This window comes from Rhodopseudomonas palustris (genome assembly GCF_013415845.1).
In the GTDB taxonomy this organism is placed as follows: Bacteria; Pseudomonadota; Alphaproteobacteria; order Rhizobiales; family Xanthobacteraceae; genus Rhodopseudomonas; species Rhodopseudomonas palustris_F.
On record NZ_CP058907.1, the window covers coordinates 57,672 to 172,441 of the forward strand.

Here is a 114,770-nt window from a genome sequence, read left to right on the forward strand (position 1 = left end):
TCGAAGACGATCCGCAAGGACGGCGACAAGTCGTACTTCTCCGACTGCCTGCAGAACGCCACCTGGCTGGTGCGCGCGCTCGATCAGCGCGCCCGCACCATTCTCAAGGTGGCGACCGAGATCGTGCGTCAGCAGGACGGATTCTTCACCCACGGCGTCAAGCATCTGCGGCCGCTGAATCTGAAGGCCGTGGCCGACGCGATTCAGATGCACGAATCGACGGTGTCGCGCGTCACCGCCAACAAATACATGGCGACCAATCGCGGCACCTTCGAACTTAAGTATTTCTTCACCGCGTCGATCGCGTCCGCCGACGGCGGCGAGGCGCACTCGGCCGAAGCAGTGCGGCACCAGATCCGCCAACTGATCGACAGCGAAGATCCGTCAGCGATCCTGTCGGATGATACGATCGTCGAACGGCTGCGCGAGGCCGGCATCGACATCGCGCGCCGCACCGTCGCGAAATATCGCGAAGCGATGCGCATTCCCTCTTCAGTGCAGCGCCGTCGCGACAAGCAGAACATGCTGGGCACACAGGCCGGGGCCGCAAGCCGCTCCCGCGACACAGCCCCAGCTTGATTGCGTCGCCCTGCTCTGACTAGAGTCTCTTCCCCAAACGTGAATCGAGGCACTGCCATGACCATCCGGATATCCGGCAAAAGCATCAGCATCGGCGAAGCGCTGCGCAGCCGCGTGAGCGAACGCACCGAGGAGGTGCTGCGCAAGTATTTCGATGGGAATTACTCGGGGCACTTCACGCTCAGCAAAGATGGCTTCGGCTTCCGCACCGATTGTGCGCTGCACCTCGATTCCGGCATCACCCTTGAAGCCGAGTCCAATGCGGCCGACGCCTATGTCAGCGCCGATCAGGCTCTGGTGCAGATCGAGAAGCGCCTGCGCCGCTACAAGAGCCGGCTGAAGGATCGCTCGTCCCGCAAGGCTCATGCGGAAGCCAACGTGCTCGCCGAGCTCAGCACGCCGGTCGATGCGGCCAGCTACGTCATCGAAGCGCCCGGCGACGAAGAGCATCACGAGGACGCCTACAACCCGGTGATCATCGCCGAAGCCACCACCGCGATGAAGCGGCTGTCGGTGAGCGAGGCGGTGGTCGAGCTCGATCTTACGGGTGCACCGGTGGTGGTGTTCCTGCACGGCAGCTCGGGCCGCGTGAACATCATTTATCGCCGCGCCGACGGCAATATCGGCTGGATCGACCCGCCGGTGCTGAACGGCGCAAACTGACGCGCTCACTGTCTCGCGGAAACCACCGCTTGTGGAACTTCCGCGAGGCATTGACGCCCGAGCAACGCTCTGCCTATGGTCCGCCGCTTTTCGGCGGACTGCCGACGCCATTTTACGGCCGCCGGCAAGAATGCTAGACTTAAGTTAGGATCATGATTTCAGAAGCGTTTCAGCCGCGATCAGGAAATCGCGCGGCGCTTCTCGGATCGAACGCTTGACGCAACCCACCGCCGTCCTATTTCACCCGGACCGCACCAACACCCCCGGAACGCCTGATGACGATTACGGATCTTGTCGCGCCCGAGGCCGTCATCCCGGCGCTGAAGGTGATCAGCAAGAAGCAGGCGCTGCAGGAACTCGCGGCGCGTGCCGCGGAGCTGACCGGCCAGAACGAGCGCACGATCTTCGAAGTGCTGCTGCAGCGCGAGAAGCTGGGCACCACCGCGGTCGGCTATGGGGTGGCGATTCCGCACGGCAAGCTGCCGAAGCTGGAGAAGCTGTTTGGGCTGTTCGCGCGGCTGGAACGGCCGATCGATTTCGAAGCGATGGATGGGCAGCCGGTCGACCTGATCTTCCTGCTGCTGGCGCCCGAAGGTGCCGGGGCCGACCACCTCAAGGCGCTGGCGCGCATCGCCCGCCTGCTGCGCGACCAGGACGTCGCCAAGAAGCTGCGCGCTTCCCGCGACGCGCACGCGATATACTCGGTGTTGGCGCTGCCTCCCGCGACTGCGGCGTAACACCGCTCACGCAACCTCCGGCTGGGCATCAGCGCCCCTCGCGCATCGGCCCGCGCACGCCGAACCATCCGAGATCTCCAGCTCTCGCTGCCAGATCACACGTCGGGACGCGTGCTCATTAAAACCGCGCATCGCGCAGGTTGATGAGTTCGCCACAGTCGTGATGAGTTGCGTCCACGCGGCTGAACGGGTCGTGCCGGAGCAGTTTTGTTCTGATGGAGTCCGAAGGGCACCGACGAATTCACCACCTACAACACTTCATGTTGAGGAGACGCGAAGCGCCGTCTCGAACCATGCGCCGCGGGGGGCGTCATTCCTTCGATGATGCCCGGCTTAGCCAGGCTCCTCAGGATGAAGGCTCAGTGCATTCGGAAGGCCATCCCCTCATCAGTTATCGATGAAGCCCTAGGTATTTCCCACAGCCTCAAGCCAAGGCGTCGTCGTTGGTCAGCGCAGGATCGCGTCGTTATCGATACGGGATAGTACGCAATGCGACGGCGCTAACGTTGCCTGCTGGCGGGCGCCTCGGTGCCGCTGATTAGGATCCAGCAGCGCGGGGTCCGTCACCGGACACCCCGCGTCGCGTAACCGTCTTTTGGGTCAGCGCTCAGTGAACGCTGACGGCCTGCAGTTCCTGGCTCCAGGCATTCGCGATCGCTGCTTCGCGGCTGTCGGTCAGCATGATCGGCGTGCCATCGGCCGAATGCAGCGCGAACAGCTTGAGGCCCGGCGCGATTTCGGGAGCCTGCGGAAACAGGCCGGGGACGTCTTCGGAGCGGATCTGCTTCACATAGGCGATGTGGCCTTCGCCCAGATGCGCCAACGCCTCCGGCGTGACGCCCACATTTCCATGCGTAGTACCAGCTTCAGTCATGGTCTCGACTCCTCTAGGAGACTAAGCGGTCGAGTCCGCTACTCGTTCCATTATTCGTGTTCGGTGATGGCGATTGTCTTAATGACCCTTTCAGGCTCCGGCCGAATCAGGTCGATCGACAACAACCCGTTCTTCAGGTCCGCACCCAACACCTGCATCCCATCGGCCAGCACGAAAGTCCGCTGGAAGTGACGTGCGGCAATGCCGCGGTGGATGTATTGCCGAGTTTTGTCATCCTGCTGCCGGCCCCGGATCACCAGTTGATTTTCCTCAACTGTGACATCGAGTTGATCGCGGGTGAATCCAGCCACCGCCAGTGTGATGCGCAGCTTTTCGGGATCGCCGTTGCTGCGTTCGCACCGTTCGATGTTGTACGGGGGGTACCCGTCGGCGCCCTTGACGACGCGGTCGAGCGCACGCTCGATCTCGTCGAATCCCAGCAGGAAGGGACTAGATAACGAAGGAACACGAGACATCACAAAGTCCTCTCGAAGCGACTTTGAGGGGGTCCTTGCGGCACCCCGTCGACCGTCCGGCACCTTGCCGTCCAGTCCAGACCAATATGGGCAGTGCAAAAGAACTGTTCAAGAAGGCCAGAACAGCGAATTCCACCAGTAGCTTACGGTCGGCTAGCCGGCAATGCGGCGGCGCCCGTCGGCGGAAAACAGATGCAGGCTGTGCGGAGCGGCCGCGACCGTAATGCGCTCGCCGATCGCCGGCGCGACTTGGCCGGGAATCCGGACGATGACATCCCCCCCGGCCCCTTCGCCGGGTTTCCCAGCGACCACCGGCCGCGCCTCATGCCCGGCCCGGACCCCATAGACGAACGTCTCCGGCCCGACCCGCTCGATCGCCTCGACGGTGATATCGAGTGCCAATCCGCCTTGAGCTGCCGTCCCTGGGCCGATGACGAGGTCCTCCGGGCGAACGCCCAGAATGCCCGCCTCGGGCGGCGCGCCACTGAGCTGGCTCCGCAGATCGTGTGCCAGGGTCAGCAGGTTCATCGGCGGTGCGCCGATGAACGAAGCCACGAAGGTCGTCGCCGGCTTGGCGTAGACGTCCAGCGGCGAACCGATCTGTTCGACCTGCCCGCCATTCATCACCACAAGCACATCGGCCAGCGTCATCGCCTCGAGCTGGTCATGGGTGACGTAAATCGCCGTGGTGGCGAGCCGGCGCTGTAGCTTGCGGATTTCGACCCGCATCGCGACCCGCAGCTTGGCGTCAAGATTGGACAACGGCTCGTCGAACAGAAACACCTTGGGGTGCCGCACGATGGCGCGGCCCATCGCGACCCGTTGGCGCTGGCCGCCGGACAATTGCCGCGGCTTGCGGGTGAGCATCGGACCGAGTTCAAGGATGCGCGCCGCTTCCTGCACCCGCGCGTCGATCTCCGCCTTGGCCATACCGCGATTGCGGAGCCCGTAAGCCATGTTGTTGTACACGGTCATATGGGGGTAGAGCGCGTAGTTCTGAAACACCATCGCGATATCGCGATCGGCCGGCTCGACGTCGTTGACGACACGGCCGCCGATCTCGATTTCGCCTACTGTTATCGTTTCCAGCCCGGCGACCATCCTTAGCAGCGTGGATTTGCCGCAGCCGGAGGGGCCGACCAGCACGCAGAACTGGCCATCGCCGACCGCGAAGTCGACACCCTTGATGGCCTCGAAGCCACCCGGATAGGTCTTGCGGACATTGCGGAGAACGACATCGGCCACGATTACTTCTCCGTCTCGACCAGTCCGCGCACGAACAGCTTCTGCATCAGCACCACCACGGCGACCGGCGGCAGCATCGCCAGCACCGCGGTCGCCATCACGATCGGCCATTCGGTCAGCGCATCCGAGGTGACAATCATTTTGCGGATGCCGATCTGGATGGTCTGCATGTCGTCACGCGTGGTGATCAGCAGCGGCCAGAGATATTGATTCCAGCCGAGGATGAAGAGGATCACGAACAGCGCCGCCATATTGGTGCGCGACAGCGGCAGCAGCGTATCCCAGAAGAACCGCAGCGGCCCGGCGCCGTCGATCCGCGACGCTTCCAACAGCTCGTCCGGCACCGTCATGAAGAACTGCCGGAACAGCAGCGTTGCGGTTGCCGACGCGATCAGCGGCAGCGCCAGCCCGGCGTAGCTATCCAGCAGATTAAGGTCGGCGGCGATCTTGTAGGTCGGATAGATCCGGACCTCGACCGGCAGCATCAGCGTGATGAAGATGATCCAGAAGATCGTCATCCGGAACGGAAACCGGAAGTACACGATCGCGTAGGCGGAGATGATCGAGATCGCGATCTTGCCAAGCGCGATCGACATCGCCATCACGAACGAGTTGAACAGCATGCTGGCGACCGGCTCCCGCGTGGTGCCGGAGGAACCGACGAAGATGGTCTTGTAGTAGGTTTCCAGGAAATGGCCGCCGGGCAGCAGCGACATCTGGCCATTGGCGATGGTGGCGTTGTCCTGGGTCGAGGCGACGAACGCCAGATAGACCGGGAAGGCAACGATCGCGACGCCGATCCACAGGATCAGGTGCGGCACCAGGTTTCCGAACTTCCGGCGCTCGACCATCAGTAATTCACCTTGCGCTCGACGAAGCGGAACTGGATCGCGGTGAGTGCAATCACGATCGCCATCAGGATCACCGACTGAGCCGCCGAACTGCCAAGGTTGGAGCCGAGCAGGCCGTCCTGATAAACTTTGTACACCAGCGTCTCGGTCGCTTTGGCTGGACCGCCGCGCGTCATGGTGTCGATGATGCCGAAAGTATCGAAGAAGGCGTACACGACATTGACGATCATCAGGAAGAAAATCGTCGGCGACAGCAGCGGGAAGATGATGGTCCAGAACCGGCGCATCGGCCGGGCACCGTCGATCGCGGCCGCCTCGATCACGCTGGACGGAATCGCCTGCAGTCCGGCCAGGAAGAACAGGAAGTTATAGGAGATCTGCTTCCAGGCCGCCGCGAGCACGATCAGCAGCGCCGCCTGATCACCATCGAGCAGCGGATTCCAATCGACGCCGAGCGCGCGAAGCCCATGGGCAATCACGCCGAGCGAAGGATTGAGCATGAACACCCACAGCACACCGACCACCGGCGGCGCCACCGCGTAGGGCCAGATCAGCATGGTGCGGTAGAACGTCGAGCCGCGCAGCGGCCGGTCCGCCATCACTGCCAGCAGCAGTGCCAGCGACAGCGACGACAGCGCAATCGCGAAGGAGAATACGAAAGTGCGGATGATCGCGTCGAAGTAGTCAGGCTGCTCGAGCAGCTCGCGATAATTGTCGAACCAGACGAAGACGGTCGATAGACCGAACGCGTCCTGCAGCAGGAACGATTGGATCACGGCCTGCACGGCCGGCCAATAGAAGAACACCAGCACCACCACGAGCTGCGGCAGCACCAGCAGATAGGGCAGGAACTTCGACTGGAAGACGGCGTGCTTGAGCATCGTGCGGTTTGCTTACCTGTGGCCGGCGGCCTCAACAAGCACTCCGCCGTCATCGCCCGGCTTGGCCGGGCGACCCAGTACTCCGAAAGCCCGCGATCTTGCCGCGACGCTCTGGAATACTGGGTGCCCCGCCTTCGCGGGGCATGACGGCCTGGAGCGTCGGCTCACTTCACCGCCGTCTTCTCGAACTGCCGCAGCATCGTGTTGCCGCGCGTCACAGCGGCGTCGAGGGCTTCCTGGGCGGTCTTCTTGCCGGCCAGCGCTTGCTCGATTTCTTCCGCCCAGACGTCGCGGAGCTGCACCATATTGCCGAGCCGCAGACCGCGCGAATTCTCGGTCGGCGGCTTGTTGGTCAGCTCCTTGATCGGCGTCTCCAGGTACGGCTGCTCCTTGTAGAAGCCGTCGGCCTTGGCCTTCTCATAGGCTGCCTTGGTGATCGGCAGATAGCCCGAGGCCTTGTGGATCGCGACCTGACGATCGGTGTCGGACAGGAACGCCAGGAACTTGGCGACGCCCTTGTACTCGGCGGCATTCTTGCCGCCCATCACCCACAGCGAAGCGCCGCCGATGATCGAATTCTGCGGCGCACCCTTGACGTCCGGATAGTAGGGCATAGGCGCGTTGGTCCAGTTGAACTTGGCTTGCGACTTGACGTTGCCGAAGAAGCCCGACGAGGTCAGGAACAGCGGGCATTCACCCGAGGTGAAGCGGCCTTCGCCGGTGTTGGTGCGGCCGGAATAGTCGTAGGTCTTGTCCTTCTGCAGCTCGATCAGCTTCTGCAGGTGCTTGACCTGAACCGGACCGTTGAATTCGAGCTTGGTGTCGAAGCCGTCGAGACCATTGGCTTTGCTGGCCAGCGGCACGTTGTGCCAGGCCGAGAGCTGCTCGAGATTGGCCCAGGTGACCCAGGCGGTGGAGAAACCGCAGGTGGCGTAGCCGGCCGCCTTCAGCTTCTTGGCGTCTTCGAACACCTCGGGCCAGGTCTTCGGGATCTCGGCGATGTCGGCCTTCTTCAGCGCGTCGAGATTGACCCACATCACCATCGACGACGAGTTGAACGGGAACGACAGCATCTCGCCCTTGGAGGTCGAGTAATAGCCGGTGATCGCCGGCAGATAGGCCTTGGGGTCGAACGGCTCGCCGGTCTCCTGCATCAATTTGTAGACCGGCTTTACCGCGCCAGTCGCCGCCATCATGGTGGCGGTGCCGACTTCGAACACCTGGAGGATGTGCGGCGCGTTGCCGGCGCGGAACGCCGCGATGCCGGCGTTCATGGTATCGGCGTAGCCACCCTTGTAGGTCGGCACCACCTTGTAGTCGCCCTGCGCGGCATTGAACTCGTTGGCCAACTTGACGATGACGTCGTTGTTGCCACCGGTCATCGCGTGCCACCACTGAATTTCGGTGACCGCATACGCCGGCGCAGCCATCGCCAGCGTTGCGGCGATCGCCGTCGCGGCGGCCGCAGTCAGGCCAAAGGATCGAAATGCCATGAAAACCTCCCGGTTGGGCACGTCCTGTCGTGGTGGGCGCGCGTAGCAGCGTGCGATGACAGACACATGACCGTATAAGCGAGGCCCTGCCGGGTAGGGAAGCGGCGGCATCGCGGCCGCCGGAAAAGCTTGTGACGCAACGCAGCACGCCGCTGCGCTGCGGTAATTACTGCTGGTTAGCGGCGACGACCACGACGAGCGACGCCGGCATAGCTGCCGGCGCCGCTGTGATCAGCGCTTGCGCTCTGGGCCGCTGACGATGCCCTCGGCGACCAGCTTGGAGATATCGTCCGCCGAATAGCCGAACTCGCCCAACACTTCGCTGGCGTGTTGGCTGAATTTCGGCGGCAGGCCGCGCAGGCTCGCCTTGGTGCGCTCGAACCTGATCGGTGAGGCTACGCCCTTGTACCAGTCCTTCTCGATCACATCGCCGCGGTAGGCGGTGTGGGGGCTGGTCAGCGCCTTGTCGATCGTCTGCACCGGGCCGGCCGGGAGGCCCGCATTGAGCAGCCGGTCGCACAGCGGCACCGCGTCGTGCTGGCTGAACACCGCTTCGAGTTCGGCGCGGAGAGCGGCGCGGTTGGCGATGCGGTCCTTGTTGCGCGCGAAGCGCGGATCGGTGCCGAGTTCCGGCTTGCCGATCTCCTTGCACAGCTTACGGAAGGTGCCGTCATTGCCGACGCCGGTGAAGATCTGGCCGTCGCGGGCGTTGAAGGTGGAATACGGCACCAGATTTGGGTGCTCGTTACCGGTCAGCGCCGGCGGCTTGCCATGCAGGAAGTAGTTCGCGGTATGCGGATGCATGATCGCGAGACCGGTTTCGTACAGCGTGGTCTCCACGAACTGGCCCTTGCCGGAGCGTTCGCGCTCCGCCAGCGCCATCAGGATACCGATGGTCGCATACAGGCCGGTGGTGATGTCGACCAGCGGCACACCGATTCGCACCGGGCCGGTCTCCGGCGAGCCGGTCGCAGCGATCATGCCGGTCATCGCCTGGATGATGGCGTCATAACCGGGATTGCCGCCGCGCGGGCCGTCGGCGCCGAAGCCCGAAATCCGGCAATGCACCAGCCGCGGAAACTTCTCGCGAATCACCTCGTTGGAGAGGCCCCATTTGTCGAGCGTGCCGGGTTTGAAGTTCTCGATCAGCACGTCGGCGTCTTCGAGCATCTTCAACAGCACCTCGCGCCCGCCGGGTGAGGCGAGATCGAGACCGATGGAACGCTTGTTGCGATTCACGCCGAGAAAATACGCCGCGTCCTCGTCATGGAAGGGAGGGCCCCAGTCGCGCACTTCGTCGCCGGCCGGAGGTTCGACCTTGATGACGTTGGCGCCGTGGTCGGCGAGGATTTGGGTGCAATAGGGGCCGCCGAGCACGCGAGTGAGATCGATCACGCGCAATCCGGCGATTGCGCCGGGCATCGATGCAGAGGTCATAAGGGCTTTCTTACCGAAGCTTTGCAGGAGCGGAGAACTTATCGTCCTCGACACCGTCTTGGCAAATGCCCGGCGGGCTTCGGCTTCGTTTGCAGCGCGTAGGACGCTTCAGCGCTGCGGGCCTGAGCGGCGGCGCTGGATATGCGCCTGAGCGAAACAAAAGCCTGAGGGGAAGGATGGTGGAGCCAGGCGGGATCGAACCGCCGACCTCTTGCATGCCATGCAAGCGCTCTCCCAGCTGAGCTATGGCCCCTTACCCTGGGTGCGCGGCGCAAATCAAAATCGGCCGCGCGGCAATCGTTGATCACATATCGGCGACGATCTCAAGTCTCCTCATCGCCAGAAACGTCACCAATGATGTCCGTGACGTCTTCATCCTCTTCTTCTTCGTCGGCGATGAAGGTCGAATCGTCGTCATCGTCGTCGATCGCCTCGTCGATTTCGATGTCGTCCTCGGATTCCGGCACCACGGCCTTGACCTTGCCGGTGTTCTCCTCGGCATCGGCCTCTTCCAGCGACACCAGCTCTTCGGCCTCCATCGCCTCGGGCGCCTCGGTGTCCACGACAGGGGAGCGCTGATCCGCACGGGTGCGCGGCGCCGTGACCGGTGCAATCGGCACCACCTCGCCAGTGTAGGGCGAGATCACAGGATTCTTGTTCAGATCGTAGAACTTTTTGCCCGTCGTCGGGCAAATGCGTTTGGTTCCGAGATCGGATTTCGCCACTTGTGCAACCTTGGGATTTCTTGAAAAACGGTGCTTCACTTGGCTAGTTGGCACGCCGCTGTCAATAGCGGTTTATGCCGAAGGCCGCGAGGCGCCGCGACGCCAGGCCGAATCACCCGCAGCCCCGAGGGACCACCATCTTGACTGATTCGAACCAGCCGACGCCGCTGCAGGCGCGCAAGAGCGGCGCATTGCATGGCACCGCGCGCGTCCCAGGCGACAAGTCGATTTCGCACCGGGCGCTGATTCTCGGCGCGCTGGCGGTCGGCGAGACCCGAATCTCCGGCTTGCTCGAGGGCGAAGACGTCATCAACACCGCCAAAGCGATGCGCGCGCTCGGTGCCAAGGTCGAGCGCACCGGCGACTGCGAATGGCGCGTGCATGGCGTCGGCGTTGCAGGCTTTGCGACGCCGGAGGCCCCGCTGGATTTCGGCAATTCGGGCACCGGCTGCCGTTTGGCGATGGGCGCGGTGGCCGGATCGCCTATTGTGGCGACTTTCGACGGCGATGCATCGCTGCGCAGCCGGCCGATGCGGCGAATCGTCGATCCCTTGGAGCTGATGGGTGCCAAGGTGGTGTCGTGCAGCGAGGGCGGCCGATTGCCGCTGGCCCTGCAGGGCGCCCGCGATCCGCTGCCGATTCTGTACCGTACCCCGGTGCCGTCGGCGCAGATCAAATCCGCCGTGCTGCTTGCCGGCCTGTCGGCGCCCGGCGTCACTACCGTGATCGAGGCCGAGGCCAGCCGCGACCATACCGAGCTGATGCTGCAGCATTTCGGCGCCACGATCGTCACCGAAGCCGAAGGTGCCCATGGCCGTAAGATTTCATTAACCGGCCAGCCCGAATTGCGCGGCGCTCCGGTGGTGGTGCCGGCCGATCCGTCGTCCGCGGCCTTTCCGATCGTCGCGGCGCTAGTGGTGCCCGGCTCCGATATCGAATTGACCGACGTGATGACCAACCCGCTGCGCACCGGGTTGATCACGACGCTGCGCGAAATGGGCGCCTCGATCGAGGACAGCGACGTCCGGGGCGATGCCGGCGAGCCGATGGCCCGGTTCCGGGTGCGCGGCTCGAAGCTGAAGGGCGTCGAGGTGCCGCCGGAACGCGCGCCGTCGATGATCGACGAATATCTGGTGCTGGCGGTCGCCGCTGCGTTCGCCGAAGGCACCACCGTGATGCGCGGCCTCCACGAGCTGCGGGTCAAGGAAAGCGACCGGCTGGAAGCGACGGCGGCGATGCTGCGGGTCAATGGCGTCGCGGTCGAGATCGCAGGCGACGATCTGATCGTCGAGGGTAAGGGCCATGTGCCGGGCGGCGGTGTGGTCGCCACCCACATGGATCATCGCATCGCGATGTCGGCTCTCGCCATGGGCCTCGCCTCGAACAAGCCGGTGACGGTCGACGACACCGCCTTCATCGCCACCAGCTTCCCGGACTTCGTTCCGATGATGCAGCGGCTCGGCGCGGAATTCGGCTGAGCCTCAGACCGCTTCGACCGGCTGAAGGCCGACGATCCGGTCGGTTTCGTTCTGCGCGGCGGTCAGAGCCGCCTGCAGCCGCTCCGCGATCTCTGCGGTCGGCGAGCCTGCCTCGACGGTGATCGGCTCGCCGAACCGGATCGCGACCTTCGCGAACAATCCCGGCAGCATCAGCCGATCCCAGCTCCGGAGCAGCTTGTGACGCGACAGGCTGACCGAAACCGGCAGGATCGGCAGCCCGGTCAGCCGCGCCATGTCGAGAACGCCCTCGCTGTTGATGCGCATCCGCGGACCGCGCGGGCCGTCGGGTGTGACGAACAGGCTGTGGCCGGACTTGCCCAGCCGCATCATTTCGCGCGCCGCCCGCATCCCGCCCTTGGAGCTTGAGCCGACCGCGGTCTGAATCCCGAACGCGGCCCCGACCCTGGAAATGATCTTGCCGTCGCGATGTCCGCTGATCAGCGCGACCAGCGGCTTGCTCTTGGTCTGCAGCATCGGCGCCATGATCAGCCGCCCGTGCCACATCGCCAGGATGTAAGGCTCGGGGATCGGAACGGCCTGCCGATCGTATCGGCCGGTCCACATCACGAACTTAAAATAGATCTTGGAAAAGTTGACGCCGAGCGACAGGACCGCATCTGATCGCGTAATCCGTTTGACGAAAGCGGGCGTGGCCATCCAGGCAGGGTCCGGGCAGAGATTGATAGGAAATCGCCAACGAGGCTGGCTTCGGCGGATCGCGGATTTATACCCAGTCGTTCACGGCTGCAAACCACCGCGGTACGTCGTCGGGACGCCCCGCCGCCGTAAAGGCACACCACGCCAATTGGAATGCACAAGAGAATGATCATCGCAATCGACGGACCGGCTGCATCGGGCAAAGGCACGCTCGCCAAGCGGCTGGCCGCACATTACGGCTTCAGGCACCTTGATACCGGCGTGATCTACCGCGCGGTTGCCAAGGCGATGTTGGACGCCGGCGCCGACCTCACCGACGAGGCGCGCGCCGCCGAGGTCGCGCGCACGCTCGACCCGTCGCGGTTCGACGACCCGGCGCTGAAGGGTCACGCGGTCGGCGAGGCCGCCTCGGTGGTGTCGGCCCATCCGCAAGTTCGCGCCGCGCTGGTCGAGTTCCAGCAGGCTTTCGCGGCCGCGCCTCCCGGCGCCGTGCTGGATGGTCGCGACATCGGCACGGTGATCTGTCCCGACGCCGAGGTGAAGATCTTCGTGGTCGCCTCGCCCGAGGTCCGTGCCCACCGCCGCTTCCTGGAAGCCCAGTCCCGCGGCGAACCCGCCGACGAGGCGGTGATCCTGGCCGATATCGTCAAGCGCGACGAACGCGACAAGAACCGCTCGGCGGCGCCGCTCAAGCAAGCACCGGATGCAGTCTTGCTCGATAATTCCTATTTGGATATAGAAGGCGGCGTCCGGGCCGCCATCGACATTGTCGAGGCCGTTCGAGCGGGCCGGCGTCGGGTCTAATCGACCAAACCGACGCCGTCATTGGAGGTTCGCCCGCTCCGCCGCCACCGCCGCGATGGCCGGATGAAGACCGCGAGATCCATCTCGGATTCGTCGCTTCTTTTGCCGCCGGACGTTCTGCTGGAATGCCCCAATCTGCGATCCGCTTCACCGCGGATCAACGTCTCGACCGTGCAGGCATGCTGCCGGCCCGCTCCGCACTGATGTGCTGGGCGGTCGTCAGGTTCGCGGACCCCTGACACTGTGCGCGCGAGACGGCCCTCAACCGAACTGCCGGCGACATCCGCATCTGGAGAACAAATGGCTTCGACTGACACTTACAACCCGACCCGCGACGATTTCGCCGCGATGCTCGACGAGTCCTTCGCCGGCGGCAACCTGCAGGAAAGCTCTGTTATCAAGGGCAAGGTCGTCGCGATCGAGAAGGACATGGCCGTCATTGACGTCGGCCTGAAGACCGAAGGCCGCGTGCCGCTGCGCGAATTCGCAGGTCCGGGCCGCGACAACGAGATCAAGGTCGGCGATACCGTCGAGGTGTTCCTCGATCGGATCGAGAATGCGCTCGGCGAAGCCGTGCTGTCGCGCGACAAGGCGCGCCGCGAAGAGAGCTGGGGCAAGCTCGAGAAGGCCTTCCAGAACAACGAGAAGGTGTTCGGCGTCATCTTCAATCAGGTCAAGGGCGGCTTCACGGTCGACCTCGACGGCGCCGTGGCGTTCCTGCCGCGCTCGCAGGTCGACATTCGTCCGATCCGCGACGTTGCGCCGCTGATGAACAACTCGCAGCCGTTCCAGATCCTCAAGATGGATCGCCGCCGTGGCAACATCGTCGTGTCGCGCCGGACCGTGCTGGAAGAGACCCGCGCCGAGCAGCGCCAGGAGCTGGTGCAGAACCTCGAAGAGGGTCAGGTGATCGACGGCGTCGTCAAGAACATCACCGATTACGGTGCGTTCGTCGACCTCGGCGGCATCGACGGCCTGCTGCACGTGACCGATATCGCCTGGCGCCGGGTCAATCACCCGACCGAGGTGCTGACCATCGGCCAGACCGTCAAGGTCAAGATCATCAAGATCAACCACGAGACCCACCGCATCTCGCTCGGCATGAAGCAGCTGCTGGACGATCCGTGGCAGGGCATCGAGGCCAAGTACCCGCTGAACGCGCGCTTCACCGGCCGCGTGACCAACATCACCGACTACGGTGCGTTCGTCGAGCTCGAGCCGGGCATCGAAGGCCTGATCCACGTCTCCGAGATGTCGTGGACCAAGAAGAACATGCACCCCGGCAAGATCGTTTCGACCTCTCAGGAAGTCGAAGTGCAGGTGCTCGAGGTGGATTCGGTCAAGCGCCGTATCTCGCTCGGTCTCAAGCAGACCATGCGCAATCCGTGGGAAGTGTTCGTCGAGAAGCATCCGGTCGGTTCGACCGTCGAAGGCGAGGTCAAGAACAAGACCGAGTTCGGTCTGTTCCTGGGTCTCGACGGCGACGTCGACGGCATGGTCCACCTGTCGGACCTCGACTGGAAGCTGCCGGGCGAGCAGGTGATCGACAACTTCAAGAAGGGCGACATGGTCAAGGCCGTGGTGCTCGACGTGGACGTCGAAAAGGAGCGCATCTCGCTCGGCGTCAAGCAGCTCGAAGGCGACCCCTTCGCCGAGCCGGGCGACGTCAAGAAGGGTGCTGTCGTGACCTGCGAAGTGCTCGACGTGAAGGAAAGCGGCATCGACGTGCAGATCGTCGGCACCGACTTCAACACCTTCATCAAGCGCTCGGAGCTGGCGCGCGACCGCAACGACCAGCGCAGCGACCGCTTCGCGGTTGGTGAGAAGGTCGACGCCCGCGTCATCCAGTTCGACAAGAAGGCCCGCAAGGTCCAGGTGTCGATCAAGGCGCTGGAAGTGGCCGAGGAGAAGGAAGCCATCGCGCAGTACGGCTCTTCCGATTCGGGCGCGACGCTGGGCGACATTCTCGGCACCGCGCTCAAGCAGCGCGACAAGTAAGCCTCAGGCTTACCTCACGACATCAAGGGCTCCGGCATGGCCGGGGCCCTTTTTCGTTGCGCGCCCCGCGATGCGACGGCCGACGCCAAGTGGTCGCAGGCGTGCGGGCAGGCAGCGGAACGAACCATGTTTTCTTCATATTGGATTGTAATTGATGTATTTCGCTCATGGGACGGCAACGATCCCATCCGACAACCGAAACGATAGCCGCCGACCGGAGAACCGCTGATGTCGCTTGATTCCGATGTGATCGTCGATCGCCGACGGATGCGAAGGAAGCTGACGTTCTGGCGCGTGGCGGCTGTACTGGTCGCGATCGTCGCTGTGGTGGCGATCGGTGCGATGGTGTCGCCGGCGGGACGCGGTGCGCTCACGTCGACCGGCTCGATCGCCCGCATCAAGATCGAGGGCCTGATCCGCAGCAATGACGAGCGTGTCCAAGCGCTCGACCGGCTCGGCAAGTCGTCCTACTCGGCCGTGATCGTCCACATCAATTCGCCCGGCGGCACCACTGCGGGCTCCGAGGAATTGCACGACGCGCTGGCGAGGCTGAAGGCGAAGAAGCCGATGGTCGTGGTGGTCGAAGGGCTCGCCGCCTCCGGCGGCTACATCGCCGCACTTGCCTCCGAACACATCGTCGCGCAGCAGACCTCACTGGTCGGCTCGATCGGCGTGCTGTTCCAGTATCCGAACGTGTCCGAGCTGCTGAAGACCGTCGGCGTCAAGGTCGAGGAAGTGAAATCGTCGCCGCTGAAGGCTGCGCCGAACGGTTTCGAGCCGACGAGTCCCGAGGCGCGCGCCGCCATCGAGGCGCTGGTGAAGGATTCCTACGCTTGGTTCCGCGGCATGGTTCAGCAGAGCCGCAAGATGACCGACGATCAGCTCAACGTCGTCGCCGACGGCCGGGTGTTCACCGGGCGCCAGGCCGTGGGCCTGAAACTGATCGACGAACTCGGCGACGAGAGGACCGCGATCGCGTGGCTGGAGAAGGCCAAGAACGTCAAAGCCGGCCTGCCGGTGCGCGACTACAAGCTGGCACCGCAATTTGGGGATCTCACCTTCCTGCGTGCTGCGGCTTCCGTCGCGTTCGACGCAGCGGGGCTTGGCGTGATCGCGCGCCGCGTCGAGCAGACCGGCGCGATGCAGTCGGTCGAGCGGCTCGGCCTCGACGGCATGCTGGCGCTGTGGGCGCCGTCCGCGGGTCAGTGATCTCTGCCCGCGGGGCGTGCAGCCCGTGCGGTATTTTGACCCTGAAAGCGGGTTCAGTGACGCCTATCGGACGCCTTTCGCCGGGGCGTCTGTCCGATTTAGCGTCTTGACAGTTCACGGCATTTTCACGGAAATGGCGGTCCGCACGCACGGACCACATCCTCGATGATCAAATCCGAACTCGTTCAGCGTATCGCCGAGCACAACCCGCACCTGTATCAGCGGGACGTCGAGAACATCGTCAACGCGATCCTCGATGAGATCGTCGACGCATTGGCGCGTGGGGATCGGGTTGAGCTTCGCGGCTTTGGCGCATTCTCGGTGAAGCATCGTCCGGCACGCGCCGGACGCAATCCGCGCACCGGGGCTCATGTGCCTGTCGATCAGAAGACCGTGCCGTTTTTCAAGACCGGCAAGGAAATGCGTGAGCGCCTGAACCGCGACAGCGGCGACGACGCCCCAACCAGCGATACAGCGTAACGCGACGCCCCATTGCCGAGCCAGGCGAGCGAATGACATGCAGAAATTCCTGACGGCCCTGGTGCTGATCCCGCTCGGTTTGATCCTCGTGGTGTTCGCGGTCGCCAACCGCCACATGGTCGACGTCTCGTTCGACCCGCTCGACCCCACAAACCCGCTCGGCCACATCCGGCTGCCGCTGTTCGTGGTGATCATCGTCACCGCGATCATCGGCGTGATCCTCGGCGGTATCGCCACCTGGTTCGGACAGCGGCGCTGGCGACGCGCCGCCCGTCGGCATCAGGCCGAAGCGATCGAAGCCCAGAACCAGCTCGCCAGCCTGCGCGCCAGCATCGCGACGCCGGCGCAGAGCGAGCCACGCCGCCTGCTGCTCGAGAGCGGTTCCAGCGGCGCCGGGCGCGACAAGTCCCGCGCGACGTTGTAAGACTGCGCATTCTCTGCGGCGCCCTGGCGCGCCGGCAACCCAGATTCAGCGCACAGCCATGTCCACCATTGTGAAAATCTGCGGTCTGACGACCGCCGACACGCTGGAAGCAGCGGTCGAAGCCGGCGCCGATATGGTCGGCTTCGTGTTCTTTCCCGCTTCGCCGCGTCACCTCGACATCGACTTCGCCGATGCGCTCGGCCGTCAAGTCCGCAGCCGCGCCGCCAAGGTCGCGCTCACCGTCGATGCCGACGACGACCTGCTCGACGCCATCGTCGAGCAGCTTCGGCCGAACTGGCTGCAATTCCACGGCAGCGAGAGCCCGGAGCGGGTGCGTTCGATCAAGCGCATCTACGGCCTGCCGGTGATGAAGGCGATCGCGGTGGCGGGCCCGGAAGATCTTTCGGTGCTGCCGGACTACGCCGCGGTGGCCGACCGCATCCTGTTCGACGCACGGCCGCCGAAGGACGCCACCCGCCCCGGCGGGCTCGGCGCAGCGTTCGACTGGAAGCTGCTCGACGGCGTCAATCTCAAACTGCCGTTCCTGGTCTCCGGTGGGATCAACGCCGGCAACGTCGCCGAAGCGCTGCGGGTGACGCGCGCGCAGGGCGTCGACGTGTCGTCGGGGGTTGAAACCTCGCCCGGCGAAAAGGACCCGGACCTGATCCGCGACTTCATCCGCGCCGCCCGCGCGGCCTAACCGAAGAGCTGACATGAACCAAGCTTTGCCGAATTCCTTCCGGTCCGGCCCCGACGAGCGCGGGCATTTCGGTATCTATGGCGGCCGCTTCGTCGCCGAGACGCTGATGCCGCTGATCCTCGATCTGGAAAAGGCCTATGCGGAAGCCAAGGCCGACCCGGCGTTCCGCGCCGAGATGGACAACCATCTCAAGCACTATGTCGGACGTCCCTCGGCGCTGTACTTCGCCGAGCGGCTGACCGAGCATTTCGGCGGCGCCAAGATCTACTTCAAGCGCGAAGACCTCAACCACACCGGCGCCCACAAGGTGAACAACGTGCTCGGCCAGATCATGCTGGCCAAGCGCATGGGCAAGCCGCGGGTGATCGCCGAGACCGGCGCCGGCATGCACGGCGTCGCCACCGCGACGATGTGCGCCAAGTTCGGTCTCGAATGCGTGGTGTTCATGGGCGCGGTCGACGTCGAACGCCAGCAGCCCAACGTGCTGCGGATGAAGGCGCTCGGCGCCGAAGTCCGCCCCGTCACCTCCGGCGCCAACACGCTGAAGGACGCGATGAACGAGGCGCTGCGTGACTGGGTCACAAACGTCCACGACACCTTTTACTGCATCGGCACGGTCGCCGGCCCGCATCCCTATCCGATGATGGTGCGCGACTTCCAGGCGGTGATCGGTCAGGAAGTCCGCGAGCAGATCATGCAGGCCGAAGGTCGCCTGCCCGACTCGCTGGTGGCCTGCATCGGCGGCGGCTCCAACGCGATGGGGCTGTTCCATCCGTTCCTCGACGATCCGGGCGTCGCGATCTACGGCGTCGAAGCCGCGGGCCATGGGCTCGACAAGCTGCACGCGGCATCGATTGCCGGCGGCAAGCCGGGCGTGCTGCACGGCAACCGCACCTATCTGCTGATGGATGCGGACGGCCAGATCGAAGAAGCGCATTCGATCTCCGCCGGCCTCGATTATCCGGGCGTCGGCCCCGAGCACTCCTGGCTGCACGACGTCGGCCGCGTCAACTTCCTGTCCGCCACCGACACCGAAGCGCTCGACGCGTTCAAGCTGTGCTGCCGGCTCGAAGGCATCATCCCGGCGCTGGAGCCGAGCCACGCGCTCGCCAAGGTCGCCGACCTCGCGCCCAAGCTGCCGAAGGATCACCTGATGGTCGTGAACATGTCCGGCCGCGGCGACAAGGACCTCGCGTCGGTCGCAGAACATCTCGGGGGCAAGTTCTGATGACCACCCGCATCGACACCCGCTTCGCCGATCTGAAGCAGCAGGGCCGGCCGGCACTCGTCACCTTCGTGATGGCGGGCGATCCTGATCTCGACACTTCGTTGCAGATCCTCAAAGCCTTGCCGGCCGCAGGCGCCGACGTAATCGAGATCGGCATGCCGTTCACCGACCCGATGGCGGACGGTCCGGCGATCCAGGCCGCCGGCCTGCGCGCGTTGAAAGCCGGCACCACGCTGAAGAAGACGCTGAGGCTGGTCCGCGACTTCCGCGCTACCGACAATGCCACCCCGCTGGTGCTGATGGGGTACTACAACCCGATCTATATCTACGGCGTCGATGCCTTCCTGGCGGATGCCAAGGCGGCCGGCGTCGACGGCCTGATCATCGTCGATCTACCGCCCGAAGAGGACGAGGAGCTGTGCTTGCCGGCCATGAAGGCCGGGCTCAACTTCATCCGCCTCGCCACCCCGACCACCGACGAAAAGCGGTTGCCGGCGGTGCTCGCCAACACTTCGGGCTTCGTCTATTACGTCTCGATCACCGGCATCACCGGATCGGCCTCGGCGGATGCGTCGGCGGTCGGCGCCGCGGTGCAGCGGATCAAGCGTCACACCAACCTTCCGGTCTGCGTCGGCTTCGGCATCCGTACGCCGGATGCGGCGCAAGCGATCGCCGCGCAGGCGAACGGCGCGGTGGTGGGCTCGGCGCTGATCGATGCGCTCAAGGCCAGCCTCGACGCCGAGGGCCGCGCCACCAAGGCCACGGTCGGTGCTGTGGCGGATCTGGTCGCCTCGCTCGCGGCCGGCGTTCGCGGTGCGAAACAGGCTGCGGAATAGCAGCAATCGAAGCAGGACGATGGTCTGGACGGGGCCCTGCCCCGCCGCCATATCCTGACAACGCCATGAACCCAGGCGGCGCCTTGTCGGGCGACGCGCGGAGCACGTCATGAACTGGTTGACCAACGTCGTCCGTCCGAAGATCCGCAACATTCTGCGGCGCGAGACTCCGGAGAACCTCTGGATCAAATGTCCGGATACCGGGCAGCTCGTGTTCTACAAGGACGTCGAGCAGAACCAGTTCGTCATTCCCGGCTCCAACTATCACATGCGGATGGGCGCGGTGGCGCGCCTGCGGGCGATCTTCGACAACGAGACCTGGTACGACGTTGCGCTGCCCGAAGTCGTAGCAGACCCGCTGAAATTCCGCGACGAGCGCAAATACGCCGACCGCATCAAGGACGCCCGCACCAAGACCGGCGCCCATGACGCGGTGCGCGTCGGCTTCGGCAAGCTCGAGACCTCGCCTGTCGTGGTCGCTGTCCAGGACTTCGACTTCATGGGCGGCTCGCTCGGCATGGCGGCCGGCGAGGCGATCATCCGTGGCATGGAGCTTGCGGTCGAGAAGCACGCGCCCTTCATCATGTTCGCGGCCTCCGGCGGCGCGCGGATGCAGGAAGGCATTCTGTCGCTGATGCAGATGCCGCGCACCACCGTCGCGGTGCAGATGCTGCGCGAAGCCAAGCTGCCCTACATCGTGGTGCTGACCAATCCGACCACCGGCGGCGTCACCGCGTCCTACGCGATGCTCGGTGACATCCACATCGCCGAACCGGGCGCGCTGATCGGCTTCGCCGGCGCCCGCGTGATCGAACAGACCATCCGCGAGAAGCTGCCCGACGGCTTCCAGCGCGCCGAGTATCTCAAGGAACACGGCATGGTCGACATGGTGGTGCATCGCCACGACCTGCGCCCGACCCTGGCGCGGCTGTGCCGGCTGCTGACCAAGTCGCCGGCGCTGACTGTCACCACCGCGGTCGAGGCCCCGGCCGAAGCCGCCGCGAAAGCCGAGCCGGAGGCCACTACCACGGAGCAGCCCGTCGCTCCGGCGCCGACCGAGCCGCCGGCCCAGCCGGCCGCGCCGCAGGCGTGAGCGAAGGCTCCGCGCCCCCGGCCCCGCTCGGCGAGTTACGCGCGCGCCTGATGCGGCTGCATCCGGTCGCGATCGACCTTACGCTCGGTCGGATCGAGCGGCTGCTCGCGGCGCTCGGCCATCCTGAACGCAAGCTCCCGCCGGTGATCCATGTCGCCGGCACCAACGGCAAGGGTTCGACCGTCGCATTCCTGCGCGCGATCCTGGAAGCCACCGGACTCAAGGTCCACGCCTACACCTCGCCGCATCTGGTCCGCGTCAACGAGACGATCCGGATCGCCGGCCGGCTGGTCGGCGACGACGAGCTGCTGGCGGCACTGGCGCATTGCGAACGCGTCAATGCCGGCGCGCCGATCACGCTGTTCGAGATCGAGACCGCCGCGGCATTGTGGCTGTTCGCGCAGCATCCCGCCGACGTCACGCTGCTGGAGGTCGGGCTCGGCGGCCGGCTCGACGCCACCAATGTGATCGAGCATCCGCTCGTTTGCGTGCTGACGCCGATCAGCATCGACCACACCGAGTTTCTGGGCCCGACCATCGCCGACATCGCCGCCGAGAAGGCCGGTATCCTGCGCCGCGGCGCGCCGGTGATCGTCGCCGAGCAACGCGACGAGGCGATGGAGGTGATCGAACGCGACGCCAAGCGGCTGCGCGCACCGCTGTTCGCCTGCGGCCAGCAATGGCACGTTCAGCTCGAACACGGCCGGCTCGCCTATCAGGACGAACGCGGCCTGCTCGATCTCACCGCACCGAAGCTGTTCGGCCGGCATCAGATCGACAATGCCGGCCTCGCGATCGCGACGCTGCGCGCGCAGTCGCGATTTACGATCCCGCAGGACGCCTACCAGGCCGGGCTGCTGGCGGCCGAGTGGCCGGCGCGGATGCAGAGGATCACGTCGGGCAAATTGCTCGACGACGCACCGGCCGGCTGCGAACTTTGGCTCGACGGCGGCCATAATGCCGACGGCGGACGCGTTGCGGCGGCGGCGCTCGGCGACCTCGAAGAGCGGGTGTCGCGGCCACTGGTGCTGATCGCCGGCATGATGGCCAACAAGGATGCAGCCGCGTTTCTCGCCAACTTCACCGGGCTGACGCGGCACCTGATCGCGGTGCCGATCCCGAACCGCGACGGCGCGATGCCGCCGGAGAGCCTCGCCGACGCAGGCCGCGCGCTCGGCCTGCGAGTCGAACTGGCCGACGACGTCCCGGCGGCGCTGCGGCGCATCGCGTCGCTGGCCTACGAACTTCCGCCGCGGATCCTGATCACCGGATCACTGTATCTCGCAGGCCACGTGCTGAGCCTCAACGGCACACCGCCGAATTAGTCCCATTGCTCATCGCCCTATCCCCGTCAGTGCGAGCGTAGCGAAGCAATCCAGTGCGCCGAGCAAGGGGCTGGCAATGACGAGAGGCCGGAAAAGCAAAACGGCCGGCGGAATGCCGGCCGTTTTAGAACGTTCGTGCGCGTCGGAGTTCAGACAGCTGCGCTGATCCACTGCTGCAGCTTGGCCTTCGGCGCGGCGCCGACCTGGCGCGAAGCCATCTCGCCGCCCTTGAAGATCATCAGGGTCGGAATCGACATCACGCCATACTTCGAGGCGGTGACCGGGCTCTCGTCGACGTTGAGCTTCACGATCTTGACCTTGTCGCCCATCGCTCCGGCGATTTCATCGAGCGCCGGCGCGATCATGCGGCACGGGCCGCACCACTCGGCCCAGAAGTCCACCACCACAGGCCCCTGGGCGTTGAGAACCTCGTTTTCGAAATCGGCGTCTGACACCTTACCAACGGCCATGGGATACCTCGTGAAACCGGATGAAGAGCGGCGGCGGGAATCGCGCCGTGATGACGGGTGAACGTAGGAACGCACCGCGGTGCGGTCAAGCACGGCTCACGGCACCGTCAGATCGGCCTGCTCCGCGTCCAGCGCAGAGGCCGAAAGTTCCATGATTTCAGCCGCTTCGGTCCAGAGCAGGGCGGCCCGGACAGTGCGCTGTGGATAGATCGCGCCGAGCACCGCCCGGTAGCGGGCGAGCTGACGGACGTAACTGCGCGGCGCCTCGGCCTCAACCCGCGGCGGGGCGTGGTTGGTCTTGTAGTCGACGATCAGAACCTCGGTCTCGGTCACTACCAGGCGGTCGATCTGGCCGGACACCAGCACCGGTCCGCCGCGCCACTGCAGCCGGCCGACGATCGGCACCTCGGCTCGGCTGCCTGAGCCGAACACCGTCGCAAACCTCGCATCGGCAATCAGCCCGAGCACCTGAGCGGCGAGCGCCGCCCGATCCTCCTCACTCCAATCCGACGCATTGCGAGCGAGGAACCGTCCAGCGGCGGCGGGACGACCGGCAACGGCGATCTCCGGCAGCGATTGCAGCAGCCGATGCACCAGCGTGCCACGCTGCAGCGCGCGGCTGCGGCTGGCGTCGGATTCCCCTGGCCGCAACCGGCGCCGATCATCGTCGTCGGCATCCGACGGCCGCAGCACCTGTTCGGCGGATGGTAAGCCGGGCGCCGGGCGGCGCAACCAGTTCGGCAGATGCGTCACCGCCAGCTCTTGCCCCTGCGAGACCGTCCCGATCTCCTCGATCACATCCTCCGGGCGGCAGTAGCGCTTGATCACGCCCTCCGGCGGGACCGGCTGCATCACCAGCCCGGATGATTCCAGCCCCCTGCTGATCAGGTCGTACCAGGAGTGCGGCCGCACCTCGTTGCGGTTGCCCGGCATGCAGCCGCCGACGATCAGCCGGTCGGCGGCGCGGGTCATCGCGACATAGAGCAGCCGGCGATACTCGTCCTCGGTCTCCTCGATCATCGCGCTGCGGGCCTGCTCGACGATGTGCGGATCATCAGCCTTGCGGCCCGCCCACACCATCGCAGCGACCGAGCCCGGCGCAGCGTTGCCACCCGCCAGCCGGATCAGGTTGAGCCGCTGGGTGTCGGCCGGCGACGAGGTGGTGTCGATCAGGAACACCACCGGCGCTTCCAGCCCCTTGGCGCCGTGCACCGTCATCACCCGGACTTCGTCGCGGGAGATCTCCATGTCGCGCTTGATCTCGGTGTCGGCTTCACGCAGCCACGCCATAAAGCCTTGCAGCGACGGCGCGCGCTTCTGCTCGAAGCTCAGCGCCAGTTCGAGAAACTCGTCGAGCGCATCGTTGGCCTCCGGCCCGAGCCGGCGCAGGATCCGGGCGCGGCCGCTGTCGCTGCCATCGCCGCCGAGCAGCCAGGCGTAGAACCCGAACGGCGTTTCGGCCTGCGCCCGTACCGCGTAGCTCTCCAGCCGGCGCTGCACAGCTGCGAACTTCGGATCGCCCGTGGCATGATCGGCCAGCGCGGCGCGTAGCGAGCCCTTGCGCTGCCAGGCCAATTTGAACAGGTCGTCGTCGTCGAGCCCGAACAGCGGGCTCTTCAGCGCCACTGCGAGTGCCAGATCGTCCTGCGGCAGCAGCAGCGCGTCGGCGAGCTTCATCAGGTCGATGATCGCGATGTGCTCGGTCAGCTTCAGCCGGTCGGCGCCTGCGACCGGGATGCCGCCGCGCTTCAGCGCCTGGATCACCGCGTCGAACGCCGACCCGCGCCGCCGCACCAGGATCAGCACGTCGCCATAGCTCAGCGGCCGGCGACGCCCCATCGGACCGGTCTGGGTGCCGCGCGCGATCAGTGCGCCGATCTCGGCCCTCACCTTGTCGGCAAGGCGGACCTCGGGACTGGTTTCGGACACCGCGTCGAACGGCGCCTGCCAGCCTTCGATCTGCTGGCGATCATCCGGCACTTCCAGCGGCCACAGGTCGATCAAGCTCGGCCCGGCATCGGCGAGCGACTGATGCAACGGATAGGTCGAATCCGCATGGATGCTGCGATAAATCGCCGGATCGCGGAACACGTGATCGACCGACTGCAGGATCGCGGCACCTGAGCGGAACGAGTAGTTGAACGAAACTTTTTCGAAGGTCAGGCCGGCGCCGGTGAATCGCCGCTGCAGCAGGTCGCGCCACTCGGCGAATTCCTTCGGCACCGCGCCCTGAAACGAGAAGATTGACTGCTTCTCGTCGCCGACCGCAAAGATGGTGCGCCGGACACCATCGCGGGCGCCCTCGCCGGCGGTGAATTCGTCGATCAGCCGGGCGACGATCTTCCACTGCTTCGGCGACGTGTCCTGCGCCTCGTCGATCAGCACGTGATCGACGCCGCGGTCGAGCTTGAAATGCACCCACCCGGCCGCGCCGCTGTCGAGCATTGCCAGCGTCTTGTCGATCAGGTCGTCGTAGTCGAGCAGACCGCGTTCGCGCTTCTCACGCGCGATGTTGCCCGCAACCTGCGCGGCAATCACCAGCAGCGCCCGGGTGCGCTCGCGCAACGCCAGCGCGCGGCGGCGTTCGAGCAGACCGGCGAGCCGCGCACCTTCGCGCTGCAGCCTCTCGGCGAGGCCGGGCGCGCCGTCGCCGAGCTTTTTGGTGATCAGGCTTTTGCGCAGGCCGCTATCCTTAGTGAAGAACACCTGGAGATAGGCATCGATCTGCGCCGCGTCAGTGAGCGCCAGCGCGGCGCGCAAGCGCCGAGCCTGCGCCTGGTCGTTGGCGCTGCCGCCTTCGAAGGTCGCCGCAACCGCAGCCCATTCCGATCGCGGCAGGTTCGGACCATCGACGATGTCGCGATCGGCCGCGTCGCAGCTATCGTCCGGCGCAACACCGAGGGTCGCGGACAACTGCGCCATCGCACGCTCGACGCTGCCGGCCTGCGCCACCCACGCCATGAAGCGGTCGCGGCTCATGCAGGCTTCCTGCACCACGTCGCGGAAGGTGACGTCGGCGGCGCTGGTCATCGCAAACGCCAGTGCACGCCCGGCATCGCTGTCCGGCGCCGCGGCGGCGCGCAGCAGCACGTCGAGGCTGGCGCGCTGCATCAGCTCGGCCTGGTCGCGATCGTCGAGCACGCTGAACCGCGCCGGCACGTTGGCTTCGAATGGAAACTGCTGCAGCAGCCGCGTGCACAGCGCGTGGATGGTCTGCACCTTCAGCCCGCCCGGCGTCTCAAGCGCACAGGCGAACAGTTTTCGCGCCTGGGCCAGCAGTGAGGGCCCGACCGTCTTCACGCCGGTGGCGTGGATCGCCGCTGACAGTTCCTCGTCGTCGAGTTTGACCCAGTGACCGAGCGTGGTGAACACCCGCTCCGCCATGTTGGCGGCCGCCGCCTTGGTGAAGGTGATACAAAGGATGCGCTCCGGCGATACGCCATCGAGCAGCAGCCGGATCACGCGCTGAACCAGCACATGGGTCTTACCCGAGCCGGCATTGGCGGAGACAAACACCGACGCTGACGGATCGGAGGCGATCTCCTGCCGGGCGCGGGCTTCGTTGGGAATGAGGCGGCTCATGACGACGCGTCTCCGCGACCGCCGGCCGCCGACCATTCCTTGATCCGAGCCAGATCATCATAGGTGCCGTAGCGCTGCGACCACATCGACAGCACCAGCGAGCGATAGGACTGCTTCTCGTCTTCGAAGCGGCGGACTAATCCTTCCAGCTTGGCGCGCGCTTCATCGGCGGCATCGTCGGGGTGCTGCGGCTCATCCTTGCGCTCGATCTTGAGTTCGAGCACGCGCTCATCGCCCGGCGGCGTGTTGCCGCTGAGCTTGACGTAAGTGAGCTCGCTCACTGAGGCGGCCGCCGGAATATCCTCAAAGCCTCCATCGCGCAGGATCGCCGCTTCCAATGTGAGCTGCGGCGATAGCCCCATCCGCACCTGCTTGCCGGTCGGCGGATGACCGGTCTTGTAGTCGAGGATCGCGTAGCTACCGTCGTCGCGCCGTTCGATGCGGTCGGCGCGCGCCGACAGTTCGAAATTGCGCTCTCCACCAAGCGGGATCATCAGCGTGCCGCGACGCTCCGCCTGTACCTGCACGACGCCGGTGCGGCGCTGCTGCTCCCACGCGGCGAACCAGGTGGCAATCCGCAAGAAGCGCGGCCACCACAGCGCGCGCGCCTCGGCATGATCCATCAGCGGCGCAAAATGTTTCTGGCCGATTTGGCGCAGCGCCGTCACCGGATCGTCCGGCAGAGCGTCCTGGTAGCGCTCGGTGAATTCGCCCAGCGCCGCATGGATCGCCGAGCCGCGATCGGCGCCCGACAGCGGCATGTCGACCGGATCGAGCGGCGACAGGCGCAGGATGTACTTGGCATAGATCGTATAGGGATCGCGTAGCCAATCCTCGATCGCGGTCACCGGCAGTTTCAGCGGCCGCGCGATCCGCGGCGGCCTCGGTGCAGGCTGCGCGATCGGCGTGACGCTCTCGGGCCGATCCAGTTCGTGGGTGTAGTCCAGATACGTCTGCCCGCGCGCTTTCATCGCCTTCCAACGATCCTCGCCGGCGACCGCTTCGAGACGGTGCAGGAAGCGCGACGCCACTGCGGGCGCACCGCCGACCTTGGCGGCGTGGGTGATGAACACCTCGTCGGCGCCGAGCGCCTGCGCGAAGTCATGTGCCGACAGGCCGATGCGGCGCTCCGGCAGATCGAGCCCAAGTTCGTGCCGCATCGGCCGGCTCAGCCACGGATCGATCCGCGGCGCCGGCGGCCACACGCCTTCGACCAATCCGCCGAGCACGACCCGGTCTTGCTGTGTCAGTCGCGCTTCGAGCGGGCCGTAGATCCGGATCGGCGCCTCGGCAAGTTCGGGACGGCGGACGACGCGATCGCCGAACGCGGTCTCGAACACTTCGCCATAGTCGCGCGCCGCGACCAATACGCCGCTCGCCGGTCCGACCGCGGCGAGATCGTCGAACGCCCGGAGCAGTGCCGAGCCTTGCGGACCTTCGAACGCTTCGACGATGCCGTCGTCATCCGTCGTCAGCGCCTTCAGCGCCGCGCAATGCCGTGCGCCGATCTCGCACAGATCGAGCGGGTTCGGCCCGACGGTTTCCAATGGTGCGAGCGCGGCCTTGAGCTGGGCGATGAGTTGCTGCGCTTCATCGAGGCTCGGTTCGGACAATCGCGTGCGCGGCTCCGACGGATGCAGCGCGCTGGCCTCGCCGCACTTCAGCTTCGCAAGCTCGCCCCGGAAGATCGCAAATTCCTTGGCGAGCCCATCGCAGCCGGCGGGTGGCCGGGGGCCGCGCAGCAGCGCCAGCTCCAAGGTCTCGATCGCGCCGCGCCAGCCATAGCCCGCGCGTCCGAGCCGAAGCAGCGGATGCTTGAGCAGCGCCAGCAGCGTCGCCGGTTCGCAGCCTTCGAGCGCAGTCTCGGCCGCGAGCCGTGCGAAGATGCCGGGCTGCGTCTCCATCAGCGTGTCGCCACCGGAATCGTCGACCGGCAGATGCCAGCGGCCGAGCGCGGCGACGACGCGGCGCGCCAGCGCGCGATCCGGCGTGACCAGCGCCGCGGTCTTGCCCTGCTCACGCGCCTCGCGCAGCACCACCGCGATCGCCAGCGCCTCGGCTTCCGAATTCGGCGCTTCGATCAGCGTCAGTCCATCAGTGCCTTCGCCGATCAGGCGATCGACGGCGGTGTCCTTCAGCCGGTCGTGCCACACCGCCGTCGCCGATGACGGCCGCAGCGCCTCGGAGGCGAGAAGTTCGCGGCCGTGCCGGGTCGGTGTGCCGAGCTGCTGCACGTCGCGGCGTGTCACGCCCATCCGGTCGAGCAGGCCATGCATGGCGTATTGCGGATGGTTCGGCGATGGGGGCGTGACGAGCTTACCCTGCCGGTCGCGGCTGCCACCGATCAGATCCCACGCCGCATTGTCGAGATCGACATCGAGGCCGGGGAGCACCACCGCGCCGTGAGGCAATCGCGCGATCGCGTTGAGCAGCTTCGCGGTCGCTGGCATCGAGCCGGTCGAGCCGGCGGCAATCACCGGCCCGCTGCGCTGGGTCGCGAGCCGCTGCGCCTCGGCGTCGATCAGCCGGTCGCGCCGCGCGGCCGGTTCGATCCGGTCGGTCTCTTTCAGGTATTGCGGCCAGGCGTGGCCGGCGATCTTGAGGAAATCGAGCGTCAGGCTCCAGTACCGATCGAACGCATCGGGCACCAGTGTCTCTAGCGCCGACCAATCGACGCCGCGGGTCGACATGTCGTCGATCAGCCGCGCCAGATCGTCGGCGAGCGCCAGCGCCGAGGCCGGCCCGCCGACCACCAGCGGCGCCTGCGCTGGATCGTCCGGCTTCAGCCGCGCCGCCCAGCTCGCGATCAACTGCGCCAACAACAGCCTGCGCGGCAGCCCGTCGAGCGCTGGGGGAATTTCCAGATCGGCGAGTCCCGACGCAGCCTGCGCGAATGCCAGCTCATCTTCGTCGATATCGCCGAGCGCGACGATCCGCGGCAGCAGAACGGCGTCGGCGCCGAGCACGTCCAAGAAGATCTCGCGCGCCATCCGACCGGCGCGCCGGGTCGGCAGATACAGCGTGGCGTCGGCGAGCCGCTCCGGCGCGGCGCGCGCCTCGAAGCCCTCGACCAGCCGGCCGTCGACCAGGGCCGCGATGGTCGTGCGCAAGAAAGGCGCCGAAGATGGAACGCTGAAAAGGTGCATCGATGTCCTGATTCGCCTCCGCCATCATGGCACGGCAAATCCGGCGAAAGGAGGTGGCCGGCGCGGGCCGCCCTCTCAGGCGACGCTGGCGAGATAGGCCCGTTCGGCTGCAGGCACCGCGTCTGGCGTGCCGACATGCATCCACAAGCCGTCGAGCCGCAGCCCGTGCAGGCGATGCTGCTGGCCGGCGCGATCGAACATCTTGGTCAGCGAGAACTCGCCCTGCGGCGCGTCCTTGAAAATCGCCGGCGACATGATGGCGGCGCCCGCATAGACGAACGGCACCACCTCGGTCTCCTTGCGCTTGTGCAGGCTGCCGTCGGGGCTCATCGCAAAGTCGCCCTTGCCCGCATAGCCGATGCTGTTCGCGGTCGGCGCCATCAGCAGCAGGATGTCCATCCGGTCCGGATCGAACGCTTCGGCGAGGCGCGCCAGATTCGGCCGCACGCCGTCGATCCACATCGTGTCGGCGTTGAGATGATAGAACGGCGCATCGCCGAGCAGCGGCAGCGCCTTCACCACCGCACCGCCGGTGCCGAGCACCTGATCGCGCTCGTCCGAAATGATCACCCGCGGGCTGGTCCGCCCGGCGACGTGATCGATGATCTGGTCCGGCAGATAGTGGACGTTGACGACGGCTTCGGTGACGTCGACTTCGGCCAACCTGTCGAGCACGTGGTCGAGCAACGGACGGCCGGCGACGCGCACCAGTGGCTTCGGCATATGATCGGTGAGCGGGCGCATCCGCAGGCCGAGGCCGGCGGCCAGCACCATGGCTTTGTGGGGACGAACGGTCATGTTCTCCGACTCGGAACGCGCCGGGCGGCGCGAATCGATTGTATCATGCGGCTCCGAACGGTCTATCGGAGGCGGTCACTGGGTAGTCGGCGATCATGACGACGATACGACGGTGGGTGGTTCAGCGCCGGAGCATTGAGGGCCGCGCAGGCGCGGCTCAGGCGTTCTCGACTTGCGCCGCGCGCTTCTTCTTCCGGTCGAGACGCAGGAAGGTGACACCGATCTGGTCGCCGTTGATCCAGCTCAGCTCGCAGCGCCGATAGGCCAAACCAGTCGACGACAGCAGCAGGAAGAATTCCTTGAGGTTGAGCCCTTCGACCGTCCCCTCGACCGTCAGCTTGGCGCCGAGTTCGGAGACGTCCTCGATCAGGCAGGGACGGCGCCAGGTCCCGTCGATCGCCATCATCTGCGCGCGCAACCCACGATCGAAAACGACGCGGCCGTCCTTATTGCGTTCGGCAACCATCCCGTAGTCCTGCAGTTCGGTCTTGGCGCCGCCGGGCCATGCCGCGGCGACCCCGCAACACTACGAGGCCGACTCTAAAGATGCGTAAAGGAAATCCGCCGAATCAGAGCGGTGGAGGCACGTGGTCCCGATACCAGGCGCGGACCTCGGCGAGCGCCGGATGCGCCAGCGAGCGGGCCAGATAAGCCCACACCCGCGGCTGATGTTTCAAATATTGCGGCTTGCCGTCGCGCCGGTTGAGCCGAGCAAAAGTTCCCAATAGCCGCGTGTTCCGCTGCGCCGACATCACGGCGTAGAGCCGCGCGAACCCGGGGGCGTCGAACTCGGGATCGGCAGCGAGCCGGGCTTTGACGTAGCGGCCGAGCAGCGACAATTCTGTCGCTTCCGGCACGTCGATGCGAGCGTCCTGCAGCAGCGACACCACATCATAGGCGGCCGGGCCCAGCACAGTGTCCTGGAAGTCGATGACCCCGACGCGCTCGATGCCGGGACGGTCCTCCAACCAGATCAAATTCGGCGAGTGATAGTCGCGCAGCACCCAGGTCCGCGGCGCAGTCGCGATACCGGCGAGCAGCTTGCGCCACAGCGTGACGAATTCGGCCCGCAATGCTTCCGACGGCGGCGCGCCGCGATCTGGCAGATACCACTCGGGCATCAGGCCGACCTCGATCATCATCGCGGCTTCGTCGAACGTCGGCACCGCGTAGCTCTCGCGCGTCGACAGCGGCAGATGATCCGGCAGCGGCTTAGCGTGCAGCGCCGCCAGCATGTCGGTGGCGGCCTGATAGCGGGCCACCACCGGCGCCGGCGGATCGCCCTCGACAAAGCCGACGCGGCCGAGATCTTCGGTGATCAGGAAGCCGGCGTCCAGATCAGCGTGATGGATCGCGGGCGCCGAGAAGCCGCGTTCGCGCAGGCCCTGCCCGATCGCGACGAATGGCCGAACGTCTTCGGCCAGATGCACCGCGGCGCTGTAGCTCTTGCCGGCATAGAGCGCCGGACCGTCCGGGCGGCGCGGCGCGTTCATCAGGATTACGCTTTCGGCGCCGCGCTGCAGCCGCGCGTAGGAGCGCGTCGAGGCGTCGCCCGGCATGTGCCGGCGCTCGGCATCGGCGTAGCCGGCGGTCTCGATGAAGCTGCGCAGCGCAGCGAGCCGTTCGACCTGCTTCACGGCTTTGCCGTGGCCGGTGATTTCCGCCGCGCGCGCCGACGGGCCGAGCGCCGGACGATGACTGAGCGCGATGTCGATGCGATCTTCCGGCAGCGCCGCCCCAGCGCGCTCGGGCCATTCGATCAGCGCCACGGTTCCGTCCGGCAGCGGCGACAGCCCGATCTCTTCCAGCTCGGACGGATCCTCGACCCGATACAGATCCGCATGCAGCAGCGGATAAGGCGGCAGATCGTAGGTCTGCACCAGCGTGAAGGTCGGGCTCGGCACTTCGAGCGCGTCATCGTCCGCAAGATAACGGATCATCGCCCGCGCCGCGGCTGTCTTGCCGGCGCCGAGATCGCCCGACAAGGTCACGACGTCACCTGGACCGATCAGCAGCGCGACCTCGGCCATCAGCCGCACGGTAGCCACCTCGTTGGCAAGCGCCACCGAGAATGTCGCGACCGCACTCATTCGGCCGCGTGGCGTTGGGCGGCCGGCTCGATCGGAAACTCGCAGGTCACCGATGTGCCGCGACCGACCGCCGACTCGACCAGGACTTTACCGCCGTGCAGCTCGACGAACGAACGCACCAGTGACAGGCCAAGGCCGGCGCCACGATGGCGCGAGCCCTGCGGATCGCTCTCGAACAGATCGAACATTTTCTCTTTGAACGCCGGCGCGATGCCGGGACCAGAATCGGTGACAGTGAACGCCACCCGGGTTTCGCCCCGGCGCACCGTCAGCCGCACCGTCCCCTGCGAAGGCGAGAAATCGATCGCATTGGCGAGCAGATTGTACAGCACCTGCACGACGCGCCGCTCGTCGCCGACAAAGCTCTCGATCGCCGGATCGACGTCGATCTGCAGCGCGATTTGATCGCGCGCCAGCCGGTCCTGAATGCCCTCGGCCGCCGCATCGATCGCCTTGCGGATGTCGATCGGGCCGAGATTGAGCGTCATCGCCCCGGCGTCGATGCTGGCCAGATCGAGGATGTTGTTGATGATCGCCATCAGCGCGTTGGTCGAGGTCGTGATGTAGTTCACGTACTCGGCCTGCTTCTCGGTGAGCGGCCCGGTCGAAGAATCGCTGAGGAAGTGCGCGAAGCCGATGATCGTGGTCAGCGGCGAGCGCAGCTCGTACGAGACATGGTGGACGAAATCGATCTTGATCCGATCGGCGGTCTCGAGCGCCTCATTGCGCTCGCGCAGCGCCCGCTCGACGTTCTCGGTGTCGGTGATGTCCTGGAACGTCAGCATCGTGGCGCCGTCGGGCAGCGGCATGGTCTTGCAGGCCAGCACGCTGCCGTCCTTGCGCTCGATCTTGAGCAGGACGTGGCGGCGATCGTCGATGCCGGTGATGGCGCCGCGTAGCGCCTGCCAGAACACGTCGTCGTCGAACAACGGCCGGCACCACTCCTCGATCGCCTCGATGTGCGGCTGACTCTGCAGCGCCTCGGCCGACAGGTTCCACATCCGCGCGAACGGCGGGTTGAACAATTGCGCGCAGCCGTTGGAGCCGAACACCGCGACCGCTTCCGACAGATTGTCGAGCGTCTCGCGCTGGACATCGATCAGGCCGCCATAGCGGCGCTTGAGGTCGAGACTCTCGGTGACGTCGTCAAACAGATAGGTGACGCCGCCTTCAGGATTGGGCGTGGTGACGATGCTGACGGCGCGGCCGTCCGGCAGATACCAGACGTCCTTCTCGGCCTCGACCGCCCGATAGGCTTCGTGCAGCTTGTTCTTCCACGCCTTGAAGTCGCGCTCCTCCGGCAGCTTGCGCTCGGCGCGCAGCCGGTCGAGCACGGTGGAATCGTCGGGATGGCTGTCGAGGAAGATGCGGTCGAGGTCCCACAGCTTGCGATAGGAGTCGTTGTAGAACGACAGCCGGCGCTGAGCGTCGAACACCGCAACGCCGGAAGAAAGCTGATCGAGCGTACGCCGATGCGCATCGGCCATCCGCTCCAGCGCGGCGCCGAGCGCGGCCGTTTCCGTGGCGTCGACCGCGATGCCGGCGCTGCCGCCGCTCACCTTCAGGGCGCGGACGTCGTAGTAGCGACGCTCGCCGCCGACCACGATCGGCAGCCGGCCGGAATATTCGTAGCCGTCGCCGAGCGCGCGTGCCAACGCGGCGCGATCGCCGGAATCGAGCAGTTCGAGATTGCGGCCGATCGCGTCCGCGGCGTCGCTGGCATCGGTCGCCCGCGCATAGGCGGCGTTGGCAAAGCTGAGCGTACCGTCGGAGCGGCGGGTCCAGATCGGCCATGGCGCGGCGGTGGCGAAGCCGCGCAGCATCTCGGTTTCTTCCTGCAGCGCCTTGAAGCGCCGGGTCATGTCGGCGAGCTCGCGGCGCACGCCGCTCAGTTCTCGGATGCGGACGACAGCCTGCCCGCCGACGGCGCGCCCCATCGCCTCGATCGACCGGCCGTTCGAGGTGACGAGCTGCAGCAGGAAGCCTTCGCCTTTGTCGAGCAGCGCATCGACCGCGTGATCCATTTGCAGCGCCGGCTCGGGCGGCAACCAGGTTCCGAACGCCAGCACGCGTTGCGGCTGGCGGCTCTGCGTCTCCAGCGGCAGGAACAGCGCGGTGTCGCCGCTGACCTGCGGCCGGCTGTCACCAGCGGCCCAGGAGATCAGCACTTGCGGCTCGGCGAACAGCAGCGCCTGGAAACGATCGGACTCCGCCTGCAGCCCCTGCAAGTCGGCGCGCAGCCCCGCTTCGCGCGCAACCGCGCGCTGCCGCGTCCGCACCAGCATGATCGCAGACATCACCGAAAAGCCCAACGCCGCGAGCGCGATGATCAATGTCATCATCTCGTGGCGGTTGAGATCCAGCAGCAGCGACGACGTGATGGCGGCCAGGTGATCGTCTGCGGCTCGCGCCGGCGACGACGCGACCATCACGGCCGTCCCAGCCAAACCATGCACCAGGGAGGTGCACGACAGACTGGTCCGACGTATGGACCCCAATACGCCTGACATCGATTGCCCCAAACCGCACGGCGCAACTGACAAGCCGCGCCATAGCCGAATCGGAGGACATTATCGCCATCGCGACTCGGGGGGTAAGAGTCCAGACCGTGAACGGACTCGTGACCGTCCGCAAACGGACGATTTATATTTCTCCGAGCCGATTCCCGCCGTGCTTGACACTAAATCTAGTTGAGTCGCGGAAGTAACACCTCAACGCAACGCCGCTACTCAGCGGCCGGTCGAGCCGAAACCGCCGGCGCCACGGCCGCTTTCCGGCAGCGCCTCGACCGCCACGAACTGAGCGCGGCTGACCGGGGCGATCACCATTTGAGCGATGCGTTCGCCGCGGCGGATCGCGAACGGTTCGGTACCGTGGTTGATCAGCAGCACGCCGATCTCGCCGCGATAATCTGCATCGATCGTGCCCGGCGCGTTCAGCACGGTGACACCGTGCTTGGCGGCGAGGCCCGATCGCGGCCGCACCTGCGCCTCGTAGTTCTCCGGAAGCGCGATCGTGAGCCCGGTCGGCACCAGCACGTAGCGGCCGGGCTGAAGCGTCAGCGGCGCATCCTGCGGGACGGCGGCGATCAGGTCGAGCCCGGCGGCGTGCGCGGTCTGATACTCCGGCAGCGGCAAGCCTTCGCCGTGCGGCAGGTGGCGAATCGAAACGGTGATCTTTTGGGTCATGCGTGAACTGCCATTGCTTGAGCGATCCGCGCCACCAGCGCGGTCGCGACTTCATCCTTGGTCATCAGCGGCCACGATTCGAGATCGGTGGCGGCATCGCGGCGCATCAGCAGATGCACGGTGTTGCGGTCGCCCCCCATCACGCCAGTGGCCGGCGAGACGTCATTGGCGACGATCCAGTCGCAGCCCTTGCGGGCGAGCTTGGCGGTCGCGTTGTCGATCAGATTCTCGGTCTCGGCCGCAAAGCCGATCACCAGCGGCGGCCGGCCTTCGGTCAGCTTCGAGATCGTCGCGAGGATGTCGGGGTTTTCGGTGAGCTGCAGCGGTGGCGGTCCGGCGGCGCCCTTCTTCAGCTTCTGCATCCCTTCGGCAGCAACCCGCCAGTCCGCCACCGCGGCGGCGAAGATCGCCACATCCGCCGGCAGCGCGGATTGCACGGCGGCGAGCATCTCGCGGGCCGACTCCACGCGGATGCAATCGACCCCCGCCGGCGCGCGCAGCTCGACCGGACCGGAAATCAGCGCCACCTCGGCGCCGGCGGCGGCTGCGGCCGCCGCGATTGCGTAGCCTTGTTTGCCGGACGAGCGGTTGGCAATGTAACGCACCGGATCGATCGGCTCATGGGTGGGGCCTGCAGTGATCAGCACGCGCTTGCCGAGCAGCGACTTCGGCGGCTGCGGCCGCCACAGCGCTTCGGCCGCGACCGCAATCTCGGTCGGCTCCGCCATCCGGCCGATGCCGGCCTCACCACGCTCGGCCATCTCGCCGGCATTGGGGCCGACCATTGCGACGCCGTCCTGCTTGAGCTGGGCGACGTTGCGCCGGGTCGCGGCGTTGTTCCACATCAGCGGGTTCATCGCCGGCGCCAACAGGATCTGGCGATTGGTGGCGAGTAGGATCGCGGTCGCCAGATCGTCGGCATGGCCGCCGGCGATCTTGGCCATCAGGTCGGCGGTCGCGGGCGCGACGACGATCAGGTCACAGTCGCGCGCGAGGCGGATGTGGCCTGCATCGAACTCGCTCGAGGGATCGAACAGGTCGGTGTAGCAGCGCTGATGCGACAGCGCGCTCGCGGTCAGCGGCGTGACGAATTGCTGGGCCGCCTTGGTCAGCACCACACGGACGTCGGCGCCGCGCTCCTTGAGCCGGCGGATCAGGTCCATCGCCTTGTAGGCCGCAATGCCTCCGCCGACGATCAGCGTCACCCGCGCGCCGCCGGCCTGTGGCTGGGCACGCGGCCCGTCCGCTGGCTGATCGGCCGCGGGAGGTGCTGGCACGGACAAGTCAGCCGAGGCGGGCTCCGCGAAGCCGAGCCGCTTGTGGCAGGCGTCGCGTAGGATCACCCGGACCTCATCCTCCATCGAGCGGCCGTTGGCGGCCGCGCGCTGGCGCAGTTCGGATTTGAGGACGTCGTCGAGCTTGCGGATCGTCAGATTGGCCATAACGAAAAGCTAGCGGACGCAGGCATTGCGTTCAAGTCATGAACGCAATGCAATCAAATCATCCGTGATAGTGCGATCAGGACGCCAATGAAGGTGGCGGCGATCACCCACAGCGCCACGGTCCGACCACGGGTCCGGCCGCGCTCGGTCCGGCCGATCGCGGCGATGGTCTCCGGCGCCAGCACCAGACCGTCCTTGGTCATCACCTCAAGCTGATTAAGCACGGTGACGGCCCGCGACACGATGGTCGGCAGGCTGCTCAGGGTGTGACCAAGCTCGCCGGCGCCGGCCAGCGCGCCCTCGACCTTGCCGATCGGACCCAGATTGCGCTGGATCCACTCGCGCACCACCGGGTCGGCCACCTTCCAGATGTCGAGCTTGGGATCGAACGACCGCGCCACGCCCTCGACCACCACCATGGTCTTCTGCAGCAGGATCAGCTCCGGCCGGGTCCGCATGTCGAACAGGCCGGTGACCTCGAGCAGCAGCGTCAGCAGCTTGGCCATCGAGATTTCTTCGGCGAGGCGATTGTGGATCGGCTCGCCGATGGCACGGATCGCCTGGGCGAAGTTCTCGACCGAATGATGCGGCGGCACGTAGCCGGCCTCGAAATGCACCTCGGCGACGCGGCGATAGTTGCGGGTGATGAAGCCGAGCAAAATCTCGGCGAGGAAGCGCCGCTCCTTCGGCAGCAGCCGGCCCATGATGCCGAAATCGACCGCGACCAGCTTGCCGTCGCGATCCAGGAACAGATTGCCCGGATGCATGTCGGCGTGGAAGAAACCGTCGCGCAGCGCGTGGCGCAGGAAGCTCTGGATCACCTTGCGGCCGAGCTCGACGGTGTCGACGTTGGCTTCTTTGAGACGGGCGTGATCGTTCAGCGGGATGCCGTCGATCCACTCCATCGTCAGTACGTTGTGACTGGTGCGGTCCCAATCGACGGTGGGGACACGGAAGTCCGGATCGTCCTTGGTGTTCTCGGCCATCTCGGACGCCGCGGCCGCTTCCAGCCGCAGGTCCATCTCCATCGCGACCGAGCGCGACATCGTGTTGATGACCTCGACCAGCCGCAGCCGCCGCGCTTCGGCGGAGTACAGCTCGGCCTTCTCGGCCACGTAGAAGAAGTCGGACAGGTCGCGCCTGAACCGCGACGACACGTTCGGCCGCAGCACCTTGACGGCGACCTGCTTGCGGACGCCGTCGAGTTCGACCTCGCCGCGATGCACCTGAGCAATCGACGCGGCCGCGACCGGCGGGCTGAGGCTGACGAACAGATCGCGGACCGGCCGCTCCAGCGAAATGGCGATCACCTGCTCGGCTTCGTCCTGCGAGAACGGCGGCAACCGGTCCTGCAGACTTTCGAGATCGCGTGCCATCGCGACGCCGACGACGTCGGGACGGGTGGCAAGGAATTGGCCGAGCTTGAGATAGGCCGGGCCGAGCCGGGTCAGCGCCCGCGACAGCCGCGCCCCCGACTTGGCGCCGCGGCGCTCGATCAACCGCGCCAGCCGCACCGGCACCTGACCGGCGGGCGGAATCAACGCCGGATCGACCACGCCGAACACACCCTCGCGCGCGAACACGAAGGCGGCGCGGCCGAGCCGCGCCACATGAGTGAGTGCTGCGATCACAAACGCCAGCCCGAATGCAGCGCGACGATGCCGCCGCTCATCACCTGCCAGTTGGCGCGCGCAAAACCGGCGTCGCGCATCATCTCGGCGAAATCATACGGCTTGGGGAATTTGCGGATCGATTCGACCAGATACTGATAGCTGTCGGCATCGCCGGTGACGACGCGGCCGATCTCCGGGATCACCTTGAACGAGAACAGATCGTACAGCTTGGACAGGCCGGGCACATCGACCGACGAGAACTCCAGGCACAGGAAACGGCTGCCCGGTTTCAAAACGCGATAGGCTTCCTTCAGCGCCAGATCGATCCGCGGCACGTTCCGAATGCCGAACGCGATAGTGTAGGCGTCGAAGCTGCGATCGTCGAACTGCAGGCTCTCGGCATTGCCCTCGACGAAATCGACCTTGTCGTCGAGATTCCGCTCGACCGCACGCTGGCGGCCGACTTCGAGCATATCGGTGTTGATGTCGCAGACGGTGGAGTGAAAGCCGGCGCCCGAGGCTTTGGCGGCACGGAACGAGATGTCGCCGGTGCCGCCGGCAACGTCGAGCAGCCGGAACGGCGTGTCGTCGCGCGGCGGGTTGAGGGTCGTGATCATCACGTCCTTCCACAACCGGTGCATGCCGCCCGACATCAGATCGTTCATCAGGTCGTAGCGGCCGGCGACGCTGTGAAACACGTCGTTGACCAGCGTCTGCTTCTCGTCCAGCGGAACGTCGCGATAGCCGAAATGCGTGGTCTCGCCCGGCTCAGTCATGCCTTCAACTCCTGCGCGCGGACGGTTTTTCGGGCCGATTGCCGCCCGAAACACGAAAACGGCGGTCCGCGGCGGACCATATAGCGCGCTTGATGCGGAGGCGCTATCACCTGAATGCCTTAACTGGCTGACGCAAAATGTAGAATGCAACGACGGACGGCTCGCGGCCGCAATCGCCGGGTTGTCGCCGCCATGCCTGAAATTCAAGCCAATCGAGTGGCTTAAAGCCCTTCCGAGCAAACCCGATGCCTGAACTCCCCGAAGTCGAGACCGTCCGCCGCGGGCTGCAGCCGGCGATGGAGGGCTTTCGGATCGACCGCGCGGTGGCGCACCGGGAAAATCTGCGGTTTCCGCTGCAGAAGGACTTCGTCGCCCGCCTCACCGGCCAGACCGTCACCGGCCTCGGCCGGCGTGCCAAATATCTGCTGGCGGATCTGTCGAGCGGCGACGTGCTGCTGATGCATCTCGGGATGTCCGGTTCATTCCGGGTGGTCGAGGCCGACGGCGAGACCACGCCGGGCGAGTTTCATTATCCGCGCAGCGAGGACCGCACCCACGACCACGTGGTGTTCGAAATGGCGTCTGGTGCCCGCGTCGTGTTCAACGATCCGCGCCGGTTCGGCTTCATGAAGGTGTTTCCGCGCAGCGAGATCGAAACCGAGCCCCATCTGAAGGGCCTCGGCCCCGAGCCGCTTGGCAACGCGTTCGACGCCAGCCTGCTGGCGAAGGCCTGCGCCGGAAAGCAGACCAGCCTCAAGGCGGCGCTGCTCGATCAGCGCGTGGTTGCCGGGCTCGGCAACATCTATGTCTGCGAAGCGCTGTTCCGCGCGCATCTGTCGCCGAAACGCAAAGCCTCGACCCTGGCCAATCGCAAGGACGAGCCGACCGACCACGCGGTGCGGCTGACCGAGGCGATCCGCGATGTGCTCGGCGAAGCGATCAAGGCCGGTGGCTCATCACTGCGCGACCACCGCCAGACCAGTGGCGAGCTCGGTTACTTTCAGCACTCGTTCAAGGTTTACGACCGCGAAGGCGAACCCTGCCCGACCTGCGGCGGCACGGTGCAGCGCTTCGTGCAGAACGGCCGGTCGACGTTCTGGTGCCCGAAGTGCCAAAAGTAACTTAGCGCAGCATCGCAGCCAGACTGCTTACTTCCGCACGCAGATCACACGGACGACGCTCGCTTTGGCATCCTTGGTGCTGCCCTCGGCCGGCTTCACACCGATGCCAGCAAGATAGCCACGCACGGTGTCGGCTGAAATCAGTGCCGGCTGCGGCGCCGCGGCACTTTCAGCCGCGCCTGCGACCAGTGGCAGACGCAGCGTGGTCACCCCAGCGAAGCGCCCCTCCGCATCTCGTGCGGGCGCACCGGAAAAGCCGAGACTTGGCGGCGGCGTCACCACCAGACCGCCTGTGGTGCCGGCAGCCGTGAGCTGCGCCTTGACGGTGGTGATGGCAGCGCCGCCGCCCTGGCTCTGCGGATCGGCGACGCCGGTGATCTCGACCGCTCCGGACTTGGCTGCGCCGCCGCCGAACGGCAGCGGCTTCAGCTCGGACGCGCCGTAGATCCGCAGCAGCGCCAACTCGTGCTCCTTGCCGCGATCGGCCAGATCGGCAGGACCGTAACCCGCCACAACGATCGACAGACAGCCCTCGACCGCCTCGCGATCGGCCAGGATCGCACCGTCGGCACCGACGATCGTGCCGGTCGAGTATTCGACCTTCTTGCGCGGCGGCGGCCCGGCCTGGACGCCGGCAGGGAACGGATTATAGGCGCTCGACATCGCGACCACGACCGGCTGCATCGTGCCTTCGGTGGCCTGGTCGTACAGCACGGTGAGGATGCGGACCTCGGCATCCTTGAAGCTGCCGCGGATGTAGAACTTCTTCTGGTTCTGGCTGCCGGACAGCACGAAGAAGTCCGGCTTGATCGCGCTGTATTCGATCTTGCGGCCCGGCTCCTTCTTCTCCTGATCGGCGAGCTTGGCGATCGAGACGTCCGCTTCCCTCCGCCGCGACAGCGCGACCTGGATCGTCCCGGTGGAGGAATTCCAGCGCGTGCCATTGGCGTCGGAGGCCTGTTGCGGCACCAGCCGGGTCGGTACGCCGACGCGCGCGCCGGTGACCGGATCAGAAACCAGCTTCCAGCCGACGCTGGCCTGCAGCTTGCGCGCGGCCTCGGCGAGTTGCCCGCGCTCCTGCGGATTGAGCACGCCGGTCGGCTTGTGCCCCTGATTGGTCTGGAATTGCTTGATGGCAGCGATCATCCGGTCGGACACCTCGCCGTTGATCAGGCCGTTGTAATCGCCGGTCCAGGCGAGATCGGACTGGATCGCCTGGCGATCGCCCTGCGCGAGCGTTTTGGCCGTCTCCGCAGGTGTCTGCGCTGCCGGCGGCGCGGCTGCCGTCTGCTTCGGCGCAGCGTGTGCGCCATGCGCCGCCAGAGTGGCGGCACCGGCGACGATCAGGGTTGCAGCCAGCATCGATCTCATGACAATTCCCGAGCAACGTTGCGCCATGCGCAAATAACCACAACCGCTTGGTCGGCGCCAACGCTGTGCCGGTTCGATGCGCGGCACCGCGCACAATGTTTCGCTCGCCCGAAATCGCGCCTTCGACCGCAGGAAAGGATCAGCCGGATGCGCGTCTTCAAGATGACGGTGCCGGTCTGGCCGTGGAAGTGAAGGATACCATCCGTCATGCTGAGTGCCGAGGAACTGGAACGCTACGCCCGCCACATCGTGCTGCGCGATGTCGGCGGCCCCGGGCAGGCGGCGCTGAAGAGCGCGCGGGTACTGGTGGTCGGCGCCGGCGGCCTCGGCGCGCCGGTGCTGATGTATCTGGCCGCGGCCGGCGTCGGCACGCTCGACATCGTCGACGACGACATCGTCACGCTGTCGAATCTGCAGCGCCAAGTGATTCACGCTACGCCCGACATCGGCGCCCGCAAGGCCGACAGTGCGGCCAGCCGGATCCTCGCACTCAATCCCAACGTACGCGTGGTGCAGCACCGGGTGCGGCTCGACGGCTCCAATGCGCTGGCCCTGATCGGCGGCTGCGACCTAGTGCTCGACGGTTCGGATAATTTCGCCACGCGCTATTTGGTGTCCGACGCCTGCTATCTGGCGAAGAAGCCGCTGATCACTGCGGCGCTCGGCCAGTTCGACGGATCGCTGACCACGATCCGCGCCCACGAGCGCAACGCCGCGGGCGAACCCAACCCGACCTATCGTTGCCTGTTTCCAGAACCGCCGCCGGCCGGCACCGTGCCGAGCTGCGAGGAAGCCGGGGTGATGGGAGCGCTCGCCGGCGTGCTCGGCTCGATGATGGCGCTGGAGGCGATCCGTGAAATCGTCAGCTTCGGCGAAGGCCTGGTCGGACGGCTGGTGATGATCGACGCCCGCGCCATGCGGTTCGAGACGCTGCGCTACAGCCGCGATCCGCAAAACCCGCTGAATGGCGATGCGCCGACCATCACCGATCTGAGCCGGCACCTCTGAGGCGCAGCCTGGCCTGAGGGCTGCGCCACGTTGGCTCTGGACAGTGCGAGCGCTTCGCAGGCATCACTGTTTCCAGCGCCGTTGAATCGGCGAGGCGGTGAGGACGGCGGAGGGTCAGACCCAGATGGCGGGCACGGCGAAGCGCGGGCTGTTTTCCGGCGACGGGATCGCGGCACCGCTGCGGCACGCACTGTTCCGGCGGATCTGGCTGGCGAGCCTGTTGTCCAATCTCGGCCTGATGATCAACGGCGTCGGCGCCGCCTGGGCGATGACGCAGATGACCTCGTCCGCCGACAAGGTGGCGCTGGTGCAGACCGCCCTGATGCTGCCGATCATGCTGGTGGCGATGCCGGCCGGCGCGATCGCCGACATGTACGACCGCCGCCTGGTCGCGCTGGCGGCGCTCGGCATCGGCCTCGCCGGAGCCACCACGCTGGCTGCGCTGGCGCATTTCGGCTTGGTGACGCCGAACACGCTGCTGCTTTTCTGTTTCGTGATCGGCACCGGCATGGCGCTGTTCGGGCCGTCCTGGCAGGCCTCGGTGTCCGAGCAGGTGCCGGCCGAAACGCTGCCGGCCGCGGTGGCGCTGAACGGCATCAGCTACAATATCGCACGCAGCTTCGGCCCGGCGGTGGGCGGCATCGTGGTGGCGGCCGCGGGCGCGGTGGCCGCATTCGCCGCCAATGCGGTGCTGTATCTACCGCTGCTGATCGTGCTGCTGCTATGGCGGCGGGAGAGCGAGCCGCCGCGGCTGCCGCCGGAGCGGCTGAACCGCGCGATCGTCTCTGGCGTGCGCTACATCACCAACTCGCCGGCAATCCGCATCGTGCTGACCCGCACGCTGGTGACCGGCATCGCCGGCAGCTCGGTGCTGGCCCTGATGCCGCTGGTGGCGCGCGACCTGCTGCACAGCGGCGCCGAGACCTACGGGCTGCTGCTCGGCGCGTTCGGCATCGGCGCGGTGATCGGCGCACTCAATGTCGGGATTGCGCGGCAGCGCCTGAGCAGTGAAGCCGCGGTTCGGCTGTGCGCGATGATCATGGGCGTGGCGATGGCGGTGATCGCGATCAGCCGCTCGCCGCTGCTCACCGCCGCAGCGCTGGTGATCGCGGGCGCGGTGTGGATGCTGGCGATCGCGCTGTTCAACATCGGCGTTCAGCTCTCGGCCCCACGCTGGGTGGCGGGCCGTTCGCTCGCCGCATTCCAGGCCTCGATCTCCGGCGGCATCGCGATCGGCAGCTGGGGCTGGGGCCACGTCGCCGACCTGGCCGGCGTCGCGCCGTCGATGCTGCTGTCGGGGCTGGCGATGCTGGCTTCTCCAGTGCTCGCCTTCCTGCTGCCGATGCCACCAGTCGGCACCCGCACCGAGGATGCCGAGCTGCTCGCCGACCCGGAAGTGAAACTGGCGCTGACGTCGCGCAGCGGTCCGGTGGTGATCGAAATCGAGTACCGGATCGATGCCGACGAAGCGCGCGCGTTTCACAACGTGATGCAGGAGGTGCAGCTCAGCCGTCAGCGCAACGGCGCCTATGGCTGGTCGATCGCGCGGGACATCGCCGATCCGGAATTGTGGACCGAACGCTATCACTGCCCGACCTGGCTCGATTACTTGCGCCAGCGCAGCCGATCGACCCAGGACGATCGCGCGCTGCACCGCCGCGCGATCGCATTTCATCGCGGCGTGGATCCGATCCGGGTCCGCCGGATGCTGGAGCGGCCGTTCGGCTCGGTGCGCTGGAAAGAAGAGTCGCCAGACCGTACTACCGCCACCGAAGTGCTACCTGTCGCCGGCGTCAGCGGCGGGTCAACATAGAGGGTCGATGTCGTCCCGCGTCATGGTCGGGCTTGTCTTGACCACTCCCAACTTCGCTCCTGACGAAACCTTAAAAACGCGGGTGCCCGCGACAACCGCGCATGGACGGATGACGTATTGAACCGATCTGTTACTGACCGTTGTCAGTCAGCACCTTGGCGCATTTGGCGCTGAGCTTGGCGCGGTTCTGCTGCAGGCAGTTCAGGATCGCCCCGTCGGACTCGTTCATCACCGCCCGGCACAGCCGCGACACATCTCGGCCGCAGCCAGGGTCAGGGCGGCGCTCCTGCGCCTGCGCGGCGCCGGCGATCAGGGTGAGGCAAATGAGCGGACCGACGATCTTCAACATGCTTGGTATCCAAATCAGAGCTGAGACTGTTCAGCTGGACCAATGCGATCCATGCACAACCGTTCCCGTCGCACGCGACGACCGCTGCGCTGCTGACAGGCTGGTTGTTGCGACAACGTCTCCTAACCGTCGTTCGGAACGATAACGGTCGGCTTGGTCATCTCGACGACGTCCTTGGCCTGGTCGGTGAGAACGCGGAATTGCGTCTGCAGGAATTCGGTCTGGATCCGAACCACGTCCTGAAAGTCCTTGGCGTGCAAGAGCTGCTGCGAGAAATCGAACGTCGCCTGAACGTTGCGGTCGACATAGCCCTTCAGCGTCGTGGCCTGGCTGCTCTGCCCCATCGGCACCACCGACATGCTCTTGCTGATAAACTCGAGGTAGTTGGTCATCGCGCCGCGCGCCTGCTCGAGGTTCTTGGTCATCACGTTCAGGATGACGTCGGACGAGTTCTTGTCTGCCATCGCGATCTCCTCGAGGCTCTCCGGTTACCCAAGCACCAGATGGCCGCACGGCCGGAGCCCTGTGCATGCCATTCACGCGCGACAATGATCGCAAAATCTGCAGCGCCGTCCAGTACTAACTGCGGAGCCTTTAAAGATGCCTAACCGCCGACACGCGAACGGCGGGCGTGGAGCTGGCCACACCCGCCGTTGCCGATGTCGGTTCGAAGCGCGCCGCCAAAGCGGCGCGGCGTCGAATTAGTTGAAGCGCGCGCGGTCGAGCTGATCCATGCCCTTCTGCGACCGGTAGATCTCCAGGCAGTACCAGGCCAGCACCAGCAGCGTGCCGATCCGCACCACCGAGGTCGGCAGCATCAGGCTGAGCGCGATGATCAGCAGCGGCACCGCGGCAGCCTTCACCACCTTGGCGCGATCATCGAAGATCGGGAAGAACCAGACCTTGTTCTCCGCCGCCCAGAACGGCGGCTTCACGCGCTGCAGGCCGTAGCGCGACCAGGTATCCTTGAAACCGAGGTCGCGCGCCCACACCAGATACAGCGTGACCCAGAACGCCAGGAAGGCCACGACGACGGACATCGGTCCGGCGGCGAAGCCGATGAGCAGAAGCACTGCGACCGCGAGTGCGATGAACCAGTTTTGCATCGGAGAGAACCTTTGAGACTGACAGGAGCCCGCGGGTGCTTGGATCAGCCGCCGGCTCCCAGACGCGAACTGCCTGCGTTACTTGCGGGCGCAGGACACCACGATCGAGGAGGAGCTCGGGCCGCAGCTCGCGGTCATCTGCCCGTTCTCCAGAGTGAGGTTGTCGCTGAACTTGGCGCTGCTTGGCCCAATGCAGATCGCGGAGATCAGCGCTTCATCCGTCTCGCACGAGGTCGGGCAGCCGTTCGACGAGCAGGTCGACGACGACACGGTGCGGAAGGCACTGACCGGCGGCGCGACCGGCGTGGCGGCGACGGCGGGTTCGATCAGGGCCGGATGAGGCACACCGACCTGGTTCACCACCGACAGCGCGGCAACGAACGCGATGGCACCGAGGAAGATCATCGATGAGGAGCGCATACTACCTCCATACCTGTTGGAATTGTCACCAGACGGTTTGCAACTGCAGCATGTTATCAACGCCTCGGAATTTCAACAGGCGCAAGTTTCAGCACGCTTAAGGACAGAGCAACCGCTACTAAGGATGACGTCGGCGCAGTGCGATCGTCGCCACAACGCGCGCCGATGACGCGCGGATCACGGCGGCTCAAGATTCCGCGCAGCCCTTCACGACCGACCGCTTGTTGCGATGTTACCGTCGCTCATCGGTCTGCGCGAGTTGGTGATTTGCCGGACACACCGGCCGTTCGGGAGGACATTCGAATCCGCCATCAGGGACTCGCCGGAGGGGCAGCAACGCGACGCTCGCCAGCTCGCGCGCATTCGGACAAGACGGTTCTGACGACGAAGGCAGAGCATCGCTGGCCACCGGCCCAGTCCGCAATGTGCCGGTGATTCGGCATTTCCCGGACAAGGACACCACGAGGGCCGCGTGCCCCGAATCACTTCGCTAGATCGGACCACCGCTGCCGGCATCATTCGGCTCAAGAAGCGACCATGCGGCCTAGGCACGAGAATTCGAGCAGCCCCAACGGCTTGATGCTCTGCAGAATCTGTCAGCGAATCGATAGGTTCAGGGGCCTACAACACCCTGCGCTCCATCCGCCTCATGAGGAGGTGGGAGCACTCGCCGTGACATCGAGGCTCTCTGCCGGTCCTGAATGAGACGGACGAAGGCAGTAGAGCCGACGCCAGACGCCGCCGGCGACGTTTAAGCCTAATCATCGACGGCATCCGCATGCTTCTCGCCGCTGATCGCAACCACGAAGTTCCATCATGAATAATGCATTTCTGCTCAAACTGCATCGCTGGACCAGTCTGGTGTTCGCGCTGCCGCTGCTCGCCATCATCGTCACCGGACTGATCCTGTCAGTCGAGCCGATGCTGCAAGGCCGCGGCCTGCCGGCCGGGACGCTCGATGCCGCCCGCCTCACGGGGCTGATCGAACGCTACGATCCGCAGGGACAGGCCCGCGGGGTCGCGATCAACGCCTCCGGCCAACAGATGCGGCTGCTCGGGGTCAATGCGCCACCGATCGATCTTGCGACCGGCGAAGCGGCTGCCGCCAGCGATCCGACCGGCGACCTGCTGCTATGGGCGCGGCGCACTCATGAGCGCCTGCTCGGCTACGAATGGCTGGTGATCGCCTCGACCATCGCCATGACGGTGCTGATGACGATCGGCGTGCTGATGGGGCTGCCGCGGCTGCGCAACAGCCTCGCCGGCTGGCACAAGGGCGCAGCGTGGTTCACGCTGCCGCTGTTGCTGCTCAGCCCCCTCACTGCGCTGTGCATGGCGTTCGGCCTGACGTTCTCCAGCGGCCCGCCGCCGGCCCGCATGACCATCAAGCTGACCGACGCGGTGCAGCAGATCGCGCAATCGCACGACGTGTCACACTTGGCGATGATCGCCAATCGCGGCGGGCGGATGATGGCGCGGATCTACGAAGACGGCGAGCTGCGCGCCTACACCTTCACGCCGGACGGCATCACGCCGCTGCCGCGCAACTGGCCACGGTTGCTGCACGAAGGCAATTGGTCGACTTGGCTGTCCGGCACGCTCAACGTCATCACCTCGGTGGTGCTGCTCGGGCTGCTGATCACCGGCGTCTGGCTGTGGACCCGGCGCAAGCTGCGGCGCCGCCCACAGCGGCCGGCGACGCAACCGTCCTGACGCAACCCGCGTGACGCCTCGGCAGGATTGAGAAAGGCTTAGCCGGATCGCTCGAATTGCACCCAAGCGGTGCACGGATCGTTGGGAGGTGCGGGCGTCTTCTGCCCGCACCTGTCCGCCGCAACGAGCGCGTCCATGTCCAGCATTTCGTCGATTGCCGTCTCCGGCCTGAAAGCAGCGACCCGCCGGCTTGAGGTGTCGGCCAGCAACATCGCCAATCAGCAATCGACCGGCGCGCTTCCCGGCGCCAACGGCACGGTGCCGGCCGGTGCGCCGCGGGCTTACAAGCCGCTGCAGGTCAATCAGACCGATACATCGACCGGCGGCACGCAGACCAGCCTGAGCACGACCTCGCCCGCCACCGTCCCGGTGTCCGACCCGCAAGCGCCGTTCGCCAGTGCGGACGGCATGGTGGCGGCGCCGAACGTCGACCTGGCGCAGGAATTCATCGGCCAGATGGTCGCCAAATACAGCTACACCGCCAACCTCGCCTCGCTGAAGGCAGACCGCGAGATGAGCAAGGCGCTGCTCGACGCGAAGGTGTAGCTCCTTTCGTCATTGCGAGGCGGCGCAGCCGCCGAAGCAATCCAGCTCAGTGCACCGAAGGCTGGCTCGCTTCGCGGAGCCTGTCATCGGGCGGCGCTTCGCGCCGACCCGTTGGCTCGCAATGACGATGCCAGAGGCCGCAACTAACCGATCGGCCCACTCGCCACGCGCGGCGCGAAATCGGGGACACCGATCTCGTCCTTGCGATGGCAGGCGACGTAGTGTTCGTGGCCGGCGGCGTCGAGAAAGGGCAACTCTGCCCGGCAGCGCGCCTCGGCAAACGGGCAGCGTTGCGCGAAGCGGCAGCCGGGCGGCGGATCGACCGGCGACGGCGGTTCGCCCTTGACCAGATACTTCGCCTTCAGCTCGTCGCGGAGCGGACCGGGCGGCACGGCGGCCGACACCAGCGACCACGTGTAAGGATGACGCGGCGCGGTGAACAGGGCCGAGGCCGGCGCCTGCTCGGCGATCTTGCCGAGATACATCACGGCGATCTCATCGCAGAACTGCTGGATGACGCCGAGATCGTGCGAGATGAAGATGTAGGTGAGGCCGCGCTCGCGCTGCAGCTTCTTGAGCAGGTTCAGGATCTGGGCCTGGATCGCGACGTCGAGCGCGGAGACCGCCTCGTCGCAGACGATCAGCTCGGGCTCCGGCGCCAGTGCGCGCGCGATGCACAGCCGCTGCCGCTGACCGCCCGAAAACTGATGCGGAAACAGATCGGCCGCCTCCGGCGGCAGGCCGACCTCGGCGAGCAGCTTGCGGACCCTGGCGTCGCGTTCGCTGCGGCTGCCGATCTCGAGCAGATCGAGCGGCTCGCGGATCTGGTCGCCGGCGCGGCGGCGCGGGTCGAGCGCCGAGAACGGGTCCTGAAACACGATCTGCAGGTGCTTGCGCGCCTTGCGCAGCGGCTCGCCGGTGAGCGGCATGATGTCTTCGCCGCGAAACACCACCTGCCCTGAGGTCGCCTGCACCAGCCGCATGATCGCCTGCGCGGTGGTCGATTTGCCCGAGCCGCTTTCGCCGACGATGCCGAAGGTGGTGCCCCGCTTGACGCGGAAGCTGACGCCGTCGACCGCATGAACGAAAGACGGTTTACCCCACGGCCGCTTACGGCCGGTGCGGAAGTGCACCACGAGGTCGTTGACGTCGAGCAGATAGGGATCGCCGTCGGCCGGGCGCAGATCTTCATGGATCATCATGCGGCGATCTCCTCGGCACGCCAGCACGACACCGCATGACCCGCGGCGATCGTCCCAAGCGGCGGCTGCGGTAGCGACCGACATGCCTCCGAGGCATTGGCGCAACGCGCCAGGAATGCGCAATCCGGCCCGCGATTGCCGAGCGCCGGCACCATGCCGGGAATCTCGCCGAGATCGACCCACTCCTCCGGCTTGGCGACACCGACGGTCAGATGCGGCACGCAGCCGAGCAGGCCGCGCGTATAGGGATGGCGCGGCCGCGCCGCGATCTCATGCGCCGGCCCGGTCTCGATGCAGCGACCGGCATAGAGCACGGCGATATCGTCGGCGAGTTCAGCGACCGCGCCGAGATCGTGGGTGATCAGCACGATCGCGGCCTCTGTCTCGTCCTGGAGCTGGGCGAGCAGGTCGAAGATCTGCGCCTGCACGGTGACGTCGAGCGCAGTTGTCGGCTCGTCGGCGATCAAGAGCTTCGGCCGGCAGGCGAGCGCCATCGCAATCATCACCCGCTGCCGCATGCCGCCGGACATCTGATGCGGATAGGCCTTGGCGCGCTGTTCGGCCGCCGGGATCTGCACCGCCTTGAGAAACTGCACCGCCTGCTCGGCGGCGTCCTTGCGGCTGAGCCGCCGGTGATAATACAGCACCTCGGCGATCTGATCGCCGACGGTGTAGAGCGGGTTCAGCGCCGTCATCGGCTCCTGGAACACCATCGACATCGCATCGCCCCGCAACGCCCGCATCCGCTTCGGCCGCGCGGTGAGCAGATCCTCGCCGTCGAGCACGATGCGTCCGCCGGTGACCACGAAGCCTTCCGGCAGCAGCCGCATGATCGCCAGCGCCGTCATGCTCTTGCCGCAGCCGGATTCGCCGACCAGCGCGATGGTGCGGCCCTTTTGAACCGTGAAAGACAGATTCTCCAGCACCGGCACGAGATCGCCGTCGCGATTGGTCATGCTGACGCTGAGATTCTCGACTGATAGGACCGGCGCCATTATCACCTCCGCCGCAGCCGCGGATTGACCGCATCGTTGACGCCGTCGCCGACCAGGCTGACCGCGAGCACGGCAAGGAAGATCGCGGCGCCCGGGAACGTCACCGCCCACCAGGCGTCGAGCACGTAGTTGCGGTTCTGGCCGATCATCAGGCCCCAGCTCATGGTGTTGGGATCGCCGAGGCCGAGGAAGCTGAGGCCGCCCTCGAACAGGATCGCGGTGCCGATCGCCAGCGTCGCCGAGACGATGATCGGCGGCAACGCGTTCGGCAGCACCACGCGCAAGATCAGATGCAGACTGCCGGCACCGGCGGCGCGCGAGGCCTTGATGAAATCGAGATCCCGCAACCGCATGAATTCGGCGCGCGTCAAGCGCGCCGCCGAAGTCCAGCTCACCGCGCCGATCGCCAGCGTGATGGTCGACAGCTTGGGACCGAACAGCGTCACCAGCACCATTGCAAACAGCAGCGGCGGCAGCACCTGAAAGAACTCGGCGATCTTGACCAGGAGCGCATCGACCCAGCCGCCGAAGAAGCCGGCGAGCGCTCCGACGGTGACGCCGATCACGATCGTGATCAGCGCCGCCACGGCGCCCACCGTCAGCGTGGCACGGCCGCCATAGATCAGCCCGGCCAGCACGTCGCGGCCAAGATAGTCGGTGCCGAGCGGAGCGTCGGCCGCCGGCGCGGCAAACGGCAGGCCGACGATGTCGAGCGGATCGACCGGATACAGCCACGGGCCGAGCGCGGTGCCGGCGAGCAGCAGCAGGAGCAGGATTGCGCCGGCGACGCCGGACGGACTTTTCATGAACTGGCGCAGCGCAGCCCGGGCCGGCGAAACCGCCTTCGGCACTTTGCTGACGCTGGGAAGGGGCTTCTGTGCCATCGCGAGCGAAGACTCCATCGTGCTCATCGGGCACCTGCGCGGATACGGGGATCGATCAGGCGGTACACCAGGTCGGTGAGGATATTGGCCGCGATCACCATCACGGCGGAGAAGAACAGCACGCCCATCAGCGTCGGGTAGTCACGGCGCAGGATCGAGTCGAACACCAGCCGCCCCATGCCCGGCCAGGAGTACACCGTCTCCACCAGCACGGCGCCGGCGAACAGATTGCCGAACTGCAGGCCGACCACGGTGACGATCGGAATTAGCGTGTTGCGCAGCGCGTGCTTGACAAGCACCACCCGCTCCGGCAGCCCCTTGGCGCGCGCGGTGCGGATGTAGTCCGCCGACAGCACGTCGATCATGTTGACGCGGGCGAGCCGGGAATATTGCGCGACGAATACCAGCCCCAGCGTGATCGACGGCAGCACCAGATGCTTGGCGACGTCGGCCGCGTAGGCGAAGCCGGTTTTCGGATTGACCACGTCGGTCATGCCGTTGACCGGCAGTATCGGCCACACCGATCCGAACAGCAGCAGAAGCAGCAGGCCAGTCCAGAAGATCGGCGCTGCGTGGCCGGCGAGCGCCAGCACGGTGACGCCGTGGCTGAGCAGGCCGTTCGGGCGCCGGGCGCTGATCACGCCGAGCACCGTGCCGATCAGCACCGCCACCACAAGCGAGGCCGCCGCCAGATACAGCGTCGCGGGCAGCCGCTGCAGGATCAGGCCGAGCACCGGCTGGTTGAAGTAGTAGGAGTAGCCGAAGTCGCCATGCGCCACCTTGCCGAGATAGGTGAACATCTGTTCGAGCAGGCTGTGGTCGAGACCGTATTTTGCCCGCAGCGCCGCGATCACCTCGGGCGACGCCCCACCCATCTCGCCGGCGATCACCTGCACCGGGTCGCCCGGCGCAAGATGGATCAGGCAGAAATTCATCACCAGCACCGCCAGCAGCAGCGCGACGGCGTTGGCGAGTTTTCCGAACAGATGGGTGAGGAGAGCCATTGATGCTTCGTCGATCGAGATTGGCGGATCAGTTCTTCGGCGGAGTCACCCAGTACAGCTCGTCGAGCGGCGAGGCGACGCCCCACACCGTGGTCGGCAGGTTGCCGAGCCCCTTGGCGAACGAGGTGTGGTACGGAGTGGCGTTGATGTAGAAGATCGGCGCATCTTCGACGACGATCTTCTGGAACTCCGAATACAGCGCCTTGCGCTTATCCGGCGAGCTCTCCTGGGCGGCCTGGCCGAGGATCTCGTCGACCTTCGGATTGGCGTACTGCTGGGTGTTCGACCAGATGATGCCCTTGCGGATGTTCGAGCTCAGATAAGTCCGGTCGACGCCGATCACCGGGTCGCCCCAGTTGAACACCGTGTCCATGGTCATGTCGAAGTCGAAATTAGCGACGCGCTGGGCCCAGGTCGGGAAGTCGGGGGCGGCGCGGACTTCGAGATTGATCCCGACCCGCTTCAGCGCCGAACGCAGATATTCAGCGACGTTGCGCTGCTGCTCGTCGTTGCCGGGGATGTAGTCGATCGTCAGCGTGGTGCGCACGCCGGCCCCGTCCGGCTTGAGCCCGGCCTCGTCGAGCAGCTTGTTGGCCTTGGCGATGTCGAATTTGTATTGGTCGACGTTCTTCTCTTCCAGCGGCGAGCCCGGCGCGATCGGTCCGGTCGAAGGCAAGGCTTTGCCGCCCATCAGCTTCTTGACGATGAACTCGCGGTTCGCCGCATAGCCGATCGCCTGACGGACGCGAACGTCGTCGAGCGGCTTCTTCTTGGTGTTGAAGGCAAGCCAGTTCAGGGCACCGATGCCGGCAAAGCCCTTGTCGGTGACGACGACGTTCGGCGCCTTTTCCAGCCGCTCAATGTCGCGCACGCCGGTGAAGTAGGGCACCATATGAACATCGCCGCGCTCGGCCGACACCATCAGGGCGTTGGGATCCGAAATCAGCCGCACCACGATCTTGTCGAGCTTCGGCCGCCCCGGGATGAAGAATTTGTCGAACTTCTCCAGCGTGTAGTAGTCGCCCTGCTTGTACTCGGTGAGCTTGTAGGGACCGGAGCCGATCGGCTTCAGGTTGGCCGGATGCGATTTGACGTCCTGGCCGTCGCCATAGACGTGTTTCGGCAGGATCGGCATCAATGCAGGCGACATCGCCAGCAGCAGCGCCGGGTGCGGATGCGCCAGCTCGATCACCGCCGTATGCGGATCCGGCGTATCGACGCTCTCGACCGCGGCCAGCATCGTCTTGAACGGATGATTGGCCTTGATGGTCATGATCGAGAACGCGACGTCCTCGGAAGTCACCGGCTTGCCGTCGTGGAAGGTGGCGTTCTTGACCAGCTTCAGCGTCACCGTCAGCCCGTCCTTCGAGACGTCCCAGGACTCGGCGAGATAGGGCTGCGGGTTCCAGTTGTCGTCGTAGCGCAGCGGACTGGCGAAGATCTGCGTGCTCGGGAGCGCGGTGGCGATACCGGACTGGACGGCGCCGTTGAAATGCCGCGGCACCTGCGTCGAACCGATCACCAGCGTTCCGCCGCTCCCCGCACCTTCCGCTTTGGTTTCGAGCGGCAGACCCATCAGCGCAATGCCGCCGAGGGCTCCGACTACAAAGGATCGCTTCGTCAACATCATCGGTCAGAACTCCGCTGCAAGAAAGGATGGGCGAGGCAGGACGTGGAAAGCCGCATGGCTTTCGCGGCGAGAAACTGGCAGGGCGGGCCTCACGACAGCGCTCCGGCCGGCGCCAAAGCGCGGTCGAGGATCGCGTCGAGTTCGGCCGGCGGCGGCAGATCGGCGGTGCCGACGCCGACCAGCACGATGCCGGGCTCGACCGGCCCGGCATCGGCCGGCGACAGGCTCCAGACGCTCTCGACCATCTGAAACACTTTGACGTCGTCTTCGCCGGCGAGGCGACAGGACCCCTTCAGCCGCAATAGCTGCGGCGGCAGCTTATCGACCGCACAGGCGAGCCGGACGCGATCGAACCGGCCGGCGCGGCGATACGCCCAGCTCTTGAAGGTCGCGCCGTGATCGATCGCCGCGGCATCAACTGCGTCGGCTCGGAAACCGCTCGACGACGCAGCCGTCTTTAGCTCTGCCAGCGTCGGCATCGCGCCTTGCGCGGTTGCGACGATACCCACGTCCAGGCGCAGACTTCGTACCGCGGTGCGCGCAGCAGTCAGAGCCTCGGCATTCACCAGATCGGTCTTGTTCAGCAGGACAATGTCACAGCGCTCAAACTGGCCGCGCACGGTGTCGCCGACCTTGGAATCCTCGATCAGTTGCGCGATCCGGCTGGCATCGGCCAACACGATCACCCGGTCGAGCCGCAGCGACGGTTCGATCAGCGCAATTTCCGCGATCTTCCACGGATCGCCGACCCCGGAGGCTTCGATCACGATCCGCTCAAACGGCACCGCAGCGTCGAGCACCTGGCACATCGTGTCGATGAAGCTGGTGCCGATGCTGCAGCAGATGCAGCCATTGGTCAGCGTCATCGTGGTGCCGTCGTGACTCTGGATCAGTGTCGCGTCGACATTGACCTCGCCGAAATCGTTGACCAGCACCGCCGTCCGAGGGCCGCCGCTGCGCAGCAGGTGATTGACGAAGGTGGTTTTGCCCGCGCCGAGAAAGCCGCCGATTACCGTGACTGAAATGGTCGCGGATGCTGCCGTCATGCGCGGGGCGCCTCCTTGATCATGCCGCCGACCACGGTGCCCCAGACCGCGATCTCCTTGAGCCGCTCCGGCGGAACGGCCAGCGGATCCTCATCGAGCACGACGAAGTCGGCGTACTTGCCGGTTTCGATGCTGCCGACCAGATGATCCATCTTCAAAGTATAGGCTGCGCCGATGGTGATTGCAGCAAGCGCCTGCTCGGTCGTGAGCGCTTCGGTATCCCGGCCCAGTACACGCCCGCTCGACGACACGCGATTGACCGCACACCATGCGGTGAACAGCGGCGCCAGCGGTGTCACCGGCGCGTCGGAGTGGATCGCGAACGGCACCCCGATCCGCTGTGCGGTCCCGGTCGCGTCGAGCCGTGCCGCCCGCTCCGGCCCCATCGTCAGCTCGTAGTGCGCGTCGCCCCAGTAGTACAGGTGGTTGGCGAAAAGATTGGCGCAGACACCGAGATTCTTCATCCGCCGGAACTGGGCGGCGCTGGCCATCTGGCAATGCTGCAAGGTGTGGCGATGATCCGGACGAGGCGCGACGGTCTGCGCCGCCTCGATCGCATCGAGCGCCACTTCGGTGGCCTCGTCGCCGTTGGTGTGGATGTGAAGCTGCACGCCAGCACGGTGATAAGCCTCCACCAGCCGCGGCAGTTCTTCGGGCGCGATGTACCACAGGCCGTTGGCGGCACCATTGTGATAGCCAGGCCAGCGCAGCCGCGCGGTGAAGCCCTGGATCGACCCATCGACCACTAGCTTGACGATGCCGTAATGCAGCTTGTCGCTGGCGTGGCCGCGCAGCGTCTCCAGCTTAGCGATCGCCTGTTCGGGCGTATGCGATACCGCGGCCAGCGCCGGCACCAAGCGAACGCCGAAATCAGCTTGGCTGGTCGCGCTGCGATAAACCTCGATGGTCGGGTCGGCGAGGTCGTTGTGCAGGTCGGTAATCGTGGTGACGCCCTGTACGCAGCACGACGCCGCATAGCGCCGTACGTCCGCCTCGGTGATGGTACCAGCGAGCGGATTGTGGCCGAGCGCACGGAACAGCCGCATCCGTGCCGGAATGCCCTGCAGCTCGCCGCTCGCCAGTCCGTCGGCTCCCGCGACGACGCCGGAGATGTTGGTGGCGTGTAGCAGCTCGGCGCGTTCGAGCGTCAGCGTGTTGACGTTGTTGATGTGGAACGAGGCGTGGACCACCAGCACCGGACGCTTGGTCGACACTTTGTCGAGATCCTGCCGGGTCAGCATCGTGCCGCCGATATGCAGCGGATCGAAGCCCCAAGCGTAAAGCGGGGAACCGTCGTCCGGCATCGCGGCCTCGGCCTGCTGCAGCCGCGCCACGATCGCCTCGATGTCCGGCACACCGGCGACTACTTTGCCTTCCGGCGAACGGCGGTCGAACGCGCCCACATAGGGCTGCTTCCACATCAGGCCTTCCATGATGTGGCTGTGGCCTTCGACGAAACCGGGCATCAGCACCTTGTCGGCGAAGCGAGTATCGAGCCGCGCGCCGGTTACCATCAGTTCGTCGGCGCTGCCGGTCGCAACGATCCGCTCGTCCCGCACCGCAACATGCGTCGCACTCGGCCGCGACGGATTCATGGTGATAATTCTACGGGCGGAATAAACGACGGTTTCGGACGTCACGCTTAGTCTCCAGGCTTGCGATTGCGAGCGTGAAGCGATCGTCCCGGCGGCACTAGCGCCAGATGCCGAGCACGAATGGAGCCAGGGCCATGCGTCAGCCGCCGCCTCCCATGGCTCGCTTCTTGCAGACGGTTTGTAAAAGCTTCATTCTCGCAATGACAGCCGTTTCGCGTCGTTGTGTCAGTCAGGGTATCGCGTCTTGGGAAAGCTAGCACAGCTCAGATTCCAGGAGTCCACTGTGGCACGCACGCCTAATGGCGGTGCAATTGCCTCTTCAGATGCCGCCGCATTAGGCAAAGACGAGTTATTCTGGGGCGCGTTGTTTCGCGGCCTCAACCGCGGCGGCTCTTTCCTGCAATTGCAGATTCGCCAGATCATCGTGACGGCGATCGAGGATGGCCGCCTACCGCTCGGCATGAAGATGCCGTCCAGCCGCGATCTCGCCACCGTGCTGAAGGTGTCACGTAACACCGTGGTGATCGCTTACGAGCAGCTCGTCGATCAGAACTTTCTGGTTTCGCGGCAGCGCAGCGGTTACTTCGTCGCCGGCCTGCCGAAGAAATTCGCCACCGAAGCGCCCGGCCTCGCCGAGGTCACCAGCCGCGGCGACGAACACTGGGTCGATCGCTTCGCGGTGAGGCCGTCGGCGCATCGCAACATTGTCAAGCCGCTCGACTGGCAGACGCATCCCTACCCGTTCATCTTCGGCCAGTTCGATCCGAGTCTGTTTCCGACCAACGACTGGCGCGAAAGCGCCCGCGCCGCACTCAGCGTTCCGGAAATCAACAACTGGGCCCGCGACCTGATCGACGGCGACGATCCGGCGCTGATCGAGCAGTTGCAGCTCCAGGTGCTGCCACGCCGCGGCATCCATGCCCGCGCCGACGAGATCATGATGACAATCGGCGCTCAGCACGCGCTGTATCTGATCGCGACGCTGTTCATTAACGGCCAGACCAAGGTCGGCATCGAAGAGCCGGGCTATCCGGACGCCCGCAACATTTTCCGGATGCTGACGCCCAACGTGGTGCCGCTTTCCGTCGACAGCGAAGGGCTGGTGCCGGACGCGATGTTCCAGAGCTGCGCGCTGGCTTATGTCACCGCCAGCCATCAGTGCCCTACCGCCGTGACAATGCCGCTGCCTCGCCGCATCGAGCTGTTGAAAGCCGCCGCGGCCGGCGACGTGGTCGTGGTGGAGGACGATTACGAAGGCGAATTGATGCCGGAGTCGGCAACGCTGCCGCCGCTGAAGAGTATCGATCGCGCCAGCAACGTCCTCTATGTCGGCAGCCTGTCGAAGGCGCTGGCACCAGGCCTGCGGCTCGGTTACGTCGTCGCTCCCGCCCCGGTGATCCGCGAATTGCGCGCCCTGCGTCGGCTGATGCTCCGGCATCCGCCGCTCAACAATCAGCGCGTCGCCGCGCTGTTCATCGGCCTCGGCCACTATCGGGCGCATCTCGCCCAAGTCGGTCGCGTGCTGCTTGAACGCGCCAAGCTGCTCGACCAGTTGCTGCCGAAGCATCTGCCGAGTTGCAGTTTTTCGCGCGGTCCGGGCTCGACCAATTTCTGGGTGACCTGCCCGACTTCGATCGACGCGACCGCTCTGGCCCAGGCTGCGCTCGAACAGGGCGTCGTGATCGAACCAGGCGCCGTGTTCTCGATGGACGAAACCGCGAGCCGGCAGTGTTTCCGACTCGGCTTCTCGTCGATCCGCACGGACCGGATCGAAGTCGGCATCCAGCGCCTCGGCGAAGTCATCGCCCAGCATCTGAAGGCCTAGCGGTCCGCGCCGCCGCTACGCGCCCAGCACGTCGCCGAACCGCACCCAGGCCTTACCGTCCCATTTCTGCAGCTGCACTTGTGTCAGCGGCCGATAGTCGGTCGGGCTGGTGTTGACGCGGATGCCGGGCAGCAGCGTCGGCAGCTCGACGTCCTTCAAATTAGTCGCCTGTGCCATGATGTTTTCGCGCGTCCAGCCGTCGCCGCACTGCGTCAGCACCTTCACGAGCGCGGACGCCACCGTATAGGCGTAGAGATTGTAGAAATCATCCTTGTTGCCTTCCGGGAAGTAGCTCTGCATGAAGGCGAGGAAATCCTTGATGCCCTGATCGTCCTTCCAGGCCGGATCGGCGACATCCTTGAGATAGGCCGACGAGATCACGCCGACCGCGTTCTCGGGACCGGCCGGGCCGATCGTGCCCGCATAGGACGACGAGCCGCCGGTGATGTAGTGGCGGACCTGCCAGCGCGTCTCCGCCACCTTACGGATCGCCTGTGCGGTGAACTTCGCGGTGGTGCCCGAGATCAGGGCATCCGGCGCGGCGGCACGCAGCTGCAGGATCTGGGAATCGATCGTCGGATCGGAGGTCTCGTGCGAGATGGTCACGAGCTGGCGCGACTCGCGCTCGCCCAGCACATCCTTGGCACCGAGCACGAAGTCCTTGCCGAAATCGTCGTTCTGATACAGAACCGCGAACTTCGCGTCCGGCTTCTCCGCCAGCATATGCTTGACGAAGATCGCCGCCTCGGTGCGCGCGCTCGGCGCGAAGCCGATGCTCCACGGATGCGCCTTGTAGTCGCTCCATTTGTCGCCGTTCACCGACAGAAACAGATGCGGGATCTTCTTGGCGTTGGCGTATTTGACGATCGCCGAATTGGTCGCGGTGCCGAGATTGCTGAACAGCAGCGCGACCTCGTCGCTCTCGACGAGCTTGCGGGTCTGCTCCACGGTCTTGGCCGGATTGAAGGCGTCGTCGTAATAGATGAAGTCGATCTTGCGCCCGGCGATGCCGCCGCGATCGTTGATCATCTTGAAATATGCGGCCTGGCAACGCGCCTGCACCCCATAGGCCGACACTGGACCGCTCTGCGGCGAGGTGCTGCCGATGCGGATGCTGGTCGGCGTGATGCCGGTGGTGTCGGCGGCCTGCGCTTTCATCGATGTCGCCACCAGCATGGTGGTAGCGGTGCCGAGCAGAAAGCAGCGGCGGTCCATGGCGGTCATTAGGCTTTCCCCCTTGTTGTTATGTGCCAGATCCCTGGTCCGGCCGCACCAGCACCTTGATTAGTGACTTCTCAGCGCGCAGCCGGTCGAAGATCTCGGGAAGCTCACTCAGCGACACAACGCGCGAGATCATCGCGGCGGCGGTCGCAGCATGCTCCTCGAGATAACGATTGACGTGATGGAAGTCGGCCATCGTGTAGCCGAGCACGAATTTGAGCGTCGCTTCCTTGCGGATCGCGGCGCGCGGCAGAACCCGGTCCTCCGTCATGCAGACGCCGACGATCACGGCCCGGCCGCGCAGCGCCATGACGTCGATGGTCTGCTGCAAAAAGCCGGGCGCGCCGACGCATTCGAACACGATGCTCGGCGCACCGAGGCCGAGCCGACCGAGCGCGGTCGGCAGATCTTCGGCGATCGGATCGATCGCCGCGACGGCACCGACCTCCAGCGCGCAGGCACGGCGGTTCGGATCCGGCTCGCTGACCACCACCCGAGCGGCGCCGGCATCGCGCGCCATCAGCACGACGCCGAGCCCGATTGGCCCGCCACCGATCACCAGCACGTCGGCGCCCTGCATCGGGCCGCAGACATCGACCGCATGGCGCGCAACGGCCAGCGGCTCCATCAGCGCGCCGTCGCGCAGGCTGACTTTATCGGGCAGGCGGATCGCCTGCCCGGCGCGAATCCGCACGTAGTCCGCATAGGCCCCCGGCAGGTCGGGACGGAAGCCCATGAAGCTGCCGTTGGCACAGGCCGCATCGCCGCCGCCGCTACAAGAGCCGCCGGCCGCGCAGGCGTCGCATAGCCAATACGGGTTCGCCGCGACGCGGGCGCCGACCGGCCAGTCGGGCGCGGTCGACTGCACGATTTCGCCGGTGAATTCGTGCCCCATTACAGTGCCGGACTGCAGCATGCCCGGCGTCTCGGCGGCGTGCAGATCAGAGCCGCAGATGCCGGTGAACGCCACCTTGAGAAGCAGTTCGTTTTCGCCCAGCGCCGGCGCGGCGACGTCGCGGACGACGAGCCGCTCGCCGGTTTTCTCGAACACTGCAGCCTTCATTTGATCGCCTCCGCGCTGATGTGAGCCGTTCACGCCTGCGGACGGATCGGGATGTTCTCGTAGTAGGGGATCATGATCTCGCGCTTCTCGTCACTGATCGTGCCGAGCGCCGCGACGGTGACCGGATGCACGACGTCCGGATCGATCATGATCTCGACGCAGGATGGCTGGCCCGACGCATAGGCACGAGCGATCGCGGGCTCGATCTCGTCGAACGCGGTGACGCGCTCGGCGTGGCACCCGAACGCCGCCGCGACGCTGGCGTAGTTGGTGCCGCGTAGCTCGCTGATCGCGCTATAATTGGCGCCGTACATGATCTGCTGGCCGTGGATCGACATGCCCCAGATCTCGTTGTTGAGCACGATGGTACAGATCGGCAGACGATGCCGGCTCATCGTATCGAACTCCTGGATGTGGAAACCCATCGCGCCGTCGCCGGTGATCTGCATTACCCGTTTGTCCGGATCGACCAACTGCGCTCCGATCGACTGGCCCGGCCCGGTGCCGAGGCAGCCGAGATAGCCGACGCCCTGGACGTGGCCCGGCTGATTGGTGCGGAGATGGAACGCGGCCCAGCTCGCCGCCTCGCCGCCGTCGAGCACGATCGCGGCGTCCGGCCCCGCCGCCCGAACCGCGGCTTCCGCGGCCCAGAACGGATGGATGCCTTTTGGTCCTTGCTTGTTCGGAAACATGTCGAGCATCTTGGCGGGTGCCTTGGTCACCGCCTCGATCCAGGCCGGACGCTGCGGCCATGTTTCGGCCGCGGCGGCGGCGCGCAGTGTGGTCAGCGCGGCGCCGACATCGGCGACGATCGGCAGTTCGACATGGCGCAGCCGGCCGAGCTCAGCGGCGTCGCTGTGCACCTGAATCAACTTGGCATCGTCGGGAAAGAATGCGGTGCTGCGGCCGGCGAGGCGGAAGCCGAACCGGGTGCCGAGTAGCAGCGCGGCGTCCGGCCGCCGCGCCGACAGCAGTGCCAGATTGCCGACCACCTGACCGTTCAGCGGATGGCTGCTCGGAAACACGCCCATGCCCCGGGTGTTCGACACCACCGGAATCTGCGTGGCCTCCGCTAGCGCGACGAGGTCGTCGCGGCAATTCGAATAGCGCGCCTCACCGCCAACCACGATCACTGGCCGCTCGCTCGCCCTCAGGATCGCGATGGCAGCCTTGATCTCCTCCGGATGCGGCGCCGGGCGGGGATTGATAGTGAGGCCGTGCGCCGGACGGACGTCGTCCTTGTGGGCGCGCATGTGCAGCACGTCGATCGGCACATCGAGCAGCACCGCGCCGCGGCGACCCGTCGTGGCCTTGCGGATCGCCAACGCGGTAAGGTCCGGAATGCGTTCGGTGTTGGTGATGCGATGCGCATACTTCACCATCGGCAGCGTGACGGCGATCTGATCGACGCCGCCCTGCAGCGCATTGGTCTCGGCCTCGCGCAGCGGCGGCGAGCCGACGATGAACAACGTCGGGATGCTGTCGAGCTGCGCGTTGAGAATCGCCGTGACGCCGTTGGTGAAGCCGGGGCCGGCGGTAATCACGCAGACGCCGAGCTTGCCGGTGGCGCGGGCATAGCCGTCGGCGGCGTGGCCGGCCGAGGATTCGTGGCGGAAATCGACCAACCGGATGTCGTTGGCGATGCAGCCACGATAGAAGGATTCGAGGTGGCCGCCGTGCAGGGCGAACACGGTGTCGACGCCGGCGTCACGAAGTGTGCGGGCGAGCAGTTCGCCGCCCTCGAGCCAGTCGCCGGCCGACGAAGTCGCTGCGGACATGGGTGTTTCCTTTTCTCGTTGGTCTGCGCGGAGGGGCGGTTCAGGGCTTGGGCGCCAGGTGCCCGAGGAAGTTCGGCTGCCCGGTTCGGGCAGTCAGCCCGCCATCGACCGCGAAGGCGACGCCGGTGATGTAGGACGCATCGTCGGACGCGAGGAAAGCGATCGCGCCAGCGATTTCTTCGGGCGAACCGGCGCGGCCGAGCGGGATCAGCCGGTCGTACTCGGCCATCACCGCTGCGTTGTCGCGCAGCTTCAGCGACAGCGGCGTCGCGATGAGGCCGGGGCAGACCGCGTTCACGCGAAGGCCGTCGCGGCTATAGTCGAGCGCCATGTTGCGGGTGAGATTGATCACCGCGCCCTTCGCTGCGTTGTAGGCAGCGAAGCCGTAGTCGCCGAACAGACCGGAGATGGAAGCGGTGTTGACGATCGTGCCGCGGGCCTTGATTAGATGCGGGATCGCGGCGCGACTTGCGTGAAAGATCGAATCTACGCAGATCCCGAACACGCGGTGCCAGGCTTCCGGCGTCACCTCGGTGATGCGGCCGAACGCGCCCATGCCGGCATTGTTGATCAGGATATCGAGCCGACCCCGCTCGCGCGCGGCTCCGTCAATTAGCGCCGAGACCTGCTCGGGTACGGTGACATCAGCCACCACCGTCGAAATCCGCTCAGCGACGTCGACCAAAGATTCGGCCTGTCGGCCCAGACCGTCCTGATCAATATCCGAAAGATAGACATACGCGCCTTCCCGCGCGAGACGGGCGGCCGTGGCGGCGCCAATGCCCGATGCTGCTGCCGTGACGACAGCGACCTTGCCGTTGAAACGCATGGTAATGCGTCCTCCCGAAATCCGCGCCGCTTGGCGGCTGCGGTGTGACGTTGACCGCCACTTTTTATATAACGCGTTATACAGATCGCGAACGTGCACCGTCAAGCCTCTATCCGGGCCGGATCGCCGCAGGCAATTTCGCGAAGGCCAAGCGAGCGATTACAACAGTCAGCTCAGGTAACTGGCACAGGACTGACCCATTGCCCCCACGCGAGCAGACACGTGAAGAGCTCCGTCAGAAGATCATCGCCGGCGCGCGCGCGTTGCTGTCCGAAACCGAATCGGCGGAATTTTCGATGCGGGCGCTGGCCGCCCGGGCCGACGTCGCACATATGACGCCCTACAACGTGTTCGGCTCGAAGCAGGCCGTGCTGCTCGCGGTGCTGGATGCCGACATGGCCGACTTCACCCGCGCGGTGCAGGAGCGCGACGTCGCCGATCCGCTGTCCGAACTCTATGAAGTGGTCGGCCTGTGCGCCGAGTTCTGGTTTTCCGAGCCGGTGTTCTACAAGACGCTATATCGCGAACTGCTCGACTTGAAGGGCGCGCCGCATCAGGCGATGGTTACGCCGCTTCGCGACGGATTCTGGCGTCGTCTGACGCATGCGTTGGCGGAGCAGGGCTATCTGCAGTCTTTCGTCGCCGAGGAGCCGCTGGCGATGAACCTGCGCCGCATCGCCCTGCAGGCGATCAGCGTCTGGATCGCCCGCGATCTGTCGAAACGGGAAGTCGAGGCCGAGCTGGGTTATAGCATTTCATTGGCTCTGCTCGGCGTCACCGCGCCCGCCTCGTCCTCCCTCGTACTAACGCGACTGCTAAACTACCAAGCCATAATTGAGGAGGCGGGTGCTCGAGACGGATAGATGCCCGTCAATGCGCGGAAAAGTTTGGTAGATCGCTGACAGACGTGCCACCTCACATCAGCTCGGAGAGCCCCTTCGCGGCACTCAGCAGCGCGACGCCGCCGAGGCTGGCGATGGAGACGCGGCGATGCAGCCGCTCGGTGCCGCGGCGGAACCCCTGTTCGCCGATCCAGGTCCCGAGCATCATCACGGGCAACGCCATCGCGGCCAGCCACAACACATTCACGGTCGCAAGGCCGACCAGTGCGATGCTGGTGAAGCCGGCGATCGACGTGGCGAGGAAGAACACCAGCAGCGACGCCCGCACCGCGACCGCGTGAAATGGCCCCGACATGTAATACACGATCGCCGGCGGGCTCGGCATCGCCGCGAGGCCGTTGAACAGACCGCACAGCATGCCGACCGCCGTCGTGACCGACCGCGATGGAATCTTCTCGATCGCAAAGCCGCGGCCGAGCACGACCACCGCCGCGGCCGTGATGGTCGCGATCACGATCCGCGCCACTGGCGCCGGCGCAACGCTGAGTGCCAGCGCTCCGATCGGCGACCCGATCACCGCGCCGACGATCAGCCAGCGCAGCGACGCCCAGTGACAGTCGCGATGATTACGGCGAAGATCATTGAGGCCGCCGAGCAGTTGCAGCAGCACGGCCACAGGCACGGCTTTGGCCGGTGGCATGAACATGCCCATCAGTGGCACGGCAGCGAGCGCGAAGCCGAACCCGGTGAAGCCGCGCAGCAGCGCGGCCGCCAGGACCGCGCTCAGCACGCCGGCGATCGCCATCGGCGACGGCAGCGTCGACCAGAAGCTCGCAGACGCCTCGGCGATCAGCTCGTGCATCGCCGTCGTCACCGCATATCGATGACGACGGTCTTCTTCTTGGTGAAGTGCTCGAGCATCGCCTCCAGCGACGCTTCCTTGCCGAGGCCCGACTTGCGGAAGCCGCCGTAGCTCAGATTCGGCTGGATGGTGAGATTCTGATTGACCTGGACGTAGCCGGCGTCGAGCCGCTGCACGGTGCGCAGCGCGCTGCGCAGATCGTTGGTCCACACCGTCGCGGCCAGGCCGAAGTCGCTGTCGTTAGCGCGCGCGATGACGTCGTCCTCGTCGTCCCATGGCTGCACGCAGACCACCGGTCCGAAGATCTCCTCGCGCATCAGCGGCGAATCCTCCGGCACGCCGGTGATGATGGTGGGCTGCAGGAACAGACCGTCCTTCAGATGCGCCGCACCGGGCAGCTCGCCGCAGCGATCCACTTTGGCGCCCGCGGTGCGCGCGCCGAGATCGATGTAGGATTCGACTTTGGCCTTCTGCCGCTGCGAGATCACCGTGCCGATATCGGTCGCCTCGTCCAGCGGATCGCCAATCTTCAGCTTGCTCACCGCCTCGCGCAGCGCCGCCACGAAAGCATCGATCAGCGAGGCGTGGACGTAGATCCGGCTGGCGGCGGTGCAGCTCTGGCCCTGACGGGTGAACCGCATGCCGGCGATCGCACCGGCGACGACCCGCGCCATGTCGGCGTCGGGGTAGACGATCATCGGGCTCTTGCCGCCGAGTTCAAGGCTGACCGGAACGATCTTCTTCGCCGCCATCTGATAGATCAACTCGCCGACCGCCTGGGAGCCGGTGAACGTCACCTTGGCGACCGCCGGATGCTCGACCAGCGCCGCGCCGCAGTCACGGCCGGTACCGCAAATCACGTTGAGCACGCCGTCCGGCAACAGCTTCGCCATCAGCCGCGCCATTTCGATGGTCGCGTATGGCGCCTCTTCGGAGGCTTTCACCACCACGGTGTTGCCCGCCACCAGCGCCGGGGCGATCTTCAGCATCATCAGCACCAGCGGCACGTTCCACGGCAGGATCGCGGCGACGACGCCGAGCGGCTCGCGGCTTGTGTAGGTGAGGATCTGCGGATCGAACGGCAGCGTCTCGCCCTTCAGCTCCGACGCGAGACCGGCATACATCGTGGTGATGTCGATCGCGGTCGCGACCTCGCCGCGGCATTCGGTACGGATCGCCTTGCCGGTTTCGAGCGCGAGCACGGTGGCGATCACCTCACTCCGTTCAGCGATTGCGCTCGCCGCAGCCGCAATCAGCTTGCCGCGCTGCCGCGCCGGCGTCGCAGCCCATCCTGGAAATGCTGCCGACGCCGCCTCCACCGCGCGAGCGACATCGTCACCGCTTGCGGCCGGCACCTTGCCGATCACTTGCCCGGTTGCAGGATCGATGACGTCGAGCGTGGCACCGCCGACGGACGGCACCAGCGCGTTGCCGATCAGGTGACGGGCCTGAAGTTGCGAGATCACCTCCGACACGGTGGGGGCGATGGCGGGATTGATGCGGGTGGCGATGTTGATCATCGCATCACCTTGGCGATCCGGCGCGCGCCGCGAAGGTCCAGCGCGCTCCAAGCCATTGGGCCAGACGCCAGCGCTTCGCGTCTGGTCCGCCGAGACCGCGCCATCTGGTTCTAAGGCGTGAGCTGCAGCTCGTGACACGCTTTGCACGAAGCTGCCGGCGGGTCCGCATCAATCACGGAAACGCTCGCGCGCCCACCACGATGGAATCGACATGTCCGATCTCGATACTCAGCGATTGCAGACGCTGGATCAGCTCTTCGACGCGTTCAACCGGCACGACGGCGCCGCGGTGATGGCCGCGATGACCGACGACATCGTGTTCGATGCCGCGGCCGGACCCGAGGCTTGCGGTCGCCGCATCGTCGGCACCGCCGATGTCCGCGCTGCATTCGAGATGACCTTCGCGACGTTTCCGGATGTGAGCTGGGAATGCACCCGCCACGCCGTGTTCGGTGATCGCGGCATCTCCGAGTGGATCTTCCGCGCCACCACCAAGGACGGCGGCAAGATCGAGGCCGAGGGCGTCGATCTGTTCGGCTTCCGCGGCGACAAGATCTTTAGCAAGAGCGCCTTCCGCAAGGATCGCCCGGTGCTGCCGGCAGCGGGGGCATCGGCATGAACAAGCCCGTGAAGACCCCACCGCTCGCCGCCTACGATCCGCATTACGACCCGCTGGTGAGCGAGGGCCCCGGTCGCAACCGCGACTACGCGCCGACATACTGGACCGCAACCTGCGGTCCGCTGCCGGAAGACGACGGCCCGATCAGCCGTGACACAGATGTCGATGTGGCGATCGTCGGCTCCGGCTTCACCGGCCTCGCATCCGCGGTGTTTTTGGCACGCGAACATGGCATCAAGGCCGCGGTACTCGAAGCTAATCGCGTCGCCTGGGGTTGCAGCACGCGCAACGGCGGCCAGGGCCAGAACGCCGCCGGCCGGCTGACGCGCTCGCAATGGATCGCGCGCTGGGGCCGCGATGTCGCGCTGAAGCTACACGCTGAAATCAGCGACGGCTTCGAGACGTTCGAAGAGCTGATCCGGCAGAGCCCGATCGATAGCGAGCCGCAGCGCGGCGGTCACCTCTACATTGCGCATCGCCCGCGCAACTTCGAGAAGATCGCCGCCGAGGCCAAAGTGCTGAGCGAGGTTTTCGGCGAGCCCACCAAGGTGATCTCCGCCGACGAGCTGCGCCGCGACTACGTCAACGAGGCCGAGGCGGTCGGCGCAACGCTGGAGCCGCGCGGCACCGGTGTGCACCCGGCCAAGCTCGCCTTCGGCTATCAGCAGATGGCCCGCGACCTCGGCGCCACCGTGCATCCAGGCAGTCCGGTGATCGAGATCGAGCACCGCGGCGGCGCGTTCTATCTGCGCACCCCGGGCGGCACCGTGAAGGCGCGTGCCGTCGGCATCGCCACCGGAGCCTACACGGCATCCGGCCTGACGCCGCTGCTGCGCGGCCGCTGCATGCCGATCCTGTCGAACTCGATCGTCACCCGGCCGCTGACTCCGGCGGAGCTCGAAGCCACCGGCTTCAAGACCAAGCTGGTGCTGACCGACACCCGCACGCTGCGTTATTACTACCGGCTGCTGCCGGACAACCGCATCCAGATCGGCAGCCGCTCTTCGATCACCGGGGCCGACGCCGATGCGCCGAAGCATCTGCAGCTCCTGATCGACGGGCTGCATCGCAAATTCCCGGCGCTGCAAGGCATCGAGATCGATTATTCGTGGTGGGGCTGGGTCGACGTCAGCCACGACATGATGCCGCGAATCTTTCAGCCCGATCCGGCGCAGAAGCTGGTCTACGCGCTCGGCTATGGCGGCAACGGCGTGTCATATTCGGCCCAGGCCGGGCGCCGCATGGCGCAGATGATCGCCGGACAGCGCTTCAAGGGCCAGGATCTGCCGATCTTCACCTCGCCGCTGCCGACCCACAGCTTCTCGCCGTTCCGCCGGATCGGCCAGCGCATGCTGTATCGCTGGTATCACTTCCGCGACGAAGCGGCGTAAGTCCCGCAAGGACAGTCTGAACCGAGACATGCGACCATGAAAAATCCCGGCAGGTCAAACCTGCCGGGATTTTTGAATTTCGGAAGCTGCACCGATGAGGCCAGACGCCGATCAGGCAGCCTTCTTGAGCGGCCGAACCGTCGCCGTCTTGGCGCGGCGGACGTCAGTCGCGGGCTGCTTGGCGCGCTTGTCGAACGCATCGCCCGCGGTCAGCACCACAAGCCCAGCAATCCCAGCGAACGCACCGGCCACCGCGACGGTGATCACCAGCGGATAGCCGAAGGTGTAGATCAGCGCGGCGCCGACCACGACGGCATTGAACAGGAAGAAGTACGGCGCCTCCGGGCTGCCATGCGCGGCATCCTTCACCAGCCAGCCGATGACGGGGATTTGGTAGAAGGCTTTCTTCAGGAAACTCAAGGCGCTGCTCCTCTGCCTGGACCGCTGCCATCGAAACGAGAGCTTTCCGGCTCTCGCGGCGGCCCCGCAGCGAGGGGCGTGGCACTGCAAACTTTAGTCTATCGCAACGCAGAAATTGTCAATCACGAATGCGACGGATTTGCATCAGTTCCCCGGCCGGAACCATGAAATCGGCAACTTTTCCGTGAACATACCGTGCCGCAACAGACGGAAGTTCCGCGGTAGGGAACGGGCGTCGGTGACCAGCTCGCGGTGAAGGTGCGAACAGAGCCCGGGGGCGGTAGGCATCCGAAGCCGGCCAGACTGGATCTGCTGCCCAACTGGCCAATGACAAGGTTCTGGTCCAAGGCTAGATTGCGCCCGCAACGACGCGCCAGGATATTGATGACAAAGCGCTTTCTCGTCACCGGCGGAGCCGGCTTCATCGGTTCTGCGGTGGTCCGGCGGCTGGTCGGGACCACCCCGTACGAGGTGCTGGTGGTCGACAAGCTGACCTATGCGGGCAATCTCGACTCGCTGGCGCCGGTGTCCGACGATCCGCGCTTCCGGTTCGTCCGAGCCGACATCGTCGAACAGAGCACAATGCGCCTGCTGTTCGAGGAGTTTTCGCCCGACGTGGTGATGCATCTTGCCGCGGAGAGCCATGTCGACCGCTCAATCGACGGCCCCGGCGACTTCATCCAGACCAACATCGTCGGCACCTATTCGCTGCTGCAGGCGGCGCTGGCGCATTGGCGCTCCCTGCCAGCGGCCCGCAAGTCCGGCTTCCGCCTTCACCACATCTCTACCGACGAGGTGTTCGGTTCGCTTGGTGCCGAAGGGCTGTTCCGGGAAGACACGCCGTACCAGCCGAAATCGCCCTACTCCGCCTCGAAGGCGGGGTCGGACCATCTGGTGCGGGCCTGGCACCACACCTACGGCCTGCCGGTGGTCATCACCAACTGCTCCAACAATTACGGCCCCTATCACTTCCCCGAAAAGCTGATCCCACTGACGATCATCAAGGCGCTGCACGGCGAAGCGATCCCGGTGTACGGCACGGGCGCCAACGTTCGCGACTGGCTGCACGTCGAGGATCACGCCGATGCGCTGCTGCTAGCCGCCGAGCGCGGCGAGATCGGCGAAAGCTATAATATTGGCGGTCGCAACGAGCGCACCAACCTCGAAGTCGTGCAGGCGATCTGCCGACTGCTCGACGAGCTTGCACCCGATGCGGCGATCGGATCACGGGCAAAGCTGATCAGCTTCGTCGCCGACCGACCCGGTCACGACGCCCGCTACGCGATCGATGCCAGCAAGGTCGAGCGCGAGCTCGGATGGCGTGCGCGCTACACTTTCGACGACGGCCTGCGCCAGACCGTGCAGTGGTATCTCGACAATCGGACGTGGTGGGAACGGGTCCGTTCAGGCGTGTACCGCGGCGAGCGTCTCGGCGTGGCCGTCTAACGACGAACGGAGCAACAAGAAGGCCATGCTGACAGTGACGTCCACCGCAATCGAAGCGGTGAAGATTATCACGCCCAGAGCGTTCGCGGATTCCCGCGGCTCGTTCGTAGAAACCTACAACAGGCAGCGCTTCGTCGATCACGGTGTTGCGCTCGAATTCGTCCAGGACAACCAATCGATTTCGGCGGCAGTCGGCACCGTTCGCGGGCTGCACTTCCAGAGCGCGCCGTTTGCGCAGGACAAGCTGGTGCGAGTGGCGAAGGGCCGTATCCTCGACGTTGCAGTCGATTTGCGCCGTTCATCGCCGACCTACGGCCAATGGGTCGCCGAGGAATTGTCCGCCGAGGACGGCAAGCAGTTGCTGATTCCGATCGGTTTCGCCCACGGCTTCTGCACCCTCGAACCCGACACGGTGGTGGCCTACAAGGTGACCAACTACTATTCGCCGCCGCATGATCTCGGCATCGCCTGGAACGATCCCGATCTTGCGGTACGCTGGCCTGTCACTGCCGATCAGGCGGTGCTGTCGGACAAGGATCTGAAGCTGCCGCCGTTCGCGTCACTGCCGAATTACTTCGAGTAGCACGGTGCGGATCGTCGTCACCGGTCGTCACGGTCAGGTCGCGCAGGCGCTCCACGAGCGCGCCGCGGGAGCAAATGCCGAGATCATCCTGCTGGCCCGGCCGGAGATTGACCTGACGCGCTCGAGCGAGATCGAAACAGCATTGAGCGCAGTCAAGCCGGACGCGGTCGTCAATGCTGCGGCCTACACGGCCGTTGATCAGGCCGAGAGTGAGCCCGACCTCGCTTATGCGATCAACGCCGAGGGTGCGGGCGCCGTGGCTCGCGCGGCCGCGAAACTCAGTGCCCCAATTGTGCAGCTGTCGACCGACTACGTGTTCGACGGCACCGGCGAGCGACCGTATCGCGAAACCGATCTGACCAACCCGCTCAGCGTCTATGGCGCCAGCAAACTGGCCGGCGAGCGCGCGGTGGCGGAAGCCGCACCCGATCATGCGGTGTTGCGGACCTCCTGGGTGTATAGCCCGTTCGGCAAGAATTTCGTCCGCACCATGCTGGCCCTGGCCCGGCAGCGCGATGAGGTGCGGGTGGTCTGCGATCAGGTCGGCTCCCCGACCAGCGCGCTCGATATCGCCGATGGTGTGCTGGGCGTCGTCCGGAATCTGCTGGCGGAGCCAACACGTTCCGATCTGCGCGGCATCTTCCACATGACTGCGGACGGGACCGCCACATGGGCCGCGTTCGCCGAAGCGATTTTCGCCGCATCACGAGCAGCCGGCGGACCATCCGCGAAAGTGATCCCGATTCCGACCACGGAGTATCCGACCCCCGCCAAGCGGCCGACGAATTCCAGGCTCGACAGCTCGGCGCTCGCCACCGCTCACGGCATTCGCCTGCCGCACTGGCGGCAATCGCTGCAGCCGTGTATCGAGCGGCTGCTAGCGCAGGACGCGAACTGACATGATCACCAAAGGTATCATTTTGGCCGGTGGCAGCGGCACGAGACTGCATCCGATGACGGCCGCGGTGTCGAAGCAGTTGATGCCGATCTACGATAAGCCGCTGATCTATTATCCGCTGGCCACGCTAATGATGGCCGGCATCCGCGATATCCTGGTGATCTCGACGCCCGCCGATCTGCCTCGATTCCAGCAACTGCTCGGCGACGGCGCCTCGTGGGGCATGTCGTTCAGCTATGCCGAACAGCCGAAGCCCGAAGGGCTGGCGCAGGCCTTCGTCATCGGCGCCGATTTCGTGGCCGGCCAGCCGTCCGCCTTAGTGCTCGGCGACAATTTGTTCTACGGCCACGACCTGATCCCTCTGCTGCAGAATGCCGCGCAGCATCCGGAGGGCGCCACGGTGTTCGCCTATCAGGTCAGCGATCCGGAGCGTTATGGCGTCGTCGAATTCGATTCCGATCAGGTCGCGTGCTCGATCGAGGAGAAGCCGGCACGGCCGCGCTCGAATTGGGCGGTCACGGGGCTTTATTTCTACGACCAGGACGTCGTCGAGATCGCGGCGAACCTGAAGCCCTCCGCACGCGGCGAGCTCGAGATCACCGACGTCAATCGTACCTACTTGGAACGCGGCAAGCTGCGGGTCGAAAAGATGGGCCGGGGGTTCGCCTGGCTGGACACCGGAACGCCCGATAGCCTTATAGAAGCCGGCGAGTTCGTACGCGTGCTCGAGAAGCGCCAGGGCTTCAAGATCTGCTGCCCCGAGGAGATCGCCTTCCGGTTCGGTTGGATCGATGCGCGACAGCTCGAACGTCTGGCGCAGCCGCTCGCCAAGAGCAATTACGGCGGCTACCTGCTCAAGCTGGCGGCGAACCCGTGAGCGGCGCAAGCCGCGTATCCGGACTTGCCCCGGCGAGCGAAGCTGCTGAGGACAGCGGGCGCGCCGCCCCCGACAAAACAGAGACTTAGCCGTGCCGAAGAAGCTCTCCGACTACACCCTCGCCGACTGGAAGCGGCTGCGCCCGCTGTCGCAGGGCCTGAAGACCGCGCGGTATAATCGGATTGACCGGCGCTATCGCCGGCAACCCGCCAAGGTGGGAGATCCCGCCGCGGTAGCCAAAATGATCACCGGCCGGCGCGCGCTGTTCACGGTGGCGTATCAGGACCCGCAGGCGATCGACCTGCAGATACCGCTGATCCGGCTGTTCGTGCCGGGTGCGCTGTACATCGTGGTCGACAATTCGCCCGATGACGACCGCGCCGCCGAGATCGAACGGATCTCTGCAGCGCACGGCGTGCCGTATCTGCGCGCCCCCGAAAATCCATGGCAGAAGAGCAGCCGCTCGCACGGCATCGTGCTGAACTGGATCTGGCACAACATCATCCGGCCGGGCGCGCCGGAGATGTTCGGCCTGCTCGACCACGACCTGTTTCCGACCGCCCCGGACGATCCGTTCGCGCCGCTCGCCACCCAGGACGTCTATGGTTACGTGCGCACTACCGAGCCACCGAGCGAGCGATGGTTTCTGTGGGCCGGCTTCACCATGATGCGGTTCTCCGCGGTGCGTGACCTGCCGCTCGACTTCGGCCAGGACTGGTTCCTTGGCCTGGATACCGGCGGCGGCAACTGGGGTCCCTTGTACAGCAAGCTCGACCTCGCCAAGCTACAGCAGTCTCCGTCACGCTTTGTGCCGTACCGGGAAGGTCTCGCCACCTATGACGGGCCGTTTCAATGGTGCGGCACCTGGCTGCACGAAGTCGGCCAGATGGGCGAGCCCGAGATCATGCGCGACAAGCGCCGGGTGGTAGTTGAGCTGCTGGCGCCGCATTTGGAGGCTGCGCGAAATCTGCCGCCTCGCTGATCCGAGTCAAAGCATCCGCCAGGGTACCGTCACAAGCTGTACCGTCAGGCGGACGCTCGAGCGGGTGACGGAAACACTGAGTGAGGACGTGGATGGGTGGGGCCGACAGCGGCGGCATCGTCACCGCCAGGAACGTCGACCTGTCGAGCTGCGACCGCGAGCTGGTGCAATATCCGGAGGCGATCCAGCCGCACGGCGCGATGCTCACCGTCGACGAGCAATCCGACCGGGTGCTGCACGCCAGTGCCAATTGCGCGGCGTTTATCGGCAAGCCGCCGGAAGCGGTGATCGGCGCCCCGATCGCCGCGGTACTCGGGGCGGGCTGGCACGAACTGCTCGGCTCGCTGCACCGGATGCCGCTCGACAGCGGCCCGGTCAACATCGCCCGCGAATCCTTCCTCGGCTCGGACCAGGGCTGGCATCTGTTCGCCCATCGCTGCGGCGGCCTGATCATCCTGGAATTCGAAAAGGCGGAACCGGAAGCCGCCGGCACGACGTCGAACCTGTATTCGGAAGTCCGTGCCGATCTCGCGGCACTTCAGGCCACCGAAGGCGTGCAGGCATTCTTCGATCTGGCGGTCGAGCGGATCCGCGCCTTCACCGGCTACGACCGGGTGATGGCCTACCGCTTCGCCGAGGACGGCAGCGGCCAGGTGATCGCCGAAGCGAGGCGGGATGATCTCGAACCGTATCTCGGGCTGCATTATCCGGCCACCGACATTCCGGCGCCGGCACGGCGGCTGTTCGCGCTGAGCTGGGTGCGACACCTGCCGGATGTCGGCTACACGCCGGTGCCACTGCTGGCGGCGAAGTCGCCGCTGGTGACCGGTCCGGTCGACATGAGCTTTGCGAGCCTGCGCAGCGTCTCGGTGATGTACACCGGGTACCTGAAGAACATGGGCGTGCAGTCGACGCTGGTGATGCCGCTGGTGAAGGAAGGCCGGCTGTGGGGCCTGATCTCGGCGATGCACCATGCCGCCCCTCGCCACATCTCGCACCAGATGCGGATGGCGGCAGAGTTTCTCGCCCATACGCTGTCGCTGCTGATGTCGGCGAAGGAAGACGCCGAGCAGTTCGAACGAAGCAGCGCCAGGAAGGCGGCCGCCGAGGCGCTCACGCGCTTGCTCGACAGCGAGGCCGACATCGGCGCGGCGCTCCACGCTGCCGGTGCACTCGATCTGCTGAGCGCGCTGATCGACGCCGGCGGCGTGGTCGTGCAGACCGGCGACGAAGTCACGACGCGCGGTGAGGCGCCCGCGGCCGGGCCGCTGCACGAGCTGACGACCTGGCTGCGCGAACGCGCCCGGCCGGTGTTCGCCACTGATCGGCTGCCGAACCTCGATCCCGCCGCGCAAGCCGTCGCCAGCCAGGCCAGCGGTGTGCTGGCGCTGCGACCGCTGCCCGATCAGCCGATGCTGATCGCCTGGCTGCGGCCCGAGCAGATCGAGGACGTGCAATGGGCCGGCGACCCGCGCAAGCCGGTCGAGATCAGCGAGGCGGACGGGATGCAGCGGCTGCGGCCGCGCAATTCCTTCGCACTGTGGAAGGAGAGCGTGCAGGGACGCGCAGTGCCGTGGCGTGACGACGAAAAGGACGCCGCCACGCGGCTGGCCGCCGCCATCGCCGAGATCGCCGCGGCCCGCAAAGGACGCATCGAGCGGATCAACCGGGCGCTGGATGCGTCCCACTCAGAGCTCAGCCGCTACACCGACGTCGCCTCCGCCGAACTCAAGGAACATCTGCGCGGCATCCACCATCTCACCACCTCGCTGCGCCGTCGCCAAGGCGAGGTGCTCGACGAGGAGGGCCGCCAGCAGGTCGCCACCATCCTGAAACTGACGCAGCGGATGGACGCGCTGGTCGATGCGCTGCTCGACCGCAGCCGAGGCGGCAGCGAAGCTGCCTCCGAGACGATCGACCTCGACGCCGTGGTCGATGACGCCCTGGCGCCGTTCGCGCGCCGGATCGCCGAAGACCGCATCGACGTACGCCGGCCAATGCGGCTGGGCACGGCACAGGGCCACCGCGAATGGATCGGCGAAGTGTTCACCAATCTGATCGGCAATGCCATCCGCTACAACGACAAGCCGGAGCGCTGGATCGAAATCGGCGTCGAGGACGGTTCGCCGCCGCGCTACTATGTGCGGGACAACGGCATCGGCATCGCCGATACCGATCAGCAACTGGTCTTCCAGATGTTCCATCGCGTCGACCAACCGGAGCAGAAGGCCGAAGGCGTCGGCGTCGGTCTGGCGATGACGCGCCGGATCGTGGCGCATCACGGCGGCCGGATCTGGGTGCAATCCCGCCTCGGCGAAGGCGCGACGTTCTATTTTACGCTCGCACCCGACGAGGAACGGCACGATGCGTAGCATCGTCCGTCTCGGGCTCTCCCGGCTACGCCCGCCGCTGATCCTGCTGGCGTTGGTATTCGCGGTGTCGACGCTCGGGCTGATGCTGATCCCTGGGGTCGATGCTCAAGGTCACCCGTGGCGGATGACGCTGTTCGACGCGTTCTATTTCGTCACCTACACGGCGACCACGATCGGCTTCGGCGAGCTGCCGCATCCGTTCACCAACCAGCAGCGCGGCTTCGTCACCGTCATCATCTATCTGTCGGTGATCGGCTGGGCGTGGCTGCTGGGTTCGCTGCTCAGCCTGGTCCAGGAAAAGGCGTTTCAGCAGGCGCTGGTCGACCGCCGGTTTCGCCGCGCGGTCGAGAAGCTCGATCAGCCGTTCTATCTGGTGTGCGGGCTCGGCGACACCGGCATGACGGTGGTCCACGCCCTGCGTCAGCTCGGCTGCCGGCTGATCGCGATCGACAAGGACGAGCGCACGGTGCAGCAGATCGAAATCGAGGAGCTGAACGGCAAAGCGCCGGCGCTGATTGCCGACGCTCGCTCACCGGAGACGCTGACGGCCGCCGGGCTGATAAAGGCAGAATGCAAAGGCGTACTGACGCTGTGCAACGACGATGAGGTCAATCTCGCCGTCGCGATCACGGCTTCGATCCTCCGGCCGGGCCTGCCGGTGATCGGCCGTGCCGACACGTCGGCGACGGCCGCGTCGATGAGTTCGCTCGGCACGCACCGGGTCATCAATCCGTTTCGCGAGTTCGCCGAACACCTGACGCTAGCGATGCGGGCACCGGACGTCTATCGGCTGATCGCCTGGCTGACCAGCGCACCCGGCGCCTATCTGTTTCCGAGCGCGCCGGCGCGGATGCCGGCCGCACCCGGCCATTGGATCGTGTGCGGCTACGGCCGGTTCGGCCGCGAAGTCGTGACCGCCGTGCAGCGCGGTGGTTTCACCGCGGCGGTGATCGACCCGGTCGGCTCACGGGTCGACGGTCATCACGCGGTCCACGGCCGCGGCGCAGATGTTGCGGCACTGCACGAGGCCGGCATCGGCCATGCGTCAGGTATCGTCGCCGGCACCGACGATGACGCCGAAAATCTGGCGATCGCGCTGGCGGCGCGGCGGCTCAAGCCCGAGATCTTCGTGATCGCCCGGCAGAACCAGCGCTCTAGCCGGATGCTGTTCGCCAAGCTCGGCGCCGACATCACCATGGTGCCGAGCGAAATCATCGCCAATCAATGTCTGGCCGCGCTGCGCACGCCGGAGCTGGCGGACTTTCTCGAAGCCGCACGCCACCAGGATGCGTTCTGGGCGTTCACGCTGTCGGAGCGGCTGCGCGCCGCGCTCGGCAACGAGACGCCGCAGTTCTGGAGCACGGTGCTCGACGCCGACCACGCACCGAACCTAGTCGGCAGTGACGGCGCGCTGAAACAGCCGCTGACCGTGGCCGAGCTTTGCGTCGATCCGGAGCACCAGGACGCTGCACACCCGCTGCGGCGGCGTGCGATCGTGCTGCGGCTGATCCGAGGCGATAGCACGATCGAGACACCCGCAGACGATGCTGTACTGCAGCCCGGCGACACGCTGCTGTGCGTCGGCTCCGCAGCCGTCCGTGCAACACAGCAGCGGCGGCTCGGAGGCCGCTGAGGCGCGTCAGAACGAGACGCGGTGCAGCGCGACGCTGTCGTGCAGCGAGAACAGCGGCCCGTCATACATGAACGAGCACTGGTGGATCACGATGCGGTCGGCCTCGACGCTGACATGGGCGTAGTCCGGCGGCTCGTGCGAGCCGGGGATATGGCCCTCCGCCACCAGATCGAACGCGACCTGATGCGCCAGCCCGCGCTGGATGTGAAACGGGATGCCGCGCCACACGCCCGAGATGGGCCGGTGCAGGTGCCCCATGAACAGATAGTCAGGCTTGCGGGTGCGGGCGATCACCTCCCATTCGGCGTCCGGATTGGCGAGCCGGATCGTATCCATGTAACGCAGCCCGGTGTCGAACGGCGGGTGATGCTGGAACAGCAGCAGCGGACGATCGGCCGGAGCTTCCGCCAGCGCGTGTTCGAGGAACGCCAGCCGCGCCTCGCACAACAACCCTTCATGGTTTGGCGCGGCCTCGTTCAGCGTGTCCAGCGTGACGATCGTCGCCGCCTCGAACACCTGCACGGTCTGGACGAAGCCGCTCGCATCGCGCGGCACGCCGGGGAAGAATTTGGCGAAGGCGTCGCGCTTGTCGTGATTGCCCATCATCAGGATGGTCGGCGCCCGCAATCCCGCCAGCACCGAAGCCAGATTGTCGTAAGCCGGCTCCTCGCCCCAATGCGCCAGATCGCCGGTGACGATCACGAAAGCGATGTCGGGATGCTCGCGGTTGATCCGCGCCACCGCGGCACTGAGCCGTTCGGCCGGATCGAGCCCGTAGATGCGGCGACCGCGGGCGACGAAATGCGTATCGGTGAGAACGACGAACTTCATCGCAGCATGGTCTCCCTGTTCCAGGCGTTGTAATCGGGCGAACCCTCGACCCGGACCTCGCCGGTGTAACCGAACTCGACCATGTGAACGGTGACGTAGTCGTCGCCGAAGAACACCACGCCGTAGGATTCCGGCAGATCGGACGCGCTCAGCATCCGGCGCTCGGAGAACAGCGGATAGCTGGCATGGTTGGTGCCGCGCAGCGAGCTGACCGGCACGCCGGCCACCGAGCCGGCCAGCGGCAGATGGCAATGGCCGAAGAAGATGTGCCGGATGCGGTCGCGATGCCGGCCGACGATCTGGCGGAATGCGCCATCGTCGAGCAGCCGGATCTGATCCATCGGGCCAAGATGCGTCGGCATCGGATTGTGATGCATGAACAGCAGGAACGGTCCGGGATGTTCGGCGAGCTGCCGAGTCAGCCACGCCCTGCGCGTCTCGCAATAACGGCCCGCATGGGTGCCGGCTTCGGCCGTGTCGAGCAGCAGGCAGCGACCGGCCGGCGTATCGCACACGCCTTGGACCAGCCCATCGTCGTCGGCGAATTCCGGAAACACGCTCAGGAAATTCTCGCGCCGATCGTGATTGCCGATGCACAGCCGCACCGGAATCGGAAACGCACCCAGCTGCGCCTTCAGCCAGCGATAGTCCTCGGCGTCGCCCCAATCCGACAGATCGCCGGTGATCACCATCAGTTCGGCATCGTGATGGTCGCGCAAGATATGGGTTAGCGCCCGCTCAAAATTCAGCCGCGGATTGCGACCGCCGATCGTGCCGCCCGGCGTGGTGAGGTGGATGTCGCTGAGGTGGATCAGTTTCATGGCCCGCTCCAAAACGTGACGCGACGGAGCGCTGGACGCGCTCCGTCGCCGGGAGGTTCTTGCGTTACTTGGCGGCGCCGACGGTCTTCGGCAGCAGGTTCTGGACGTCGCGGGTCATGTCGGCCAGCACCGCATCCGGCTCCTTGGCGCGGGCGCCGGAGACGATCGAGTTGAGATGATCCTTGATCACGTCGGTGATCTTCAGGCCGTTGTCGCCCGGGAACGCATACCACTTGGTCAGCAGCGCGAGCTGGCTGACCGCGGTGTAGTTGTTCGGGTTCTTGGCGTAGAAATCCTTCAGATAGACGTCGTTGGCGACCTTGTTGGGCGGCATGTAGCCGGTGGTCTCCGCCATGATCGCCGCGCCCTTCGGACCGGTCCAGAACTTCACCACTTCCCAGGCGGCATCGCGCTTGGCTTTGTCCTTGGCGGTGATCAGCACGACATTGCCGCCCGCCGGCAACCGGCCGTTCGGCTTGACGACGTCCGGGAACGCGATGGTCTTCAGCGCGAACTTGCCGCCGATCATGTCGGTGGTCTTCTTCAGGTCCGAGGTCGAGGTGATGTGGATTCCGGTCTTGCCGGCCGCGAAGGTGGCGCGCATCGACGGCTGGTCGAGATTCGGCATGCCGCCTTCGGTGACCAGGCGGGCGATGGTGCGCATCGCGAACTGGCCTTCGGGGCCGTCGAACGCCACCTTGGTTTCATCGGCGTTGAGCATGGTGCCGCCGCGTGCGAACACCGGCGCCTGCCACAGCCAGTTGCCGGTGATGTCCCAGGCATAGGTGATGCCGTTGGTGTCGGGGCCGAGCGCCTTGACCTTCTTGGCCAGATCCAACAGGCCGTCCCAGGTGGTCGGCAGGTTGTTCACATCGCCGCCGGCCTGTTTCACCAGATCGAGATTGACGTAGACGATCGGCAGCGAGATCGCGAACGGCAGCGCATAGACTTTGCCGCTGGCGGTGCCGATGTCGTACATCGCCTGATGGAAGCCCTGCTTGTCGAAATCCTTCTCGGCCGCGATGTAGCCATCGAGCGGCGCCGGAATGGTCTTGTCGACCAGCACGCGGATACGGTTCAGGCCCTGGAAGGTGACGTCCGGCAGCTGATTGGTCACCGCCTCGCGCAGCACCTTCTGGGTGGCTTCTTCGTACGACTCGTACGGCGCCCGGAACGTGACCTTGATCTCCGGATGCACCTTGGCGAACTCTTCGGCGATCCGCTTGTGGGTCTCGCTGAACAGTTCCGGATACGGGAACTGCAGCACCACTTCGGTCTGCTGCTGGGCGTGGGCGATGCCCGCAACCAGCGTCATCGCGGCTGCGGCGATCCATCTCTTCAGCATGTCGATCTCCTGTTGGGTTGGATTACTTGAGTCCGGTCAAAGTGATGCCTTCGATGAAGCGGCGCTGCGCCAGCAGGAAGGCAACGACGAGCGGGGTGATGATCACGATCGCGGCCGCCATCAGCGGGCCGTAGCTGGTGCCCGCCTCGGCATTGCGGAAATGCGCGACCGCGAGCGGCGGGGTGTAGTACTGCTGGCTGTTGAGCACGATCAGCGGCCAGAAGTAGTCGTTCCAGTGCGCCACCACCGAGAAGATGCCGAACGCGGTGACCGCAGGGATCGCGGTCGGCAGCATCACCCGCCAAACGATGGCGAACTCCGACATCCCGTCCATCCGAGCGGCGTCGAGCAGATCGTCCGGCACGGTCATGAAGAACTGCCGCATCAGGAAGATGCCGAACACCGAGATGGTGAACGGCAGCACCAGCGCCGCGTAGCTGTCGAGCGCCCCGAGCTGGTGCAGCAGCAGGAACACCGGGATCGCGGTCGCCTGCGGCGGGATCAGAATGCCGAACAGAACCAGCGCGAACAGCGCCTTGCGCCCGACAAACCGCAGCTTGGCGAGCGCATAGGCGGCCGGCAACGCGATCAGCACCTGGCAGGTGAAGATCGCCACCGTGACGATCACGCCGTTGAGCAGGAAGCGGCCTAGATCGGCCTTGCCGAACGCGATGCGCAGATTCTCCCACAGCGCAAAGTGATGCGGGATCAGATGCAGGTCGCTGGAGTAGATCTCTTCCGGCGGCTTGGAGGCCGTCGACAGCATCCAGACGAACGGCGCCAGCATCAGCACGGCGCCAACCATCAGAGCGGCGTGGCGGAAGCTGGAGCTGATCAGGCTGGGTCGTGCGGCGCTCATGCGTAGTGCACCTGTTTGGCGGCGAGCCGCGACTTCACCAGGGTCAGCAGCAGCACCAGGCCGAGGAACACCACGGTCACCGCGGCGGCATAGCCGGAGCGGAAGAACTCGAAGCCCTCCATGTACATGGTGTGGATCAGCACCTCGGTGGACTTCGACGGGCCGCCCTTGGTGAGGACGTGCACAGTGTCGAACACCTGGAACGACCGGATGCCGGTGATCACCACCACGAACAGCGTCACCGGTCCGAGCATCGGCCAGGTCACCAGCCGGAACCGCGACCACGCACTCGCGGCGCCATCGATCTCGGCGGCGTCATAGAGATGCTTGGGGATCGACATCAGCCCGGCCAGGAACAGCACCATGTTGAAGCCGACCGCCTGCCAGATCCCGATCGCGCACAGTGCATACAGCGCGGTGCCACGATCCTGCAGCCAGGGATGCGGCGCGAGGCCGACCATCTTGATCAGCCCATTCACCAGGCCGAACTGCGGATGCAGCATGAACTCCCAGACGATCGCCATCGCGATCAGGGTCGCCATCACCGGCAGAAAGTAGATGGTGCGATAGAAGGCACGGAGATGCGTGCCGCTCTCGATCAGCATCGCCACGCCGAGGCCGAGCGCGACCGACCCCGGCACCACGATCACCGCATAGGTCAGCGTATTGGTGAGCGAGATCCAGAACACCCGGTCGGCGAACAGCTGCTGATAATTGGCAAGGCCGATCCAGGCGAACGACGGCGCGCCGAGCTGATAGTCGGCGAACGACAGCGCGATGACGCCGGCGAGCGGACCGAGCAGCATCAGCAGCATCAGCGTGAACGCCGGCGCGACCAGACCGTAGGCGACGGTGCCGCGGCCGCGACGACGCGGTTTGGCCGACGCGCGCGCGGTGGTGGTGAGCGCATCGAGATCGCGCAGTGAGACGGCAGCGTCAGACATCGCCACCTCAGACATGGGCCACCTCTCGGATGATCTCGATGGGTGCCTCGGTCCGAAGTGCGAGCCGCTTGCCGCCGGCATCGAACAGCCGGATCGCCTCGGGCGCGAAGCCGAACCGCTGGGTGCTGCCGATCGCCGGCAGCCGCAGCGGATCGTCGAGCCGGATCACCACCGGATCGGTCAGCCCGTCACAGCCGAGATGCACGAAGGCTTCGGCGCCCATGTTCTCGACGTGCACGACGACGCCGGACAAATCACCGCCGCCGAGGCTCAGCCGCTCCGGCCGAATCGCGACACGGCAGGGGCCGGCGCCCGCCGTGGCGCGGGCTGCGAGTACACGATCGAGCATCACGATACGGCCGTCGGTCTGAACCGCACCCGGCAGCACGTTGATCTTGGGGCTGCCGATGAATTCGGCGACGCGGATGTCGCGCGGATTGTCGTAGACGTCGCTCGGCGTGCCGACCTGAACCAGTTCGCCGCCGATCATCACGGCGATCCGGCCGGACATCGTCATCGCCTCGGCCTGATCGTGCGTGACGTAGACAAAAGTCGCTTTCAGCCGGCGATGCAGCTGCGCGATCTCGGCGCGCATGTGGACGCGAAGCTTAGCGTCGAGGTTGGACAAGGGCTCGTCGAACAGAAAGCCGACCGGCTCGCGTACCAGCGCGCGGCCGACCGCAACACGCTGGCGCTGCCCACCGGAGAGCTGGCCAGGCTTGCGGGCCAGGAGCGGCGAAATTTCGAGCTGCGACGCGACGCGCTCGACATCGGCGCGAATGCCGCGCTCGACGCGGTAGCGGTTCGGGATCAGCCGGCCGAGCAGCGGCGCCCGCTCCAGCGCCGACAGACGCTTCATCCGCAGCGGCACAGCGATATTGTCGAACACCGACAGATGCGGGTACAGCGCGTAGGATTGAAACACCATCGCGAGATTGCGCGCGCTCGGCCGGACGTGATCGACGGCGACGCCGCCGATCCGCACCTCGCCAGAACTCTGCGGCTCCAGCCCGGCGATCACCCGCAGCAATGTCGACTTGCCGCATCCGCTCGGGCCGACCAGCGACACGAACTCGCCGTCGTGGATCGACAGATCGACGCCCTTGAGGACTTCGGTGTCGCCGAACGATTTGCGGATCGCGCTGAGCTCGATCTTCGCCATCACCTGTCCCCTGGCCTCGTTGCGATGCGGCACAGGGTTAAGGGCAGCGTCTGACAGTCACATAACGGTCAGCAGCTTGGCTTATGACCCTCACCAGGTTTCCTGGTGATGCGGAGCAGCGAGCGGGATGGCTCTGACGTCGGCGCGGGTGCGTGCCGTCAACGCCGTGTTCGATGCCGGCAGCTTTGCAGCCGCGGCGCGGCGGATCGGCGTGACGCAATCGGCGGTGGCGCAATCGGTGCGCGAACTCGAAGGCGAGTTCGGCGTGACACTGTTCGAGCGCCACGGCGCCAATCTGATTCCGACCTCGCTGTGCCGCCAGCTTTATGGTGCCACCAGCCGGATGCAGGCGGTGGAGACCGATGCGCTGTCGATCCTGTCGCAGCGCGAGGAGCTGGCCGGCGGCGAACTCCGCATCGGGCTCGGCAACTCGATGCCCGGCATGGCGCTGATCGCCACCTTCAAGCAGATGTACCCCAAGGTGCAGGTCGCGATCGAAATCGGAAGTTGGTCGGCGATCGTCGCCGCCGTGGTCGATCAGCGCGTCGATATCGGCGTGCTGCCGGACGTGCCGGCCGATCGCCGCTTCCGCCGCGAGATCTGCCTGGAGCAGCGCGTCGTGGCGCTGTGCCATCCGAGCCATCCGCTGAAGAAGAAACAGCAGGTCCCGATCGCCGAGCTGATGCGCTATCCGCTGGTGTTCCGCACCCGCGATTCCTCGACCCAACGCGCCGTCGACCGCGCGTTCCGCACGGCCGGCCTGCGGCCGATTCCGTCAATCGTGGTCAACACCCGCGAAGGGATGCTGGAGGCGGTCGCCAACCATCTCGGCGTCGGTTTCATGTGGGAGCACGGCTCGAGCCGGGTCGACCGCATCGCCAAGGTGCCGATCGCCGAACTCGACGCTGAATCGCCGGAGTGCATCTTCGCGCTGGCGGGCAAGAAGGGCCGGCTGGTCGAACTGTTCTTCCTCGCCAATGGCGCGCATTCGCCGCCGCGCGAGTGAGACGGTCAGTTACCGGTGGCGGCCGCCACGAAAGTCCTCACCACATCGCTGGCCGGATGACGCAGGATCTCGGCAGGCGCACCGACTTGTTCGAGGCGGCCCGCCGACAGGATGGCAAGGCGATCGCATTGCATCGCCTCCGGGCCGTCATGGGTAACGATCAGCATCGTCAGCCCGCTGCGGTCATGAATGTCCCGCACGATCCGCCACAGCTCGGCCCGCACCGGCGCGTCGAGTGCGCTGAACGGCTCGTCGCATAACAGCAGATCCGGCTCGATCACCAACGCCCGCGCCAATGCCACGCGCTGCCGCATCCCGCCGGAGAGCTGACGCGGATATTTGCCGGCATCGTCACCGGAGAGGCCGACAGCAGCGAGCATCGTCCGTGCGCGGTCGCGGCGCTCGCGCTGCCGCAGGCCGAGCGCGATCAACGGAAACGCCACATTGTCCAGCGCGGTGCGCCACGGCAGCAGTGCCGGATCCTGAAACACCATGCCGAGCCGCGCGCTGCGGCGGTGCACGGCGCCGGCGTCCGGCATCAAGAGCCCGGCGGCAAGCGCCAGCAGCGTGCTCTTGCCGCTTCCAGACGGCCCCATCACCGCGGTGATCGAGCCTGCCGCGACGTCGAAGTCGATACCGCGCAGCAGCGGTGCCTGATAGCCGAACTGCACGTCGTGGAATTGCAGCAGCGGCCCGCTCATCGGCCACCGCCTCGCTCGTCGTCGCGCCACAACCACAGCCGGCGCTGCAGCGGCTGCAGCACGCCGGCATCGACCACGATCAGCACGCCCACCACGACCACCACCCAGGCCATGGTCTCGGCGGTGTCGACATGAGCACGCGCGGTCGCCAGGCCATCGCCGATCCCGCCGGCGCCGGCGAGCAGCTCGGCCATCACCGCGACCTTCCAGGACATCGCCAGCGTGGTCACCAGCGCGGGAAACAGATGGCTCAGCAGCTGCGGCCCGTACACCTCGGTGAGCCGCGCCGACAGCGGCACTTGGTACACCTGCGCCATCCGGGCCAGCGTGCCGTCGAGGCTGCGCACGCCCTCCAGCGCCGCGGCGAACAGCATCGGTCCGGTGGCGGCCGCGACCGTCACCACCACCGCCCAGCGGCCGCCGAACCACAGCAGTGCCATCACCACCCAGGCGATCGCCGGCACGCCGAGCAGGATGATGGCGACCGGCTGCAATGCGCGGTGCGCCTCTTCGCGCAGGCCGGCGAGCATCCCGGCACATGATCCGATCAGCACGCCGATGATCCAGCCGAGCCCGGCATTGCCGGCGGTCTCGAGCAGCGCCGGCCCGACCTGCCCGGCGCGGATCATCCGCCACAGCGTCAGGACCGTATCGCCGAGCCCCGGGAGGACCAACGGCCCATACGCACGATGACCCGCCTCCCAGAGCGCCAGCAGCAGCGCGATGCCGACCAGGCTCCAGGCCCACGAGACCCGCGCGCTACCCCGCATAAAACGCCGCGTCCGGCAGCCGGCCGCCGACAATGCCGGGATCGAGCTCCATCAAATTCTTGAAGTACACTTCGATGTCGTCACGCGCCTGCCGCGCCGGAACGACGTCGAGGCGGACATGCGGCAGCGATGCCGCGATCACTTCGGCCGGCAGGCCGAGCGCCGGCGCGGCCAGCTCTGCGGCCTCTGCAGGATGCGCGGCGATCCAGGTGCTCGCCTCGACGCAGGCGACCTGCACCGCAGCGACGAGCCCGGGCTGGGTATCCAGCAGGTCGGCGCTGACCGCGAGCCCGACTTGCGGAATCCGAGGCCCGCGCCCGGTGTGGCGGCCGTACAGCTCCGCGATATCCAACACCCGATACACCGGCTTGCCCTCCCGATCGGCGCGGAGCAGCGCGGTGGAGGCGGCAGGCTCGTGCAGCACGGCGACGTCGCTGCGGCCGGCGAGAAACAGCGGCACCGCCTCGCCGGGCGAGCCGACATATTCGCAGCGAACGTCGCGGTCCGGATCGAGCCCGGCCCAGCGCAGCACCAGCCGAAACAACAGATCGGGCGCTTCATTCTTGTTCGACAACAGAATGCTGCGGCCGGCGAGATCAGCGACCGACCTGATGGCCGGATCGCGCGCCATCACATAGAGCACGCCCCAGGTGACGACATTCAGCATCCGCGTCCCGGCACCGCGATTGAAGAAATTGGCGGCCGCGTAGGTCGAGGTCGCGAACAGCCGGAACTGCCCCGACGCGATCCCGGCGCGCATCTGGTCGGTGCTCCTCCAGAGCTGAAAGCGGATCCCGGGTGCAATCTGCTGCAGCCGCTCCGACGCCACGGCGCGGACGAACAGCGCCGACGGGGTCGCCGGAATTCCCCACAGCGTCAGTGGCTCGGCGGCGAACGTCCGCGTCAGCCCCAGCGCCGGCAGCGCCGCAAGGCCGCGCACCACATCACGCCGAGTGGGGATCAGATGCTGTGGCGGCGACATCTCCTGCGCTCCCCGTCAGTACAGGATCGTGCTCATGGTGAGATCGTCCCAGATCTCCTTGACGGTGTGCTGCAGCTCGCGCTTGCGCGACGCGTAGTGGGTGTGCAGCAGCCGATGCGCGATCTCGGAATTCGGCGCCTGCAGCAGTTCGCGATACAGCGCCTGCACCTGGGGATTGTTGTGCGACTGCCGGACTTTGGCGGCGCGGTCAACATTGTAGATGGTTTCGCGGCGCTTCAGCGCGAGCGGCAGATACGCCTTCTTTGAGCGCAGCGACCCGCCGCCGTCGACGCAGCCGCCCGGACAGGCCATCACCTCGATGAAATCGTAGTTGGCTTCGCCGCTCAGCACCGACTCCACCAGGCGGCGCGTGTCGCCGAGGCCGTGAACCATCGCGACCTTGACCTCGCCGACCGGGCCGCCGAGATCGACACAGGCCTCGCGCAGCCCTTCGAAGCCGCGCAGCTGCGTCAGCTCGATCCGCTCCAGTTCGCGGCCATTGACCAGCGCGTAGATGGTCCGCACCGCCGCTTCCATCACGCCGCCGGTGGTGCCGAAGATGGCGCCGGCGCCGGAATAGGCGCTGAGGAACGGGCGGTCGAACTGCGACGACGGCAGATCCTTCAGATCGATGCCCTCGCGCCGCAGCAGCCGGGCGAATTCGCGCGTGGTCAGCACCAGGTCGGTTTCGGGCTGCCCGTCATGGACCATCTGCGGCCGCACCGCCTCGTCCTTCTTGGCGATGCACGGCATGATCGAAATCACCCGGATGCGCTCCGCCGGAACTCCGAGCTGTCCGGGCAGATAGCTTTTGGCGATGGTCGACAGCACCTGCTGCGGCGACTTGGTCGAAGACAATAGCGGCAATACGTCCGGATAGTGGATCTCGGCGAAGTTGATCCAGGCCGGGCAGCACGACGTGAAGGTCGGGCGCCGGCCCTGCTTCAGCCGCGCCAGCAACTCCGCGCCCTCCTCCATGATCACCACGTCGGCGGCAAAGTTGGTGTCCAGCACGACATCGACGCCGAGCTTGCGGCAGGCGGCAATGATCTGGCCTTCGACATTGGTGCCGGCGGGCAGACCAAATTCTTCGCCGAACGCCACCCGCACTGCGGGCGCGAACTGCACCACGGTGACGACGTCCGGATCGCAGATGTAGTCGAGTGCCCGATCGGTCTCGTCGCGCTCGCCGAGCGCGCCGGTCGGGCACACCAGTACGCATTGGCCGCAGGAGACGCACACCGAATTCGGATAGCCGTCGGCATCGCGCAGCGCCACCATCCGCTCCAGCCCGCTGCCCTCGATCGCCAGCGCGTCGATCTTCTGGTGATAGCGGCAGATCGCGACGCAGCGCTGGCAGCGGACGCAGCGCCGCATGTCGCGCACCATCGACGGCGAGCTGTGGTCGACCGGGCGCGACTCGGTCCGTTCCCGATCGAAGAACCGGTTCTGCTGCAACCCGACGAACTGCGCCAGATCCTGCAGCTCGCAGCTGCCGTGCCGGATGCAGGTGGCGCAATCCTGCAGATGATCGGCCATCAGCAGTTCGACCTGAAGACGCTGCATGTCCCGCGCCTTCTTGGAGCGGGTCTGCACCTCCATGCCGTCGCGCACGGGGGTGTTGCAGGCGGTGACGATCTGCGGGGTGTCCTTGCCGGCCTGCAGGATCTCGACCAGGCAGACCCGGCAGGCACCGGGGGTATGATCGATGTCCTCCAATTCGCACAGCGTCGGGATGTAGACGTCGTAGCGCCGCGCACAGGACAGGATGGTCTCGTTGGCGAAGCCGGCGCAGGCGACGCCGTTGATCGAGAGCGTCATCGTCGCTTCGGCGGGATCGCGGGCAGACAGGCTGGCCTGATCGGGCGTGCACATCGCTTCAAGCCGCTCCTTCCGGGATCGGATGCTTGGTGACGACGGAATAGACGCGATAGCAGCGCATGCAGCGCTGGGTCTCCGCATAGGCGGCGCGCGCGTCGATGGTCTGCTCGACTTCGCCGAACATGTGCTTGCGCAGCTCGGGATCGATTTCGGGATTGTGCACCCGATAGGCGTTGCGCACCGGGGCTGCGACGATCTCGTTGGCCAGCATATGATTTTCGGCGATCAGCTTGCGCATCCGCGACCGCTTGAAGAACCGCACCGAACCGCGTTGAATCCAATCGTCGATGTTGCGCGCTGCCTTCAGTCCTGCAGCCATCGCGTAAACAAGCGTCGACGGACCGGTGACGCAATCGCCGCCGGCAAAAACTCCCGGCCGCGAGGTCGCCAGCACCCGATCGGTCGCGACGCAGCGCCAGCGGTCGAACGCAATGCCGTCGCTCTCGATCAGCGGACCGTCCTCGACCTGCTGACCGATCGCGGCGATCAGCACGTCGCAGCGCATCGATGTCTCGCCGCCCGGGACCGGCTTCACCGACCGCCGCCCACCGGCATCGGGCTCGCTCGCCTGCATCCTGGTCAGCACCACACCGGTGACCTTGCCGTGGTCGGTGACGATCTTGGCCGGCGCGGTGAGCACATGGAATTCGACGCCTTCGGCGCGCGCCGCTTCGATCTCGGCCGGGTCGGCCGGCATGTCGGCGAGCGTGCGGCGATAGACGACGTGGACCTTCTCGGCGCCGAGCCGAATTGCCGAACGCACGCAGTCCATCGCGACGTTGCCGCCACCAACCACCACCACCTCGCCCTTCAATACCAGCGGAGCGATGCCGTCGACGTGGTCATGGACCTTGAGCAGGAAGTCGATGCCGCTGAAGTAGCCGCCATGTGCGGCGTCTTCGCCGTCGACGCCGAGCCGGGCGCCCTGCTGACAGCCAAGGCCCAGGAACACCGCGCGATAGCCGCGCGCAAACAGGTCGTCGACCGAGAAGTCGCGGCCGAGGCGCTGATCGAACAGGAACCGGCCGCCGAGGTCGACGATGATGTCGGTCTCCAGCGCCAGCGTGTCCTTGGGCAGCCGGTAGCTCGGAATGCCGATCTGCGCCATGCCGCCGGCCTGGCCGGCCTTGTCGAAGACGTCGACGTGATAGCCGCGCAACAACAGGTGATAGGCGCAGGAGATGCCGGCCGGGCCGGCGCCGACCACCGCCACCCGCATCCCGTCGGCGAGCGGCTTGCGGATCATGTCGCGGGTGAATTTCAGCGCGTGCGGACCGCTCTGCTGGTCGGCGACGTAGCGCTTCAGCGTCTTGATGCCGACGGCTTCGTCGACGAATTTGCGCCGGCACGCCTGCTCGCAATAGCGCACGCAGACCCGGCCGCAGGTCGCGGCCATCGGGTATTTCTGCAGCAGCACGCCGAGCGAGTTCTCGGGCTTACCATCCCGGATGTAGTCGATGTAGCGCGGCACGTTGACCTTGGAGGGGCAGGCCTCGATACACGGCGCTGTCACATAGGCCATGCCGTGCTGAGCCGGGATTGGCCGGTGCTGCGCCAGCTCCTGTTCGATCCGTTCGCGAAAGTCCCGCAGCGCCGCCAGCAGCGCGACCGCGCAGGTCTGCCCCAGCCCGCACAGCGAGGTCTGCCGGATCTGCTCGCCGAGCATCACGATGTCGTCGAGCGTCAGCGCGGCGTCCAGACCGCGGCGCATCTGATCGAGCGCATCGCGGACCAGCACGGTGCCGATCCGGCAGGGCGTACAGGCACCGCAGGACTGTTCGGCCGCGGCCTTCAGGTAGTGGAATAGCGCATCGACCAGCGAAACCGTGGGGTCGAACACGAAGAACCCGCGATCGGCGATGAAAGCGCGGATTGCGTTGCCCTCGTCGAACTCGTCGAAGTTTGCCAGCGCGTAGTTCGCCGCCCGAGCCTCGGCCGCCCGTGAATCATAGGCAACGCCGTCCCAGACCCCGTACACCACCTGCGTCATCTAAACCCCGCCCCAGGGTACTGCCCGCATCGATCAGCCGATCAAAGCTGATTTGCGCTGAACCCATGATGACACAGATCAGAAATAACCGGCCCGGCCGACGCAGGCGGGACGTAGCGTTATATGAGCAAGGTGGGGCTGTGGCGGTGGGCCGAAGACACGCTAAGCGCTAAAACAACTCGAAATCGCAATCATTCGCGGCGGGTGCCGCCTGCTTGGCGGTGATTCCGAACGGCAGCAGGAACTGGCGATGGACGTCGCGTTCGCGCTCCATCGTGTAGCGGGCGTAGAGTTCATCGAGCACGGCTTCGTCCTGATCACCGAACGAAGCGCGGCCCAGATCACCGACGGCGTCCTCAAGGCACTTTGCTACCGCCGGCAGCGTCGAGGCGCTGGAGCCGAGCGACGTCATCTGTTCGCGGGCGCCATTCATCACCGCGTCGAACTTGGCGCCTTCCTCGATCAAACGGCCAATCAGTCCGCCGAGGCGGTCGTTGCCGGCCTCGACGTCGTGCAGGGTTTGGAGAATGGCATTCTCCATGCTGGTCAGTTTGGTCTGGTCGCTGCTCACGCGCGACTTCCGAAGGTCGTCGCCGACCTTGGCGATCTCGCTCAACAGCGGCCTGAGCCGGACCGCGGCCCCGGTCATCTGGTCGGCGGTCAGCTTCATTTCGTGCGCGATCACCACGAAGGCGCGGCCTTTGGCGCCGAGATGGCCGGCGCGGAGACCGGCATTCATACCGATCAGCGAAATGTCGACCACCGAGTCGGACAAGTTGGCGATCGCGTCGCGAAACTTCTCAAGCGTATTTTCGACCACGCTGAGGGCCTCGTCGATCGAGCGCCCGCCGTCTTCGCACATCGCGATCAGGCTGGAGGCCTGGGCAAGGGTCTGCCGGACCCGCGACAGGAACGAGGCCGAACCACCCTCCCGGCCGCCGTGCAGCGACCGGCCCTTTTCGACCAGCGTTGCCACTTCGGTGAGAATCGTCGACAGCGCCCGGACGATGTCGCCGATCCCAGCGTCGAATTCCTGTTGGGTGTCGTGGAGCTGCACCGCTTCGAGATTGACCAGCAGCCGGGGCAGCGGCTGAACCTCGGTCATGTCCGGCACCAACGTCGGCTCGGGATCGGCGGCGCGGCGCAGCCCTTCGCAGACGTGCTCCAGGCGCTGGCGCGTACTATCGCCAGCCTGCAACGAGATGATCGAGCGTCCGACTACATCGCTGATAGTGCGGGCGCTGCTGCCCGCGAGCTCGGCGACGCCGACGCTGTCGTTGCGCTGGCGGCCGAGATCGGCAAACGCCGACATCAACTCGCCACCGGAGGCGCCGAGCTGCGGCCGGTAGCGCCGCTCGAATTCGCTTTGCCGGCCCCAGGTGGTTTCCACCGCCGCCGCCAGCAACTGCTGATCCTTGACGCAGGCCTCGATTGAGGACTGCACGGCCCTGCCGAGATCGTACGCCTCGCGGGTGAAGGCGATGAAGCCTTCGCGATCGCCTTCGAGCGAGGCCGATTCGATCTTGGCGCTGCGGGCGATGGTGGTGATCATCTCGACATGCTTGAGCAGCTGCTTCAGCAGCGCCCCCGCCTCGGCGACATTGCGGCGAAGCTGGTCGAGCAGCGCGCTTTCGGCCGGCAGCGTGTCGGCGAGGCTCTTCAGGCGCCCCGCGATGTCGCGTAGCGCGCCCGAGGCGCCTTCGATCTGCGCCGAGGACAGTTCGCGGGCCAGGTCTGCGAGTGCCTCGTTGAGGCCCTGAAAGATGCCATGGCCTTCGCCGAGCTGGCCGCCAACCTGAGCGAAGGTGGTCTCGATCCGGGACGCAACCAGTTCAATCGACGCAACGGCGTCGGCAATCGGATGTTTCAATGAGGACACGACGTCAATCCGCTGAGGCCGGCTGCTTGGCTTGTTGCCAGGCCATGATCTCGCGCGGGATCTGGTTCAGCGACACCACCTTCTCGACGGCGCCGCAGGCGATCGCTTCCTTCGGCATGCCGAATACGACGCAGCTCTCCTCGTCCTGCGCGCAGGTGTAGGCGCCGAGCTTGCGCATCTCGAGCAGGCCGCGGGCGCCGTCATCACCCATGCCGGTCATGATGATACCGAGCGCGTTGGCGCCGGCATATTGGGCGGCCGATCGAAACAGCACGTCGGCCGAGGGACGGTGCCGCGACACCGGCGGGCCGTCCTTAATGGCGATCTGATAGCGCAAGCCGCTGCGGACCAGCAGCATGTGCCGGGCGCCGGGCGCGATATAGGCCCAGCCCGGCAGCACCGGATCGCCGTCCTCGGCTTCCTTGACGTTGATCTGGCAGCCGGCGTTGAGCCGCTTGGCGAATGCCGCGGTGAAGCCCTGCGGCATGTGCTGCACGATCAGGATACCGGGGCAGTTCGGCGGTAGCACTTCGAGCACATCGTAAAGCGCTTCGGTACCGCCGGTCGACACCCCGATGCACACGATCCGCTCGGTGGTCGGGCGCGACCGCCCGGCGACCGGAGGCGGGATGATCGCATCGGCCGTCAACTTCTGTTCAATCACCTTGCGGGCAGCGCGGGGGCGGACACGAGCGCGGGCTGCCGACTTGATGGCTTCGCGCAGGCGGCCGGAGCTCTCCATCAGCGCCTGGCGGGTGTCGACCCGCGGCTTGGGCACGATATCGACGGCGCCCGCCTCGAGCGCCTCGAACATCAGGTCGGAACCTTCGGGCGTCAGTGACGAGCAGATCACCACCGGGATCGGATGCTGCGCCATGATCTTGCGGAGGAACGTGATGCCGTCCATCCGCGGCATCTCGATATCGAGCAGGATGACGTCGGGAAGTTCGTTCTGCAGCCGCTTCGCCGCCACGAACGGATCGGACGCGGTTCCGATCACTTCGATCTCGGGGTCTTCGGCCAGAATGGTGCCCAGGACCTGTCGCACCGAGGCGGAGTCGTCGACGATCAGGACCCGAATCTTCTGCTTCGCCATCTGATGCGCTCCAATCATCCCTACAGTTTAAAGACGGTTGGTTGAACCTGCCTTAACTTCGGCAGGGCGCTGTGAATCATCGACTCGGAATGGCCGACAAGCAGGTAACCGCCCGGGCGTAGATGCGAGCACAACTGCTCGACCACTTTGCGCTGGGTTTCACGATCGAAATAGATCAGCACGTTGCGGCAGAAGATGACGTCGACGTCGCGGTCCACCGGATAGGACGAATCCATCAGGTTCATCCGCGTAAAATTGGTCAGACGCCGCAGCTCCGGCACCACCCGCACCTCTTCCCGGCTGCGGTCGCGCGAGGTCAGGAAGTAACGCTCGACGAATTGCGGCGGCACCGGCGCGGTGACCTCGCGATTGTAGATCGCCGCGGTGGCGACGCGCAGCACGGCGGTCGAAATATCGGTGCCGAGGATCCGGAACTGAAACCGCGAACCGGCCCGCACCATATCGTCGAGCACCATCGCAGTGGTGTAGGCCTCCATGCCGGTCGAACAGGCCGCACTCCAGACCTTCAGATCGTTGGACTTGCGGTTCGGAAGCTTCAACAACTCCGGAACCGCGACCGTCTTCAGAAAGTCGAAATGCTGCGGTTCGCGGAAGAAGTCGGTCTTGTTGGTGGTGACGACATCGATCAGATGCGTCAGCTCATCGTCCAGCACCGCCTTGTCGAACAAATTGTCGACATACTCGCTGACGCCCGAATAGTTCAGTGCGCGCACGCGCTTGTGCAGCCGTCCCTCGAGCATCAGACGCTTGGCGTTCGGCATCTTGATGCCGACCTGGTCTTCGATCAGTTCGGCAAGGGAACGGAATTGCCTGTCGGATAATTGGCGTTTGGCGTGGACCATCGAGCTACTCGTCAATCCGGTCCAGCGACCGTTCGTCTGGTACTCGACGCCGGCCCCGTCGATCGTGCGACGGCCTGCCGGCGTTTCGAAAGTGAACGCCCGATCAGGGGCGTTCACCGGTGTTGCGTTTGGGATGGCGGGACCTTAGTCCCGCCGATCCGTCAGCGCTGGAAGTCAGCGTCGCGATCGTCTTCGCCGTCACCGAGCGCGAAGGCGAAGCCACCGCCGCCCCCCGCGGCCTTCAGCTGGCGCTGCGGCTTGGCGGCCTGCGGCTTCTTGGTGCCACGGTCGACCGAAGCCATGTGGGCGGCCTTGGCACGGAGCTGGTTGACGGCCTTGTCGATCGGCGCGCCGTGCGCCTTCGACTTGTCCTGGTCGATGCGGAAGAACGCGATGGTCGACTGCAGCTGCTCGGCCTGCGAAGCGAGTTCTTCCGAGGTCGAAGAGACCTGCTCGGAGGCGCTGGCATTCTGCTGGCCGACCTTGTCGAGCTGCTGGATCGCCTGGTTGATCTGCGACGAACCGACGTCCTGTTCGCGGCAGGCCGAGGAGATCTCCTGCACCAGCTCCGAGGTCTTCTTGATGTCCGGCACCAGCTTGGCGAGCATCTCGCCGGCTTCCTGCGCGACCTTCACGGTCTCGCCGGACAGTTCGCCGATTTCGGTCGCCGACGCTTGGCTGCGTTCGGCGAGCTTGCGGACTTCCGAAGCGACCACCGCGAAGCCCTTGCCGTGTTCGCCGGCGCGGGCGGCTTCGACCGCGGCGTTGAGCGCCAGAAGGTCGGTCTGACGAGCGATCTCCTGCACGATGGTGATCTTCTCGGCGATCGTCTGCATCGCCTGAACCGCACGACCCACGGCGGTGCCGCTGGCTTCGGCATCCTTGGCGGACTGCGCGGCGATCTTTTCGGTCTGGCTGGCGTTCTCGGCATTCTGCTTGATGTTCGCCGCCATCTCTTCCATCGACGACGAAGCTTCTTCGGCCGACGATGCCTGCTCGGTGGCGCCCTGCGACAGCTGCTCGGCGCTGGCCGACAGTTCCTGGCTGCCCGCGGAGACGTTCTGAGCCGCAGTGAGCGCTTCCGACACGATCTGGCGCAGCTTCTCGACCATCTGCTCCAGCGCGATGCCCAGGGTGTCCTTCTCCGACAGCCGCTTGGCCTCGATCGTGAGGTTGCCGCGGGCGATCTCGTCGGCGACGCCGGCGGTCGCATTGAGGTTGGCGGTCATCGCGTTCAGCGACTTCACCAGATCGCCGACTTCGTCATCGCTCGTGGAATTGATCTTGTGGCTGAGATCGCCGATCGCAACCGCATTGGCGAGCTCCACCGCCTGCGCCAGGCCCCGGCTGATGTTGATGGCGATCCAGAGCGCGGAAGCGACAGCCGCCAGCAGAGACGCGATCACGATGCTGATCAGCAGCAGCTTGGCGTTGGCAGCGTCGGACGCCGCCTGCTCGCTCATCTCGGCCATCGCCTTCTTGACGTAGTTGACGTAGTCGGTCGCAGCCTGGATCGCGACCATCGAGGTCGCCCGGCCTTCGGTCCCGGCCAGCGCCGCGGCGCGAATGTTGCCGCCTTCCTTGACGATGTCGGAGACGCGGCCGGCGATCTTGGCGAAGCGTTCGGACTGGCTGGTGATGGCCGACGACGACAGGCCGACGGCAGACAGCGCCGCGACGCTCTGCTGCGAGCTCGACCGCAGACGCTCGGTGGCGTCGCCAAGCGCCTTGATGGTGGAGGAGAGGTCTTCGAGGTTCGACGCATAGAACGACAGCGCCAGATCCTTCTGGACCGCCTCACCATCCGCGCGAATCGACAGGATCGAGATCAGCGCGTTCGCACGCTCGGCCGACACCGGCAGCTTGCGCGCTTCCGCGAGCGAGCTGTCGACCGCCTCGCTCCAATCCTTGACGACCGGCGCACCTTCACTGGTCCAGAGCTGGGCGCCGCGATTGTTGGAATTGAGCGTACCGAACTTGATGATCTGGTCTTCGGTCGCGTTCATCTTGTCGTACGCGGTCGAAAACTTCTCGATCATCCGCTTGCCGGCCTCGGTGGCAACTGCAGCGATCTCGTCGCGGATACGAAGAGCATCCTTGCGATACTGCTTCACCTCGTCGGCGACCTTCTGCAGTTCCGCTTCGGTCGACGCGATGATGATGTCGCGCTGGGCGCGGGTCTGGTACAGAATGTTGTTCTGCAGTTCGCCGGCCTTGTCGATCCGCTGCGAGCGCGACACCAGGCCTTCCGAGGTCTCAGCCAGTTGCGTCAGCTTGACGTAGGCGATTCCGCCGGTGATGGCGGACAGCAGGATCACGACACCAAAGGCGCCGGCCAGCTTTGCTTTAACAGTTAGTCTCATTTCGAGATTCCTTAGGGTCGAAGGTTTGGGTCAAACTCACGCAACAACAGATCGCGACCTGGCGGCTCAAGCCGCCAGGTCGTTCGATGGGGTCTCGGCGGCACCGGCCGACACGTCGGTGCCGGCCATGAGGCGCGCCAGATCGAAGATGATGACGAAGCGATCGCCCTTGCGACCGATGCCGGCGATGTAGTCCGACTTCCACTTGCCGCCGACGTCGGGGACCTGCTCCAGCGAGCTCTCCTCGATGTCGGTGACTTCGTAGACACAGTCGGCGACGAAGCCGACGCCGACGACGCGGCCGGCGACCGGCACGTCGAGAATGATGATGCGGGTCGCCTCGGTCGGCGGCACAGCCGGCAGATCGAGCTTCAGCCGAAGATCGAGGATCGGATAACCGGTGCCGCGCACGTCGATCATGCCGAGCATGAACTCCGGCGCGTGCGGCAGCCGGGAGATCGGCCGCATATCGAGGATTTCGCGAACGTTGCGGATCGCCATGCCGAACGTTTCTCCGGCGAGTCCGAGCGTCAGATATTGCGCGGTTTCGGCCATGTCTTCCTCACTTCAACACTGGTTGGCGGCATTCACTGCCGGATGTCTGACCGAGGACGCTCAATTCAGGATCCGTTCCATGTTCGGCACGACGACGAATTCGTCGCGCCACTTGGTGATGAAGCGGATGTATTCCGGCTTCCAATGCATGCCGACGCGCGGGGTCTGCTGCACGTCGGTGCGCGAAATCTCGGTGACTTCGTAGACGCGGTCGGCACTGACGCCGACCAGCACCGCCTCGTTGTCGAGGCGGACTTCAAGCACCACGATGCGGCTGTCGGCCGTGTGGGTTTGCACCGGCATGCCGAAGCGGATGCGTAGGTCGGCGAACGGAATGACGTTGCCGCGGACGTTGATCACCCCCGGCACGAACGCCTTTGCGCCGGCGACCTTGGTGGCCGGGATCGGATCGATGATCTCGCGGACGAGGCCGGCGTCGATCGCGAACTTCTCGTCGCCGAGTCCGATCATCACCACCTGCATCGCGTCGGCATCGCCGTCGGTTGCGCCCTGAACCCGATCGCTACTCATCAGGCTGCCTCGCTCATCTGCTTTTCGGATTGCGCCTGGGCGAGACCGACGAGCTGCACGACGTCGAGGATCAGCGCTGCCGTTCCGTCACCCAGGATGGTGGCACCGGAGAACATCGTGACGTCGGAGTGCAGCTTCGACAGTGATTTGATGACAGTCTGGTGGTTGCCGATGATCTGATCGGCCACCAGACCGACGCGGGTCTCGCCGGTCGAAATGATGATCGTCTTCTGGTGCTGGTCCGGTTCGCCGTCCGCGTCGAAGATTTGGCGGAGGCGCAGGAACGGCACGAGGTTGCCGCGGACGTTGAGGAAGTTGCGGCTGCGCGAACGCTCGTCCTCGGCGGTGAGTTCGACGCACTCTTCCACCGCTGACAGCGGAATGATGTAGCGGCCGCTGCCGACGCGGATCAGCAGACCTTCGATGATCGCGAGCGTCAGCGGCAGGCGCAGCGTGACGGTGGTGCCGTCACCCGGCACCGTCGACAGGTCGATCGACCCGCGCATGTTCTCGATGGTGCGCTTGACCACGTCCATGCCGACGCCGCGCCCCGACAGCGCCGAAACGGTCTGCGCCGTCGAGAAGCCGGGGTGGAAGAGGAACTGATGGACTTCCTGGTCGGAGGCGGTAGCCCCCGGCGCGATCAATCCCTGCTCTTCCGCCTTGGCGCGGATGCGCGCGGTGTTCAGCCCGCCGCCATTGTCCTTCACGGTCACGAGGACCTGGGCGCCGGCATGCACGGCGGCGAGTTCGATCCGGCCCTGCTCCGGCTTGCCGGCGGCGACCCGCGCGGCCGGCGCTTCGATACCGTGGTCGATCGCGTTGCGGATCAGATGGACGAGCGGATCAGCCAGGCACTCGATCATCGTCTTGTCGAGTTCGGTGTCCTCACCCGAGGTGATGAATTCCACCGGCTTGCCGAGATCGCGCGACAGATCGTGCACCAAGCGGCGGAAGCGGCCGAACAGCGAGCCGATCGGGACCATGCGGGCACCCATCGTGGTGTCGCGCAGGCTGGAGGCGAGGCGTTCGATCTCTTCGGCGATCAGCTTGATCGAGATATCGTTGCCGGAAGCTGCGAGTTGGGTCAGGCGCGCTTGAGCGATCACCAGCTCGCCAACCCGATCCATCAGCTCGTCGAGCCGTTCGGCCTGAACCCGGACGGTGGCGATGCCGCGATCGTCGGCGCGGCGCGGCTCGCCGCTGCGGCGCTCCACGGTCGGCGCGGCTGGCGCTGCGGTCGCGGCCTGCGGCGCGGGCTTGGTCTCCTCCGCAGCCTGAGGTGGCTCCGGCGGCAGAATGGAAACGTCGGGCAGTTCGAGCACCGGCACCGGCTGCGGGGTTTCGCCTTCGAACAGCGGCTCCAGCGACAGCTGCATCTCGTCCTGGACGAACATGAAGACGTCGTCGATCGCGGCCTTGTCGCAATCCGAATGCAGCGAGACGTCCCACTTCAGATAACAATCCTCGGGCACCAGCTCGTCGAGGAACGGAATGCCATCGGTCAGCGGCATCGCGAAGCAGGAGCCGAGCTTGCTGAGGTCGTCGAGCAGGTCGAGCGGGTTGGACCCGTTGCGCAGGATCTGGGAGTCGAATTCGAAGCGAAGATGCCAGCCGACCTGGCGACGCTCAGACACCGGCGCAGGTGCAGGCTCCTGCGCGGGCGACGATACGGGGGCTTCGACGGCTTCGGTCGGCGAAACGAATCGGCTGAGATCGGCCAGGATTGCTTCGCCGATGATTGCATCGGCCTCGTCCGGCGTTTCGATCAGCGCGCGGATGAAATCCTTGGCGGCCAGCGCGACCGAGACCAGGTCCTGAGTCGGCTTGATCTCGCCCTTGCGGACGCGCTCGAACGCGGTCTCGAATTCGTGGGTGAAGGTGGCGACCTTGTCGAACCCGAACATCGCGCCCGACCCCTTGATGGTGTGCAGGGCGCGAAACGCGGAGTCGACCAGTTCACGGTCGTCGGGATTCTGGCCGAGATCGAGCAGCGCCGCTTCCAGCACCTCGAACAGCTCGGCCGCCTCTTGGCGGAAGACGGCTGCCGGATCGATCGTGGTCATGACCGCACCAGCTTGCTCACAACGGAGAGCAGTTGCTCCGGCTTGAACGGCTTGGTGATCCAGCCGGTGGCACCGCAGCTCTTGGCCTCCTGCTTGACCGCGTCATTGGACTCGGTGGTGAGAAACACGATCGGCAGGCCGACCAGGTTGGGCTGCTTGCGGAGCGCCTTGATCAGTTCGAGACCGTTCATCACCGGCATGTTGAGGTCGGTGATGACGAGGTCGACCTTGGTGGCCTGCGCCTTCGACAGGCCCTGGGCGCCGTCGCCGGCTTCGACGACGCTGTGGCCGGCCGGCTCGAGCGTCACCTTGATCATCTGGCGGATGCTGGGGGAATCGTCGACGGTGAGGATCGTGGCCATTACGAGCCACCTTTCTTTTGCGGGAAATGCTTGTCGATTATTTCGTCGCCGGTGAAGCCGGCGCGCTGAATGGTGTTGAGAAGGACCTCGGAGAGTTCTGTCAGCACCACCGGGCGGCCCTGAGCCTCTCCGGTCTTGGCGGTCGACAGCAGAAGCTGGATCGAGGTGAGATCGGCCCTGTTCACTTTTGAACAGTCGATCTCCAGCGGACCTTGGCGGCCGAGCGCTTCCTGGATCGTCTCGTGGATACTTCGGATGGAAGAGATACTACAGTCGGAAGGAAGCCGAAGCGCGGCTCCCGCTTCGGTGGGATCAAACGTCATTGCTATCCCCAGCCGCGAGACGACTAACCGTCGCTGCGCGATTACTTTGTCGATACAGGGAAGCGTGACGCTGAATTATTAAGATAGTGTACTACGCCTCGCTAAACTGCATCTGTGCAAAGCACTTAGTGCCGGACGCATAGCTCGGGCCCGCCGATACGGTGAACTACGGGGCAATTCCCGATTTTTAGATTAGATCAAAAGATACGGAGACCGATGACGCTTAGTTCGGACTTAACGGATAGCCGTTAGGTTGAATTTTGACGCACTTACTGCGAGTTGCGCATTATGCTTATTCAAGCACTGGTTGTGGACGATAGTCGGTCCGCGTTGGATTACTTGAAGCGAACGATCGAGGCAGACGGGCAAGTCCACGTCATCGCCTTCACCGATCCGCTAGAGGCGCTGTCGTCGGCCCGCAACATCGACATCGACATCGTCTTTGCCGACTATGAAATGCCGAAGATGGACGGCATCAGCCTGATCCGCAGACTTCGGTCGCTGCCGAAATTCTCCGACATTCCGATCGTGATGATCACCTCGATCGAGAGCGACGAGGTACGGCTGCAGGCGCTCGATGCCGGCGCGACCGACTTCCTGCCGAAGCGGCCCAAGAGCCTGGAGACCCAGGTCCGGCTGCGCAACATGATCCGGCTCGGCTCCGCGGTTCGCAAGCTGAACGACCGCGCCGCGCTGCTGGCGAGCGAGGTGGCGCGCGCCACGCACGCGCTGCAGGAGCGGGAGGAAGAGATCATTCTTCGGCTGGCGCTGTCGGTCGAGTATCGCGACAACGACACCGGCGATCACACCCTCAGGGTCGCAAAGTACAGCCGGATGATCGCGGAAGGATTAGGACTGCCGGAAAGGCTGTGCCGCGACATCTATCTGGCCGCCCCGCTGCACGATGTCGGCAAGGTCGCCACGCCCGACCATATTCTCCTCAAGCCGGGCAAGCTGACGCCGGACGAGATCGCCGTGATGCAGACTCACACCACGATCGGCGCATCGATTCTCGCCGGCAGCCGATGCGAACTCATTCAGCTCGCCGCCGACATCGCGATCGGCCATCACGAGCGGTGGGACGGCAAAGGCTACCCGAACAAACTGAAGGGTGCCGAGATTCCGATCGCGGCCCGAATCGTCGCAGTCGCCGACGTGTTCGATGCGCTGGCGACCGCGCGTCCATATAAAGTCGCCATGCCGCTCCCGGTGGCGCGGCAGCACCTCGAAAACGGGCGCGGACAGCACTTCGATCCGACCTGCGTCGACGTTTTCCTGGCGCGCTGGGACGAGGTCGTCGCAATTGCCACGGAGCGATTGAAGCTGCAGCAGACGCACGACGCGCCGCTGCAGCCATCACCCCCCCCGGACGCTCGGGAGCCGACGATCACACTGCCGGCGTCGAATCGGAAAGCGGGCCAAACGGGCTTGGTCCCGTCCGAATAGTTCGATCGGAGGCGCACCTGCCGCGCAGGCCGAACGACCATGTCGCCTCGGCAGCAGGGCGAAGCGGATCGTGTTCGCCCGGCGGCCGGCGGCGCATTCTGGACAGGATTGAACGCCGCCAACTCGGCACCGTGTGTCCGCGACGTGCGTCTAATGAAAGCGAACCCGTCAGGCGGCCAGGTCGGCCCGCTGCTGTTGGGGCGACAGTCTGGATTCCTCGATGAAATCCAGCGCCCCATTGATCTCCACCGCGCACATGCGCGCGGCTTCCCGGTTCACGAAGATCGCACGGACGACGCCGCGCCGTCCGTTGTCCTTGCAGACTTCGTCGCCAAGCTTGAATTGGTTCATTCACACACTCTCCGAAAAGAGCCGGTGTCACAGATCCAGCCCGACGTCCTTCCTGACGCGGAAAACGTTAACGATACGTTAACCATAAAGACAGGAGCGCGAGACCAGGCTCGCGTCTGAATCCAGGGGCCGCCCGAGCGGCTCGGCTATTCGGCCGCTGCCACGGGGCCGCTGGACGACGACATTCGGCCCGCGCCTTATTGGACTGCGATGATGACGTGATCGGCTTCGAAGGTCACAGCGGCCTCGGCGTTCTCCGCGATTCCGAGATCTTCGGCATCCTGGCGCGGGACCACCGCAACGATGGTCTTGCCGCCCCCGATGTCGAGATTCACTTCCGAGTGCACCTCGGCGTCGACCCTGCGCTTGACCACGCCGCGAAACACGTTGCGGCGCAGCTTCGACGCCTCGTCGGGCGTGACGAGGCGCACGAACGGCGCCTTGATCAGCGCAAGCGCCTTGCGGCCGGGCGCAAGATCGAGCTGTTCGGCAGCGGCGTTGGTGATCGTCGCGTGGATGGTGAGGTCGTCCGACACTTTGAGTTCGACCTCGACGTCAACCGGCCAGCGCCGGATGCTGATGACCTCGACGATGAACTTGTTGCGCGCCGAGACCTTGAAGCCGCTCGCCCACAACAGCGCGTCGCCGATTTCCTCCAGCCCTTCTTCCGCGATCAGCGTCGAGATCTTCGTCAGATGCTCTTCAAGTCGGTGGAAGACAGTGATCAACCGCCGCCCTTCCGGGGTGATGTCCGCGGCACCACCGACGCGGCCGCTGGTTCGGGTCAGGAACGCCGGCGTCGGCAGCAGATTGTTGATGGCGTCGACGGCTTCCCAGGCGGTCTTGTAACTCAGACCCATCGCTTTGGCGGCCTTGCTGATGCTGCCGTGTTCGGCGACGGCCTCGAGCAGGTGGATGCGGTCCCGACCCGCCAGAAGCCGTCCACCGCTGCGCAACACCAGATATGCGTCGATCTTGTTGTCTGCCATCGCTCGTGCCGCGGGTCGCTTGCCAGCGGCTAACCTAGGCGATCTGGTGCGGACGCGAAAGCGAACGCCGGTAGAGGCGCTCTTGCGGGCAGTGCTCGCACCGCTAGTGTGGCTTCGCGATCAGGTGTCCGCTGACTGGCGCTCTGCCGCAAGCGCGACGAACCAGGCAACGACGGCGTCGGCATCGGCCGGCAGCATCGTCCAGCCTTCGGCGGCGAACGCGATCCAGCCCGGCAGCATCGCCCGCTCCACGGCGACCAGCGCCGGGACGTCCTGCGCGAGCGCCAACCCGATCTCTTCGCGAATGCCGCGCCCGGCGATCTCTTCCTTGGCGAAGCGGCCGAACAACACCAGATCGGGCCGGACGGCGATCGCTTCGGCCAATCGCATCCGCGCGGTCGCGAGGCCATCGGCGTTCAGAATGCACGAGGTCGACCCCGGCCCCAGATCCTGGGACAACGCAATCGAATCGCCGCGAACGATATCGTCGAGCCAGAATGAGGCACGACCGTTCGAATGGCGCGGTCCAAGCCGCGGCACGAGCCCGGCGATACGAACGTCCGGAAGCCCGACGAGGCGGTCGCGCGCCGCAGCCAGGATCTCCTCAAGCACATCCCCGGGCTCATAGACGATGACGGCGAGAGGAAGCGGGGCCATCGGGCGGATCTCCTGGAGCTGAGTTAGCGGGCCGGCGTCGCCGACAGGTCGCAGCGTGTGACGACACGCCGTCCCATCGGGGTGGTCTCGATCGCGAGGTCGAGGCCGTAAAGCTCGCGCAACCGTTCGGCGGTGAGGATCCCGTCGACCGGCCCGACCGCGACCGGCTGGCCGCGGCCCAGGATCACGACGTGATCGGCGATCGCAAACGCATGCTCGGGTTCGTGGGTCGACACCAGCAGCGACAGCCCGCGCGCCGACAGCGCCCGAATCTGATCCAGCAGGCCGAAGCGGTTGCCGAGGTCCAGACTGGCGGTCGGCTCGTCCATGATGATCAGCTCGGTGTCCTGCGTCAGGGCGCGCGCGATCAGCATCAATTGTCGCTGCCCCCCCGAAATGCGGTCGGCGGATCGGTCGGCGATATCGGCAATGCCGAGCGACTCCAGCGCGCGCCAGGCCGCCGCATAGTCGTCGCGGCCTGGCGCGGCGAATATGCCGAGCCGCGCGGTTCGGCCCATCACCACGATATCGATCACGCTATGGCTTGGATCGCCCTGGTAGGCTTGCGGAACGTGAGCGATCCGGCGTGCGATCTGCTCCGGGCGCAGCGTCGCGATATCGTCTCCGCCGATCATGATCCGGCCGCGCAGGGGTGGGACAATTCCTAGCACCGCCTTGAATAGCGTCGTCTTGCCGACGCCGTTCGGCCCCATCAGGCAAGTCGTGCTGCTGCCCGACAGAACAAGGTCGATTCCTTCGGCGAGCGGCTGCCCGTCATAGCCGATCGCAACGTCGTCGAGGACGAGGCGCCCGGTCACTCGCGCCTCCAGATCGAACGAGATCCCCGTCGCGTCATCAGCCAGACGAACAAACCCCCGCCTACCAAGGCCGTCAGCACACCGATCGGAATCTCGATCGTTGCGGCGGTGCGGGCGATGGTGTCGACCACGACCATGAAGGCCGCGCCGATCAGGATCGACACGGGAAGTAGTCGGTCGAAGCGCGGCCCGACCAGGAGCCGGGCGAGATGCGGCACCATCAGGCCGACCCAGCCGATGATGCCGGAGATCGCGACGACGCTCGCAGTGATCAACGTCGCCGCGACGATGACGATCTGCCGGGTTCGGCGGACGTCGACGCCGAGCGCACGCGCGTCGTCGTCGCCGCAGGACAGCACGCTGATGCGCCAGCGCAGCAGAAACAGCGGGATCATGCCGATCGCGACCGTCGGCGCGACGACCGCGATATCGTCGGGTCGGATGCTGGCCAGGCTGCCGAGCAGCCAATAGGTGATCATTGGCAGTTGCGCGTAGGGATCGGCGACGATCTTCACCAGCGAAATCGCCGCCGCCGCGAGCGCGCCGACGACGATGCCGGACAGCACCAACATCAGGATGTCGCCGCGCTGGCGCAGCGACCACGCCAGCGTCACGACCAGGATCACCGTCAGCGATCCGGTCACGAAGCCCAACGCTTGGATCATCGCAACCGGCAGCCCGAACAGGATGCCGACCACCGCGCCGAACCCCGCGCCTTGCGAGACGCCGAGGATGTCTGGAGACACCAGCGGATTGCGGAACAGGCTCTGATACGCGGCGCCGGCGGCCGACAGCGCCCCGCCAACGCAGATCGCCGCGGCGATGCGCGGCAGCCGCACTTGAAACAGCACCGCCGCGATCTGTCCGTCGATGTGGCCACCACCGATCCACGCCGCGATCGCCGCGACGACGTCACCCGGCGCAATACGATATGGCCCGATCCCGGCGGCGCTCACCACGACGACCAGCAACAGGATGGCAAGGCCGGCGACGACCGGCGTGACGCGCAGGATCGGCACCTCAGCGACGAAGCCCTTCGAGGAGCCGGTCGAGATCGCCGTCCTGCACCTCGACTTGGTAGAACAGGCGATAGAAGTCGCGCAGTTCGGTCTTCAGATCGGACGTCACCGGCGCCGGATAGAGCGCGTGCAGTAGCAGCGGCAGACCGATCAGGCGATTGAGCGAAGGCGGCAGGTCGATCGTGCCGAACGGCTGGTTCGGCAGCAGAAACACCCGCTTGTTCTGAACGGCCGGGATCGGCTGCCACTCGGGGCGGCTCATGATCAGATCCCGCACGGCTGGATCGATGGTGATGATCGTATCCGGCGCCCAGCCGATCACATGCTCGGGCGACACGCGCGCAAGCCCGCCAGCCTCGCGGATGCCTTCGACGACGTTGACGGCGCCGACCCGCTCGATGATCTCGGTATTGATCGAGCCCCGCGACCCGGTCTCGAACCCGTCGTTGCCGCGCGCGAGATAAATGCGCGGACGTGACGCCGCGGGCACCGCCCCGACGACGCGGTCGACCTCGGCGAAGATCGCCTCGCTGGCTTTGGCCAATTCCTCGCCGCGCGCGCTCACTCCGAGGATCTGCGCAAGGAGCCGGATCGCGGCGGGCGTGTTTTCAAAGCGACCGTCGATCAGCACGTAGGGAATGCCGGTCTGCGCCTGAATGCGATCGGCGATCGAGCGATAGGTTTCGTTGACCGATCCAAGATCGATGATGAGATCCGGCTTGCTCGCCATCAATCGCTCGGCGCTGATGGTATCGCCGCGGCCGGTCAGCCGGCCGAGCTCCGGAAGATCGCGCACCTTCGGCAGCAGGAAAGGCTTGTCGATGTCGCGTGGCGTGCGCCCCCAGCCGATCATCTTTTCCGGCGCGACCACATAGAGAAAGATCCCGGCGGGCGGACCCGCGGCGAACACGCGGGTAATGTAGTCCGGCACCTCGACGCGGCGCCCCACGGAGTCCGTCACGGTGCGCGCGTGTACGGCCGACGCGCACACGGCGAACGTCAGCATCGTCAGCCCAAGCAGGACGACCAGACGCCGGGCTGGTCCGATCATCGCCGCGGCTCGCCGACCTGGAAATCGCCCGGCTTCGGCGGTGCCAGCGGCATGAATTCGGCGCGGTCCGGCTTCAGATCGACCAGCGGCGTGCCGTCCAGGCAATCGAGCCCCCGAACCAACAGGTTGGCGCCGTCGCGGCGGTCGACACGGGCGATCGAGGTGCCGATCGGGTTCGGCCTGAGCGGCGAGCGGATCGAAAACGTGCCGCGCGCGTCGCCGTCATTGCGCGGGCACTGCAGCAGCAGATCGCGCCGCGACCGATGCAGCCAGTAGAACACCTCGAGCAATGTGCCGTCGTCGATGCCGGCGAGAGCCGGCAGCCAAGTCTCGAACACCTCGATGCGGCAAACCGGACCATCGGCGCGGCCGTGGCGCGGGCACTCCTCGAGCCTGTTCCACGGCGTGTGGATGCGGCCGATGAAGACCACGCCGACGTCGGGGCTTCCCGACCAGTCTGAAGCGAGTTCGCCAGCTCGGATGTCGTCGGTCGCGTCCATGTTTCGTCTCACATGCCCTCTGCTGGCCAGAATCAGGTCCCGGCGCAGGTAAGGGCATAGTCAGATATATGTAAACTGAGTAAACAATATCGACCTTCGACTACCGACGCGCCATAACGCTAGCCTGACCAGCTCTCGTCCCTGGTGACCAGCCCAAGCGTAGAATGTTGCATAATAGCAACAATCAGTGGTAAAAACAGCCGAAAAACGGCCTAACATAGCACCAAAATACCTAACTGCTCAAGCCGTAGGCATTTGCTTGCGACGTGACCTAATTTGCTCATTGCGATCGGCAAAGCCGTCGGCGCAGATATTTTATATAAATGGATTATACGATTGTGGCTTAGTAATGGTCGTTCGAAAGTCTCTGCCAGCACCTGGAGCGACTCCCCGCGCGGCATGCGAACAGCCGGCGGCCCTTCGGATCGGCATCTCTGCCCGGCAAAACTTCCCGGCTGAACAAAGCACTCGCCGCAACGTCCTCGCGCCTCGATCGCACGACGCTCGCTCGGACCGGTCGCCAGACGAGCGCGGCCGAGCGGCCGAAGCGGCAATCACACGACATCAAAGTCGCCACCAGCCGACCACGGCCTGCGGCGCTTTTCGTTTTCCGACGCAAAGGGGCGTCGTCCACAGGGGGCAAGAATGAAACGAGTCAACCGGTTGAGTGTCCTGCTCGCGAGCGCAGCGACGATGACTTCGGTCAACGCTGCGCAAGCGGGCAACGAAGGCGTCTATGAATTGGGGACGATTCATGTGACCGCGGCAGGCGCCAACTCATCGGAGTTCAACAACTTCGGCGGCAGCACGATCTCCAACCAGCAGACCGAGCGCTTCGATAAGCACACGCTCGACAGGGCGATCGACCTCGTACCGGGCGTAGCCGCCGGGACCACCGGCAGCCAGCGCAACGAGACCAACATCTATGTTCACGGTTTCGACCGGCTGCAGGTGCCGCTGTCGATCGACGGCGTGCGCATCTATCTCCCCGCCGACAACCGGATCGACTTCTCCCGCTTCCTCACCGACGACATCTCCGAGATTCAGATCGCCAAGGGTTACGTCTCCGTGCTCGACGGTCCAGGGGGGCTCGGCGGCGCCATCAACCTCGTGACGAAAAAGCCGGTACGGCCGATCGAAGGCGAGTGGCGCTCGCAGGCCGAATTCGGCAACGGCGGCCGGTTCGACGGATTCCGTAATTACGGGCGAGTCGGCGGCAAGCAAAACGACTATTACTTCCAAGCAAGCGCGAGCTGGCAGAAGATCGACGGTTGGGAGCTGCCGTCGAGCTTTACGCCGACCTCGATCGAGAACGGCGGACGCCGCGACTTCTCGTCGTCGAACGATTGGAGCGTCAACCTGAAAGCCGGATGGACGCCCAATCCGGAGGACGAGTACTCGATCAACTTCATCCGCCAGAACGGCGAGAAGGGCGCGCCCTACAATGTCGAGCCGACGGCGTCGCAGAAATACTGGTCGTGGCCGTATTGGAACGTGCAGATCCTGTCGGCGGCGACCAAAACCGCGATCGGCGATGATGCCTACGTCAAGACGCGAACCTTCTGGGAAACGTTCGACAACGCGATCGACATGTGGGACGACGCAGCGCAGACGCTGCGCTATTCGAGCAGCGCGTCGCGCTCGATCTATCAGGATTGGGCAATCGGCAATTCGATCGAGGTCGGCAAGGATTTCGGCCGGTTCGATACGCTGAAATTCGCTACTCACGTGCGGCGCGACAACCACTCCGAGTGGAACGAGCTTTACACCGACCGCTACGGCCTGAACGGCACGACGACGCCGAAGAGCAAGACCTGCGCCACCACCAAAACGGCCAACATCAATTGCTTCGATGAACCGGCCCAGACCTCGACCGAAGACACCTATTCAGTCGCGACCGAGAACACCGTGCATTTCGGACCAGACATCGACTGGGTGCAGGGCGTCAGCTACGATTGGCGCCACCTCAGCAAGGCCGAGGAATACGTGCTGGGGCAGGTCAACAAGTCGGTGTATTATGAGCCGTATTGGATCAACTACAGGCTGACCGATTCTTCGGCGCTGAACTGGCAGACCGCGGCGGTCTGGCGCTATTCAGAAACCGCCAAGCTGTTTGCGAACATCTCTGACCGCACCCGCTTCCCGACGTTGTTCGAGCGGTTCAGCTCACGGTTCGGCACCGGCGCCTCCAATCCCGATCTGGCGCCGGAGCGTGCCATCAATTACCAGATCGGCTGGACCAACGCGTTTGCCCCGAAAAGCCAAGTCTCGATCCTCGGCTACTACGCCACGGTCGAAAACATGATGCAGTCGGTCGCGACCGGCAAAAGCTACACCGACCCGATCACCGGCAAGGTCTCCGCGATCACGCAATACCAAAATGTCGGTGACGGCCACCGCTACGGCGTCGATTTCGCAATCGACTATGCTTTCACCCCCACGCTGATCGCGGGCGGCAACATCTCCTACATCCACAACGTGCTCACCAATCCGATCGATCTGACCATCGAGCAGACCGGCATTCCGACCGTGAAGGGCATGGTCTACGCGACCTACAGTCCGATCGAGGGGCTGTCGCTGACGCCGAACGTGACCTACGCAGACGAACGATGGTCACAGAAGACCGAGGTGATCAACAACAAGACGGTCTCCAGCTACGTGAAGACCGGCGCCTATGTGCTGGCCAACTTCGCGACGGAGTACAAGGTGCGCGAGAACTTCACAGTGTCGGGCGGCGTGAAGAACATCTTCGACAGAAACTACCAGCTTGCCTGGGGCTATCCGGAGCCCGGCCGCACGTTCTACGTCGGCTTCAAGGGCACCTTCTGACCGAATGGCGGACGCAAGCAGGCCCCGTCGAGACGGGGCCTGCGACGGAGAATTCGATGCACGACATCTCGCTCACCCCCGCCGCCGTGTTCGCCCAGGCCGGGCCGGTCGTCAAAACCGTGCTGGTCCTGTTGCTCGCGGCATCGATCCTGAGCTGGGTCTGGATCGTGGAGGCGGTGGTGGCGTTCATGCGGCTGTCGGCCGCGCTCCGCCGCAGCCGCAACGGCGATGAGGCAACAATCCTCGCCACCGTCTCCGCCGCGGGCGCAGCGGCGCGCGATGCATTGCCGCGAGGCACCAGCGAAGCCGATCGTCGGGCGAAAGTCGTCGACACCATGACGCGAGCCGCGCGCGACCTGATCCTGAAGGCCGAAGCGGGGCTGCCCAATCTGGCGATCGTGTCCTCGGTAGCGCCTTTCGTCGGCCTGTTTGGGACGGTGTGGGGAATCATGACCAGCTTTGCCGGCATCGCCGAAGCGCGCGACACCAGCCTTGCCGTGGTCGCACCCGGCATCGCCGAGGCGCTTGCGGCCACCGCCTGGGGTCTCGCGGCCGCGATCCCGGCGTCGATCGGTTACAACCGCATCGGCGCATTGTTCAACCGGACGGCAATCGCGCTCGACGATTTCGTGCAGGCAGAGGCCGAGCGCCTGATCGGCGCGGACCTCGAACGCGCCTCCGCGAGATCACGATAGGAGCGCCGCGTCATGGGCGTTCTTGAACCGATACGCTCTCGGGGCAATGATCTCCGCCCGCAGGCGGAGATCAACGTCACGCCGCTCGTCGACGTGATGCTCGTCCTCCTCATCGTTTTCATGGTGACGGCGCCGATGCTCACCGCCGGCCTGCCGGTCGATCTGCCGAAAGCGACGACCGCGCACCCGCTCGAGCGATCCGAACCGATCGTGGTCACGCTCGATCGCGACGGCAACGCCCAGCTCGGCGACAAGGGCGTCGCGGTGGACGGGCTCGGCGATGCCATCCTGACGCTGACCGCTGGCGACCGAACGCGTGCCATCCATGTCCGCGCCGATCGCGAATGCCGGCACGGGGCTGTGGTGGCCGTGCTCGACCAACTCGGCGCCCACGGCCTGTCCCGCATCGCGATCCTGACCGAGCGCGCCCCTGGCGGCCGCGCGCCGCGCCCAGACGACAAACCACGCGATTCGAGATGACGGGGCCGACTCCGGCGCTATCGCCCGGCGGACGGCTTCTGCTGCTCGGCGCGGTCGCCGCCTGTCACGCGATGATATTCCTGCATTGGGAGGAGACGCCGTCGGCACTGGCGACCGAAACGCCAATGGAAGTGACGATCATCGCGGTCGGCGAAGCGGCCATCGATATCCCTGAAGCCGTCTCAGCCCCGTCGACTACCACGCCACCAGACCCTGCACCGCCAGAGAGTGTCCCCGCAGCAGACGATCCGGGCCGCGCCGACGATCGGCCGACCTCCCCCGAACCGTCCCCGCAGCCGGTCGAAACGCCAGCGTCCGCAATCCGGGTCGAGACCTCCGCGAAGCCGAACCAACCCTCTCAATCGCGGCCGGACAAGCGCCGCACCGAGCGAGACCGTAAGCACGTCACGACACCACCCCGCCCGTCGTCGCGTCATACAGCCGAGATTTCCACCGACACTGGCGATTCCGCGGCATCGCGCGTCAGCACGCGCATGGGCAGCGACGCCGGGCATCAGACCTCCTCGAGCTCCATGTCTCGGGCAAGCTACGCAGCGCTGGTCGTTGCCGAATTCAATCGGCGCAAGGTGTATCCGGAATCCGCGCGCCAGAGCCATCAGCAAGGGACGGCTTCGCTGTCATTCGCGATCGGCGCGTCCGGCGAGGTGATCAGCTACAAAATCACCCGTTCGACCGGCAGTGATGCACTGGACCGTGCGATCGATTCGATGATGAAAACCGCCCGGCCGCCGCCACCGCCCGACGGCCTATTCCGCGGTCATTTCGTCGTGCGCTTCTCGATGAACGATTGAGTTGGGTTGGCGTCGCCGACGTCATTCGGCGCGGCCGCACCTTGCGACCCCGCGACGCGAAACGTGCATCCGACCTCAGAAGCGCTCGAACAGAACACTGTTTGCAGGCGTTATGGCGGAGAGGGAGGGATTCGAACCCCCGATAGGCTTGCACCTATGCCGCATTTCGAGTGCGGTGCATTCAACCACTCTGCCACCTCTCCTGGTGCCAAAGCGGGCGATTCACGCCCGGTGGTCGGGGCGTGTTCTAGGCGAGGAGCGACGGATAGACAAGGCGGGGTATGGCGGATTTCTCGCCAGAATTGACCGGAGAGCACCAGATCGCCGGCCGCGCGGGGCTGGCAGCCGAACGGGATCAGGCCTTCTCCTTGCTGTCTTTGTCTTTTTTACCCTTCTCCTTGTCCTTCTCTTTGTCTTTTTCCTTATCCTTCTCCCGCTCCTTCTTGGCCTTGTCCTTGTCGCGGCGGTTGGTGAAGCGGGCGTTGCCGAGGCCGGTGCCGATCGTCAGCACGCCCCAGCGCTCGAATTCCTGCATGAACGGCACTTCGCTGAGGCCCTGGGCCACGCCGTCATTGTGCATCAGGATTGCGGTGTCATGGCTGCCGATCGTCGGGATGCCTTCGAGCAGGCTGCGCGGCAGGTGGAACTTGCTGCTCTCCCAATTGCCCGGCAGGTTCTGGGCGCCTTTTTCGATGCTGCCATCGGCATTGATGACGCCGGGACAGGAGATGCCGATGAACGGCGCCAGCTTGAAGCCTTCGTCCTCGGCCTCCGAGATCAGGTCCTTGAGCATCCGGGTCAGCCGCTTCACCGCACCTTCGCGGGTCGGCTCGTCATCGGCGTGCCGCCACAGGTCGGACTTCCACACCGAGGCTTTCGACAGGTCGGGCGCCTTCTTCCAGGCGGTCTCGACCACGCCGCATCGGATGTTGGAACCGCCGATATCGACCGCCAGGATGCTGTCGTGGGCCTCGAAGATCCACGACGGCGCCAGATGCAGGCAACCGATCAGCCCGGCCTCGTCGGGGTGAAATCGGATCGGCACCAGATCGACCGCGTGGCCGTCCGCCTTGAGCAGAATGTCGGTGCGGGCAATCGCCAGCTCGCCCACCCGGCTCTGGCGGAAGCCGCCGCCGACCACGATGCACTCGGTCTCGGCCCACGCCTTGGTGCGCAGGAAGCGCTTGGTGACGTAGGCCAGCTCCTGCGCAAAATCCTCGATCGCGCTGTGCACCACCGCAGCGGCGGCGACGTCGTCGCTGGTGAGCACCTCGTCGAGCGCGCTCTTGGCGATATTCTTGGTGTCTCGCCGCCCGAACGGATCGTCGCCGGTCTCGCGCAGCGCTTTGCGCCAATCGTCGAGCAGGCGCTGAAACGCCCCCTTGGAGGCGCGGTCGCCGAGGAAGCCGTCCTCGTCCTTGATCTCGATATTGTAGCTGTCGATCTCGACTGAAGGCAGACGGGTGGCGCCGTGTGCGGCGATGCCGGCGTTCGTGGTGGTCAGACTGTC

103 protein-coding genes and 2 tRNA genes (2 of these 105 cut by a window edge) are annotated in these 114,770 nt (G+C 65.7%); 36 read left to right on the forward strand and 69 right to left on the reverse strand.

Going from position 1 to position 114,770, the window contains the following annotated elements; genetic code table 11:
* The 3 genes from rpoN to ptsN all read left to right on the forward strand — a co-directional run.
* On the forward strand, positions 1-579 hold the final stretch of the coding sequence (gene rpoN / locus HZF03_RS00270; protein WP_119018850.1) for an RNA polymerase factor sigma-54. It extends 1,068 nt beyond the left edge of the window; the window shows 579 of its 1,647 coding nt (coding positions 1,069-1,647); its start codon lies beyond the left edge, outside the window; its stop codon occupies positions 577-579.
* A gap of 57 nt (positions 580-636) precedes the next feature.
* On the forward strand, positions 637-1,242 hold the full coding sequence (hpf, locus tag HZF03_RS00275; RefSeq protein WP_012493892.1) for a ribosome hibernation-promoting factor, HPF/YfiA family: 606 nt from the start codon (positions 637-639) through the stop codon (positions 1,240-1,242).
* Between the two features lie 275 nt (positions 1,243-1,517).
* Positions 1,518-1,979, forward strand: a complete 462-nt coding sequence (gene ptsN / locus HZF03_RS00280; protein ID WP_011155623.1) for a PTS IIA-like nitrogen regulatory protein PtsN — start codon at positions 1,518-1,520, stop codon at positions 1,977-1,979.
* A 607-nt stretch (positions 1,980-2,586) separates the two neighbouring features.
* On the opposite strand, the gene HZF03_RS00285 is transcribed toward ptsN, so the two are convergent.
* The 9 genes from HZF03_RS00285 to HZF03_RS00325 all read right to left on the reverse strand — a co-directional run bounded on the left by HZF03_RS00285 (position 2,587) and on the right by HZF03_RS00325 (position 9,961).
* Positions 2,587-2,853 (reverse strand): BQ00720 family protein, encoded by a 267-nt coding sequence (locus HZF03_RS00285; protein ID WP_011155624.1) that lies wholly within the window; start codon positions 2,851-2,853, stop codon positions 2,587-2,589.
* A gap of 50 nt (positions 2,854-2,903) precedes the next feature.
* Positions 2,904-3,329: an Hsp20 family protein gene (locus tag HZF03_RS00290; RefSeq protein WP_011155625.1), complete on the reverse strand. Its 426-nt coding sequence runs from the start codon at positions 3,327-3,329 to the stop codon at positions 2,904-2,906.
* 153 nt (positions 3,330-3,482) lie between these two features.
* Complete coding sequence (locus HZF03_RS00295; protein WP_119018851.1) at positions 3,483-4,574, reverse strand: sn-glycerol-3-phosphate import ATP-binding protein UgpC; 1,092 nt, start codon at positions 4,572-4,574, stop codon at positions 3,483-3,485.
* A gap of 2 nt (positions 4,575-4,576) precedes the next feature.
* Entirely contained in the window at positions 4,577-5,425 is an 849-nt protein-coding gene (gene ugpE, locus HZF03_RS00300; protein WP_119018852.1) for a sn-glycerol-3-phosphate ABC transporter permease UgpE, read from the reverse strand.
* Positions 5,425-6,306, reverse strand: coding sequence for a sn-glycerol-3-phosphate ABC transporter permease UgpA (gene ugpA, locus HZF03_RS00305; RefSeq protein ID WP_011155628.1), 882 nt, complete (start codon positions 6,304-6,306; stop codon positions 5,425-5,427). Before ugpA ends, ugpE begins: the two co-directional genes overlap by 1 nt.
* 164 nt (positions 6,307-6,470) lie before the next feature.
* Complete coding sequence (gene ugpB / locus HZF03_RS00310; protein WP_011155629.1) at positions 6,471-7,799, reverse strand: sn-glycerol-3-phosphate ABC transporter substrate-binding protein UgpB; 1,329 nt, start codon at positions 7,797-7,799, stop codon at positions 6,471-6,473.
* A 231-nt stretch (positions 7,800-8,030) separates the two neighbouring features.
* Positions 8,031-9,236 carry a CaiB/BaiF CoA transferase family protein gene (locus HZF03_RS00315; protein WP_119018853.1) on the reverse strand — a complete coding sequence of 402 codons (1,206 nt, stop codon included), beginning with the start codon at positions 9,234-9,236 and terminating at the stop codon, positions 8,031-8,033.
* A 177-nt stretch (positions 9,237-9,413) separates the two neighbouring features.
* Positions 9,414-9,489 (reverse strand) — tRNA-Ala (locus HZF03_RS00320).
* Between the two features lie 70 nt (positions 9,490-9,559).
* Positions 9,560-9,961, reverse strand: coding sequence for a TIGR02300 family protein (locus HZF03_RS00325; protein ID WP_011155631.1), 402 nt, complete (start codon positions 9,959-9,961; stop codon positions 9,560-9,562).
* Positions 9,962-10,101: 140 nt separating this feature from the next.
* On the opposite strand from HZF03_RS00325, the gene aroA reads away from it, so the two are divergent.
* Entirely contained in the window at positions 10,102-11,439 is a 1,338-nt protein-coding gene (aroA, locus tag HZF03_RS00330; RefSeq protein ID WP_119018854.1) for a 3-phosphoshikimate 1-carboxyvinyltransferase, read from the forward strand.
* Between the two features lie 3 nt (positions 11,440-11,442).
* On the opposite strand, the gene HZF03_RS00335 is transcribed toward aroA, so the two are convergent.
* Entirely contained in the window at positions 11,443-12,117 is a 675-nt protein-coding gene (locus HZF03_RS00335) for a lysophospholipid acyltransferase family protein (RefSeq protein WP_119018855.1), read from the reverse strand.
* A gap of 165 nt (positions 12,118-12,282) precedes the next feature.
* Between HZF03_RS00335 and cmk the strand changes: the two genes are divergently transcribed.
* The 10 genes from cmk to HZF03_RS00385 all read left to right on the forward strand — a co-directional run bounded on the left by cmk (position 12,283) and on the right by HZF03_RS00385 (position 22,214).
* Positions 12,283-12,921 carry a (d)CMP kinase gene (cmk, locus tag HZF03_RS00340; RefSeq protein ID WP_119018856.1) on the forward strand — a complete coding sequence of 213 codons (639 nt, stop codon included), beginning with the start codon at positions 12,283-12,285 and terminating at the stop codon, positions 12,919-12,921.
* Positions 12,922-13,221: 300 nt separating this feature from the next.
* Positions 13,222-14,919: a 30S ribosomal protein S1 gene (gene rpsA / locus HZF03_RS00345; RefSeq protein WP_011155635.1), complete on the forward strand. Its 1,698-nt coding sequence runs from the start codon at positions 13,222-13,224 to the stop codon at positions 14,917-14,919.
* A 228-nt stretch (positions 14,920-15,147) separates the two neighbouring features.
* Positions 15,148-16,128, forward strand: a complete 981-nt coding sequence (gene sppA / locus HZF03_RS00350) for a signal peptide peptidase SppA (RefSeq protein ID WP_011155636.1) — start codon at positions 15,148-15,150, stop codon at positions 16,126-16,128.
* A 165-nt stretch (positions 16,129-16,293) separates the two neighbouring features.
* Positions 16,294-16,608 carry an integration host factor subunit beta gene (locus tag HZF03_RS00355; RefSeq protein ID WP_011155637.1) on the forward strand — a complete coding sequence of 105 codons (315 nt, stop codon included), beginning with the start codon at positions 16,294-16,296 and terminating at the stop codon, positions 16,606-16,608.
* 37 nt (positions 16,609-16,645) lie between these two features.
* Positions 16,646-17,032, forward strand: coding sequence for a lipopolysaccharide assembly protein LapA domain-containing protein (locus HZF03_RS00360; protein WP_011155638.1), 387 nt, complete (start codon positions 16,646-16,648; stop codon positions 17,030-17,032).
* Between the two features lie 58 nt (positions 17,033-17,090).
* A complete protein-coding gene (locus tag HZF03_RS00365) occupies positions 17,091-17,732 on the forward strand; it encodes a phosphoribosylanthranilate isomerase (RefSeq protein WP_119018857.1) in 642 nt (213 codons plus the stop codon).
* A 13-nt stretch (positions 17,733-17,745) separates the two neighbouring features.
* On the forward strand, positions 17,746-18,960 hold the full coding sequence (gene trpB / locus HZF03_RS00370) for a tryptophan synthase subunit beta (protein WP_011155640.1): 1,215 nt from the start codon (positions 17,746-17,748) through the stop codon (positions 18,958-18,960).
* Complete coding sequence (gene trpA / locus HZF03_RS00375; protein ID WP_119018858.1) at positions 18,960-19,796, forward strand: tryptophan synthase subunit alpha; 837 nt, start codon at positions 18,960-18,962, stop codon at positions 19,794-19,796. Before trpB ends, trpA begins: the two co-directional genes overlap by 1 nt.
* A gap of 109 nt (positions 19,797-19,905) precedes the next feature.
* Positions 19,906-20,889, forward strand: coding sequence for an acetyl-CoA carboxylase, carboxyltransferase subunit beta (gene accD, locus HZF03_RS00380; protein WP_012493901.1), 984 nt, complete (start codon positions 19,906-19,908; stop codon positions 20,887-20,889).
* Positions 20,886-22,214, forward strand: a complete 1,329-nt coding sequence (locus tag HZF03_RS00385) for a bifunctional folylpolyglutamate synthase/dihydrofolate synthase (RefSeq protein ID WP_119018859.1) — start codon at positions 20,886-20,888, stop codon at positions 22,212-22,214. Before accD ends, HZF03_RS00385 begins: the two co-directional genes overlap by 4 nt.
* 149 nt (positions 22,215-22,363) lie before the next feature.
* Here the strand turns inward: HZF03_RS00385 and trxA are convergent, their stop codons facing one another.
* The 11 genes from trxA to ubiE all read right to left on the reverse strand — a co-directional run bounded on the left by trxA (position 22,364) and on the right by ubiE (position 39,319).
* Positions 22,364-22,684, reverse strand: a complete 321-nt coding sequence (trxA, locus tag HZF03_RS00390) for a thioredoxin (RefSeq protein WP_011155644.1) — start codon at positions 22,682-22,684, stop codon at positions 22,364-22,366.
* Positions 22,685-22,780: 96 nt separating this feature from the next.
* Positions 22,781-26,266: a double-strand break repair helicase AddA gene (gene addA / locus HZF03_RS00395; protein WP_119018920.1), complete on the reverse strand. Its 3,486-nt coding sequence runs from the start codon at positions 26,264-26,266 to the stop codon at positions 22,781-22,783.
* The gene (gene addB, locus HZF03_RS00400) at positions 26,263-29,412 is read right to left on the reverse strand and encodes a double-strand break repair protein AddB (RefSeq protein WP_119018860.1); all 3,150 of its coding nucleotides are present in this window, start codon (positions 29,410-29,412) and stop codon (positions 26,263-26,265) included. Before addB ends, addA begins: the two co-directional genes overlap by 4 nt.
* Before the next feature lie 75 nt (positions 29,413-29,487).
* On the reverse strand, positions 29,488-30,210 hold the full coding sequence (locus HZF03_RS00405; RefSeq protein ID WP_119018861.1) for a nucleotidyltransferase family protein: 723 nt from the start codon (positions 30,208-30,210) through the stop codon (positions 29,488-29,490).
* Between the two features lie 157 nt (positions 30,211-30,367).
* Positions 30,368-30,676 carry a hypothetical protein gene (locus HZF03_RS00410; RefSeq protein ID WP_011155648.1) on the reverse strand — a complete coding sequence of 103 codons (309 nt, stop codon included), beginning with the start codon at positions 30,674-30,676 and terminating at the stop codon, positions 30,368-30,370.
* Between the two features lie 103 nt (positions 30,677-30,779).
* The gene (gene tsaE / locus HZF03_RS00415) at positions 30,780-32,300 is read right to left on the reverse strand and encodes a tRNA (adenosine(37)-N6)-threonylcarbamoyltransferase complex ATPase subunit type 1 TsaE (RefSeq protein ID WP_119018862.1); all 1,521 of its coding nucleotides are present in this window, start codon (positions 32,298-32,300) and stop codon (positions 30,780-30,782) included.
* Complete coding sequence (locus HZF03_RS00420; RefSeq protein ID WP_012493908.1) at positions 32,297-34,810, reverse strand: sensor histidine kinase; 2,514 nt, start codon at positions 34,808-34,810, stop codon at positions 32,297-32,299. Before HZF03_RS00420 ends, tsaE begins: the two co-directional genes overlap by 4 nt.
* Before the next feature lie 219 nt (positions 34,811-35,029).
* Positions 35,030-35,488, reverse strand: a complete 459-nt coding sequence (gene dut / locus HZF03_RS00425) for a dUTP diphosphatase (protein WP_011155651.1) — start codon at positions 35,486-35,488, stop codon at positions 35,030-35,032.
* Positions 35,485-36,930 (reverse strand): bifunctional phosphopantothenoylcysteine decarboxylase/phosphopantothenate--cysteine ligase CoaBC, encoded by a 1,446-nt coding sequence (coaBC, locus tag HZF03_RS00430; protein WP_119018863.1) that lies wholly within the window; start codon positions 36,928-36,930, stop codon positions 35,485-35,487. Before coaBC ends, dut begins: the two co-directional genes overlap by 4 nt.
* A 53-nt stretch (positions 36,931-36,983) precedes the next feature.
* Positions 36,984-38,561: a 2-polyprenylphenol 6-hydroxylase gene (gene ubiB, locus HZF03_RS00435; protein ID WP_119018864.1), complete on the reverse strand. Its 1,578-nt coding sequence runs from the start codon at positions 38,559-38,561 to the stop codon at positions 36,984-36,986.
* Positions 38,558-39,319 (reverse strand): bifunctional demethylmenaquinone methyltransferase/2-methoxy-6-polyprenyl-1,4-benzoquinol methylase UbiE, encoded by a 762-nt coding sequence (gene ubiE / locus HZF03_RS00440; RefSeq protein WP_011155654.1) that lies wholly within the window; start codon positions 39,317-39,319, stop codon positions 38,558-38,560. The genes ubiB and ubiE overlap by 4 nt, the downstream gene beginning before the upstream one ends.
* Positions 39,320-39,564: 245 nt before the next feature.
* Between ubiE and mutM the strand changes: the two genes are divergently transcribed.
* Entirely contained in the window at positions 39,565-40,440 is an 876-nt protein-coding gene (gene mutM / locus HZF03_RS00445; protein WP_119018865.1) for a bifunctional DNA-formamidopyrimidine glycosylase/DNA-(apurinic or apyrimidinic site) lyase, read from the forward strand.
* A 27-nt stretch (positions 40,441-40,467) separates the two neighbouring features.
* Here mutM and HZF03_RS00450 read toward each other — a convergent pair whose 3' ends face one another.
* On the reverse strand, positions 40,468-41,811 hold the full coding sequence (locus HZF03_RS00450; RefSeq protein ID WP_119018866.1) for a peptidoglycan-binding protein: 1,344 nt from the start codon (positions 41,809-41,811) through the stop codon (positions 40,468-40,470).
* Positions 41,812-42,018: 207 nt separating this feature from the next.
* Between HZF03_RS00450 and HZF03_RS00455 the strand changes: the two genes are divergently transcribed.
* Entirely contained in the window at positions 42,019-42,819 is an 801-nt protein-coding gene (locus HZF03_RS00455; RefSeq protein ID WP_119018867.1) for a HesA/MoeB/ThiF family protein, read from the forward strand.
* 124 nt (positions 42,820-42,943) lie between these two features.
* A complete protein-coding gene (locus HZF03_RS00460) occupies positions 42,944-44,632 on the forward strand; it encodes an MFS transporter (protein ID WP_119018921.1) in 1,689 nt (562 codons plus the stop codon).
* A 130-nt stretch (positions 44,633-44,762) separates the two neighbouring features.
* Here HZF03_RS00460 and HZF03_RS00465 read toward each other — a convergent pair whose 3' ends face one another.
* From HZF03_RS00465 to HZF03_RS00480, 4 genes are all read right to left on the reverse strand, one after another.
* Entirely contained in the window at positions 44,763-44,981 is a 219-nt protein-coding gene (locus tag HZF03_RS00465; RefSeq protein WP_011155659.1) for a hypothetical protein, read from the reverse strand.
* 122 nt (positions 44,982-45,103) lie between these two features.
* On the reverse strand, positions 45,104-45,445 hold the full coding sequence (locus HZF03_RS00470; RefSeq protein WP_011155660.1) for a phasin family protein: 342 nt from the start codon (positions 45,443-45,445) through the stop codon (positions 45,104-45,106).
* Between the two features lie 237 nt (positions 45,446-45,682).
* Complete coding sequence (locus HZF03_RS00475; RefSeq protein ID WP_104512401.1) at positions 45,683-46,087, reverse strand: hypothetical protein; 405 nt, start codon at positions 46,085-46,087, stop codon at positions 45,683-45,685.
* Between the two features lie 78 nt (positions 46,088-46,165).
* On the reverse strand, positions 46,166-46,507 hold the full coding sequence (locus HZF03_RS00480; RefSeq protein WP_119018868.1) for a hypothetical protein: 342 nt from the start codon (positions 46,505-46,507) through the stop codon (positions 46,166-46,168).
* A gap of 816 nt (positions 46,508-47,323) precedes the next feature.
* Between HZF03_RS00480 and HZF03_RS00485 the strand changes: the two genes are divergently transcribed.
* Entirely contained in the window at positions 47,324-48,220 is an 897-nt protein-coding gene (locus HZF03_RS00485; RefSeq protein WP_119018869.1) for a PepSY-associated TM helix domain-containing protein, read from the forward strand.
* A gap of 135 nt (positions 48,221-48,355) precedes the next feature.
* Positions 48,356-48,766 carry a flagellar basal body rod protein FlgC gene (locus HZF03_RS00490; protein WP_119018870.1) on the forward strand — a complete coding sequence of 137 codons (411 nt, stop codon included), beginning with the start codon at positions 48,356-48,358 and terminating at the stop codon, positions 48,764-48,766.
* 143 nt (positions 48,767-48,909) lie between these two features.
* On the opposite strand, the gene HZF03_RS00495 is transcribed toward HZF03_RS00490, so the two are convergent.
* From HZF03_RS00495 to HZF03_RS00525, 7 genes are all read right to left on the reverse strand, one after another.
* Positions 48,910-49,968: an ABC transporter ATP-binding protein gene (locus HZF03_RS00495; RefSeq protein ID WP_012493920.1), complete on the reverse strand. Its 1,059-nt coding sequence runs from the start codon at positions 49,966-49,968 to the stop codon at positions 48,910-48,912.
* Positions 49,965-50,963 carry an ABC transporter ATP-binding protein gene (locus HZF03_RS00500; RefSeq protein ID WP_119018871.1) on the reverse strand — a complete coding sequence of 333 codons (999 nt, stop codon included), beginning with the start codon at positions 50,961-50,963 and terminating at the stop codon, positions 49,965-49,967. The genes HZF03_RS00495 and HZF03_RS00500 overlap by 4 nt, the downstream gene beginning before the upstream one ends.
* Positions 50,964-50,965: 2 nt before the next feature.
* Positions 50,966-51,874 (reverse strand): ABC transporter permease, encoded by a 909-nt coding sequence (locus HZF03_RS00505; RefSeq protein WP_119018872.1) that lies wholly within the window; start codon positions 51,872-51,874, stop codon positions 50,966-50,968.
* Entirely contained in the window at positions 51,871-52,851 is a 981-nt protein-coding gene (locus tag HZF03_RS00510; RefSeq protein WP_011155672.1) for an ABC transporter permease, read from the reverse strand. The genes HZF03_RS00505 and HZF03_RS00510 overlap by 4 nt, the downstream gene beginning before the upstream one ends.
* Positions 52,852-52,879: 28 nt before the next feature.
* A complete protein-coding gene (locus tag HZF03_RS00515; protein WP_119018873.1) occupies positions 52,880-54,481 on the reverse strand; it encodes an ABC transporter substrate-binding protein in 1,602 nt (533 codons plus the stop codon).
* Positions 54,482-54,570: 89 nt separating this feature from the next.
* Positions 54,571-55,527, reverse strand: coding sequence for a CobW family GTP-binding protein (locus HZF03_RS00520; RefSeq protein ID WP_012493925.1), 957 nt, complete (start codon positions 55,525-55,527; stop codon positions 54,571-54,573).
* Positions 55,524-57,167: an amidohydrolase gene (locus HZF03_RS00525; protein WP_119018874.1), complete on the reverse strand. Its 1,644-nt coding sequence runs from the start codon at positions 57,165-57,167 to the stop codon at positions 55,524-55,526. The genes HZF03_RS00520 and HZF03_RS00525 overlap by 4 nt, the downstream gene beginning before the upstream one ends.
* A gap of 238 nt (positions 57,168-57,405) precedes the next feature.
* Between HZF03_RS00525 and pdxR the strand changes: the two genes are divergently transcribed.
* Positions 57,406-58,947: a MocR-like pyridoxine biosynthesis transcription factor PdxR gene (pdxR, locus tag HZF03_RS00530; RefSeq protein WP_119018875.1), complete on the forward strand. Its 1,542-nt coding sequence runs from the start codon at positions 57,406-57,408 to the stop codon at positions 58,945-58,947.
* Positions 58,948-58,962: 15 nt separating this feature from the next.
* Here the strand turns inward: pdxR and HZF03_RS00535 are convergent, their stop codons facing one another.
* From HZF03_RS00535 to budC, 4 genes are read right to left on the reverse strand one after another with little or no spacing between them, the layout of a single operon-like run.
* A complete protein-coding gene (locus tag HZF03_RS00535; RefSeq protein ID WP_119018876.1) occupies positions 58,963-60,171 on the reverse strand; it encodes an ABC transporter substrate-binding protein in 1,209 nt (402 codons plus the stop codon).
* Positions 60,172-60,190: 19 nt separating this feature from the next.
* On the reverse strand, positions 60,191-61,231 hold the full coding sequence (locus HZF03_RS00540; RefSeq protein WP_119018877.1) for a zinc-binding dehydrogenase: 1,041 nt from the start codon (positions 61,229-61,231) through the stop codon (positions 60,191-60,193).
* Between the two features lie 29 nt (positions 61,232-61,260).
* Positions 61,261-63,009 carry a thiamine pyrophosphate-binding protein gene (locus HZF03_RS00545; protein WP_119018878.1) on the reverse strand — a complete coding sequence of 583 codons (1,749 nt, stop codon included), beginning with the start codon at positions 63,007-63,009 and terminating at the stop codon, positions 61,261-61,263.
* A 40-nt stretch (positions 63,010-63,049) separates the two neighbouring features.
* Positions 63,050-63,937 (reverse strand): meso-2,3-butanediol dehydrogenase, encoded by an 888-nt coding sequence (budC, locus tag HZF03_RS00550; RefSeq protein WP_234832267.1) that lies wholly within the window; start codon positions 63,935-63,937, stop codon positions 63,050-63,052.
* Between budC and HZF03_RS00555 the strand changes: the two genes are divergently transcribed.
* The gene (locus tag HZF03_RS00555; RefSeq protein WP_234832263.1) at positions 63,889-64,701 is read left to right on the forward strand and encodes a TetR/AcrR family transcriptional regulator; all 813 of its coding nucleotides are present in this window, start codon (positions 63,889-63,891) and stop codon (positions 64,699-64,701) included. The genes budC and HZF03_RS00555 overlap by 49 nt on opposite strands.
* A 52-nt stretch (positions 64,702-64,753) precedes the next feature.
* Here HZF03_RS00555 and HZF03_RS00560 read toward each other — a convergent pair whose 3' ends face one another.
* On the reverse strand, positions 64,754-65,554 hold the full coding sequence (locus HZF03_RS00560; RefSeq protein ID WP_234832264.1) for a sulfite exporter TauE/SafE family protein: 801 nt from the start codon (positions 65,552-65,554) through the stop codon (positions 64,754-64,756).
* Positions 65,551-67,062, reverse strand: coding sequence for an aldehyde dehydrogenase family protein (locus HZF03_RS00565; protein ID WP_119018881.1), 1,512 nt, complete (start codon positions 67,060-67,062; stop codon positions 65,551-65,553). The genes HZF03_RS00560 and HZF03_RS00565 overlap by 4 nt, the downstream gene beginning before the upstream one ends.
* Positions 67,063-67,273: 211 nt before the next feature.
* Between HZF03_RS00565 and HZF03_RS00570 the strand changes: the two genes are divergently transcribed.
* Both HZF03_RS00570 and HZF03_RS00575 read left to right on the forward strand, forming a co-directional pair.
* Positions 67,274-67,681 (forward strand): nuclear transport factor 2 family protein, encoded by a 408-nt coding sequence (locus tag HZF03_RS00570; RefSeq protein ID WP_119018882.1) that lies wholly within the window; start codon positions 67,274-67,276, stop codon positions 67,679-67,681.
* Entirely contained in the window at positions 67,678-69,072 is a 1,395-nt protein-coding gene (locus HZF03_RS00575) for an NAD(P)/FAD-dependent oxidoreductase (protein ID WP_119018883.1), read from the forward strand. The genes HZF03_RS00570 and HZF03_RS00575 overlap by 4 nt, the downstream gene beginning before the upstream one ends.
* A gap of 111 nt (positions 69,073-69,183) precedes the next feature.
* Here HZF03_RS00575 and HZF03_RS00580 read toward each other — a convergent pair whose 3' ends face one another.
* Positions 69,184-69,492: a hypothetical protein gene (locus HZF03_RS00580; protein WP_179906238.1), complete on the reverse strand. Its 309-nt coding sequence runs from the start codon at positions 69,490-69,492 to the stop codon at positions 69,184-69,186.
* A gap of 384 nt (positions 69,493-69,876) precedes the next feature.
* Between HZF03_RS00580 and rfbB the strand changes: the two genes are divergently transcribed.
* The 7 genes from rfbB (at position 69,877) to HZF03_RS00615 (ending at position 78,283) form a co-directional block, all read left to right on the forward strand.
* Complete coding sequence (rfbB, locus tag HZF03_RS00585; protein ID WP_119018885.1) at positions 69,877-70,938, forward strand: dTDP-glucose 4,6-dehydratase; 1,062 nt, start codon at positions 69,877-69,879, stop codon at positions 70,936-70,938.
* Positions 70,939-70,963: 25 nt separating this feature from the next.
* Entirely contained in the window at positions 70,964-71,521 is a 558-nt protein-coding gene (gene rfbC, locus HZF03_RS00590) for a dTDP-4-dehydrorhamnose 3,5-epimerase (protein ID WP_119018886.1), read from the forward strand.
* A gap of 4 nt (positions 71,522-71,525) precedes the next feature.
* Complete coding sequence (gene rfbD / locus HZF03_RS00595) at positions 71,526-72,419, forward strand: dTDP-4-dehydrorhamnose reductase (protein ID WP_119018887.1); 894 nt, start codon at positions 71,526-71,528, stop codon at positions 72,417-72,419.
* Position 72,420: 1 nt separating this feature from the next.
* A complete protein-coding gene (rfbA, locus tag HZF03_RS00600; RefSeq protein ID WP_119018888.1) occupies positions 72,421-73,296 on the forward strand; it encodes a glucose-1-phosphate thymidylyltransferase RfbA in 876 nt (291 codons plus the stop codon).
* A gap of 91 nt (positions 73,297-73,387) precedes the next feature.
* Positions 73,388-74,278, forward strand: a complete 891-nt coding sequence (locus HZF03_RS00605; RefSeq protein ID WP_119018889.1) for a hypothetical protein — start codon at positions 73,388-73,390, stop codon at positions 74,276-74,278.
* Between the two features lie 92 nt (positions 74,279-74,370).
* Positions 74,371-76,650: an ATP-binding protein gene (locus HZF03_RS00610; protein WP_119018890.1), complete on the forward strand. Its 2,280-nt coding sequence runs from the start codon at positions 74,371-74,373 to the stop codon at positions 76,648-76,650.
* Positions 76,643-78,283, forward strand: coding sequence for a potassium channel family protein (locus HZF03_RS00615; RefSeq protein ID WP_119018891.1), 1,641 nt, complete (start codon positions 76,643-76,645; stop codon positions 78,281-78,283). Before HZF03_RS00610 ends, HZF03_RS00615 begins: the two co-directional genes overlap by 8 nt.
* Positions 78,284-78,289: 6 nt before the next feature.
* Here HZF03_RS00615 and HZF03_RS00620 read toward each other — a convergent pair whose 3' ends face one another.
* The 6 genes from HZF03_RS00620 to HZF03_RS00645 form a co-directional block, all read right to left on the reverse strand.
* Positions 78,290-79,114 (reverse strand): phosphodiesterase, encoded by an 825-nt coding sequence (locus HZF03_RS00620; protein ID WP_119018892.1) that lies wholly within the window; start codon positions 79,112-79,114, stop codon positions 78,290-78,292.
* Positions 79,111-79,935 carry a phosphodiesterase gene (locus HZF03_RS00625; protein WP_119018893.1) on the reverse strand — a complete coding sequence of 275 codons (825 nt, stop codon included), beginning with the start codon at positions 79,933-79,935 and terminating at the stop codon, positions 79,111-79,113. Before HZF03_RS00625 ends, HZF03_RS00620 begins: the two co-directional genes overlap by 4 nt.
* A gap of 64 nt (positions 79,936-79,999) precedes the next feature.
* Complete coding sequence (locus HZF03_RS00630; RefSeq protein ID WP_012493940.1) at positions 80,000-81,280, reverse strand: ABC transporter substrate-binding protein; 1,281 nt, start codon at positions 81,278-81,280, stop codon at positions 80,000-80,002.
* Positions 81,281-81,302: 22 nt separating this feature from the next.
* Entirely contained in the window at positions 81,303-82,139 is an 837-nt protein-coding gene (locus tag HZF03_RS00635; RefSeq protein WP_011155695.1) for a carbohydrate ABC transporter permease, read from the reverse strand.
* Positions 82,136-83,083, reverse strand: a complete 948-nt coding sequence (locus tag HZF03_RS00640) for a carbohydrate ABC transporter permease (RefSeq protein ID WP_234832265.1) — start codon at positions 83,081-83,083, stop codon at positions 82,136-82,138. The genes HZF03_RS00635 and HZF03_RS00640 overlap by 4 nt, the downstream gene beginning before the upstream one ends.
* Before the next feature lie 7 nt (positions 83,084-83,090).
* The gene (locus tag HZF03_RS00645; RefSeq protein WP_119018895.1) at positions 83,091-84,245 is read right to left on the reverse strand and encodes an ABC transporter ATP-binding protein; all 1,155 of its coding nucleotides are present in this window, start codon (positions 84,243-84,245) and stop codon (positions 83,091-83,093) included.
* 127 nt (positions 84,246-84,372) lie between these two features.
* Between HZF03_RS00645 and HZF03_RS00650 the strand changes: the two genes are divergently transcribed.
* Positions 84,373-85,251, forward strand: a complete 879-nt coding sequence (locus tag HZF03_RS00650; RefSeq protein WP_119018896.1) for a LysR family transcriptional regulator — start codon at positions 84,373-84,375, stop codon at positions 85,249-85,251.
* A 5-nt stretch (positions 85,252-85,256) separates the two neighbouring features.
* On the opposite strand, the gene HZF03_RS00655 is transcribed toward HZF03_RS00650, so the two are convergent.
* The 14 genes from HZF03_RS00655 to HZF03_RS00720 all read right to left on the reverse strand — a co-directional run bounded on the left by HZF03_RS00655 (position 85,257) and on the right by HZF03_RS00720 (position 101,613).
* A complete protein-coding gene (locus HZF03_RS00655; protein ID WP_119018897.1) occupies positions 85,257-85,952 on the reverse strand; it encodes an ABC transporter ATP-binding protein in 696 nt (231 codons plus the stop codon).
* Entirely contained in the window at positions 85,949-86,722 is a 774-nt protein-coding gene (locus tag HZF03_RS00660; protein ID WP_119018898.1) for an ABC transporter permease, read from the reverse strand. The genes HZF03_RS00655 and HZF03_RS00660 overlap by 4 nt, the downstream gene beginning before the upstream one ends.
* Entirely contained in the window at positions 86,712-87,704 is a 993-nt protein-coding gene (locus HZF03_RS00665) for an ABC transporter substrate-binding protein (RefSeq protein ID WP_119018899.1), read from the reverse strand. Before HZF03_RS00665 ends, HZF03_RS00660 begins: the two co-directional genes overlap by 11 nt.
* Positions 87,705-87,719: 15 nt before the next feature.
* Positions 87,720-89,579, reverse strand: a complete 1,860-nt coding sequence (locus HZF03_RS00670; RefSeq protein WP_119018900.1) for a 2Fe-2S iron-sulfur cluster binding domain-containing protein — start codon at positions 89,577-89,579, stop codon at positions 87,720-87,722.
* Between the two features lie 4 nt (positions 89,580-89,583).
* Entirely contained in the window at positions 89,584-91,575 is a 1,992-nt protein-coding gene (locus HZF03_RS00675; protein ID WP_119018901.1) for an FAD-dependent oxidoreductase, read from the reverse strand.
* 169 nt (positions 91,576-91,744) lie between these two features.
* Entirely contained in the window at positions 91,745-93,454 is a 1,710-nt protein-coding gene (locus HZF03_RS00680; RefSeq protein WP_119018902.1) for a methyl-accepting chemotaxis protein, read from the reverse strand.
* A gap of 4 nt (positions 93,455-93,458) precedes the next feature.
* Complete coding sequence (locus tag HZF03_RS00685) at positions 93,459-94,550, reverse strand: protein-glutamate methylesterase/protein-glutamine glutaminase (protein ID WP_011155705.1); 1,092 nt, start codon at positions 94,548-94,550, stop codon at positions 93,459-93,461.
* Between the two features lie 20 nt (positions 94,551-94,570).
* The gene (locus tag HZF03_RS00690) at positions 94,571-95,413 is read right to left on the reverse strand and encodes a CheR family methyltransferase (RefSeq protein WP_119018903.1); all 843 of its coding nucleotides are present in this window, start codon (positions 95,411-95,413) and stop codon (positions 94,571-94,573) included.
* 161 nt (positions 95,414-95,574) lie between these two features.
* Entirely contained in the window at positions 95,575-97,776 is a 2,202-nt protein-coding gene (locus HZF03_RS00695) for a HAMP domain-containing methyl-accepting chemotaxis protein (protein WP_119018904.1), read from the reverse strand.
* Between the two features lie 66 nt (positions 97,777-97,842).
* Positions 97,843-98,331 carry a chemotaxis protein CheW gene (locus HZF03_RS00700; protein WP_011155708.1) on the reverse strand — a complete coding sequence of 163 codons (489 nt, stop codon included), beginning with the start codon at positions 98,329-98,331 and terminating at the stop codon, positions 97,843-97,845.
* A gap of 60 nt (positions 98,332-98,391) precedes the next feature.
* On the reverse strand, positions 98,392-98,862 hold the full coding sequence (locus tag HZF03_RS00705; RefSeq protein ID WP_011155709.1) for a chemotaxis protein CheW: 471 nt from the start codon (positions 98,860-98,862) through the stop codon (positions 98,392-98,394).
* Positions 98,862-100,928 (reverse strand): chemotaxis protein CheA, encoded by a 2,067-nt coding sequence (locus HZF03_RS00710; RefSeq protein ID WP_119018905.1) that lies wholly within the window; start codon positions 100,926-100,928, stop codon positions 98,862-98,864. The genes HZF03_RS00705 and HZF03_RS00710 overlap by 1 nt, the downstream gene beginning before the upstream one ends.
* Positions 100,925-101,290: a response regulator gene (locus HZF03_RS00715; protein WP_011155711.1), complete on the reverse strand. Its 366-nt coding sequence runs from the start codon at positions 101,288-101,290 to the stop codon at positions 100,925-100,927. Before HZF03_RS00715 ends, HZF03_RS00710 begins: the two co-directional genes overlap by 4 nt.
* On the reverse strand, positions 101,290-101,613 hold the full coding sequence (locus HZF03_RS00720) for an STAS domain-containing protein (RefSeq protein WP_011155712.1): 324 nt from the start codon (positions 101,611-101,613) through the stop codon (positions 101,290-101,292). Before HZF03_RS00720 ends, HZF03_RS00715 begins: the two co-directional genes overlap by 1 nt.
* Before the next feature lie 288 nt (positions 101,614-101,901).
* Here HZF03_RS00720 and HZF03_RS00725 point away from each other — a divergent pair, with 288 nt between their 5' ends.
* Positions 101,902-103,059, forward strand: coding sequence for an HD-GYP domain-containing protein (locus HZF03_RS00725; protein ID WP_119018906.1), 1,158 nt, complete (start codon positions 101,902-101,904; stop codon positions 103,057-103,059).
* Between the two features lie 168 nt (positions 103,060-103,227).
* Here the strand turns inward: HZF03_RS00725 and HZF03_RS00730 are convergent, their stop codons facing one another.
* The 7 genes from HZF03_RS00730 to HZF03_RS00760 form a co-directional block, all read right to left on the reverse strand.
* Entirely contained in the window at positions 103,228-103,410 is a 183-nt protein-coding gene (locus tag HZF03_RS00730; RefSeq protein WP_012493952.1) for a hypothetical protein, read from the reverse strand.
* 197 nt (positions 103,411-103,607) lie between these two features.
* The gene (locus HZF03_RS00735) at positions 103,608-104,399 is read right to left on the reverse strand and encodes a TOBE domain-containing protein (RefSeq protein WP_011155715.1); all 792 of its coding nucleotides are present in this window, start codon (positions 104,397-104,399) and stop codon (positions 103,608-103,610) included.
* 120 nt (positions 104,400-104,519) lie between these two features.
* On the reverse strand, positions 104,520-105,056 hold the full coding sequence (locus tag HZF03_RS00740) for a DUF2478 domain-containing protein (RefSeq protein WP_011155716.1): 537 nt from the start codon (positions 105,054-105,056) through the stop codon (positions 104,520-104,522).
* Positions 105,057-105,079: 23 nt separating this feature from the next.
* The gene (locus tag HZF03_RS00745; protein WP_179906240.1) at positions 105,080-105,874 is read right to left on the reverse strand and encodes an ABC transporter ATP-binding protein; all 795 of its coding nucleotides are present in this window, start codon (positions 105,872-105,874) and stop codon (positions 105,080-105,082) included.
* Entirely contained in the window at positions 105,871-106,893 is a 1,023-nt protein-coding gene (locus HZF03_RS00750; RefSeq protein ID WP_011155718.1) for a FecCD family ABC transporter permease, read from the reverse strand. Before HZF03_RS00750 ends, HZF03_RS00745 begins: the two co-directional genes overlap by 4 nt.
* A gap of 1 nt (position 106,894) precedes the next feature.
* Positions 106,895-107,944, reverse strand: coding sequence for an iron ABC transporter substrate-binding protein (locus HZF03_RS00755; RefSeq protein WP_119018907.1), 1,050 nt, complete (start codon positions 107,942-107,944; stop codon positions 106,895-106,897).
* Complete coding sequence (locus HZF03_RS00760; RefSeq protein WP_119018908.1) at positions 107,941-108,444, reverse strand: SAM-dependent methyltransferase; 504 nt, start codon at positions 108,442-108,444, stop codon at positions 107,941-107,943. The genes HZF03_RS00755 and HZF03_RS00760 overlap by 4 nt, the downstream gene beginning before the upstream one ends.
* Positions 108,445-109,107: 663 nt before the next feature.
* Between HZF03_RS00760 and HZF03_RS00765 the strand changes: the two genes are divergently transcribed.
* From HZF03_RS00765 to HZF03_RS00780, 4 genes are read left to right on the forward strand one after another with little or no spacing between them, the layout of a single operon-like run.
* Complete coding sequence (locus tag HZF03_RS00765) at positions 109,108-111,273, forward strand: TonB-dependent receptor (RefSeq protein ID WP_234832266.1); 2,166 nt, start codon at positions 109,108-109,110, stop codon at positions 111,271-111,273.
* 56 nt (positions 111,274-111,329) lie between these two features.
* The gene (locus HZF03_RS00770) at positions 111,330-111,968 is read left to right on the forward strand and encodes a MotA/TolQ/ExbB proton channel family protein (protein WP_119018910.1); all 639 of its coding nucleotides are present in this window, start codon (positions 111,330-111,332) and stop codon (positions 111,966-111,968) included.
* A 12-nt stretch (positions 111,969-111,980) separates the two neighbouring features.
* Positions 111,981-112,448, forward strand: a complete 468-nt coding sequence (locus HZF03_RS00775; RefSeq protein WP_119018911.1) for an ExbD/TolR family protein — start codon at positions 111,981-111,983, stop codon at positions 112,446-112,448.
* Complete coding sequence (locus HZF03_RS00780) at positions 112,445-113,260, forward strand: energy transducer TonB (RefSeq protein ID WP_165858143.1); 816 nt, start codon at positions 112,445-112,447, stop codon at positions 113,258-113,260. The genes HZF03_RS00775 and HZF03_RS00780 overlap by 4 nt, the downstream gene beginning before the upstream one ends.
* A 113-nt stretch (positions 113,261-113,373) precedes the next feature.
* Here HZF03_RS00780 and HZF03_RS00785 read toward each other — a convergent pair.
* Both HZF03_RS00785 and HZF03_RS00790 read right to left on the reverse strand, forming a co-directional pair.
* Positions 113,374-113,463, reverse strand: a tRNA-Ser gene (locus tag HZF03_RS00785).
* Positions 113,464-113,615: 152 nt separating this feature from the next.
* On the reverse strand, positions 113,616-114,770 hold the 3' portion of the coding sequence (locus tag HZF03_RS00790) for an ROK family protein (RefSeq protein ID WP_011155725.1). 9 nt of this gene lie beyond the right edge of the window; 1,155 of the gene's 1,164 nt are visible here — the last part of the coding sequence; its start codon lies off the right edge, out of view; its stop codon occupies positions 113,616-113,618.

What these genes read in the sequence shown, in the direction of transcription:
- hpf (WP_012493892.1), top strand. Translation starts at nt 637, where the DNA reads ATGACCATCCGGATATCCGGCAAAAGCATCAGCATCGGCGAAGCGCTG.
- ptsN (WP_011155623.1), top strand. Translation starts at nt 1,518, where the DNA reads ATGACGATTACGGATCTTGTCGCGCCCGAGGCCGTCATCCCGGCGCTG.
- HZF03_RS00285 (WP_011155624.1), bottom strand. Translation starts at nt 2,853, where the DNA reads ATGACTGAAGCTGGTACTACGCATGGAAATGTGGGCGTCACGCCGGAG.
- HZF03_RS00290 (WP_011155625.1), bottom strand. Translation starts at nt 3,329, where the DNA reads ATGTCTCGTGTTCCTTCGTTATCTAGTCCCTTCCTGCTGGGATTCGAC.
- ugpE (WP_119018852.1), bottom strand. Translation starts at nt 5,425, where the DNA reads ATGGTCGAGCGCCGGAAGTTCGGAAACCTGGTGCCGCACCTGATCCTG.
- ugpA (WP_011155628.1), bottom strand. Translation starts at nt 6,306, where the DNA reads ATGCTCAAGCACGCCGTCTTCCAGTCGAAGTTCCTGCCCTATCTGCTG.
- ugpB (WP_011155629.1), bottom strand. Translation starts at nt 7,799, where the DNA reads ATGGCATTTCGATCCTTTGGCCTGACTGCGGCCGCCGCGACGGCGATC.
- HZF03_RS00315 (WP_119018853.1), bottom strand. Translation starts at nt 9,236, where the DNA reads ATGACCTCTGCATCGATGCCCGGCGCAATCGCCGGATTGCGCGTGATC.
- HZF03_RS00335 (WP_119018855.1), bottom strand. Translation starts at nt 12,117, where the DNA reads ATGGCCACGCCCGCTTTCGTCAAACGGATTACGCGATCAGATGCGGTC.
- cmk (WP_119018856.1), top strand. Translation starts at nt 12,283, where the DNA reads ATGATCATCGCAATCGACGGACCGGCTGCATCGGGCAAAGGCACGCTC.
- rpsA (WP_011155635.1), top strand. Translation starts at nt 13,222, where the DNA reads ATGGCTTCGACTGACACTTACAACCCGACCCGCGACGATTTCGCCGCG.
- sppA (WP_011155636.1), top strand. Translation starts at nt 15,148, where the DNA reads ATGTCGCTTGATTCCGATGTGATCGTCGATCGCCGACGGATGCGAAGG.
- HZF03_RS00355 (WP_011155637.1), top strand. Translation starts at nt 16,294, where the DNA reads ATGATCAAATCCGAACTCGTTCAGCGTATCGCCGAGCACAACCCGCAC.
- HZF03_RS00360 (WP_011155638.1), top strand. Translation starts at nt 16,646, where the DNA reads ATGCAGAAATTCCTGACGGCCCTGGTGCTGATCCCGCTCGGTTTGATC.
- HZF03_RS00365 (WP_119018857.1), top strand. Translation starts at nt 17,091, where the DNA reads ATGTCCACCATTGTGAAAATCTGCGGTCTGACGACCGCCGACACGCTG.
- trpB (WP_011155640.1), top strand. Translation starts at nt 17,746, where the DNA reads ATGAACCAAGCTTTGCCGAATTCCTTCCGGTCCGGCCCCGACGAGCGC.
- trpA (WP_119018858.1), top strand. Translation starts at nt 18,960, where the DNA reads ATGACCACCCGCATCGACACCCGCTTCGCCGATCTGAAGCAGCAGGGC.
- accD (WP_012493901.1), top strand. Translation starts at nt 19,906, where the DNA reads ATGAACTGGTTGACCAACGTCGTCCGTCCGAAGATCCGCAACATTCTG.
- trxA (WP_011155644.1), bottom strand. Translation starts at nt 22,684, where the DNA reads ATGGCCGTTGGTAAGGTGTCAGACGCCGATTTCGAAAACGAGGTTCTC.
- addA (WP_119018920.1), bottom strand. Translation starts at nt 26,266, where the DNA reads ATGAGCCGCCTCATTCCCAACGAAGCCCGCGCCCGGCAGGAGATCGCC.
- addB (WP_119018860.1), bottom strand. Translation starts at nt 29,412, where the DNA reads ATGCACCTTTTCAGCGTTCCATCTTCGGCGCCTTTCTTGCGCACGACC.
- HZF03_RS00405 (WP_119018861.1), bottom strand. Translation starts at nt 30,210, where the DNA reads ATGACCGTTCGTCCCCACAAAGCCATGGTGCTGGCCGCCGGCCTCGGC.
- HZF03_RS00410 (WP_011155648.1), bottom strand. Translation starts at nt 30,676, where the DNA reads ATGGTTGCCGAACGCAATAAGGACGGCCGCGTCGTTTTCGATCGTGGG.
- tsaE (WP_119018862.1), bottom strand. Translation starts at nt 32,300, where the DNA reads ATGAGTGCGGTCGCGACATTCTCGGTGGCGCTTGCCAACGAGGTGGCT.
- HZF03_RS00420 (WP_012493908.1), bottom strand. Translation starts at nt 34,810, where the DNA reads ATGTCAGGCGTATTGGGGTCCATACGTCGGACCAGTCTGTCGTGCACC.
- dut (WP_011155651.1), bottom strand. Translation starts at nt 35,488, where the DNA reads ATGACCCAAAAGATCACCGTTTCGATTCGCCACCTGCCGCACGGCGAA.
- coaBC (WP_119018863.1), bottom strand. Translation starts at nt 36,930, where the DNA reads ATGGCCAATCTGACGATCCGCAAGCTCGACGACGTCCTCAAATCCGAA.
- ubiE (WP_011155654.1), bottom strand. Translation starts at nt 39,319, where the DNA reads ATGACTGAGCCGGGCGAGACCACGCATTTCGGCTATCGCGACGTTCCG.
- mutM (WP_119018865.1), top strand. Translation starts at nt 39,565, where the DNA reads ATGCCTGAACTCCCCGAAGTCGAGACCGTCCGCCGCGGGCTGCAGCCG.
- HZF03_RS00450 (WP_119018866.1), bottom strand. Translation starts at nt 41,811, where the DNA reads ATGAGATCGATGCTGGCTGCAACCCTGATCGTCGCCGGTGCCGCCACT.
- HZF03_RS00455 (WP_119018867.1), top strand. Translation starts at nt 42,019, where the DNA reads ATGCTGAGTGCCGAGGAACTGGAACGCTACGCCCGCCACATCGTGCTG.
- HZF03_RS00460 (WP_119018921.1), top strand. Translation starts at nt 42,944, where the DNA reads ATGGCGGGCACGGCGAAGCGCGGGCTGTTTTCCGGCGACGGGATCGCG.
- HZF03_RS00465 (WP_011155659.1), bottom strand. Translation starts at nt 44,981, where the DNA reads ATGTTGAAGATCGTCGGTCCGCTCATTTGCCTCACCCTGATCGCCGGC.
- HZF03_RS00470 (WP_011155660.1), bottom strand. Translation starts at nt 45,445, where the DNA reads ATGGCAGACAAGAACTCGTCCGACGTCATCCTGAACGTGATGACCAAG.
- HZF03_RS00475 (WP_104512401.1), bottom strand. Translation starts at nt 46,087, where the DNA reads ATGCAAAACTGGTTCATCGCACTCGCGGTCGCAGTGCTTCTGCTCATC.
- HZF03_RS00480 (WP_119018868.1), bottom strand. Translation starts at nt 46,507, where the DNA reads ATGCGCTCCTCATCGATGATCTTCCTCGGTGCCATCGCGTTCGTTGCC.
- HZF03_RS00485 (WP_119018869.1), top strand. Translation starts at nt 47,324, where the DNA reads ATGAATAATGCATTTCTGCTCAAACTGCATCGCTGGACCAGTCTGGTG.
- HZF03_RS00490 (WP_119018870.1), top strand. Translation starts at nt 48,356, where the DNA reads ATGTCCAGCATTTCGTCGATTGCCGTCTCCGGCCTGAAAGCAGCGACC.
- HZF03_RS00495 (WP_012493920.1), bottom strand. Translation starts at nt 49,968, where the DNA reads ATGATGATCCATGAAGATCTGCGCCCGGCCGACGGCGATCCCTATCTG.
- HZF03_RS00500 (WP_119018871.1), bottom strand. Translation starts at nt 50,963, where the DNA reads ATGGCGCCGGTCCTATCAGTCGAGAATCTCAGCGTCAGCATGACCAAT.
- HZF03_RS00505 (WP_119018872.1), bottom strand. Translation starts at nt 51,874, where the DNA reads ATGAGCACGATGGAGTCTTCGCTCGCGATGGCACAGAAGCCCCTTCCC.
- HZF03_RS00510 (WP_011155672.1), bottom strand. Translation starts at nt 52,851, where the DNA reads ATGGCTCTCCTCACCCATCTGTTCGGAAAACTCGCCAACGCCGTCGCG.
- HZF03_RS00515 (WP_119018873.1), bottom strand. Translation starts at nt 54,481, where the DNA reads ATGATGTTGACGAAGCGATCCTTTGTAGTCGGAGCCCTCGGCGGCATT.
- HZF03_RS00520 (WP_012493925.1), bottom strand. Translation starts at nt 55,527, where the DNA reads ATGACGGCAGCATCCGCGACCATTTCAGTCACGGTAATCGGCGGCTTT.
- HZF03_RS00535 (WP_119018876.1), bottom strand. Translation starts at nt 60,171, where the DNA reads ATGACCGCCATGGACCGCCGCTGCTTTCTGCTCGGCACCGCTACCACC.
- HZF03_RS00540 (WP_119018877.1), bottom strand. Translation starts at nt 61,231, where the DNA reads ATGAAGGCTGCAGTGTTCGAGAAAACCGGCGAGCGGCTCGTCGTCCGC.
- HZF03_RS00545 (WP_119018878.1), bottom strand. Translation starts at nt 63,009, where the DNA reads ATGTCCGCAGCGACTTCGTCGGCCGGCGACTGGCTCGAGGGCGGCGAA.
- HZF03_RS00565 (WP_119018881.1), bottom strand. Translation starts at nt 67,062, where the DNA reads ATGATCAACATCGCCACCCGCATCAATCCCGCCATCGCCCCCACCGTG.
- HZF03_RS00570 (WP_119018882.1), top strand. Translation starts at nt 67,274, where the DNA reads ATGTCCGATCTCGATACTCAGCGATTGCAGACGCTGGATCAGCTCTTC.
- HZF03_RS00575 (WP_119018883.1), top strand. Translation starts at nt 67,678, where the DNA reads ATGAACAAGCCCGTGAAGACCCCACCGCTCGCCGCCTACGATCCGCAT.
- rfbB (WP_119018885.1), top strand. Translation starts at nt 69,877, where the DNA reads ATGACAAAGCGCTTTCTCGTCACCGGCGGAGCCGGCTTCATCGGTTCT.
- rfbC (WP_119018886.1), top strand. Translation starts at nt 70,964, where the DNA reads ATGCTGACAGTGACGTCCACCGCAATCGAAGCGGTGAAGATTATCACG.
- rfbA (WP_119018888.1), top strand. Translation starts at nt 72,421, where the DNA reads ATGATCACCAAAGGTATCATTTTGGCCGGTGGCAGCGGCACGAGACTG.
- HZF03_RS00610 (WP_119018890.1), top strand. Translation starts at nt 74,371, where the DNA reads ATGGGTGGGGCCGACAGCGGCGGCATCGTCACCGCCAGGAACGTCGAC.
- HZF03_RS00615 (WP_119018891.1), top strand. Translation starts at nt 76,643, where the DNA reads ATGCGTAGCATCGTCCGTCTCGGGCTCTCCCGGCTACGCCCGCCGCTG.
- HZF03_RS00620 (WP_119018892.1), bottom strand. Translation starts at nt 79,114, where the DNA reads ATGAAGTTCGTCGTTCTCACCGATACGCATTTCGTCGCCCGCGGTCGC.
- HZF03_RS00625 (WP_119018893.1), bottom strand. Translation starts at nt 79,935, where the DNA reads ATGAAACTGATCCACCTCAGCGACATCCACCTCACCACGCCGGGCGGC.
- HZF03_RS00630 (WP_012493940.1), bottom strand. Translation starts at nt 81,280, where the DNA reads ATGCTGAAGAGATGGATCGCCGCAGCCGCGATGACGCTGGTTGCGGGC.
- HZF03_RS00635 (WP_011155695.1), bottom strand. Translation starts at nt 82,139, where the DNA reads ATGAGCGCCGCACGACCCAGCCTGATCAGCTCCAGCTTCCGCCACGCC.
- HZF03_RS00640 (WP_234832265.1), bottom strand. Translation starts at nt 83,083, where the DNA reads ATGTCTGACGCTGCCGTCTCACTGCGCGATCTCGATGCGCTCACCACC.
- HZF03_RS00645 (WP_119018895.1), bottom strand. Translation starts at nt 84,245, where the DNA reads ATGGCGAAGATCGAGCTCAGCGCGATCCGCAAATCGTTCGGCGACACC.
- HZF03_RS00650 (WP_119018896.1), top strand. Translation starts at nt 84,373, where the DNA reads ATGGCTCTGACGTCGGCGCGGGTGCGTGCCGTCAACGCCGTGTTCGAT.
- HZF03_RS00655 (WP_119018897.1), bottom strand. Translation starts at nt 85,952, where the DNA reads ATGAGCGGGCCGCTGCTGCAATTCCACGACGTGCAGTTCGGCTATCAG.
- HZF03_RS00660 (WP_119018898.1), bottom strand. Translation starts at nt 86,722, where the DNA reads ATGCGGGGTAGCGCGCGGGTCTCGTGGGCCTGGAGCCTGGTCGGCATC.
- HZF03_RS00665 (WP_119018899.1), bottom strand. Translation starts at nt 87,704, where the DNA reads ATGTCGCCGCCACAGCATCTGATCCCCACTCGGCGTGATGTGGTGCGC.
- HZF03_RS00670 (WP_119018900.1), bottom strand. Translation starts at nt 89,579, where the DNA reads ATGTGCACGCCCGATCAGGCCAGCCTGTCTGCCCGCGATCCCGCCGAA.
- HZF03_RS00675 (WP_119018901.1), bottom strand. Translation starts at nt 91,575, where the DNA reads ATGACGCAGGTGGTGTACGGGGTCTGGGACGGCGTTGCCTATGATTCA.
- HZF03_RS00685 (WP_011155705.1), bottom strand. Translation starts at nt 94,550, where the DNA reads ATGGCGAAGCAGAAGATTCGGGTCCTGATCGTCGACGACTCCGCCTCG.
- HZF03_RS00690 (WP_119018903.1), bottom strand. Translation starts at nt 95,413, where the DNA reads ATGGTCCACGCCAAACGCCAATTATCCGACAGGCAATTCCGTTCCCTT.
- HZF03_RS00695 (WP_119018904.1), bottom strand. Translation starts at nt 97,776, where the DNA reads ATGAGACTAACTGTTAAAGCAAAGCTGGCCGGCGCCTTTGGTGTCGTG.
- HZF03_RS00700 (WP_011155708.1), bottom strand. Translation starts at nt 98,331, where the DNA reads ATGGCCGAAACCGCGCAATATCTGACGCTCGGACTCGCCGGAGAAACG.
- HZF03_RS00705 (WP_011155709.1), bottom strand. Translation starts at nt 98,862, where the DNA reads ATGAGTAGCGATCGGGTTCAGGGCGCAACCGACGGCGATGCCGACGCG.
- HZF03_RS00710 (WP_119018905.1), bottom strand. Translation starts at nt 100,928, where the DNA reads ATGACCACGATCGATCCGGCAGCCGTCTTCCGCCAAGAGGCGGCCGAG.
- HZF03_RS00715 (WP_011155711.1), bottom strand. Translation starts at nt 101,290, where the DNA reads ATGGCCACGATCCTCACCGTCGACGATTCCCCCAGCATCCGCCAGATG.
- HZF03_RS00720 (WP_011155712.1), bottom strand. Translation starts at nt 101,613, where the DNA reads ATGACGTTTGATCCCACCGAAGCGGGAGCCGCGCTTCGGCTTCCTTCC.
- HZF03_RS00725 (WP_119018906.1), top strand. Translation starts at nt 101,902, where the DNA reads ATGCTTATTCAAGCACTGGTTGTGGACGATAGTCGGTCCGCGTTGGAT.
- HZF03_RS00730 (WP_012493952.1), bottom strand. Translation starts at nt 103,410, where the DNA reads ATGAACCAATTCAAGCTTGGCGACGAAGTCTGCAAGGACAACGGACGG.
- HZF03_RS00735 (WP_011155715.1), bottom strand. Translation starts at nt 104,399, where the DNA reads ATGGCAGACAACAAGATCGACGCATATCTGGTGTTGCGCAGCGGTGGA.
- HZF03_RS00740 (WP_011155716.1), bottom strand. Translation starts at nt 105,056, where the DNA reads ATGGCCCCGCTTCCTCTCGCCGTCATCGTCTATGAGCCCGGGGATGTG.
- HZF03_RS00755 (WP_119018907.1), bottom strand. Translation starts at nt 107,944, where the DNA reads ATGATCGGACCAGCCCGGCGTCTGGTCGTCCTGCTTGGGCTGACGATG.
- HZF03_RS00760 (WP_119018908.1), bottom strand. Translation starts at nt 108,444, where the DNA reads ATGGACGCGACCGACGACATCCGAGCTGGCGAACTCGCTTCAGACTGG.
- HZF03_RS00770 (WP_119018910.1), top strand. Translation starts at nt 111,330, where the DNA reads ATGCACGACATCTCGCTCACCCCCGCCGCCGTGTTCGCCCAGGCCGGG.
- HZF03_RS00775 (WP_119018911.1), top strand. Translation starts at nt 111,981, where the DNA reads ATGGGCGTTCTTGAACCGATACGCTCTCGGGGCAATGATCTCCGCCCG.
- HZF03_RS00780 (WP_165858143.1), top strand. Translation starts at nt 112,445, where the DNA reads ATGACGGGGCCGACTCCGGCGCTATCGCCCGGCGGACGGCTTCTGCTG.